Source organism: Bacillus sp. CH30_1T, assembly GCF_008364765.1.
Classification (GTDB): domain Bacteria; phylum Bacillota; class Bacilli; order Bacillales; family Bacillaceae_B; genus Rossellomorea.
In genome coordinates, this window is sequence record NZ_VTUY01000002.1 from 348528 (window position 1) to 463870 (window position 115343).

Here is a 115343-nt window from a genome sequence, read left to right on the forward strand (position 1 = left end):
GGAGCTGCACATAGAATACTGCGCTCTACTAAGCTGTCATCCCCTTTAAACAAAGGAATGTGTTCATATCCTTTGTATACCAGGTCTCCATGCATTTCATCTGAAATGATCCAGAGGTCATGTCGTTTAGCGATCGAACCAATTTTCATTAATTCTTCTTGCGTCCATACCCGTCCAACAGGATTATGAGGACTACAGAGAATAAGAAGTTTCGTTCTGGGATGACGTGCCTTTTCTTCTAAGTCGTCAAAATCAATCGAGTATACTCCATCCTCATAAAGCAACGTATTTTTCATAACCGAGCAACCATGGTTCTCGATCGTACTGTAAAAAGGATAATAAACGGGATCTTGAATGATTACACCGTCTCCAGGCTCCGTTAACACGGACAACAATACATTGATACCCGGAATAATTCCAGGGCTAAAGCTGATCCACTCTTTCTCTATTTCCATCTGGAAGCGCCTCTTCCACCATGAGATGACAGACTCGAAGTATCGATCACTAAATGTCGTATAACCGTATATACCATGCTGAGCCTTGCGATTCATGGCATCGACAATGGCAGGAGACACTTGAAAGTCCATGTCTGCTATGCACATAGGAATTACATCCTCGGCAGGAAACGACCATTTCACAGAGTGAGTGTTTGTTCTCTCGATGCAATCATTCCAATTCATATCCTATTACCCCTCTCACATATATCTGTCCTTACTTTATACTAGATTTACTTAATGGTGAATACCTAATTTAAAAATAGGAATCCCCCTTACCTAATTTAGATGAGTGTCATGTCAGATGCTTAATATATTCACTACTTTTCAACGATTTTCCCTTCTTTTTCTTTTCTATGGATATGCTTCATTCCTTCTCGCTTACTTAGCGGCGCGAGCTTTTCTGATTCGATGAATCGCTGTACCGCTTCCGGGTCCGTTTTTGAATACTCCCGGAGTGCCCAGCCTATTGCCTTCTGAATAAAGAATTCCTTTGATTCATTATGCAATAATATGTATCTGAACAGGCGTCCCTGATCTGTTTTTTCTTTATATTTCAATTGATGCAAAATAGAGATCCGATTCAACCACATATAATCTGAATGAATCCATTTCTCTAAGTATGCGTCATCTTCTTCCGTTTGATAGATTTTCCCTACATGCTTGGGAGCAATATGATCAACCGTATCCCACCAGGATTTATCTGTGATTATTTCTTCCAAAAATGGCAGGTGGTCTTTCGTTAAGTGCCTGGATTGTTTGTCCAGAAGGGAAAGAGCGATATACTGACACTCCCTTTGCGGTTCAGACCAAAGGGAACGAACAATGTTGGGCAATTCTTCAACCTGTGGTTTACCGTGTTCCTTCAGAAAGTCCCTTAGTAAAGCAGTACGTTCAGGGGTCCTAATGCCAAAGAATTGAAATTGGTTTCTCATATATGCTTCCATTGCTTCTCGATTTTCACTATTTTGATGCTTTTTTAATAGAGTGACGATTTGACCTGAATACTCATGCCCCATCTTTTTTCTCCCCTTTTTGATTTTGTTCTTCGCATTCAAAACAACTGCTTTTTCCATCCTCTTTTTGCACACCGTTAAAGAACCCCTCTAAACAATAAAGAGGCTTTTGACAGAGATAACAGTAGTCTACCAGCTCTTTCATTCTTTTACTGTATCCTTCTCACGCAAGTAGTATATATAATCCGTGGACATTCCCTTTTCTCCTAATTGCCAAAGCATCGCTGTTATATTTCCACGATGGTACGTTCCGTGATTCACAATATGATAGAGAATCTCTTCCGTAGTATTTTGACATGCATCCCCTATAGAAGTTTTATACGAAATAGTATTATCACGATATTTCCAATTAGCCATTTCCGTGTGTAAGGTTTGAAAATACGTGAGACACTCTGACACTGATGAAAACGTATCGACCTCTACCAATATTTCCTGTTGCTTAAGTCTTGAAAACCATAGAGCATCTACCTCATACAGATGATATAATGTCCTTTCTACGGAAGGAAACACACTTTGAAGTCCCTTATGAAAAATTTCTTCTGGTAACGATCGTAAATAAGACAGTAGCTTGTTCGTTGCCCATATATGATAATCCAGCTTGTTTTCCATTTAATCCTCTCCTGTCAGCACAAACTCTATTCTTACTTCTTTCTTATGTGGAGAAATACCTCTTTTAAACAAAGGCTCTCTTCGCAAAGATTGTTGTTTTTTAACATAAGATCTGCTTCGGCTTTGTCCATTAGTGTTTGCTAGAGGGTGAGGGGAACTGCTCTCTTTACAAGAGGTCAATTACCGTGGCAGCATTGTTTGATTTAACATGAATTTTTTTACTTCTTTGTAGATTAGTTTGTTTTGGGAACAAACTAATCTACAATAGGGCCTTTTTGTTTGTCTATCTATACTTTGAGGTACTTAGAATGTAGTAGCACAGAGTGGATTGCAGCGGAAGGCACTTGACTCCTGCGGGAGATAGAGGAAAGGTCGAGACCCCGCAGGGCAAAGCCCGAGGAGGCTTGACTTCCTCCCCGCGGAAAGAAAGTGCCTGGAGCGGAAAGGAACGGTCCATGTTTTACACTACCTTTACGAATTGAGCCAAACAAAAAAAGAAACAACCCTTAGCTCGCCAAAGGATTGTCTCTTTTTGTCACTTGTCTCATAAGGAAAAAGTGAAGAAGCTTTTTGCTTTGAGGTAATGAAAATCCGACGATGGAACCGAGTCCCAGTGCGATAATGACCGTACCGATCCCGACAGGACCTCCGAGTAACCAACCAAAGAAGAACACGATAATCTCCATCCCATTCCGTACCCACTGAACTTTCCAGCCCGTTTTTTCAACTACGAGCAGCATCAGGCTGTCACGGGGTCCTGCCCCCAGGTCAGCAGACACATATAGTCCGATACCGTACCCGATTACCACAATCCCAATAGCAAATACAATCGACTGTGCCAATAGCGATTGAGGATCAGGAAGTACGTAATTAAATAAATCTATGAAAATACCAATTAACAACATATTTATAAAAGCGCCGACTTTAGGAAATGACTTCGTTCCAATCCCCGTCACGAACAAGATGACAAAGCCCGCAATAATGGACCATGTACCAATCGTCAGTCCGAGCTGCTTGAAGAGCCCATAATGAAACACATCCCAAGGTCCGATTCCCAGGTCCTTCCCTTTGATCGTCAAGCTTATGCCAAACGCAAGTACAAGGAGGCCTGTAAAGAAGAATGACCAACGTAAAACTAATTCTCTATTCATGAAAATCCCTTCCTACACCATAGTCATTTCATTTATTACCCGGATAACTGTATCACAGAATAATAAACAAAAAAATTTCACAAAGCCTATGGGGTTGGTGGGGTTTAATGAAAAAATAGACGGTCTACTCTTCAACCAACTCAATGATTTCCCCGTCAGGTCCAAAGAAAAAGACCGCTTTCCAGCCTTTTTCAAGAATAATGGGGCCCTCAACAGGTACTAACCCTTTCTCCATTAATAGACCAATCTCCGTTTCCAGATCGATGACTGCCAAGGCTAAATGAAGAAATGTCCGCTTCGGGCCGTTATCCTCCCCAGGCTCTTCGATGAGCTCCAATCGACAATCGTTCTTTTTCATAAACAGGATTTTCTCACTACCCCATTCGAAATACGTTTCCTCTTCAAACCCAAAATAAAATTGATAGAATTCCTTCGATAACACTAAACTCTTTACATTCATCCCAATATGATGAAGTCTCATATCCATTCCCCTTACAAAATTACATTCATGTCGCCAAATTCATGCCATTTATAGTTTTTTAATAGAGCCGTTTGATAGGCGTTCAATAACTTTTTTTCCGAGATAAAAGCCTTTAAGAGATCCAGATGGCTCGCTTCCGGTTCATGCAGCCCCGTAATGAGACCATCTACGAGTTGAAGAGGGGTATCCCCTGATATATATAAGTTTGTTACGCCTTCAGAAGGCTTTAGCTGTCCATTTTGTGTCATGATGGTTTCAAGGGCACGAACGACAGTAGTGCCCACTGCAATGACCCGTTTCCCACTATTCTTTGCCTTGAGGATTTTGTCCACTGTCCCTGAACCTACATGGTATTCTTCAGGATGATTTTTTGGTGTCGGCCAGCGGTCATCCCCGTAATAGCTCAAGCCTGCGTGAAGCTGTATGAACACGATTTCAATTCCTTTCTGCTTCAAGGACTGTATCAACTTCCAAGAAAAGGCCCTTCCGGCAGAAGTCATTTCCACAGACCCGGGGACTGATCCATATACAGTCTGGTAACAATCAAGTGGCCAGGGAGAATCAATATATTCATAACGGATAGGCTCTCCGTTTCTGTAAATAAAATCAAAAAGCTCAACACCACTCTTGTTAAATTTCAATTGCACCAGTGGTTTTTCACTTCCTTCACCCACCATGTTGGCCCGGACTTCCTCTGAAAAACAAATAGGTTCTCCCGCTTGATAGAAGTCTCCTATGATAAGCGCATCCCAGCAGTTATCATCTATTTTTCTGGATAAACGAACTTCGAGATGCCTGTTTCCTTGCTTCCCTTTAAGTGATGCAGGAATGGTCCTGCTATTGTTTAAAACAAGTACGTCCCCTTTATATAAAAACTCGGGTAACTGTTTGAATTGGGTATGATCACATTTTCCGGTCTCCCGGTTCAACATCATTAACTTTACTTCGTCTCTCTCAAATCCTTGTAACTCAATGGGTGTTGATGCGTTTAAATGGGACGGGATATCAAAGGTCTTAGCCAGTTCATTCATTCTCCCCGCCTCGATTCCACTTAAATTCTTGAGCTTCAAATCGATTCCCATTCTCGTTTTCTGAAGCGTCGGAAGCCAGATATAAAAAGACGTCAAGGTGATTACAAGGGTCGGCAAGCGGATAATCACATTCCGGGACTGCCTTTTCGTGCATTTCCGTATCCATTTCCCCTGGATCGACCATATTCACCCGTATCCCTGTATCACTTAGCTCGTCGGCCCACGTTTGAGTTAATCCTTCGACGGCAAATTTTGAAATTCCGTATGCTCCCCACTCAGCAAATCCTGTTTTACCCGCTTCTGACGTTAAGTTAATGATTGAACCCTTTCCCCGGCTGATCATTCCAGGAAGGACTCTTTTCGTTACTAAAAATGGGTTTAACGTATTGATTCTTAGCACATCAAGGAATTCTTCTTCAGGATAATCAGCCAGAAGGCGAGGACCCGGACCAAAAACGGATGCATTGTTAAAAAGAACATCTACTCCACCTAACACTTCCTCCGTTACAGAAACAAAACGGTCTACATCCCGGGAATGAGAAACATCGGCTTTCAAAGCTACCACTTCTCCCCCTAACTTCTTCAATTCTTTCTCAACCTCCAGAAGGGGTCCACCCGATCGTGCACAAATCGCAAGCTTCGCCCCTTCCTTGGCACATTGTACGGCAAGTGCCCTTCCCAACCCTTTTGAGGCACCTGTGATCATGACTACTTTATTTTTCAACATCTTTATTTCCCCTTTCCTAACTCTTGTTACTCACAGTTTATGAAAAATCCCCCTTCGACAAATCATCTAAATGGGGTTGGGAGATATAGAAAATTAGAAGTAGCATCTTATCAGTCTTTTGATGTAGTTTTACAAAAACACGAACATTAACACTAGAATTTTTCTTTATATTCGTGTTATAATTAAATTGAAAATAAATATAGCAGTGACTGGCGAAAATGTGGAATCAACCACAAGGGAGCTGCAAATCTTACAAAACATGAGCCATTAGCCGTTCGCCTGGGCAGAAGGCAAGGGGATACCCTTGTCTTCTTTTACTATAATCAGGAGGGATTGCAGTGGAACCACTAGTATTAGACGGGAAACTTGTTGCATCTGAGGTAAAGGAAAGCCTAAAGTCGAGAGTTGCTGTATTAAAGGAGAATGGTATTACCCCATGTCTTGCTACGGTACTTGTTGGAGATGACCCATCTTCTGCTACGTATGTGAAAATGAAGGGCAATGCTTGCGCGAAGATCGGGATGGAATCAAGAAGGATTCATCTTCCAAAGGAAACGACAACGAATGAACTGTTGGATGTGATCCAGGAGCTTAATCAAGATTCTTCCGTTCATGGAATTCTCTTGCAGCATCCTGTTCCTCATCATATTGATGAACGTGCTGCCTTTGAAGCAATCTCCATTGAAAAAGACGTTGATGGAGTCACAAGCCTTGGATTCGGTCAAAATTCATTAGGGTTTGGTGAATATCCATCCTGCACACCTGCTGCAATCATGAGCATCATCGATTACTACGGTGTGTCTCTTGAAGGAAAACATGCTGTCGTTGTAGGAAGAAGCCCGATTCTAGGAAAGCCTGTGTCCATGATGCTGTTGAATCGAAACGCAACGGTGACGACATGTCATTCGTATACAGAGAACCTGCCTGACATTCTCTCTACTGCAGATATCGTGGTGGCAGCAGTCGGTAAAGCTAACTTCATTCAAGGAGACTGGGTAAAAGAAGGTGCTGTTGTTCTTGATGCCGGATATAACAAAGGGAACGTTGGAGATATAGACTATGAAGCATGCTATGAAAAAGCGAGCGCGATTACTCCAGTTCCTGGCGGAGTTGGCCCCGTCACCATTTCCATGCTGTTAAAACAGACCGTTGATTCTGCTGAGAAATATGGTTCTGTTCTTGAACATTCATAATAAATATCCTTTAAGAGACTGACCCATTATGGGAGCCAGTCTCTTTTTTTCCTATTTCGGACTTATTATTTCTTCATTTCAGGAAAGAATGGTAAGGAATAGAAAGATAAAGGAGCGTACATATGGACACACAACACCAAAATGCTTTTTCCAAAACACCGGAACCCTATTGGAGGGAAACGACTAAACTCCCCCTATTTAAAAAGCTTGATAAAAACATCAAGGTGGACGTAACCGTTGTTGGCGGCGGGATAGCAGGCATCACCACTGCCTATCTGTTAGCTAAAGGCGGGAAGAAAGTAGCTCTCATTGAGGCTAATCACTTATTGAACGGAACAACGGGGCATACAACGGCTAAGATTTCTGCTCAACATGGATTGATTTATGATGAGCTCATCCAGCATTTTGGAGAAGAGTTTGCAAAGAAATATTATCTGTCTCAGACGAAAGCTCTTCAGTTTATAAAAGACACGATTTCCAGTGAAAATATAGATTGTCATTTTTCAGAAGAGGACTCGTATGTTTACGCGACTACTGATCAATACGCTACAAAAATCGAGAAGGAGAACGAGGCGTATCAGAAGTTAGAAATCAAAGGAGAACTTGTCAAAAAGCTTCCCATTGATTTATCCATTAAAAACGCAGTCGTGATGAAAGATCAAGCACAGTTTCACCCTTTAAAATACCTTAAAGCCTTGATTGATTCTTATACGGGACTTGGCGGTCAAATATTTGAAGGAACTGCGGCTAAAACCATTAACGAAGGGGACTCCACTCAAGTTGTGACGGCAGACGGATATCATCTGGATAGTGAGCATGTTGTCATCTGCTCACACTTCCCATTTTATGATGGTATGGGTCTTTATTTCACAAAAATGCATGCCGAACGCTCGTACATCCTTGGAGTAAAAGCGAAAAAGGATTATCCTGGCGGCATGTACTTGAGTGCAGAAGATCCTACCCGTTCCCTCCGTTCTCAAGAGGATGAAACTGGAGAGAATCTCGTCCTAATCGGAGGGGATAATCATAAAACAGGACAAGGAAAGGATACGATGGATCATTATAAAGCACTCAAAGTTTTTGGTGAAGAAGTGCTTGGAATTGAAGAAATTCGTTATAGATGGTCAGCACAAGATCTTATCACGTTAGACAAAATTCCTTATATCGGTAAATTAACGGAAAAGCATCCTTCCATTTTCGTAGGCACAGGCTTTAAAAAATGGGGAATGACGTCAGGTACTCTGGCAGGGCAAATTCTATCTGAACAAATTTTAGGAAATCACCATATTTATGCTGACGTATATACTCCTTCCCGTTTTGTCGCAGATCCAAGCATCAAACATTTCTTCAAAGAGAACCTAAATGTAGCAGGGCAACTCATTAAAGGAAAACTGCAAATACCAACTAAAAAACCGCAGGAACTCCAAAAAGGGGAAGCCGATGTCGTGAACCTGAATGGACGACGCTGTGGAGGGTACCGGGATGATTCAGGAAAGCTGCACGTCGTAGACACCACCTGTACCCATCTCGGCTGTGAAACCGAATGGAACCACGGAGATCACACATGGGACTGCCCTTGTCACGGATCCCGCTTCTCCATTGAAGGAGAAGTGATTGAAGGTCCTGCAAAGAAACCTCTTACAAGGTTTGAAGTGACCGATTGAGGGACGGGCCTTACGATTATTGTCGAATATAGCCCGGGAAATAAAACGAATCCTAAAAGTATTTTGACATATTTTGTCGCAATACACCGAAGAATATTTCCTCGATTATGTCTCAAACTATAAATGCTTGAGTTACTATTTTGGGAGGGATTTTGAATGGGACGCACTAAAAAAGGTAACCGTAATGCTCAAAGTAATAATAATGCTAAACAAAATCGAACAAGTTCTGAATTAGTGGAGTTTACAACCGGGCAAGCGAATACAAAGAAAAACCGACCACAAGACTAGTAACGACTAGCTGCTTGAATGAAGAATAACCGGCAGTAACGCTGCGTCAGGTTATTCTTTTCTTATTTCTCCTGATCCGTTCATCTTTCCGTAGAGGAATCTCACTACCAACCTCGAATACGTTATAGAGAAATTGATTAGGAGGAAAATATGATGCAAGAACAAATGCTATTTCAACAAATGGAATTCATCCGACTTCGCACACTGGCTGCTCTCGATGCGACAACGGAACAACAGGCGGATGAAGTGCCTCCTGGATTCAGAAATTCAATCCGATGGAATTTAGGACATATTCTACAGTCTCAGGAAAACCTGTTATTCTCCTTTGTAGGGGAAAACAACCGTAAAACACTTCCGCCTGAATACGGGAAGCTATTTGGCTTCAATACGAGCCCTGACACCTGGAATACGCTCACACCTCCTACACTGAATGAACTTCGTGAGAAATTGGAGGCACAACCACAAAGGATGAAAGAAGCATTTTCCGGTCGTTTGGACGAAACAGGAGAGAAGCCGTTTGTTCTTGGTGAACATACTACGTTTACCACTTTAGGTGAAGTTCTTTCCTTCGCTAACTGGCATGAGGGCTTGCACCAGGGAACCATTACATCCATTAAGCGAGTGCAGGGAATCGAGAATTTTGGGAAAAGGTTGAAGGTAAGATAGTAAGATAAAAAAGACATGGTGGCTCTTGTGCTACCATGTCTTTTAACTGCCTTTAAACAAAATTAAAAAATCACCATACCCTTCTTCTTCTAATTTCCCTTTAGGAATAAATCGTAAAGAAGCAGAATTGATACAATAACGGAGTCCTTTTGGACCAGGTCCATCAGTGAATACATGCCCGAGATGGGAGTCGGCTTCCCTGCTTCTTATTTCTACCCGGGTCGAACGATGCGATAAGTCATATTGTTCTTTGACGCTTGCATCCATGACGGGCTTTGTAAAGCTGGGCCAGCCGCACCCACTATCATACTGATCTTTAGAAGTGAATAAAGGTTCACCCGAAACGATATCAACGTATAAACCTTCTTCAGTGTTATCCCAATACTCATTTTCGTAAGGTGGCTCTGTTCCATTTTCCTGGGTAACGAAGTATTGCATTTCTGTGAGCTGTTCCTTTAAATGGGATCGATCTTTTGCCCAATACTTTTTCAAAAAATCTTCTCGCCCGGATCCACGCTTATATAAAGCATATCGGAAGGCATGTTCCTTATAGAAATCCTGATGATAATCTTCAGCAGGATAAAACTCGCTTGCAGGGAGAATCTTCGTCACCACAGGTTTTGTGAAAATACCACTCTGCTGCAATTTTCGTTTTGAATCTTCAGCAAGCTTTTTTTGATTATCGTTATGATAAAAAATAGCTGTACGATAGGAGTCACCCCGGTCTTTAAACTGTCCCCCTGAATCAGTCGGATCAATTTGCTTCCAGTATAAATCCAGCAGTTTCTCATAAGGGTACTGAATAGGATCAAACGTGATCTGTACCGCTTCAAAGTGTCCTGTTTCCCCAGAGGTCACTTCTTTATATGTTGGATTTGCGGATGTACCTCCTGTATAGCCGGATACAATTCGTTTAATTCCTTCCTGTTCATCAAAGGGCTCGACCATACACCAAAAACAGCCACCAGCAAACGTTGCTAGTTCCATTTCTTCACCTCTTTCGTTTCACGTGAAACACGCTTCGTTTATAGATCTTTCTCCAAAATTCATCCTTCAAAATATAGATGATAGTGATTCTGACACCCGGGGTTAAAGGAGGCTCGACAATGAGGACATACCGATTGACAATTCATATATTGTAAAATGGTTAACTCGTTTTTACATTCTCCACAAAGAACCGCTTTCGTATTCCACTCGTTCTTTGACCAAATAATAGGGTCATGATCTGCGAGATCGTCATGACATTTATAACAAGGATAATAGGTGTTACAACACTTAAATTTAATTGCTATGATATCTTTTTGGGTTCGGTAATGTTTGCATTTCGTTTTAGAGTCTACTTCTACGCCATATACCTCAATCAACTTTTCAGTCATGTTCATCCCCCTTCATGCAGTAAAATTCGATAAATATAGTCGATTTCCCTACATAAATCTTAAACTAGTTATCTATTACCTATATATTCTAGTCTATTGACCTATCTGTACTATACAATGAATAGTAAGAGAAAGGGAGGGGAAGATTCTTGAAATTGATCGTGTTTGGAGCTGCAAACCGAACAAGAAAAGAAGTAGTGAAGCATATTCTAATGGAGGATCATGAAGTCATTGCATTTGGACTGATACAGCCAAATATAAAGGGACTGATTTCTCCTACGATACGCTATTCGTAAGAAAAACAGTCCCTTTTCATTAATTCATATGCTCTAGAATCCCATTTAAATCCTTATATTCAAAATGAGGTCTTACCCCTAATTCATCCATCACTTTATCCTGACGATTGATCCAAGCCGTATAGAATCCAAAGTTCGTCGCCCCTGCAATGTCCCATGGGTTAGAAGACATAAACAGTACTTCTTCTCTTCTGACCCCAAGCTTTTCAAGAACAAGCTGGTAAGACATCGGGGTCGGTTTAAACTGCTTCACTTCATCAACTGTCAAAACCTCATCCAGTAAATGCCCAAAGGAAGATTGCTCAACGAGAGGAGAAAGCATATCCAGTGAACCATTGGAAAAGATGGCTTTTTGATAAGGTTTCAGTTCTTTCAATACACTCCCTACTTCTTCGTAGTGGTCTAATTCCAAGTAAGCCTCCAGCAATTCCTTCTCTTTTCCTTCGGTAAGATCAACTCCTGCTTGCTTAGCCGCATAATGGAGAGCATCCTTCGTTATTGTAAAAAAAGTCGTATACGTCCCCATTAATTGACGTAAAAAACTATACTCCAACTGCTTCTGACGCCAAACCTGGCTGATTTCCTCCCCTTTATCTGGAAAGAGTTCATTACACTTTTCAATGACGGAATGAACATCAAAAAGTGTTCCATACGCATCGAACACAAAAGCCTTTATATTAAGATTTGACATACGTATCCTCCTCTTTCATTCTTCTTATATAATAGACCATTTTAGATTAATTAAACTTTTTCACACCAAAGCGAATTCATTTCACATTCACGCTTTTTATGATATATTACTTCGAGTATCTAAATATCTAATGGAGGTGGTCACAATGAATGCAGAACCACATGCACAGGCATCTCCTTCCTATACAAAGACGATTCTGTTCTTGAGCTTAACCGTCTGGCTCGTAGTCATGAATACCACCATGTTTAATGTAGCACTCCCCAATGTCTTAAAGGATTTCTCTTTAGCCCCTTCTGAAGGAGCCTGGATCGTATCGGGATATTCCATCGTACTCGCCATTTGTACCATCACGTATACACGCCTCGCAGACTATATACCGATCAGGAGGCTGCTTACCTTAGGCATCTCCATTTTCGGGCTGGCATCGTTCATAGGCTTCTTTGCCCATACCTTTACCTGGCTATTGCTCTCCCGTATATTCCAAGCGGCAGGTGCTGCAGCCATCCCCGGTCTATCCATGGTGTTCGCCGGACGTTTTGTCCCGATGGCAAGACGTGGTCGGGCATTAGCTATGATTGCCTCAGCTTCTTCACTGGGCTTTGGATTAGGGCCCGTCGTAGGTGGTGTGATTACCGATTATTTAAGTTGGAACTATTTATTTCTAATCACGTTATGTGTCCTTGGAATGATACCTGTACTATACCGCTTCCTGCCGGATGAGACGACCAGGAAAGGGTACTTTGATGTATGGGGTGGCCTTTTAACCGGAATCGGAATTACGTTCTTTCTGCTGTTTATTTCAACTTTCCACTGGTATTATTTCGCAGGTGCCGTTGTATTCTTTGGAGGATTGTGGATTCGGATCCATAAGATCGAACTACCTTTTATTCAACCCAGTTTGATACGGGACAAAGGATACCGTCAGATTTTATATATGAGTTTCCTGGGTTTCGCCACTCACTTTGCGATTCTAATCGTCATGCCTTTGATGCTTCAGCATGTATTTGGTAAAAACCCGACAGCAGTCGGATTCATTATCTTTCCGGGTGCGATGCTGTCGGCAGTGGCGGCTATTTATGTCGGAAGATTGATTGATCGTTATGGAAATATGAAAGTGATGTTCCTTGCACATATTCTCCTGATCATTTCAACCGGCATCTTTTATATCTTATCACCCCAAAGTGAATACATGATAATGCTGGCTTATATGTTTACAAGCTTTGGCTTCTCAAGCCTTTCGTCAAGCTCGACCAACGAAGTATCCCGTGTCATGAGTAAGGAGCTTATTGCTTCAGGAATCGGCATGAAACAGCTTACCCACTTCGTAGGCAGTGCGTCTGGTTCTGTTCTGGGAGGAATCATTGTCGAGATGGGAGGAGTAGATTTCCCGGTCCGTTCCTTTCAGAATACATTCCTTGTTCTGATCGGATTAATGACTCTATCACTTATTCTATTATTCTTGTACCGCAAGAGAATCAACCATCAATAAGATCTGGTCCAGGCATTATTTCTGCCTGGATCTTATTTTTTGTAAAAGGCTCTTTTCGTAAAAATTGTTGCTTATTGTAGAGGGAGAAAGTAATAGTTGATTTCCGCTACAGGATGCTCGCTTTCCGCGGGGCTGGCGGTGAGCCTCCTCGGCTGCGCCTCCGGGGTCTCACCTGTCCAGCTATTCCCGCAGGAGTCGAGCATCCTGCAGCGAGAATCAACTTTCTGAGCATGAATCCTTAATGGAAAACAATTAAAACAAGAATTTTAGCAAACAATCTATTTAAGGTAAGTAAAGATTGATTTACCTTTTAAGAAAGAAGAATTTTTTTCTTGCACACCTTGAAGCTCTGTCAAGAAAGTTCTGTTAAAGATGGTGAGGGGAACTGCGACTCCGGCGGATTTTGGGCGTGCCGAGACCCCGTTCGGCTAAGCTGAGGAGGCTCGGCCGAACGCTGCTGCAAGCGGAGCAGTTCCCCTCACCATTCAGCATAAACTGGTTGACAGGGCCCTCGCAGATTCTATATTAGAAAACAACAATCTTTGCGAAAAGAGCCTTGTAAAAAAATAGTGCTCATCTTAGCCATCATGGATTCCTCCGCTACCATTAAGGGTATAGTAAGAAAAAACAGCAGAACAGGGGAATTCAATTGAAAGCAAAGAAAAAGTGGTATAAGAAGAAAAGCTGGTGGATCGGGGGTGTCATCATATTGATCCTTTCAGTCGTCATGATTTACCACCGGGTAAAGCCGTTACCTCCGGGGATATCCTACGTTGGCAACACCTATACCATACCGGAGAAGGATGTTGAGTTCATATACGACCTTACATACCAGAAAGACGGGAAAGAGCACTATGACCATTCGATCTTTAATGAAGTCTATCAAACGATAGAAGAAGCAGAAGATTTTCTTATTCTGGACTTATTTTTAGTGAATGGTTACACAAAAGGGGATCGTGCTTACCCTAAAATCAGTGAAAAATTAACGAAAACGATTCAACAACAGATGAAAAAGAAGCCTGATCTGAAGGTGGTCTTCATCAGTGACGTGGTCAACACCACCTATGGATCACACACCGCTAATCAATTGGAGCCTTTAGAAGACCTTGGGGCTGAAGTCGTTTATACCGATTTAAACCGCCTCAGGGATCCTAACATCTTATACTCAGGGGTGTGGAGGACCGCTCTAGGCTGGTTCGGTCAGGATGGCTATGGTTGGCTACCTAACCCTATGGCTTCATCTGCACCCAAGGTAACCATGAGATCGTATTTGAAACTATTAAATGTAAAGGCAAATCACAGAAAAGTCGTCATTACAGAGAAAGAGGGACTAATTCTTTCCGCCAACCCCCATGACGCCAGCGGTTTCCACTCTAATATAGGATTCAAAGTCAAAGGGGACATTCTTAAGGACATGGTGAAAGCCGAAAAGGCAGTGGCTGCATTTTCAGGAGGGAACATCGAAGCATTTCCTACCAAGGAAGACTTAGATCAGTCTATTAAAAAGCTTTCTTCTACAGAAACTTCCGTCAAAGCACAAATCCTTACAGAAAAGAAGGTTCAAACAAGTGTCGTAAATGCTATGAATAAAGTAAAAAAAGGGGATGAAGTATGGATCGGGATGTTCTATCTTGCAGATCGGGACATTATCGATGCCATAGGGGATGCTGCTGATCGGGAAGTAGAAGTACGATTAGTACTTGACCCTAATCAGAATGCCTTCGGTCAAGAAAAGATAGGGTTACCCAACCTGCCAATCGCATCAGAGCTGCACAACTTAGACAATGACCATATTACGATTCGCTGGTACAACACCAATAAGGAACAATACCATACTAAGTTCATTTATATAAAAGGGGCAAAAGAGAGTACGGTCATCGGAGGATCCAGTAATTACACATCGAGAAATTTAGATGATTATAACTTAGAAGAAAACATAAAGATTGTAGCACCAACTGATAGCAAAACCATGTCAAATATTGATCAGTATTTTAACCGTATATGGAACAACGAAGATGGCACCTACACCGTTAATTATGAGAAATATCAGGATAAACTACCTGCCTTTAAATATGTCATGTATATCTTGCAAAAAATTTTCCAAGTGACGACCTATTAGGTTTAAATTTCACAATAAAAGGGAATTAAATCAGTAACAACACATCACAAAAAACATTACATGGAGGTTAGAAAAATGGGTATTATTTTGTACTTAATCGTAGGTGGAATAATCGGTTGGTTAGCTGGTCTTATATTAGGCAAAAACGTTCCTGGTGGAATCATCGGAAACATCATCGCAGGTATTATCGGTGCATGGATCGGCGGCGAACTCTTAGGAAGCTTCGGACCATCACTTGCAGGAATCGCTATCATTCCAGCCTTACTCGGAGCTATCATCTTTGTATTCCTGTTAAGCTTACTGCTAAGAGGAATGAGAAAGACTACTCATTAAAAACAATAAAGAGGCTGGGACAAAAATTTTTTATCCTAAGTCAAACCCGAACAAACCTGCTTCTTAGTGTGCAGATTTGTTTGGGTTTATTATTTATTTTCGAATCATTTGATTTTAGCTGTTTCCAGCGGTTGATTGGAGTGCAAGACGAAGACTCCTGCGGGAAGAGTAGCTTATGTGAGACCCCGCAGGCTTGCCGAGGAGGCTCACGGGCTACCCGCGGAAAGCGTAGTCTTGCACGGAAATCATTAGCGGTATGAAGAACCTACACTTCTATTGTTCGTCTTTTTATCGTGGTTTTTTAGTTTTGTCCCAGCCTCTTTTCATTTGCCCTTAAAGATATAAAAAAACAGCCAATATTGGCTGCCCTCTTAATACGTCATAGATTTCTTATGTCTTCTTTTATTCCGATACTTCTTATAGAACGGGTAAATAATAGGTCCCCATTTGATCAGTCTTCCAATTAAACGTTTCATGCAGGTAACCTCCTTTGTATAGTAATCTATACCCGATTATGTAGAAAGAAAACATATGCTAGAATAAAGCCAAGACGAATGACGAGGTGTTTCACATGCATATAACAGAAGAATTAGCTTATCCAATCATCTCAAAATTAAAAACCATCGTTAGTACTAATATTAATATCATGAACGAGTCCGGCGTCATTGTTGCCAGCACTGATTCTTCACGTATGAATCAGGTACATGAAGGAGCTCTGTATGTCCTCAAACAAAAAAGACCATTAATCATTTCTGAGCACGATTTAGGTAAGTATCATGGTTCCAAGGAAGGCATCAATCTCCCTATTGAGTTCCTGGGAGAAATGATCGGCGTCGTTGGGGTTACAGGTTCTCCACAAGAATTAGATCAGTTTGTGAAAATCGTGAAAATCACCGTTGAAGTTATGCTTCAACAGGTTCATTTCCACAATCAATTGCAGCATCAAAAAACATTAATGGATAATTGGTTATTAGATTTGGTGCATCCTCATTATTTTGATGAAAGAAAAAATGAAGCATTTGCTCATCACTACTTACATCTTGAAACCAGCCAAAACGTCCAAATTTTGTTGGTTCAGTTTGACGACTTATTGGCTCACTCTACAACCAACCTTCCTTTACCAATGGTCAAAGAAGAGCTATTAAGGAGAATGAAGCTTCAATTACCAAAGGTGCACTTTCAATCCTTCATTACCGACTCCCACTGCGTCATAGGAATCCCTTCAAGTATTTGCCCCACTGAGGATGAGGCGATAATTCTGGCAAAGCGTTTGCAACACCATTTACAGGAAAAGCATGTCAAGGTGAAAACGGCTGTAGGCAATGTATATTCAGGAGTTAGCGGGTACAGAAAATCTTATTTGGAAGCACACAACTCCCTAGAATTACAGGAACGCTTTCCGCAGTTCACCGACTATATTCATATCCAGGAATGGGGGATCATGGATTTCATCAAGCAAATCCCCATTGATGTACGTAAGGAATTTATGAACCGTTATTATGAACGAATCCTTCAATTGAGTACTACCTTGCGACATACACTACAACGATTGTTCGATTGCCAATTAAACATGAAAGAAACGGCGAACTCATTACATATTCACCGAAACACCCTCCTGTACAGGCTTGAAAGTGTCGAGGAACTGACAGGTTTAAACCCACGGCAATTTGATGACGCCATATTACTTCGGTTTATCCTAATTATCCAGGAGATGAATAAAGAGTTGTAAAATATGATTGTGCACATGCACAATCTTTTTTCATTTTTTGGAGAATTGTTTAGATGAATCCACATTGTAACCGCTTACTTAAATTGGTTAAATGAAAGAATAGATTATATTTTCTGAAAAAAGGTGCCGCTATGAATATTCTTATTGCCCCCGATTCATTTAAAGGAAGTTTAAGCTCACTCGAGGTTGGAACTATTATGGAAAAAGCCTTTCTTGATGAATCTTCGAGCTTTAAAACGAACGTCATCCCCATGGCCGATGGTGGCGAAGGAACGCTTGAGACCTTAATTTACGCAACGGGAGGAAAAAAAGTAAAAACGATTGCAACCGGTCCCTTAGGAGAAAAAGTTCCCACAGAGTACGGTGTGTTAGGGGATCAAAAAACAGCCGTTATTGAAATAGCTTCCATTGCAGGGTTACCAATGGTGCCGATTAAAAAACGCAATCCCTACCACACAACGTCGTATGGCATTGGGGAAGTCATTGCATCAGCCATAGAGAAAGGCCATCGAAGCTTCATTATTGCTCTTGGCGGGAGCTCAACGAATGATGGAGGATTCGGTATGCTTCAATCTCTCGGGGTTACCTTCTATGACGAAGAAGGTAATTCAGTCGGGTCCTTCGGAAAGGATCTGGAGATTATTTCTAAAGTGGATTGGAGTACCCTTCATCCCCTTGTAAAAGACTGTACCTTTCACATTGCTTCAGATGTTGAGAACCCTTTATGCGGAGAAACAGGAGCCTCTTCTGTATTTGGTCCCCAAAAAGGAGCCACTAAGAAACAGGTGAAGGCGCTTGATCACCAGCTATTTCACTTCAGTCAATTACTTCAAGATGAAAAAGGAATCAATTTCCGGGACGCAAAGGGTGCCGGAGCAGCAGGAGGACTTGGCTTTGCCTTTCTACATTTAAATGGAAAAATCGAATCCGGAGCAAAGCTTGTTGCTGAAGCGTCCAATCTTTCAACTGCCATTCGGGAGGCTGATTGGATTCTCACCGGTGAAGGACAAAGTGATCATCAAACATTGTTTGGTAAACTCCCCTCCTATATTGCAACCATTGCAAAACAGCACCATACTCCAGTATCACTAATCGCAGGGAGCTTAGGAGAAGGGTATCAAAATCTATATGGAGTGTTTTCCAGCTGTCATTCCATTTCCATTGGCCCAATGGCTCTACAAGAGAGCATCAATCGGGCTGAAGAACTGCTTTACCATGAAACAAGGAACATCGCACGAATTTTACACGTAACAAAGGGAGAAAGATAAAGGGGGAAATCTTATGTCAGGAATCTGGTTATTTACGGTCATTGTATTAGGGGTAGGATTTATCATTTTCACAACGGCAAAATTGAAGCTTCAGCCTTTTCTATCGTTATTGTTTGCCGCGTTCTTGGTTGGTATATTTGCAGGCTTACCACTGAATACCGTCGTAGAAGCAGTCAATGGTGGGTTTGGAGGGTTAATGGGGTATATTGGTATCGTCATCGTTGCCGGTACCATTATCGGGACGATTCTAGAGAAATCAGGTGCCGCTCTCAGAATGGCAGAAGTGGTTCTGCGTTTAGTGGGAGAAAAGAGACCTCAACTGGCCATGTCCCTAATCGGTGCCATTGTGAGTATCCCTGTCTTCTGCGACTCCGGATACGTCATTCTCTCAAGCTTAAAAAAAGCCTTGGCAAAGCGTGCAAAAGTAGCCTTAGCTTCCATGTCTGTTGCACTGGCAACAGGGTTATATGCCACCCATACTCTGGTACCGCCCACTCCAGGTCCTATTGCCGCAGCTGGAAACATCGGTGCCAGCGACTACTTAGGAACCATTATTTTAATCGGGTTGATTGTAGCCATTCCTACGATTCTAGCAGGTTATCTTTGGGCCATTAAGGTCGCAAGTAAAATTGAAATCGAAGGTGAAGAAGAACTGGATCTGGATTATGATGAGATTGTCAAATCCTTTGGGGAACTTCCTTCAACGTTCAAATCCTTTGCTCCGATTGTACTTCCCATCCTATTGATTGGTGCAGGATCAGTCGTCAGCTTCTTTCAATGGAAAGGCGGAGCAGCGGATGTTCTCTTATTCATCGGTTCCCCTGTTGTTGCTTTGCTTATAGGTGTCCTGTCTGCGTTTGCCCTCATGCCGAAATGGAATGAAGAAACCCTGAATGGCTGGGTAACTCAAGGTATGAAAGACGCAACCAATATTCTATTAATCACAGGCGCAGGAGGAGCATTCGGTTCCGTTATCAAGGCGACTCCCGTTGCTGAATTGATTCAAGGAATCGCCGACGGGGGATTACTTTCCGGTGCACTGGTCTTGCTCATTCCATTTATTGTTGCAGCTCTATTAAAATCGGCTCAGGGATCTTCTACCGCTGCACTTGTCATTACTTCATCCCTGATAGCTCCATTACTTCCACAAATGGGGATTGATGGAGCCGTGCCTCTTGCTTTAGTCGTTATGGCCATTGGTGCAGGGGCTATGACAGTCAGTCATGTCAATGACAGTTATTTCTGGGTTGTAACCCAATTCAGCGGAATGAAAGTCACAGATGCTTATAAGGCGCAAACTGCAGCTACGCTGGTTCAGGGTTTAACGGCTCTTGTATTCACTTTATTGCTATGGGTCATCCTTGTGTAACTAGGTCAATCACATCTACTCCATTCCAATTTATTGGAATGGAGATTTTTGTCGAAAAAAGTCAGTTCCTCCCCGGGAAATAATTATTTCTATCATTACAAATCGAAAAAAGCAACTGAACTAGAGCTCAGTTGCTTTTTAGACTTATATTATTTACTACTCTTCGATTCTGCAATCTTCCCCAAGAAAAAACCGTCAACCTCGCTTATTTTCCCACGCCACATGATTTTCCCTTTGGAAGGGGTTGGCTTACTGTCGCCACAGTACACCTTGGTGTTCTTCAAATGAATGAAATGGGATTCAGCGCTCTGGTTTTCATCTACTGACTCGCCGGCCTTGGCCAGCTCCTCACTCAGCTTTTGGGCCACTTCACTGCCATCCTCAAAGGTTTCACTTAATGAGTGGAAGTATTCCTTTGCAGAAACGAGAGTACCTGTTATGACGGCTCCTTTGACGTTTAACGTGATGTCTAATGAAAAGTCATGCTTGTTTGATGCTTGTACAAAAAATTCTAAGATGCTATCCTTCCCTGTACCTGATTCTAAACTCATTTTCACATCTCCTTTTTACGTTAAGCTACTGTATCATCTTCGGTAGAGAGTGTTGTATCTTCTTCTTGATCTTCGTCTTTATCATCATCTTTTTTAGCAGATTTTTTACTTTTAGCGCTTGTCTTGCGGGTAGAACGCTTCTTACCCTTTGAACCTGACTTACCGTTTGATTTCTTCTTGCTTGAAACTTCTTCCTCATCGTCGCTATCATCGTCTTCTTCGTTTTCATCTTCATTAGTGTCTTCGTCTTCTTCATCGTCATCTTCTTCATCTGTCGCTTCTTCTTTAGACTTTTTAGAAGCTTTCTTTCTAGAAGTGGTTTCTTCTTCATCCTCGTCTTCCTCGTCATCACTTCCATCTTCACGAGTCGCGGCAATTTGATTCATTTTCTCTTCTAATTGCTGCAAGCGGTTCTGAAGTTCCTCATTTTCTTGTTTAAGGGCGTCATAGTCCTGGTTCGACTCTTCTTCAGAACTGTTCGTTTCAGCTGAATTTACGGCCGTCTCCGTGTCTTCAGATACTTCCTCATCTTTATCACGCTTAAACAGGTTGGTTGTTGATGATTTTAATGACACAGCAGCTTTTCTGGATCTTTCTTTTGCTGCTTTCCCGAAGTCCAGGCTTTTGCTTTTAATTTTCTCTTGATCGATTCGATCTAAAAGTTTTTTTCCATTTTCAGGTGTTGCCAGATATCCTACAGTTGCTCCCAACAGACTTCCAGCTACGGTTCTCTTAATAGGGCCGCTTCTTCTTGTTTTGTACTCGTTTGTTGAATTCTTTTCTTGTCCTTGATTCTCAACTGTCGTGTTTTGCGTATTTTTTTCTGCCATCGGTAAAACCTCCAATTAGTTTGTTTCCGCCTGGTTCAGACGGTTCGTATCCAGTTTCTTCTCAAGTGATTCCAATCGTTCCTGTAATTTCTTATTTTCCTCTTCAAGTACTTTCGTGTTGTTATCTGCGGCTTTGGAACTTAAATAGGGGTCATTTTCCCACCAGTCCATGCCTATTTCTTTTGCTTTATCTACGGAAGCAACGATTAAGCGGATTTTAATCGTAAGCAGCTCGACATCGGCAATTCCCACCGTAATATCTCCTGCTACGACCACACCTTTATCTAATATCTTTTCTAATACATCCACTATTGTGTTGGATTGTACCGGATGCTCCATTCCCATCATGTAACCTCCTTAATCGGCCTTACATTAAGCTCCCTAAAGGACCAAGGTCTATATTCAAGTCTTCTGCATCAAGACCAAATACCTCTTTTAACTCTTCCATTTTTTCTTCGAGATTCATAAGGGCAATGCCCAGATTCTCCACTTGTTCATCCGTTAAAGTACCGCCTTCAACACGCCGCATTGCATGTCTTTCGACAATTTGCCTTAATAGTTCTACAACGGTCAATACAAGTTGCGCTAAGCCTTGTTCTGCTTTTTCCGGGTCGAAATTAATTCGCCCATTTGTCCCGCTGGCCTGTGGCATGAATCAATCCCTCCCTTTCTTTATCGAATTGATCGGACGTTACCGTTTTACGCGTTCCTTGCTTGTGTTGAACCAATGTCTCAACTGAGGAAATCAGCACTCTCAAATCCAGATACACGAGATCGACACCTGCAATGGATATAATCAAATCTCCCTTTATCGCCACACCTTTATCGAGAATGACATCTAATATATCTATAAGTGCAATATCTTTGTTCTCTATCGATTCTCTTACTGTCATATTTCTCATTCCTTATTTTGTAATTAAGAAAAACTAGAAAAATGATAAGGTGGCCAAGGTCCGGATGCTTCAATTTTCCAACCTGCGTGTCCCAGTTCTTCTTCGTATTGCTTAATTTCCTCTACAAATTCATCAACATTGGATACTGGAAGGAGAAACACACTATTCCAAGCCATATGTTCTTGTCTGCCTGTTACATCCTTACTCCAATTTTTTTTGATATTTCCATGGAGGGAATGTTCCTTCAGTTTTTCATGAACCTCTTCACAGCGTCGATTCTTTTCGTTTTCAAGTTCCCGATCAATCAGCTGATCGATTTTTTTCTTTTCAAAGAACTGCCTGCCCTTTGGTAATTCACTGATTTCTTTTCTTTTGGCTTCGATAGACGGGTTACTCTCGCTTACCTGCTTCTTCAGCAGCTTATCGTCACAGTAGATTTTGACGTTCCACTCTTCATTGCCATCCAGCTGTGTAAAGGTCGTTTCCAGCTTGTTTCGACTGCCTTCAATCGTGGACTTAAGGCTATCCTCGTTCTTGTACAATGTACAGAACTTCAGGGGAATGATGGTATACATCTTTGAAACCATCAGTACGGTTTCGTGATGATGAAACGCCTTTTCCTGAAGCCAGTCCATGTCGTTATCAACTTTGTCCTTAATGGTTTCTTCTGAGTATTCATTCGGTGGCAGATCACAGACAATTGCTGTCACTTCGCCGATTTCAATCGTATATAGTTCACCTTCTCCATCGAATCCTTTCATGGAGGGTAGTGCTTTTTCATTTGCTTCTTTTGTTGGGATTAAGCCGTATAAATAAAGTAAATCGCTCATCTGATCACCCTTATTTCTTTTTCGTTAGTTCTTCCCATTGCTCCATTTCCATCTGTTTCGCAATTTCATATCGTGCTAGTAACTCATCTTCTTTTTCCTGGAATGCTTCCTCAGGAATTTCACCTAATTCATACATCATTTGAAGCTGAATCAACTTTTGTTGAATGGTAGGAAGGTCGTATAATTCTTTGTCTGCTTCTTCTTTAATCTTTTCGCCGACTTTAATGACTAAATTAATTGGTGCACTCACCAATTTATGAATCATTAGCCTTCCTCAACCTTCAAGCGTATATTGACAAAATTGTAAGCCGGCCATGGGCCAGTGTAGTTAAATTCGACCTTATCCTTCCACTTTTCATGGGCTTCGTTCACCTTTTGATCGAAGACTTCTTCCTGGTCCCGATCAATTAAGAATGAAGCGTTGAGAAGCATTTTCTCACTTGAAGGGTCATTTGCCTTTGCTGATACGGCTGTTTCCTCAAGGGGGACATAGACTTCCTGCTTCACCTCATTTTGAAGGGAAGTAAATAGCTTCTGAGCCATTCCTCCAAGCTGAATGCGGTCATAATACGCGGCAGATTCAGATTTCCCTTTAACGGCTGATGCCATTTTTTCTACTTGCGGGTTTTCTTTAACCATCGCTTCCAGCCATTCCTTTTTACCGATAACCTTTAAGCCCAGCTCGATTTTCCCTTTAATTGCCGGGAAAAGGGTTTCGAACTGAGGATAAAGGTTTTCTAGAAGAGCATGCACATCGGCTCTTGATATAAAGACATTCCCGAAGCTGATTGGGATGACCGTATCTTTTTGATCCATCACCCGTGATACGGCACCTTGGTGCATGAGTAAATTCTGCTTCTTAGGATGATAGATTTTCATCGGTACTTCTGCTGCTACCATAGCGGCGTCCTTATATCTGATCGTGAACGTCTCGCGTTCCTCGCCTTCAACCTCAATGGAACCAAATTGATCTTCTTCATCTGTTTGAATGGCACAAAATATATAAATTCCCATTTCTTCCTGGCTCATCATGAAACTCTCCTTTATTCCTCAGATATCTTCATACGTTTGCATGCATCTATAATCAATTGTTCTGCTATTTCTTGTGGGTTTTCTCCGTCGATACATCGACTTACACTGTGTGCTACTATATCAATACATAGACGTTGAAAGTCTGAATCCTTACCGTCTATGGGGATGTCTGATTCAATAGCGAGCCTCGCGATCATTAAGGAAGCACGCAAGCTCGGTCCGTTCATTTGGTTGGTACATTGATCACGTAATGTAGAGAGAAGTGTTGTAATCGCTCTTGCTTCACTCATAACCAAGTTTGCTTTTTCCGATACAATCATTGCCTCTTGTTCTGCTCCCTTGTAATCTACGCTAATGGTAATTAACCGATCCAGGAGAGCATCCTGTGTTTGATAAACCCCTGCATATTCTGCAGGATTACTAGTAAATATGATTGCAAATTCAGGGTGTACACGAATAAAAGGTTCCGTTAGCTTTGATCCATATAAAGGAATGATTCCTTCTTCTAAAATGGATAGAAAAATATTATTCGTTGTCGGCTGTGATCTTGTAAATTCATCGTATACAAGGGTATAGCCATTCTTTACTGCTTCCAGTAAACGTCCATCTCTCCATGTCTCGGTGACACTTTCATCCTTTTTGTAAACAGATCGAACATATTGATCGACCACTTTTTTACTCGTATAACCTGTGAAATCACCGATTAAGTCTTTATTATTCAGTTCATGATTTCCGTTCATGAGCATCACCGGTCTTTTTCTCTTCTTTGCTAGTGCGAGTGCAAGAGACGTTTTTCCGGCTCCGGAAGGACCTGTAAAATGTACAGGATATCCAGCTTTAAGGTATTGCAATGAGCGCGAAAGCAATTCTTTCGTTTCATCGTCTTGTATTAATGCCCTGCTATCCTTTTTGATCCGTTTTGTTAAGACCGTCACTTACAATTCCCTCCTACTCGCTCATCCACTACATTTCCTGTCCGATGGCACTTCTGTAACGGATATCCCGTCGTTTAAATGATGTGACTTCCTTTTCTTTATTAAGAAGAACATCATATGTTCCCAGCATTTCGTCTTTAGCATATTTCTTCATATATTCTTTTTCTTCAATTACCTCAACTTGAAGCTTCCATCCTTCGTCTTCTGTCAATTCCACGGACGTAATCTTATGGACTGGAGCTACATGTTCATTGAAGAAATCCGTCACATTATTCATGATTTCTTTGATTACCATAGTTGCCTCCTACTGTAGATGAAGGGGGAGGGTGCCAATAATGGCCCCCTTCAAACACATATTCTTTTGCTGTCACTCCATTTAAATGCTGAACTGGGAGCTTCTTTCATTCTGCTGTGTAGCAAGACCGTTTTCTTCGACATCATCTCGTAGTAGGCCCACTGCTTCTGCATAACGCAACCATGTATCTACGCTGGCAATGACGACCCTTGCTTCCACCGTTAAAATTTCAATTCCAACGACAGATACTCTTGCAAATGCATCTATGACAATACCTTTGTCAAGAATTCGGTCAATTACTTCTGCTAAACTTGAACTATTATTACTTTTTTGAATAGCCAATTGTTATTCTCCTTCCGGTGCTTATGAACAGATAGTCTTAATGTCTTTTGATGATTTAATATTTTCTGAACTTTTTATTTCAGTAGAACTTTTTATGTTAAAGGAGCTCTTGATGTCACTTGCTCCTTTAATATTTCCTGCGCCACTAATTTTTGTTTGTTTACCATTTGATGAAGAGATTTTCTTTTGAAATTCTTCTCCTGCTTCTTTGGCATTTCCTAACTTTTCTCGAACGGAAAGCAGGACATCCTGTACTTTTTCCTTTGCTTCTTCAGCTTTGGTATGAACATTATCCGCATTTTTCTCTTTTGCCTTCTCTAACTTCTCTGATGCTTCGCCTGCTTTTGATTGAATACCGCCTTCAACACTGTTCACAAATGTTTCTTTCGCTTTCTCTTTTATCGTATCTTTCACTTTCTCTTTTACGGGCTCTGGAGCGTGATCGTATGCTTTTTTAGCCATCTTGCCAACTGCTTTTTTCATCAGCTTACTCATGTAATGCCCCCTTTAGGGATTTGAGAGGCTGAATCATTATTTCTTGGATTCCACCAAGCTGTTAAGCATCTCTTCGATTCGTTCTAGACGTTCATTCAAATTCTTGTTTTCCTCTTTGATTTCTTCTAATTCCTCTGATTGATTGGAAGAATTCTCGCTGCTATCTGCCTTTGCATCAGTGTTTTCCGATGCCTCTTCTTTTTTCTTCTTTGGTGCAAGCAAGCCGCCTTCCAGCTTGCTCATATAACCGGTAGCCGATTGTCTCAAGGTAATAATGGCTTGCTCTGTCAGGAATTCCTGTGCTGATCTTCGCAGCTCTTTACTTGCAACTTTCATCACTTCTGATTTCCCTAAACTGTCCACTACTTTCTTACCTGTACCTGGATTTGAAAGTAATCCGATACCAGCTCCGACTACTCCACCGATAATCGCATAATTCATGGATTGCCTGTTTTCAGCATTTTGCTCTTCGGTTTCTTCAGTGCTTTTCGCTTCATCTACTTGTTGACTGCTTTTTGTTTCTGCCATATTCATCCTCTTTTCTACCAAAATAGTAAAACTATATTTAAATTACTTGTTTAAATACTAAACGCTGTTCCTCTTTCATTTTCCTGTTTCGCTAAACCTTCTTCTTGAACTTCGTCTCTTAAGAGCCCAACTGCCTCTGCATATCGTAACCATGTATCTACACTTGCAATGACGACCCGCGCTTCAATTGTAAGAATTTCTATTCCCACTAAGGAAACTCTGGCAAAAGCATCAATGACTATTCCTTTATCCAGGATTCTATCAATTACTTCTGCGAGACTTGAGCTATCGTTACTTTTTTGAATACTCATCGAATCTCTCCTCTTAATTGGTGTAGCCAATGACTAGGTGCAAGTTTTATTCGGTTTAATCGGTGTTTACCTCGATTTCCACCTAGGCTAAACCAGGAGGTGGAAATTATTTGAAGTGAACTGCCATTTTTTATACATGTTTCAGTGCGTTTTTTTCACCTTGTAACATTTCTCTCCTATAGTTATCTGGCTTGTAAGGTTTTCTGAAGAAAAAATAATTCAAATAAGACAAATTGATTACAGTTTCAAAAGCTGAAATCGGGTTGAATTTAAGGGAAGAGTGTGATTTTTATCGAGGGAAGGGAGTAAATAATTCTCATGAAAGACCTTTTTTTAAAAAAAAGAACCAGAAGCATCACGCTTTTCAGCTTTGCTTCTGGTTCTTTTCCTATTTATTCATTTGAGAAAGAAAATCGCCTAAGAGATCTTCCATCGTTTCTTCTTTTGGTTCTTCTTCAATGGTTTCCTGGGGCTTCATGGCACTGTCCCAGTCAAAGTTGTCCAATTCTTCGTCAGTAGAGTAAGAACGCTCATCCATTACATCTTCTTCCGGTGTATCATCCATCACTTGATCAAGAGACCACTCTCCTGATGAATCGTGACTTGCTGCAGATTCTTCCTGAAGATAGAGCGCTTCATCGATATCCAACGAATTGCTGCTTAAGGAAGCTAGAAGAGAGGCTGTACGAACCGGGTTTGAAAGCAGTTGGTACACGATACTCCCCAACAGCGCTTCTGAGTGTTCATGCTTCAACCAGTCACGCTGGGATTTATCCAATCCCTTCGGAAGGGGAATCGTAATGGCTTCTCTCTGCTTGGAAATCGTATCATTTACTCCACTTAATACTAGCTCTGCAATTTTGCTGGAGAAATTTCGTTTTTCCGTTTCCTTTAGCTTTTGTAAATGCTTTAATACATGATCAGGTGTATCAGAAGGAATTCGAAACGTAATCGGTTGTCCCCTCGACATCCCTTTTCCATTCATACCATCACCCTATTTGGTTTTCGCTAATTTTTGTTCTTCTTTCTGGGTTTGTTGTTTTTGGGTCTTTCTTGAAAAGTCAGCAATCAGCTTGTAATAAGCATTGGCCATCATCCAAATGCTTTCCTTCTCATCTTCAAAGAAGTCGATATTATACCCATCAAGATTGTTATTTAGCGTCTTGATATACTCTTTCAGGACGCTTGATCCCCCACCAATGAAATAGCAGATTTCCGTTTGAGAATTCTTTTGCCACATATTGCGCAGGTGACGGTATTGCTTTTTAGCAAGTTCAAGCATAATACGGTCAACGATGTCGTGTACGCTTGTACGACTTCCTTTGACCATAATATGATTGCGATCATTTTTCTTCGTGATGATTTCGACCACATCACGGCGGCTGTCGAGCTCAATACCATGTCTTGAGCGGATTTCCTCACGGATCCATTCAAGAGATTCAGAAACTCCAAGGTTAAATCCTTGGGCTTTATCATCGTCTACTTTTCGATCCTTAATGACCGCGATATCCGTCGATAACCCACCGATATCTTGAATTAAGATACGCTTATCAATAAGGTCTTTATTAATGATGTTCAGATTGTTATCCATTACAAGGTTGATGAATGCTGCGAAGCCTTCAGGGTATACCTTTACTTCATCAAATTTAATATTCACTTTGATCCCTTGGTAGCGGGGGGTTACCAGGAACTCAACTTGGTGTACGGAACCTAATAATCTTGAACGGTACCCGACATCTTTCCCTTCCTTTACTTCGCGAAGGGGAAGACCCGTACCCAATGTATAGTTTGCTTCTATTACCTTATTATTCTTTTTGAAATCAGAGTCGTTGCGTGCTGCATCAAGAGCAATCGAAGCAAACAGCATGATCAGTGTTTGATCTTCTTCCGATTTGCTGCTTCCCGGATCCAGTTCAGTAGAGTTATTGCTCTTCGTCGCCAGATTCCCGACACGATAAATCGCATTGTTATCTTTCAGAGTAGGGGAGTGGACACGGATATGTATGCCGTCTAGTGGGTCTTGTGTATCCAGTTCCTCGATGCCGATAATTGGACGATCTTCAATATCCCTCGCGATGACGTTCGGAATATTCACCTCACCGTCCATCTTTCCAAATATACCTTTAAGAGAATCATTACCAACGTCAATGGCTGCAATTCGTGAATTCGTCATTAAAATCATCCTTTCATTCATGAGTAATTATTTGTCAAAAAATTTCAACTCTTACTCTCAGAGTATACAATTTCTCTTCTCCGGTCAATCCTACTTTTCTATCGAATGTTGATGTCAAGAAAGAGGGGAGTTGTATACATTTTTGTATCGTTGTGTACGCTTTTTGTACACATCCTTATAAACCAGCATGTGTACTTGTTTGTGTACATGTATACATTTTTGTACACATTTGTATACGTTTTTGTTTACAAGTATACATTATTGTAAACTTCAGTATTTTTACATATTTTTACTTGAAATCGCGCTCATTCTACTACTTATGAAACTAGGAATCTATCTTTTTTCGTTGAAAATGGTGATAAATGTATGTAGTTAAAAAGAAATATCTAATTGTAAATATGAAAATAACAATGATCAGTACGAAAGAGGATAAAGATTGTCGAATGAATTGAACAACTAATTTGTGTAAAAAAGGAATACACGCCTAACCACTCGTTAAAAGGAAAAGATAACAAGAATCGAAAAAAACCTCGACATTCAACATGCCGAAGTCTCTCATAGGTCTCATTTCGTTAGATTGCGATATTTTGGCTTCTTCACTCGTATGACTACCTTACCCTTAGCTCTGCCCGTTTCGACGTACTGAACGGCTTCCTGAGCCTCTTCAATGGAGTACACCCTGTCTATCACTGGGCGAATACTCCCTTTTTCGACAAGATGTTTGATTTTCGTCAGCTGTTCCCCGCTGGGCTTCATGAATAAGAAGTGATAGTCTACGTTAAACTTCTTTTCGAGAGCACTTATATTTCTGCTAACTACAGAAAATAAGAGCCGTTTTATGAACCCAAGATTGTTTTCTACGGCAAATCTGCGGTTTGGCACTGCAGAAACAGACACGATTTTCCCATGAGGCTTGAGTATACGGAACGAACGATTGAGGGAATCACCGCCTAACGTATCAAACACAGCATCATATTCGTTTAGAATTTCCTCAAATTGCTCTTCCTTATAGTTTATCACTCTATCTGCTCCGAGAGAGGAAACTAAATCAAACCCCTTTTCACTTGCGGTGGTGGCCACAAATGCACCCATTTCCTTTGCAAGCTGAATGGCAAAAGTCCCGACTCCACCCGCTCCGGCGTGGATAAGGATTTTCTGGTCCGGTTTCAGCTCAAGTATTTCATGGAATGCCTGCCATGTGGTTAAACCCACCAGAGGAAGGGACGCAGCTTCCTCAAACGAAAGATTTTCCGGTTTCAATGCAACATCTTCTTCATGGACAGAAAGGTACTCAGCGAACGTACCGATCCGATTCTTGCGTGGCCTGCCGTACACTTCATCCCCGATATGAAACTTACTCACCTTAGAACCTGTTTGAATCACCTTACCGGAAAAGTCATTCCCCAACACCAATGGCATCTTGTAGTTCAACAGCATTTTCACCTTGCCGTCCCTTATCTTGAAATCAATCGGGTTGATGCTCGCTGCGTGAATTTCCACTAAAACATCCTGTTCTCCCATGTCCGGAATCGGGAGTTCAGTAAGCTCTAAAGGAATAGTTTTCCCATATTGTTTTATGGTCATTGCTTTCATATAGATCATCCTTGTCATTAAAGTTTAAATGTTTAATCATATAAACATATTATCTATAAATGTTTCTCTTCCGTCAATGAACTTGCATAGAAAGCAGATTCCATTATTTAATAGTCAATACAATCGATTTGGAGAAAATGTACGAAACAAACCCACTTTTTTTAACTATATCCTACAGGCTAAGAATAACCAATTCCTTTGGGACAGGGAAGGACCGCTCTCCATTAAGATCTTCACAAATGGAAAAGCATTTCACAAGACAAATAGAGGCTACTTCAGCGTTGAAGAAGGACGCTATCTCCTTGTCAATGATGGTCCCCATTCCATTAGATCGATGAGCCTCAATAAAGGGTCTGGAGATAGATTTTGTGGATAGACCTCATATTGTGACTAAGATGGATGATATGGAAACATGGATGGTGTTTTTTCAGGATTCAGAGGGGTAGAACCATGCGTTGGTGAGTAAGGTGAGAAGGGAAAAGAGGAAGAGGAACCCGCACTAGAACGGGTTCCTCTTTATTATTTTTTCAACCTTTGCTTCCTTGAGCCGATCGACTCCAAATGACAATAACAGTGATGAGAAGTAACACACAAATCCCTACTAACACAGCAATCAATATAGGAAGGGAAGAACCATTCTGACTTCTTTCCTCAATACTCCCTAATCTTGCCGATTCGGATTGACTAAACAGTTTCAGGTTTTCTGCTTTTGCTTTTATAGTATTTGTATCTTTTTCTTCACTTTTAAATAACTTATCAGTGAGCTCATTCAATTTGTTACTGGAAATCCCTTCAAATGTTAAGCTTTTTTGTTCTTCCGGGATTTTTATCTTTTCATTTGTGAGCGTCTGGTCATGGATGAGGTCAGGATTCTTTTTGAAATCATTGTTTTGATAGTCATTAGGGATTAAATCATTAATGTTTGTATTGGCCGAAATAGGGGGAACAAACATGCTGACTATGCCCCCTATTAGTATCAATTGAATCAGTATTTTACCCCTCATACGCTTCCGTACCCTCATCAGATGTTCTATTAGAGCGTTTGTCTAAGAACACCTGCACGATGGTTAACCCGATAACGATCAAACCCAGTACAATGACAGCTTGATTAAATAAAGAGTCTGATCCATATTGTATCGACAAGTAAACGTTCGACATCGGGTCTTTAAATGTAAAATTAGGTGTTGTTAATGCCAATAATGGGGTCACGAACAGTGCTACCAATCCTACAGAGACAAACCAGCCCAATAACCGGTGCGTGACAAAAGCAACACGGATTAATCCTGATCCTACTAATAGAAGGAGGATGGTAAAGATCGTCCATTCAACTGAACGGGATTCAACTAACGGATAAATGTCCAATCCATAAAGGCTAATAACAAATCCTACAATGAGATTTAATAGTAGGAATATCACCCCTTGTATCCAAAGGGGAGCATTTTGGAAGTAATAGCTTGTGTATCCGATAAGTAAACTGGACAACAAGATAATAAACAAAATCACAACAGGTGGCAGGGCACTTGCTTTCTTTTCTTCCGGGACATCTCCATTTACATTAAGAGGATTCGTCAAGAAATCATACACATACCCATTGGATTGTCCGTCAACGAACGCGTTCCCTAAAACACTAAATACATCATCGCGAATTAATTGAGTGGAGGCTACATTTGTCGCCCACTTATTATTCAGTGTATCCGCATCGCTTTGAACATTGGAAACATTCGATTGAAGCTCATTTGTATAGGACACAATTGTATTTTGGCTTTCACTCACTGTATCCAGGAAGGAATGGATAGACTTAATTTCACTTCCAATTTGCTTCTGGTTCCCTACTAAATCTGGACCTGTTGCCCCTGATACGGGAGTTGGAGCAGCTTGATCCGGCTTTTGTATACGATTTAATACGTTAGTAGCTTCTTGATTGATCGCATTCAGGCTCTCTGTAAGCTGAGATTGCTGGTCATCAAGAGTTTGGTTGTATTCTGCTGCAAACACGGTAAATGAGTCTTGAAGCGTGTTAAGAGCATCCTCTGTATTCGGCAGGTCTGTATTTAACTGCTCCCACTCCGCTTGTTCAGACTGACTTACTTTCAGAATCTCATTAATCTCATTTTTCAGTTCTTCATCCTGAAGAACGGTCGCTTTTACTCCATTTTCCGTTAACATACCGTTAAGAGTCGCTTCATAACGATCCAGGTAAGAGTAATATTGTATAAGATCCATAAGCTTATAGTTATTAATCCCGCGAGAAAAATAACCATAAAGAGTGTTTCTTCTATTTTCAGATAAAGCTGCTGAGTTCAGGATGGAGGTTTCTTTATCCTCGATTTCGGCAACGATATTCGAAATATTGTCAGAGAACATCTCCAATTGGTTATTCAGAGCTTCATTCGTTTCAGTCAATGTCGTAACCTGATCTTTAAGTTCTTGATTTTCAGTTGTAAGAGTTTCAACTTGCTTCGTCAGTTCATCGATTTTATCGATTAATGTCTGATTATCTTCAAGAAGTCTTGAAACTTCTCCCAACAGTCTATCCACTTCTGCCTGCAGAGGGTTTTCTGAACTATTATTTTTTCCTTGCAACTGCGTTCGAACCTGCAGGATGCGACCATTGATTGTTTGAATATTATTCACTGCATCGGTTATAGCTTCAGGTGTTGGTTCCGTTAAATTGGTCAGTGTATCTTTCAACGCATCGATTTCTGTTGAAATGGCTGTCAGTTCACTTATTTCCGGATCTAAATTCGGTGGTGCAGGAGGAGGATCGCTTGGTTCCCCTGGCCCGGGCTCACCTTCTTGGGAGGAAATGATGACCTGTTGAGGGTCAGGTTCCTCTCCGTCTTTTAGTTGCTCAGGAATTTCAGGAGGAGCGGGTGGATTAAAAATCTCTCCGTCACCTTCAGCCAGCTTATTGTTAAGTTCAAAAATATTTCCTTGCAGGTTATTTAAAGTCGTGGTGTCCTGCAATTGCTGATAGAAGTTCAACACCCGTTCCTGGAATGAGTAAAAATCTTCTACCTGCCTCCCTACTTCTTCAAACCTGCGTTCTTGTAAATCTGTAAACACCGTCTGGTTGGTTTCCATATTACTATTTAATTGGGTCATTCCTGCAGCAAGGGATTCACTTTGTTCAGAGAATAGCGATTTTGCTTTCAAATATCTTGGCTGCTGGTTTTCAGTTGACGCGTTGATCATTTCAACCGATTCGGATTGAATATCCGCGAGTAATTGCTTTTGATTATCCTGATATTCTCTATACTGATTGACATATTCAACAAAGCTGGAAAGGCTTTGTTCAAACGATGACAGCGTGTTTTGCTGCTGTGGTGAACGGCTGTCTGCCTGCTGAATCGAGTTTTGCAGGTTAAACAGCATCGAGGTCTGTTGTTGGATTTGGCCGGCCAAATCTTTCGAGCTTGGTTTATAGAATGACAGCATCGTTTCTTGGAAAGCCCGCTCTTTTTGTAGGATTTCATCGAATTCGGCACGTATATTCTCCATGTCTGCCGATACATAATTCCAATAGAGTGAGGACATCTTGTTATTCACTCTTCTAGTAGCCTTTTCAATCTCTAAAAGGACTTTTTCTTTGTTTACAGCATTCAGTTGCGTTTGAACTTTATAGTTCAGATTTGTTTTTACTGGTCTTTCCTCATCATATGTCATCACTTTGTCAGAGAAGTCGGAAGGTATATACACAACGGCATCATATTTAGAGCTTTGAAGACCGTTTTCTCCTGCACTTCTACCTACAACTGTCCATTCAAAGGATGATTGATCCTCTAGAATGGACGTAACATCCCCTCCAAATGCCAACGTCTCTCCATCCAATTCTGTTCCGGCATCTTCGTTCACAATGGCGATGGACTGAGTAGCGTTTTCTTTCACTTTCAGAGGATTTTCCCCAACTGACCGAAAGAAAAGAAGTGGAGTGGCAAGAATCATCATGACCGCTAATAAGAGTTTAAATAGGCTTACTTTCTCTGTCATGCGTGTACTTTCCTTTCCGTTACCATAAGTGGTATTTGAATTTTAGTTTCTTTACCGTTTTCTACATAATAACCAAATCCTGGTTGGATTTCTGGTTCTCTTCGATCATAGCTGAGCGTGAACAAGGTTTGTTCAGATTTCTTCATCAAGACAAGAGCCTGACGAACCTGCTTCATTTCGACTGTCAAAGTGTCGTAGCCTTTTGTTAATTCACTGTTGTTTCCTGAAACAATCATGCAGAACCCTAAGTGACTATAATTTTTCATACATTTAACAATTCTGTCTTGAAGCAGTGCATCCAGATTTTGCAGAAACCTTGCATATCCATCTACAATGAGGATGACAGATGAGAAGGATGGAAGTGCACTCCCCTTTTGTATAGACAGATTATATTGCTCTTCTCTTAAACTAAATAATTCTTCAACTCTATTAAGCCACATAGTGATATGTTCTTTGTTCTCCATATAGACTACTTTTTCTTCTTTCATTAAATTTGAAAGTCCCCTATCAATGGAGTCGAATATCGCTATATGCTCACTATCCTGCAATAACGCCGTATTGGCTAAAACCTTCAGGACGTTTGTCTTTCCTTTTTGAGCCTGTCCCAATACGAGACAATGCTTCGTCTTTTTAAAGTTTACGTATACAGGCTTAACTAATTCTTCGTCTAAGCCGACCGGAAGCAGCCCTTCTTTCCTGCCTGAATCTGTATATTGAGTAAAGTTGACCATGGTCAACTCTGTCGGGAGCATAGGCACCGGATCAGGAGACATTAATCCCTTATACTTTTCTTTCAATAACTGAATTTCATCCTTTAGGAGATTCATCTGCTCATAATCGTCCTTCCCTTCTGTTGGAAGGAATACTTGAGAAAAGAAAGCTGTATCTTTCTTAACAATCGCTCTACCTGGAATGGCTTCAGGGGTGAATGGTAATCGCCCAAGCATCGTATAAGCCTCTGAGCTGTCCATCAGATAGTGAACGATTTTTGTCTTTAAATTATTCATTAGCGACTGACGGACTGAATTTACCCGGGTAGCTGTAAAATACATATACACTCCCAGTGACTGACCATCCCTTGCAAATTGATTAATTTGCGTTTCAAGCTCTTGCATCTCTTCTTTAACCAAATCAAAATTGTCAATTGTTACAAATAGAAGAGGCAGTTTTTCTTCACTTATGGTGTTATACATTTTAATCGAGCTTACTTCCTGCTTTTGGAAGAGCTGCTTTCTGCGGGCTAATTCATCATCCAATATGCCGATGAATTTCTCGATTTTTCTTTCTTCATCGATGAGGAAATAGTCTGCAGTGTGCGGCAGCTGCTTTAAAGGCAGTAAGCCACCATTCCCAAAATCAAGAAGATAATAATGAACTTCCTCAGGTGTAAACTGAGTGGCCATCCCCATCAATAAGGTGATTAGCGTTTGAGTCTTTCCATATCCTGAAGAACCAAAGACTCCGACATTCCCATCCTGAATCACTTCATAATGGTACGGGGTCTGACTCTGTTTCTCTGGTTCATCAATCATGGAAAGTAAAATCTTATTCTCTTCTCTCTGTGCAAATGATGTACGGTAGATACGATTTGAAAGAGGAGGAAGCCATGGGCTGGAAAGCTTTTCTAACTTCATTTGTTCCTGTAAAGCTTCAATTCGATCGACGACAGCATCAATTTCACTGACCATTTCCTTTTGATTGCTTGGATTAGTCGATACTTCCGACAAAGGAATCAGTCCCAGGTCCGTGATAATCGCCACTTCATCCTCTGATTCGAAGGATTCCTCCTGATAAGGGGCTCCACTCCATGCGGATTGAAACAGGTCATACACCTCATTATTTCCGACCTGTAAATACCCTCTTCCTGTTACTGTCAGCGAGGCTGCGTCCCCATTTTTTAGGATTTCACGGCTGTCTTCCGTATTCTGCACTTTAAGAGCGACGCGGAAGCGGGCATTACTCCATATCTGGTTATCGATGACTCCTCCGGGCTTCTGAGTAGCAAGGATAAGATGAACCCCCAGGCTACGACCGATACGGGCTGCACTTACAAGTTCTTTAATGAATTCCGGCTCTTCACTCTTAAGTTCAGCAAACTCATCTGATATTAAGAATAAATGAGGAAGGGGTTCTTCCGTTTTGCCTTGCTTGAAAAGGCGTGTATAGTCATTGATATGATTCACTTCGTAACGATCAAATAAGCGCTGCCTGCGTTTCAATTCACTCTTGATCGAAGCGAGTGCCCTCGTACTGAAGTTCTTACTTCCTTCAATATTGGTTATTGTCCCTAATAAATGCGGGATATTCTTGAAGGGCTGGGCCATTCCTCCACCCTTGTAATCGATTAATAGAAATGCTACTTCGTGAGGATGGAAATGAACCGCTAAAGAAAGAATATACGTTTGTAAAAATTCACTCTTTCCTGAACCGGTTGTTCCTGCAAGTAATCCATGGGGTCCATGTGCCTTCTCATGCAAATTCAGCTCGACAATATCTTCTTTTCCTTTCAGACCAACGGGAACAGCTAAGGATTTAGCTGATTCTCTGGATAGCCAGTTCTCTTGAATAGGAAGCTGATCAACATCCCTCACCCTAAGCATGTCCAGAAAAGAAACACTTGAAGGGATGGAGTTTGTCATTCCGATTTGATGATTAAGAGTCCTCAATGTCCTTGCATACTGCTCATTGCCCTCATGCTTGTATTCATCCATTTCGAATGGAATCTTAACTGCTTTTTTATTTTGAATCAGAATGTCCCCTTGCTTGTCATTGATATAACGAACGAGAGTGTGAATATTGTCAGACAAGCTCTCTTTAGCCTCTGCAGCGAAAATGACGGACATTCCTAAATGAGCGTATTCCCCTTCTAAATACTGCAGAATCACGTGGTCTGAAATAAGCTGATGGTTGGTTATGATAAAAACGTAATGTGGTGAAAAACCGACTTTATCTGAGTCTTCCTCGATATCTCTTTCTCGAATGACCTCATAAATGGAAGAAAGAATTTGATCCCTGGTTTTCTCGTTATAAATGAACCCTTTAGCAAAGGACTGTGGTAATTGAAAGTGTGGTAACCACTTCATCCACTCCCAATCCGGATACTCTTCCTCATGAAAAATGTAGACAAACCGGACATCATGGTAACTATGAAAGAACGCCAATTGCCCGATCAGCTGGTGAATCTCATTTTTAAAGACGGATTCTTTACCGATCAAACCCATTGCCCCTTTATGAAGATCCGCTGTTACGGGTAATTGATCAATCTCACGATAAACCATTTCTAACTTCTGGGACTCTTCCAATAACTCATCCATTTCACGGTTTGACATATCGGAAGAATTCACTGAAATACTGTAGCTTGCAGGTACCTTTCCACTTCCTAACCGAAACTGGAGGAAGTCCGAACTTTCAAGGGTCCTTTCCCAAAGGCGATCGGAAAGCTGCTCTGTCAGATACTTCATTCTTTCAAAAGCAGGAAAGTGAAATTGCAGAACATCTGCCTGTTTCTCGGCAAGCTCCTGAAGTTCTTTTCTCTTACTCTCTAAATAATGAGTATAGATCCGTTTCCTTCGTTCCTTCGATTTCTTTCTATTGCTCTTATCTTTAAAAAATTGTACGGTTGACGTTACTAAAGTGGTTGTAAACATCACCATTGAGATAATAATGAAAATTCCACGTGGAATCACGAGCGCTACAATGGCCATGACGATTAACATCATCAATGGGGGAAGAATGATCAACCATAAACTGCGATTTGTATCGCTCGACTCCTGACTCGGAAAGGACAATTGAACCTTTTCATCAGGAAGATCATAAATCATGCGTGGCGTTCGGCGATAATTAGGGTATTTCTTCTGCATTTCTGATGTAGGACGTATAGATGCCATTAATTCAGTTTGATAGTTATCGATACTATGTATCTCGATTAAATCATCTTCTAATAGGGTAATAGTTAAAAAAGGAGAAAATAAAATGTCTCCAACCTTAAGCTTTTGTTTCCCCTTGACCAGATGTCCGTTTAGATAAAGCGAAGACGCCTCATCAGTACCCATTACCCATTCATCATCGCCATTTTTATACCAATGGCAAGTTTGAATGAGATCCTTTTTCTCATAATAAATGGTTGCGTCCGGTTGTTCAGTAGAAATACTGATTTCTTCTTTATGACCGACATAATAGATTTGAGACTTTATTGGTAAACGGGTGACCATTATGTGCAGTTCTTTATCACCTGCAAGAAAAGATTCTTTGCGGCCAGGTTCAAGAATCCTTTCTTCTTTCCCGTCTTGATATAGCTTGAAAGTATCGCCGGAGTGCTCTACTAAAATGGACTCGGCAGACGATGGCAACGATAAAATCGTGATTGAATCTTCCAATCGTGGACCTAATGTAATTTTTTTATTTTCATCCTCAATCATGATTGTCTGATAGTAATGATCGTGAAAAACCCAAAGGGCATACATATGCTCACCTCCCCAGTTAGTTTATTTGTCAGGATTCCTTCTTATCAGGTTGAGTTGGAGGGGTGGAACTCTCTCCATCAGTCTCTGCCGGTTTTTGTTCAGGTGTCTTTTTCTCGTCATTCTCTTGCGGTTCTTCCGTTGTTTGTGCCGGTTGTGATGTCTGTTCGTCTTCCAGCGCTTTCATTTCTTCCTCGTATTCAGCTATTTCACTTTCAACCTCATCTAGTTCCTGCTGTCTTTCCTCGCTATCAAGATCTCCGTCTGCCTTGACTTGCTCTCGGTACTTAAGAAGTCCAAACAGAATTAAATCCCGGTCTTCTAAGAACCTGGCTGCTTCTAATGCTTCCTCAGCCTTTCCTCTTCCGATATTGATCCAATACTCATAATAAAGTGGATCTGATTGAAGGGAGACAGTATTTCGTACATTCTCTTTTTGGTCTTCTGTTAAGGATTCGTTAATAATATAAGAGAGTGCAAGTTGATATTGAGTGACCTTCGGAATTTCTTCAACCTCATAAGACTGTAGTTCAGTTACCACATCGCTATATTTATTCAGGAGAAAACTCTCTTGAGCTGCTACTACCCTCTCCTGCTTGGGGAACAAAAAGAATAAAGAAAATATAGAGTAAATAATTGCCGGTACTAAGAGCAATGATATTCCGATCAGTACATAACGATTGAGTTTCCACTTTTTCTTACTCACAGTCATGAGGAGGGAATCAGACTTTTTTGCCTCTTTTATTAAATGATTTAACACTTCTCCAACACGTTCGATGCTTTCGGCTTCCAAGATATCCTTGGTCATTGACGACAATTTTAGAGTTTCGCTGAACTTAAAGTAATCATCAAATGTATGCTGACGATCTACAATAGCTGCAACAGTAGCTTTTGTCTGCTTTAACAACAAATCTGCGTCTTTTTCGTAAGGGGGAAGACTCTCCTTAACGCCGTAATGGATAAAGTGGGGAGTCAGGCCTTGATCAAATACAATATTTTCCGGACAAATAATGAGATGGAGACGTGATAAGGTATGGTTTCGTACGTTCTGTACCAGTTGATAGGCAGACATCAACCTTTCTTTCTCATTCGCTTTTAATTGGGGATAAAAAGAGAAGGAGTCAGGTATGGTATTCACGATGCATAATTCATCATTTTCAATCGTGATTTCTCTTTGTATGGATGGGTTAATGTTCTTCAGGTAGTGAATTTCCTCAATTTGATCCAACTTTATCTTTTCTTTTTGAAAGATAATTGTCATTTTGTTTTCTTTTTTATGTACAATGGCTTCGAGCTTTTCTTCTAAGTACGATCCACTTTTTTGTGACATTCTATTGGTCTCCTTTATAATATTTCAATTCGATCTCCAGAATGAATTCCAGCATCGATCAACCTTGCATGACCGGGAACCACTTTTTGTTTATTTACAACACGAATCCAACAACCCTCTCTGGGATCGGTTGTAAGTTTCTGAGACTGCCACACAAGATCGATCAGTTTTTTAACAGTATGGTAGTTTGATAATCTAAGATCGAAGCTCTTCTCCTCATAATGTCCTAAATCGATGGTAATTTCTATATACATGTCGGGTTTCACCTCATAAGGAAGGAGCGCCACATAATGATAAGCGCTCCTTCATGTTTAAAATGGTTGGGGATAAACTTATCCGCGAATTTGATTGGCAATTTGAGCATCTGCATCTTCAAGAGACTTAGCAGTGCTAGTCAATTGCATTGAGATGTCTTCAAGCAGTTGCTGCATTTGCAGGAATGAAGGGCGCAAAGTTTGATATTGCTCTCCAAACGCGCGGCTTGATTCACCTTCCCACATGCCTTCAAGCTCAGAAATCATATTATCCAGGCGTGAAATCTGCTCTCCTACTTGGCTGCTTTCACTTGTGTATCGGTTCGACATACTAATCAATTCTGCTGGGGTAACACGAATAATTCCTGACATGTAATTCCTCTCCCTTAATTGAAATTGTTGTGGTAATCATCTATATCAAATCAGAATACCCAAATATGAAACATGAACCTTGTAAACTATGTAACCCGTTTTATTTCATTAAAATCCTTTTTATTACAATTGTTTCCACACTTCCAATATCATACTATTATAAACATACATATAAACACAATTTTTACAGGAAAAAGGAAACTTTATAACTACAAGAATAAATACTTTCAGGTCATTTGGTATAAGAACCGCTTGATTAAATTAGGAAAATAGCGCTAAAACAAAGACTTAAGACTCTCTATTAATAGCATTGATAGGTGGTTATACATTGAAGGATTAGACGCATTAGTTACAAGTACTTACTATATATCCTTATTTTTACTTTTATAAACTGTTTTTTTTAAAAAATTGCATGTGATTTTTTATTTGGCGAATTAATTAAAAAAATTACTCCCTCTTCTTTTATATCTGTCAAAATTCATTCCACACGATAAATACCCATTTTTTTCTAAAATTATCTATATATTTCTATATTGAAAATTCCTTTTATTCGCGATATGGCAAATACCTTCGATTTCCTATACAATTTATGTAAATAGCAACGTCGCGGGGTGACTTATTTGTTCACATTATTACTAATCGAAGATGACACTTCCCTATTTAACGAAATCAAGGATCGGCTTTCCCAGTGGTCCTATGATGTATACGGAATCGCTGATTTCAATCGCGTGATGCAGGAATTCACAGAGGTGAAACCCGATCTCGTGATCATTGATATTCAATTACCTAAATTTGACGGTTTTCACTGGTGCCGGATGATCCGCACTCATTCAAATGTACCTATCCTGTTCCTTTCCTCCCGTGATCATCCCACTGATATGGTCATGTCTATGCAGCTTGGGGCAGATGACTTCATCCAAAAGCCCTTTCATTTTGATGTCCTGATCGCAAAGGTACAGGCTACGCTCCGGAGAGTGTATAACTATAACACCGAACAGGTGAGCATCAAGACCTGGTGCGGGGCAACGGTTGATTATGAGCGTAACACCGTAACCAATGAACGGGGAGCCATCGAATTGACGAAGAATGAAATGTACATCTTAAAGCTCCTAATTGAGCAGAAAAATAAGATTGTCAGCAGGGATGCGTTGATTAATAGCCTCTGGGATGATAAACGATTCATCAGCGATAACACGTTGACCGTCAATGTGAACCGCCTTCGGAAACGGCTTGAAGAGATTGAATTGGGCCGCTTCATTGAAACCAAAGTGGGGCAAGGGTATCTGGCCATTGAAGAGGATTCACCATGATCCGTACATACTTATGGGAACGAAAAAGCTGGATATTGTTCTTTATCGCTCTTCACCTGTTATGGATCTTTGTTGCCTATATCGATATGGTCATACCCCTACAACCGATTCTTTATATGGTGTTCATATCACTGCTCTTTTTCATCGTCTTCGTTTTCATTCGATATCAGAAGGAAACCCGTTTCTTTAAACGACTGAAAGAATGGGATCATAATCTCAATATTACAGGAGTGGATGCCCCCGATACTCCATTTGAAGAAATCGTTTCGGATAGTTTATCGGAGCAGGCGAACCTTCTGAGGAAGGCAGCATCTGAAAATCGGATGCTGCTCGAACAGGAAAAGGATGACCTCCTGTCCTGGATCCATGAAGTGAAAACCCCACTGACTGCCATGCATTTGATGATTGAGCGTTTAGAGAACCAATCTTTAAAGGCACCATTAAAATACGAATGGCTGCGGATCCACCTTCTTCTGGATCAACAGCTCCATCAGAAACGGATGTCGTTTATGGAGAATGATTTATATATCGAAAAAACCGATCTTGAGACCGTTATATTTCAGGAAATAAAAACGCTGCAAACCTGGTGTATTCAAAAGGGAATTGGATTTGACATTCAACTAGATATCACGGAAGTGCTGAGCGATGCGAAGTGGCTTGCTTTTATGATCAGGCAGTTATTAACCAATGCCGTTAAATACAGCACAACATCGGATATTATCATTAAAAGTGATCATCAAGATGATAAGGTGACCCTCACTATTCAAGATTTTGGCAGGGGAATAGACCCCAAGGACCTCCCGAGGGTCTTTGACAAAGGTTTCACCTCAACCATCGACCACAATGATCACGCTTCTACCGGAATGGGATTATATTTAACCAAAAGAGTTTCAGAACCTTTACTGATTTCTATAGATGTTACGTCTAAACGAGGCGAAGGGACCCTGGTCACCCTCACCTTTCCCCAGAAGAATGATTTCGTCCAACTTACAGGCGTGTGACAAAAATGTCACATGCTTTTCTGTTTTGTTCGAACAATAAAAGGAAAAGAAACTTCCTGCTTTTTATAATAAGGGTATCAAATCAAAGGAGTTTTTCACGATGACGATATTAGAAGCAACAAAACTTCATAAAAGCTACGGCAATAAATTCAATAAGCAGGAAGTCTTGAAGGGAATCGACCTGTCGATCCAAAAAGGAGAATTCGTGAGTATCATGGGGGCATCGGGTTCTGGAAAAACCACTCTCTTAAATGTTCTTTCCTCCATCGACAAAGTGAGTGAAGGTTCGATAAAGATCGAGAACAATGAAATGACGATGATGAAAGAAAAGCAGCTCGCTGAGTTCCGGAAGAATCACCTGGGCTTTATCTTTCAGGATTACAATCTGCTCGACACATTGACGGTGAAAGAGAACATTCTTCTGCCTTTATCCATTACCAAGACACCCAAAAAGGAAGCCGATCAGAAATTCAACGACCTTGCTTCAGAGCTTGGGATTCTTGAACTGAAAGATAAGTATCCGAACGAAATCTCAGGCGGCCAGAAACAGCGGACATCAGCAGGCCGGGCATTCATCCATGAACCAAGCATCATTTTCGCCGACGAGCCAACAGGTGCTCTCGACTCAAAGTCGGCATCTGATCTCTTAAATAAGCTTAGTGAGTTAAATCAAAAGCTGAAAGCGACGATCGTAATGGTGACTCATGATCCCGTGGCAGCAAGCTACTGTAGTCGGGTGATTTTCATCAAGGATGGGCAAATTTATACTCAATTAAATAAAGGCGAACAGGAAAGACAGCACTTCTTCAAGGACATCATGAAAACTCAAGGGGTGCTCGGCGGGGTGCAGAATGAACATTAATACCCTTATTTTCAGAAATCTCAAGAAAAACCTCAAGAATTATTACCTTTATGTATTTGCTCTGGTCTTTAGTGTCGCGCTTTATTTCGCCTTTGTGACCCTGCAATATGATCCATCCATGGATGCAACAAAGGGATCCATCAAAGGCGGCGCAGCGGTTCGTGCGGCTTCCGTTTTACTTGTCGCAATCGTCTCTATTTTTCTTTTATATGCGAATACTCTCTTTATTAAAAGAAGAAGTAAAGAAATCGGGTTATTTCAGTTAATCGGCATGACAAAAAATAAAATCTTTCGTATTTTGACCGTGGAGAACTTCATCCTTTATTTCGGGTCATTGATACTCGGCATCTTGATCGGATTCTCTTTCTCAAAATTGATCATCATGATCTTATTCAAAATAACCGGAGTCGAGGCAATCGCCACACTCCACTTCTCAACCCATGCACTTATCCAGACCATCATTGTTTTCTGCGCGATCTACCTGCTGATCATGCTGATGAACTTTGTATTTATTAAAAGGCAAAGTATATTATCACTGTTCAGGGTACGTTCATCGACGGAAACCAAAGTAAAAAAAATGTCCAAGTTTGAGATCATCATCGGAATTTTTGGGATGATCCTGGTTGCCTCGGGGTACTACGTATCTTCCAAATTGTTTGGCGGGGACTTCACAACCATGCCTCAGCTGTTTGGAGCCATGCTAGTTATACTCGGCTCAGTCATTCTCGGAACTTATCTTTTTTATAAAGGGTCCGTCAGCTTTATTTTCAACGTCATCCGAAAAAAGAAAGATGGATACTTGAACATCAACGAGGTGCTATCCCTTTCATCCATCATGTTCAGAATGAAATCCAATGCCTTACTATTGACAATCATCACGACCGTGTCGGCTCTTGCTATCGCTTTATTGTCCTTAAGCTATATCGGCTATTACTCGGCTGAAAAAACAGCTCAAAATAATGTTCCGACCGATTTTTCATTTACAAATACACAAGACTTCCAACACTTTAAAGATGCCCTACTGGACAATGGCATCGAATTCAAGAAGGAAGAAATCGAAGTCATTGAAGTATTGGTCAACCTGAAAGACATTACAGACTCTGAATTTGGGGAACTGAACGGTTCAATGGATGCCATGCCGAACTCGGTCATCAGCGAGAAAGACGTTGTAGGCGTCGATGTAAAAGAAGACGAAACGGTCTTTACAGGATATAGCGACTTACTTCAAAAGGTCATTCCGTTACATGATTCAGGGGTGACGGAACTGAAAGGAAAGACGGAGGTCACCAAGCTTAAGTACTTGGGAATGAGGGATGAATACCCGATTTCATGGTATTTTACAGCAGGGGGATCACCTGTTGTGATCGTTGATGACAATGTATTCAAACGCCTGAAGAATGATTTAGATCCTGCTATACAGAAGGAATCTTCTCTCTACATCGGGGTGACGATTGAACAAGAAAAAGATATCTTGAAAGCAAACGACCTCTTTCATGAGTTAAGCCTCGACGAAGGATGGGCAAACGATTCCCAGTATGATATGAAAGCAGAACAGAAACAAAATATCGGACTCATTATGTTCATCGTTGGGTTCCTTGGTCTCACCTTCCTGATCACATCCGGATGCATCCTGTACTTTAAGCAAATGGACGAAAGTGAAGATGAGAAACCGAACTATACGATTTTAAGAAAACTGGGCTTCACTCAAGGTGACTTGTTGAGAGGCATTCAAGCCAAGCAGCTTTTCAGCTTCGGAATCCCTCTCCTCATCGGTCTGCTGCACAGTTACTTCGCGGTTCAATCCGGATGGTTCCTGTTCGGTGCCGAGGTTTGGACGCCGATGATTATTGTAATGGGGTTATATACAATTCTGTATTCAATCTTTGGTGTATTATCGGTTCTGTATTATAAAAAAGTGATCAAAGCATCGCTCTAATAGAAAGAGCCATCCCGTTAAAAGCCGGGATGGCTCTTTTATGTAGTCCGAGGTTACTTCCTTTTTTGGCTTTTCATCTTGTTCATTTCAAGCTCGGCAGCGTATTCTTCCTGAGTCTTCCCTTGTTTGAAGCTCTCAGATTGGATTTTTTTGAATTTGTTATCATTTTGATTTGGCATGTCCACACCTCCCTGATATTTGATTATTATGGACATGACTTTGTTATTTATTCTTTTTGAAAGAATTTTAGAGGGGTCTCTATGCACTTTCACTATTACTAAAAGCAGAATTTATTCTTAAACCCTGGGACGTAAACAGGCAATGAATGATAGGATCATCAGAAGTGCTTCCCCCTGGATACCAAATATCCAAACATAACTATCCCCATCCGGAGCCCAACTGTTTTTATTCAATAAGAAAAAAGAAAAGAGAAGGAAAACATTACTCTTCCAGTAAAAAATGAAGCCACGTTTAAATGAGAAGAATTTCTCATCCTTCTTTTCGACTTTTTTATCCACTTTTAATGTCAGATAGTCCACAACACTTAGTTGAACCACTTCAAAGAACTTTTTGAAAGAACTGCTGGTGGCAATGATTTGAGTATTATTTACATTTCTATAATTAATCGACCATATATATTCTTCTGCAGGAATGAATAGGAATGCATCCTCCATTTTGTCAGTCTTCCCATTCACATAAGTGATCTGATCGATTTTTTGATCGTTAGCTTTGAAAGCTTTTAAGAATAAGCTTATTTGAAAGGGCTCATTATCAATCATTCAATCGAGTTCGTTTTCATCAATAGCATGGATCATATCATATGTTTCCCGGCTCATGCCCAGATTGATCTTAGCGGGATCTTCATCAACTTGCATATCCAAACCATAAAATTCACCCAATGTATTGGAAAAATCCACATGTAATGTTTGATAATAAAAAGTGTGTTCAGATTGATGTATTCTTTCAATAAGAGCTGTCTGGCTATCTATAGAATGAATCCTCATCTCTTTTTCACTGCACTCAAAGCGGACATAGTGACCTAACTTTCCAATATCATCTGTGATCCTGTTAAGACCTTTAGAATTAGGTATGCTTTTCATATTTTCGGATTTCTTCCTCTTGTCATTGGAACTTTTTTCAAATAACCTCGCCTTTTTGCTATATCCCCCTAACCCTCATTCCATATACGTTAATCAAAGATTCCAGCAATCCCAAAACCGATCCACATAAGTGATAGGAAAAAAATAAGGCTAGAAGCCTATTTACGAGAAAGGGAAGGTGGTTCAATACGTTCTGTATATAGTAGTTATACCCGATGTAAAGATAGCCGTATACTTATTGAAATAGCCAATTAAGCTATCTATTTCTTCAAAGACATTCACTTCATATAATACGATAATCAACCGTTGAGCAAAAATTGAAATGAAAGCAAATACGCAATTTGCCGCAATCATTAAAGGAAGATATGAGCTTGGTAAAGGTATATTAATTCCATATAAAGAACAAGCAATCAGGGTGAACACCACTATCATTAGTATGAATCCCGTTATTTTCTTATTAGACATGTGCAGTCCCCCGAAGTATACGTTTTATTAAAACAATTTTCCCCCTCCATTTCCCCTCACACCTTTAGGTAAACCAAATTGAGGATATATCTTTCGAACTGTCTCTTCATTTTGCAGGATAGAACAGTATCGGTGGAGGGACGTTGAAAAAAATGCGCTGAGAATGGATAGGATGGACACTCCCGTAATGATGATGATATTAAATAGAGATTCCGTCATAAACGCAGAAATAAGAATATAAACGATGACATATCCAATACTTGAAGCGGTCAAAATCGGTGGCAACTTACCTTATGATCATTCTTTTGCGGCCTTGCATACGCCCCTGAATGCAGTATTTTGTGATTGAAAAGCTGGAAGAACACTAATAACCCTAGTAGTAAAATCAATCCTATCAAAAAAGGAACCTTACTAATCACCCCAACATGTACATTCAGTAATTTTTGTATCACCAAAAAATACAAATATGTATTCACGATGCCGTATATGCCGAAAATCAAATAGGACGATTTTTCAAATGTATACGTGGCTGCCAAATAAAGGATTTCCCATATATGTAATAATTCCACCGGTACAACAGCTGGCTAGAAATAAGCATAGGAGAAAGGCTCTCCTAAAATGGGAAGGAGGCCAATGATGTCTAAAAAAATAATAAAAAACGTAATGATATTCTTTCTATTCTCTTCCGGTGTGTGCAAATTTTAAATAAGATATTGTGATTGGATCTATATCCCGATACAGTTTCATACCATCCCCCTTATCTCTATTGCCTCAATCAGGTCCTTAATTTCTTCGGTAACCCAAATTGAGGATATACCTGCTTCACCTTTTCGATGTTTCTTCTAATATAAAAATATTTATGGATGCTTGTAGAAAAGTGGGCAGTCGCCACAGAGAGTATAGAGAACACCCCGATGATCATAAGGTTTTTAACTGATTCCACGAAGAAGGACGATAGGATTAACTGTGCCAGTACGTAGCCAAGGCCTGAGGCCGAAGCAATGAGAGAAAGGTTTACAGCCTTTTCTCCTTTCTGAAGACGTGAGTACGTTCCGGAATACAATAAGCGGATGTTCATCAAATTCATGATGAGAAGGAGGGAGGCAAATAGAATTGATCCCAAAACCAAAGGGACTACTCCGATTATTTGAAAATGAGAATATATCAATTTTTGTATCACTAAAAAGTACACGAAGGTATTAATAACCCCTTACACTCCGAAAAACAGATAATATGATTTTTCAAACTTATAGGGGGCAATCACATACTGAATCGCCCATAGGTGAATAAACACCAGAGGAATGATACCAGACCAATAAAACAAAGGGACCATTGGCTCTCCTAAAAGAAAAAGAACACCAATGGTATCCAGAAAAATCAAAAAGAACACGAGTATATTTCCCCTGTTCTCCCGGGGGGATTGAAACCTTAAATAAGACAGAGTAATGTCATCTAACCTTTCTTTCTTCAACTAATCATCCCCCTTTGGCAATGCCATTCAACTATTTTTTTTTTGATTTTCCAGAAAAGTAACTACTTCCTGAGCGTCCTGAGTATAAAAAAGAGCATATTGAAAATCAAACATGGTTTTAGTTTCAACAATAAGATATTCATCATGAGGGATTGAATTAAAAATTTTTTTCCACTTATATTTTTGCTCCATTTTCTTTGTCTCTTCTTTTATCCGATCCATATCCAACTTAAGCACTGCAAATCCTGGAGAAGAAATGTCCGTTTCAGGAAATCTTTTTGATAGAATGTCTATATTTTCTTCTGATAGATTCACCTCAGAAACCACCTCAATGTTCCCCGCCTCTTCAAACCTGTCACTATACTCGTCTAGCTCATCAAACGTTAACTCTTTTTCTGGGAAAACAGCTATACAAAAGATATCCTCTATATCCTTCTTTTTAAAAAACATGGTGATCCACCCTTCTAATTCACTCCTAGTTTCTTTTTAACTCTTTCAAAAACTCTTGCTATTTCTTGCACTAATGATTCTCCTGTTGCCTGACGGGCAATCAACCATTCAATACCATCTTCACTGACCATTCTTAAAGTCCAATTATACGATGGTGATGAAAGGACATGTATACCTTCAATATTCCAATCATGTTCACCTTTGTAAAACAACATTAATCGTGTGTTATGAATTTTCCTTTGTATTGATCTATTAAACTGTTTAATTATTAAACTATCTTGGTCTACTCCGTTATTTAAAGATAATTCATCAAGATTCGATATGGCTTGTTTTTTACAGTAGAGAAGATAGTCACTTGGGAGTATGTATAAGGGATCATTTAAACGTTTAGATCGATTTTCAACACCAATAAGCATTCTAGGAAAAATGACTTCGTTCAAGGTCCATTCGGGAGCAGGGTGTGTATAGACTTTATAACTTGTTTCAGTCTCCTTCATGCACTCGACGACCTGATCGTCACTGAAATAGAAAATACTTTGTTCCAACTGATCTGTTACAATTTCTGCAACCAAATTGCTTTTTGAAATAACCCACATGGCTCCAATGAATCGATCCTCGAATTTAAGTTCACCCTCAATATAATCCACCAGTTCAAACTTATGCAGTTTTTTAAACATCATCTCCCATTCTTTTTCTAATTCATCATCCCCGTAATCTTGAAAAGGGTTAGATATACCTATCAGAACTTTTCCACCTAACATTTTTACAAGTAAATATAAATCTTTGTTAGTCAATGTCCAGTTAGCCATCATAATCCCCCTTAACCAAATTTTCTCATTGACTTTGGTTTCCCAAAATCAGGATACATTTTTAACACCTTTTCATCATTTTTTTGTATGTATATATATCTATGAATAAAAGTTGCTAAATAAGCAGTTACTATAGATACAATCGAATATGCGATAATTAATGCAATCATAAAAGCTGAGTCCGTTACCAGATAGGACATAAGAAATTGTGCAACCACGTACCCAAAGCTTGAAGATGCGACTATAGGAGTAATATTAAACTTAGAGTTTCCATTTAGAAGCTTGGCATAGGTCCCCGAATACAGCATTTTCACATTGAAAACCTGGAAGAAAACCAATAATAATAACATTAGAAGTAACCCTATATAGAAGGAGCTGCTGCCTTCTACTCCAATATGTTTATACAAAAACTTCTGAATGACAAGGAAATAAACATACGTATTCACTACCCCAAAAACGCCAATGTATAAATAGTAAGACCTTTCAAATTTATAGGGTGCAAATATATATAGAATAGCCCATAGATGGACTCCAATGATGGGAATCAGAGCGGCCCAGAAAAAGGGAGCAAAAAATGGGATGCTCAGTAACGGCAGGAGCCCAATAAAGTCCAAGAGTATTAATAAAAACCCTATTACATTTCTTCTGTTTTCTTTAGGGAATTGCATATTATTTAGATAAGATAATGTAATATCGTCAATATCTCTGTGTCTTTTCAAATTCTTTCACCTCAGTAATTGGAATCTGTGAGATTAACTAAACCAAGATCCAACCTTATTAATAATTCCAGTAGTACCTTTTTTTATTGAGTCCCCGATAGAGTCTCCTTTACCATCACTATCAACATCCATGAATTTTAGATCACTTAGTAATGATGTTGTAATCATACCAACAGCTGCGCCTGCAACAGCCCCGACAGCTAACCCTATTGGACCACCGATAGCACCACCTGCAAGTGCACCGACATATGCTGATGATGCGATAGATGCACCAGCCACGGCAACATCTCCTGTAACATTCCCCGCAATCTCACTTGCTGATTGATCATGTTGAACGCCGTGTACAATATCACCGACCACAGTAGTTCCAATTCCAATATATCCAATTTTATTTCCAGCCCATTTAAAGGACTCTTTTACCCCTGTCATGGGGTCAACTAATTTATAAAGCTTAGGGTAATTAGTAGCGTTGGTCCCGCTATATCTATTTTTCTTGAAGTCCATCAGTTCAGGTTTAGTTAATGAGACTCGCACACGTCTCTTGCCTTGAGCAGTTGTATAAATACTTTTAGTAGCACCAAATCCTTTTCGAGCTTTATTCACGTTTTTCGCAGCCCCATAACCTGTGGCAGCCGTAATCCCCAAATTCGTCGCAGCATTAATCGGCTGCTCTCGCCACTGATCAAAATTGATCCCTAGTGTCGGCGTAGGATCCCATTCCGGTTGCAATCCATTCACCGTATCAGCCGCTTCAACCCCATTCTCGACAAATCGGGGATTGTTGGTCAGCTCGAAATAAGGGTTTGTCGACCCGCTCTCGGACTCATATTGAGGGTTGTAACAGCTGTTGGGCTGATACGTATCGATTGAGATTTTCCCGTTGGAGAAGAGACCTTGAATTTGGTGAATGTATTGGTTCATCGTGTGGACATCCTGTTGGATTGGCTCCAGGTTGGCGGATTGACTTTGATCAAACTGGTGAAGTTTTTCAACGGTTTGATCTTTTTGCTGCCTCGCAACGTGAACCTGCTGAAGGAAAGAATCATCCTGTAATCTTGGTAATGAGACGATATCTTGAACACTTTGAATCGTTTCATTGGACTCACTTGTTAAGTCCATGACCACATCTCTTCCCCGATTTAATCCGTTTTCCATATCATTCTGTAAAAAGCTTTCCTGTATATATCCATTTTGGGCTGGCTCCAACCCTTGTAATTCATTTTTAATGGCTTTCAGGGTAGATTGATATGTTGTCACCATTTGCTGATAGAACTCCAGAAAGGATTGATGGGAATCCTGATAAAAAGACCGTATCGATTGACCTCCTTTTCCTTTAAAAGAGGCATCTTGAGAAATAAAGTCATTTATGGCAGATTCGATTTCGATCATCTGTTCTTTTTGCTGGTTTAACTTTCGAAGTACTTGTTCTAATCCTGACTCCAGAGACATGACATCCAGTGTTTTCATCCCAATTTCTCTCCTTACCTGGCTTTGATATGTGAAGACAGTTCCTGATCGGCATCCGCCATATCCTGGACAGCCTGTCGTGTCAATTCTTCATTTAGCATAAGTAATTCTTTATAACTCTGTACCAACTGTTCCATGCTTTGGTTCAACTCGTTCAATTTTGTTACCACTTCCAGGCGATTTTCATGTCCAATGTTATTAGGTACATCCGGTTGAAGAGATTCTGCAGTGGATTTAATTTTTGAAAGGTGGTGGTCTATCTCACCTTGCACTACTCTGATTTCATTACCCATACAAGCTACCTCCCGCTATATTAAATACATTTCTTTCTATTCAGCTGTTGCTTCAGCTTCAGATTCCAACCTATGAATGGTCTGTTCAATCGCCTGGATTTCACTTCTTATGGTGTGCATCTTACTGCTCAACATAGAGAACACTTCACTAAACTGGTTATTTTCAATCTCTGTAAAGTAATGAAGCATTCCTTCAAGCCTTATTTCATCAAATTTACTTGCAAGCGTCCCTTGCCAGGTGAATGCAGATAATTCAGGTTTTGTAATAGATTCCCGATAACTTGAAAATTCCTGTTTGTTGCCTTGAAGTTTGCTCTGACATTCCTGAAGCCTTTGAAGTTGCTCACGTTTTTCCCATAACAACCCGTAGTAAAAATATAAAGACAAGAACCTTCACCTCAATTGATTACTCTAATTCATAAAATTTTCCAATCTTTTTAACTATAACATGGATGAAATTTTGTCAGAATGATAGAATCTGTTTATTTTTAGTATATGCAAGTAATCCTTTTTACCTATTCGATATATTATTTATCAATGAATAATACGAACTATTAATTAAGTATCACATTTTTTGTAAAATGAAACCTATTTCACAACTATTATTTTCCAGGTTCTGAAACTTTTCTTATATTAAACACGTATTTTAAGTCAGAGGTGAAAAAATGTACATAAACATACCTGAACCAACACAAACCATATCAAAAAAAGCCACCAAAGTTTGGCGGATATCCAACACGATAGGACATACAACAGCACTGCTCATCATAGGAGCCCTAATGATATGCAGTGACCGATTCGATTGGTACGACTGGATCGGGATCGTTCTTTACATTCTTGGAGGGCTGTTCATTGTCTCTTCCATTTTCTCCATCTTCATTGAACCCATTTACCTGCAAAGAACCTGGCGCTATCAGGTCGATCAGGAATTCGTTCAGTTGAAATTCGGGAAATTTCAACAACAGCACATCTTAATACCCATGGAGAAAGTGGAATACGTCCGCACAGAGCAGGGGCCCATCATGCGTCGCTATGACCTTTATGACCTTGAAATCGGGACTACGACCTCCAGTCACAAAATACCTGCCATACCGGCAAATGTAGCGAAGACATTAAAAGCGGAAATTGCCACCTTCGCAAAGATTCGGGATAAAGTTTCGAAGAAAGGAGAAATAAGAGCATGACCCATTTTGCCAAAAGATATCACCCAGCCTATATCATCGTCGAATTAGTATCAACCGCGAAGGGCCTATTCGGGTTCTATATCCTCCTGTTCCTACTTAAGGCGAATTCAACTGCCGGATGGGTAATATGGGGCCGCTACGCTCTGTTGGCTGCAACAGCGGTGTCTGTCCTGTCGATCTTTGCCAAGTGGCTTTTCAACCGCTATGAATTAAGTAATAAAACGATCCTTTTCAGAGAAGGGATGTTCGTTAAAAAACAAAAAACGGTCTCCTGGGATCGGATCCACAGCCATCGATCCAATACGACCTTCATTCATCGCTGGTTTGGATTAACTTCTTTAACCATGGAGACAGGGACGAGTGGAGAAAATGCCCAATTTGAATTCCCCGTCATCACACAACGAGAGAAAGTTCGCATTTTATCTTATCTCGAACAGAAGCAAAACAGAGATGAATCAAAAGATGGTATAAAGCCGGAACGCATGGTACACTTTCAAGCAACCAGGAAAGACCTGATTAAAGCATCCTTCACGTCACTAAGTTTCCTGGCGATCTTCCCATTAATAAGTGCCATCTATTTCAATCTGGCCGATTTCTTTGCCCTCGAAGAATCAGCAGAAAGTGCCTGGCACTACTTGCTCGATCACGTGTGGATCCTGATCGTCCTTTTTCTCGCTGCCATGATCCTGTCCATCTTCATCGGCTTTGTAAAAACGTATATGAAGTATGGAAATTATGTCATTAGTGATGACCAGAAACGGATTTATATTAAAAAAGGGATTGGGAATGAGGTCAGCTACTCGATTCCAAAGAATAAAGTACAAGCTGTCAGAGTGGAACAATCCATTGTGAAAAGGATACTCGGGCTTGTTTCGATCAAGTTGATCAGTGCCGGCTCCTTTGAAGGTGAAAAAGAGGAAATAAGTTCTTTATATCCCTTTATGCCCAAACGTGAAGCTTATGATATGCTGCAGACCATCCTTCCCCACTATCCGATCAAAGAGGAGATGGAACGCTTCCCACTAAAGGTCCTTTGGCTGAAGCTTTTCCAACCTTATTATTTGACGATTGCTGCTGTAGTGGGCCTATGGATCTTTAAGATGGAATGGATTTGGATCGCAGGCATTGTCTTTGGAGTATCCATCCTCCTCAGAATCCTTGATTACTTGTTTACAAGCTACACCCGCCACGATCAAACCGTCCAAATTCGAAAGGGAGGCTGGTTGAACGAAACCTTCGTCACCCATCGGGACCGAATCCAGCAGGTGACCGTGAAGCACTCATGGGTCGAGCGAAAATTTGGAGTGGCCACCATCATGTTCTCCAATCGGGCAAATCCGAGTCATGAGAGTTTGATGATTGGGGTGTCAAAAGAGGAAGCGGGTACGTTTTATGAGTGGTTTCATAAGAAATCCGTCTCTGGGTGAGACGGATTTCATTTTTACAGACCTGGATAACACCGGTTTAAATCTTCCGTTACTTTTACTTCCTTGACCTTACACTGCCCCTCCAAATTAACTATTCCAACTATTGATTCATCCATCCCATGATTTTTGAAGACTTCAAATGCTTTAATTATCTCCCCTTCGCTTGACTGAGGACGGATATGCAATGTTAAAGTTTGATGCTTATATAGCCGTGTGTAAAAATAATCATTGTCAACTTCCAGTTCTAAAATTGAACCAACAAACATATTTAGCGGCTCCAGTTCTTGATCCAATTCTTCTGTGTCTACAATATCATTATGGTGGAACAGCATAAATTGTTGCTCTAACACTTGTACAAAATCATTCGATTCATTTTTTCCGTAGTAATCTGTAATTAAATTATCATATCCCATTTTTAGATCAAGTGATATTTCAATAGGTATGTTTACAAGGTTTGAGCCTATTTTTTCAAGTGTATTGACTAGCTTTTCTGGGTTGGAGTCCCCACCATTGTAAATACCGTATACCTTAATATAGGTCTTCCCCTTATGTATCTTACTTTTCATATGTACATCTTCTATTCCATTTTCGAGGAAGACCTTATTATATTTTTTATACTCCTTATCGGTTTCAAGAAAATACTCATGTTTGCTTTGAATAAAATTTTCATCGAAGTTTTCGAGATTTCCAGAAATGTCACCACTAAATGTAAAATTTGGATGATCCTCCGATTCAAATTCTACATCATATCCATCTCCGAAAAGCTTTACGAGTACCACAATGATCGTTGATCCAACTGGGGTAGATTCCTTTATTGAAGTCATTTTCACTTTTTCGCCATAAGCCTCTTCAATTTGCTTTTCAGTATATACCGAAACTTTTTCCTCCAACGAATCACATCCTGCCAACAGTAAGATTATCATTAGGAGAATGAACTTCTTCACTATTTTTCTACCTTCTCTCTATTCAAAGTTTATTTTTTGAAATCTTAGATTTATAAATGTAATGTTCAACTTTCATTAACAATAGAAATACATATGATAGCTTACATGTAATATACTATTTTTGGAAGAGATAACACCTCAAAAAGACTTTTTAGTGAATATCCAAATTCATCAATGTAGATTTCTAAGTCTTCGGAAAGTTCTTCTATACTCTTATCAATAAGGTTGATTACAAGGAACAATTCATGTGTCAGATAAAATTTTTCACTATTTGGGATAATCCTCATTCTGGAAAACTATATTGTGTTGAGGGTTCTGTTTGATCCATCAGCTTAGTCAATTTGCCGTTAATACTAATCGATTCTTATATGTAATGGAGGATATGCCAGGGTAAGGTTTAATTCTTTTCAAGGTACCATCACCATGATCAGTGATTTTATAACAGGACAAAATGGAGAAGGGGAAGGCTGTAATAAATTAATATCTGTAGAAGATAGATCAAGAGGCACAGTGAATTTCGTCGTGTCACCAACCATATATTTTGTGAACCATGTAATGGTGGCTGTAGGGATAGAATAACCGGATATTATGATGGAAACGCACCTGTTCCTCTTATCTATCCACCACAATATCCTGCACTTGTCATGGTAAAAGAAAGTTCAACTCAAAATGTAAAAGTAGATTATTTCAACTCACAGTTGGAGAGCAGCGATGGCATGCTAAGATTAAATCTATCCCCCTATACTCAAATGGTATTAACCAACGGACAATCCTTTTCAAAGTACCCTGGCAACCGGAATCTGATCGTGATCTATGGGCCCGCCACGATGAGTATACCTGCTCAAACCACTCCTTATAGAATCATTATCTGGTGTTAGACATTTCGTGTTTTGTTCATTTACAGGCTTTTCTATGTACATATGTACAGATGGAATTCTGATAGATTACACGAAACAAACCCAAGCCATGAGCTTGGGTTTGTTTCGAATATATTTAGGTTTGCATATTAACTGTAAGCTAACTCTTTCCCATGTAGACCAAGCGTCTCTGCTGTTGAAGTATGAATTTCATTAAACAGCCATGGGTTTTCCACTAGTGACATCCCATATGAAGGAATCATTTCTTTTAGTTTCGGCTCCCACTCACTCATATGCTGTGGGAAGCATTTTTCAAATAACTCAAGCATAACGTGAACGGCAGTAGAAGCCCCAGGGGAAGCACCAAGTAATGCGGCTACAGAGCCATCAGCGGCACTGACTACTTCCGTACCGAATTGAAGTGTTCCTTTCCCGCCTGCCTCAGTATCTTTGATCACCTGCACACGTTGGCCAGCCACTACGATATCCCAATCTTCGAGTTTAGCATTAGGGATAAACTCCCGCAGTTCTTCCATTCGCTTTTCATTCGACAACAATACTTGCTGGATCAGGTATTTAGTCAATGACATCTCTTTGGCACCTGCCGCGAGCATCGTGAGAACGTTATTCGGTTTGACAGAACCAATCAAATCTAAATTTGAACCCGTTTTTAAGAACTTGGGTGAAAAACCGGCAAACGGTCCAAACAGTAACGATTTTTTATTATCGATATATCGTGTATCAAGATGCGGAACAGACATTGGGGGAGCCCCCACCTTGGCTTTACCATATACTTTGGCATGATGCTTCGCTACTACTTCCGGATTGTTACACACCATAAACAGTCCGCTTACCGGGAATCCTCCAATATGTTTCGATTCAGGAATACCAGTTTTTTGAAGTAAAGGAAGACTTCCGCCTCCACCGCCGATAAAGACAAATTTTGCCGTGTGATTTTCGATTTTACCACTGTCGATATTATGCACCTTGACTTCCCAAGATCCGTCACTGGTACGTTTAATATCCTTCACACTATGCTTGTAGTTTATCTCGACATTTTGCCTCGTTAAATGGTCAAACATCATTCGTGTTAAAGCCCCGAAGTTGACGTCCGTCCCGGAGTCGATTTTGGTTGCCGCTATCGGTTCATTCGATGTACGGCCTTCCATGATGAGCGGTATCCACTCCTTTAGTTTTTCAGGGTCATCGGAAAATTCCATTCCTTGAAACAAGGGATTACTTGACAGCGCTTCCAATCGTTTTTTCAAAAACGCTACATTTTTTTCCCCTTGCACCATACTCATATGAGGTATAGGCATGATAAAGCCATCAGGATTACCTATCAAATCACGGTTTACAAGATACGACCAAAACTGTCTTGAAAGCTGGAATTGTTCATTGATTTTAATTGCTTTACTAATATCTACCGATCCGTCAGATTTCTCGGACGTATAGTTAAGCTCGCACAATGCAGCATGCCCCGTACCCGCATTATTCCATTCGTTCGAGCTTTCTTCACCTGCACTTGAGAGCTTCTCAAACACTTTGATTTCCCATTCAGGTGCTAACTCTTTCAGCAAAGATCCCAAAGTCGCGCTCATGACTCCGGCACCAATTAAAATAACGTCTGTTTTTTTCTGTATGCTGCTCATGATAACCTTCCTTACTCTTTATATTTTCAGAAAAGAGTAACCGCTCCTGCTCGGGTCTCACTTAAAGCAAGGCGCCACCCTGGAACTCACCTGTTCTGTTATAACCATACCACAATCTATTATAATAATTTAGGGGTTAAAATATCTACCATTATCTGATAATTATATACTATTTTGAGCTTTTAAAAAAGTGCAAAGTCCGTTTTCAAAGACTTGGTAACCTAGTAAACAAAAATATATACATAGGAATCTATTCCCACGCCCATCCTCTAAAGCCCCTGGGAAAACCTGCACATTTTTGTTCACTCGGTTTTTGGGGATAGCGCAGCATTTCAATGAGGATTGAAAACTTGAGTTAACTTGTCGTTAAAAAAGGATCAAAGAACGTTGGGTTGTTCTTTGATCCTTCTTTTTTGCTAACTTATCCAGAACAACAAAGGGCAGTATTGCAAGCAGTACCGCCCCCCATTATTAATTTCTTTCTCTAGCCAGCTGCGTATCCCGGATATTTTTCTGAATGGTAATAGCCGCAAATAGACTAAGAACAAATGACATACCATAAAATCCTTTTTCACTTAAGATAATACTACCGGCATTATAAAGTCCGATCGCCATCAAGGAAATGGCTACAATCACTGCAAACCAACTGAGTCCGTAATAGATGCCCGAAACAGGGATATCCTCTTCCTTGTCCCTTACTGCTTTTTGCAGGGATACGGCTGCATACAATCCGAATATCAATACAGCAAAGTAATACCCCTTCTCATTCAGTTCCATTCCTGCATTGAACAGGCCAATCAGATAAGCGGAGACACCTACCACCAAAGCTGCCCAACTTGCCCCTTTAAACGCGGCAGTCGGTTCCCCTTCTTTTCTTTCCACCTTGATCTTTGGTTTCTTTTCATCATTTTTCATTAACGGGTTTTCATTCAACTCAGACATTTACCGCACCCCTTTACTGTCATTCAATATGCAGGATTTACCCTGCTACCTAAGAATCATTATAGCAATTTTTTACAGATTTTGTTTACTATTATGAGTGAAATTTTCACTTATATGGTATGAATTTTTTTAGTAAAAATGGCCAGTCCCCAGTATGCGTAGCGATAGCTTACTGGCGGACTGACCCTTTTTTTGCTATCTTTTATTTTTTTTCTTTTAGTCATGAAGAAACACGACTAATCATCCCCTTGCACTTTTCGCTTTTTACTATTAAAGTATATACTGGTTGAAATCCAGCCCAACTGGGAATGGATAAAACTGAAGTACTTTACTTTTTAATTATGGGAACATGTTTTCCTTAAGGAAAGGGTTTAAATATATTATGAAAGATAATTTTTGGCATGAGTTGCCTCGGCCGTTTTTTGTTCTCGCACCGATGGAAGCCGTGACCGATGTCGTTTTCCGTCATGTCGTGAGTGAAGCGGCGAGACCTGACGTGTTTTTTACAGAGTTTACGAATACGGAAAGCTACTGCCATCCGAAAGGAAAAGACAGCGTACGCGGGCGTCTGACGTTCACTGCAGATGAACAGCCGATCGTCGCCCACATTTGGGGGGATAAGCCCGAATACTTCCGTGAAACGAGTATCGGTGTGGCTAAAATGGGCTTTCGCGGAATTGATATCAATATGGGCTGCCCTGTGCACAATGTCGCAGCAAACGGGAAAGGCTCCGGCCTGATCCGCCGCCCGGATGTCGCAGCGGAAATCATCCAGGCAGCCAAAGCGGGAGGACTCCCAGTCAGTGTGAAAACCCGTCTCGGCTATACCAAAGTGGAGGAATGGCGCGACTGGCTGAAGCACCTATTGGAACAGGATATTGTCAATCTTTCCATCCATCTACGTACGAAAAAGGAAATGAGTGATGTCGATGCTCACTGGGAGCTGATTCCTGAGATCAAAAAACTCCGTGACGAAATCGCTCCTAATACACTTTTGACCATCAATGGCGACATTCCTGACCGCCAGAAGGGACTTGAACTTGCGGAGAAATACGGCGTTGATGGCATTATGATCGGACGGGGGATCTTCCATAACCCGTTTGCTTTCGAAAAAGAGAAGAAAGAGCACACCAGTCAAGAACTGCTCGATCTCCTGAGACTGCAGCTCGACCTTCATGATAAATACTCCGAAGAACTCGAGCCAAGGCTATTCAAACCACTCCGCCGCTTCTTTAAGATTTACGTCCGCGGTTTCCGGGGAGCGAGTGAGCTGAGAAATCGTCTAATGGAATCAGAATCCACCGATGAAGTTCGGGCTCTGCTTGATGAGTATGCTGATGCAGTGAAAGATGAGGAAGGCTTTTCTGTGTCTAAGTAAAGCCCATTTCTTTTGAGAAAAGGGGTCAGACCTCCAGTGAGCATTAACTTACTGGCGGTCTGACCCCTTTTTCCCTTATTTAAACTTTTATTGCCTTTTTACAATTTAACTGATTCCTAAACCACTCTATGTTCCTTTTTGCTATCAGAACTTTTGGATGACCATATTACTATTGCGATACCTAGCATTAAGAGGAAAATTCCTAACCAAGAAGTTAAGCTTAAGTATTCGCCTAATATGAAAACTCCTAATAATGCTGCCGTTAATGGTTCTAAAAAAAGTTGTAATAAAGAATTGGAAAAATAGGGGGCGAGGATTGATTTATATCTTGTTTAGCATTTCTTTTTGATAACAACTTCAACCCTCTGTTTTACCACTATTTGTGGTACGGTTCACCCCGATTAATCCGAAACGCCCGATAAATCTGCTCCACCAGAATCAACCGCATCAATTGATGGGGAAAGGTCATCTTTGAAAAAGAAAGGGTCTCATTGGATCTCTTGATCACATCATCACTCAATCCAAGTGATCCACCGATAACAAACGCCACTTTGCTTTTCCCGTACGTAGCTAGCTTGTCCAGATTATCGGCAAGATCTTCCGATGAGCGCATCTTGCCTTGGATTGCAAGGGCAATGACATGGTGATCAGGGGAGATCTTAGCCAGGATCCGTTCGCCTTCTCTATTCTTCACTTGCTCCATTTCAGATTCACTCAACACTTCCGGAGCTTTTTCGTCGGCAAGCTCGACGATTTCTATCTTTGCATAAGCTCCTAATCGCTTTACATATTCACCTATTCCTTGCCTTAAATATTTCTCTTTTAATTTACCAACCGTTACAATGGTGATATTCACTATCCACACTCACTTTACAAACAATTTACAAACACGTTATCCACAGACTTTATCCACATATCCACAAAACCAATCCACATATCGTATGAGAATATTAGTTCGCCACTATATATATTGCGTTATTCCCACAATATTCACAAGTTGTGGATAACTTCTTTTCTTCAGAAAGCTCAGTCAGTTGAGGCGCTACCTCATGCTCATCGACGACAATATCCATGGCTAATTCTACATGCTCTAAGCAGCAGTAAATCATGGCGTTTCCTCCTAATCTTCGGTTAAATTTTAGAGTATATACTTATCCACAGTTATCATATCATGTAAAGAAAAAGCAGGAAAGGGCACCTGGCCTTCCTGCTTTTCGCTTATCCACATTCTATAATCGGGATTCGTCAGTCAGTTTCATGGATACTTCTTTCTTTTCCCCGTTTCGATAGAGCGTGACTTTCATTTGATCGTTTACGTTTTTTTTGTTATATAGATGCTTTCTTAATTCAATGACATTTTCAATTTTCTCTCCGTCAAGCTCAGTAATCACATCCAGCTCTTGTAAGCCGGCCTGGGCAGCTGGAGAATTGGGAACGGTTTGTCTGATCATGACACCATAATTGATTTCTTTCGGAAGCTTCAACGTTTCCTGCTGATGATAGGCAGAAATTTTATTCACATCCTCCAGAGTCACACCCATTGCAGGACGCTTGACCTCACCGTACTGCTCAAGGTCTTCAATAATCGGCTGAGCATAGTTGATCGGGATGGCAAGTCCGATCCCTTCAACTGCACTCTGTGCGATTTTCATGGAGTTGATTCCAATTAACTGACCGGAAATATTAATGAGGGCTCCACCACTGTTCCCTGGGTTGATGGCTGCATCGGTTTGGAGAACTTCTGCATTCCAATCTTCCATTCCATCCTGATTTATATCGACCGGAATCGTTCTCTCTACACCTGAAACAACCCCCTGTGTGACGGAACCGGAAAATTGCAGTCCAAGCGGGTTACCAATCGCAATAACAGGTTCACCCGCTTTAAGCTTATCAGAATTTCCAAACTCGGCAATGTCATCTTTCTTGATTTTGCTTCCATCGATTTCGATTACAGCGAGGTCTGTCCAAATATCCGCACCACGCATTTCAGCAGGTACCTTGGTCCCATCCGCAAGCGTCACTTCCAGCTGATCTGCTCCTTCTACCACGTGATTATTGGTCACAATATAGACTTTATTGCCTTCTTTCTTATACATTACCCCGGATCCTGTACCCGCCTGTTGATCCTGTGTTTGTCCTTCACCCTGTCCCCAGAAGCTTTGAGATTGAATGTTCGTGATTCCTACAACAGAATCTCCGGATTTCTCAACGGCTTTCGTCACATCCGTTGTCACATCGACAGAAACACTTTGAGTAGCACCATTATGATACGCATCATCCGTTTCTTTCAGGTCCTCGTCGGGTTGAATTGAATATGGTAAGATGTCTAAGTTGGTTAACTGAGGAATCGCCACAATGACCAATATGGCTCCCAGTACCACTCCCATTAGCCCTGCAAGGAACATTCCTCCCCGATTGCCCTTTTGCCTGCTTCTGCTTCCAGAATTATGATCTGAATCATAGTATCCCATCTAACTTCATCCTTTCTGCCAACTATTCCTTTTGTTATTTTATCTTTACAAGCATGATTATAGTCAGATTAAATTAAAAAATGATGAAAAAAGTGTAAGAATTTCATATACTTACTGGATATGTAAATACAAAAAGAAGACAAAAAAAGGTGAAGACATCAGCCCTCACCTTCTTCATACCTTCAAAAGAAAAATCGCAAACATTTGAATCGGTTTAAATCGCAACTAAAGGTGTTGGTACTTTAGGGTCCGTATCAAATAAATCAATTTGTTCTCCTACTACTATTCCTTGTGACTCGAGTGTTTGCGTCACACTCATTCTGGCTAGATCTTTCATATTGTTATCCAGGCTCAAATGGGCCAGGTAAATCCCTTTAGTATTATCACCCATCACTTCACTCATGGCAATGGCAGCATCCTCATTAGAAACATGTCCATAATCACCAAGAATTCGACGCTTTATATTCCACGGATACCGGCACATTCGGAGCATGCCCACATCATGATTACTTTCAAATACATACGCATCGGCATTGGAAATGATCCCTTTCATCCGATCACTTACATATCCCGTGTCCGTTACCAGAACAAGCTTTTTCTCTCCCTGGTGGAAAATATAGAACATTGGCTCTGCCGCATCATGTGAAACCCCGAAGGACTCAATGCTCAATCCTCCAAAGTGCTTGGCTGTTTCCATATCAAACGAAAACTTCTGTTCCGTATCTATTTTCCCTACTAACCCGTCCATGGCATTCCATGTCTTATCGTTGGCATAGATAGGAAGCTTGTACTTTCTCGCAAGCACACCGATTCCCTTAATATGATCACTATGCTCGTGGGTAACAAGAATACCCGATAAATCTTCTATCTTTCGATCAATCTGACTGAACAGTCCTTCCATCTGCTTCCCGCTCAATCCTGCATCGACAAGAAAGGAATGCTCTTCCGTCTCCACAAATATCGCATTTCCTGTACTGCCACTGGCAAGCACACTAAAATGCATGGTCATATCTCTCACTCCATTGTTTCTTTTTCTGGTTTGGTCACTTCGAAAATCTGTCCTTCAACTGCATTAATAAATAGGTCTTCCTTATTATCACCTGATTCAACAACAAAGTGCCAAGTTGGTGCCAAGACTTGGGATTCTTCACGCGATAAAAAAGTATAGTATCCCAGTTCAGGTGTTTTGATCGTACTGCCCGTGCTTATCTTATGATTGGTCCACAAAACCTGAAGAGCTTGAAGAGGAGTAAGCAGGCTTTTCTTTTCCCCGCTTAATTCTTCTAAATCCTCAAGCAGTGTTTGTTTGTAAGAGACGATATCACTTTCTTTATTTAGAATAAGGATCACTTTACCATTTGAATTGTTAAAAATCTGTCTGTCCTTATACGTCTGATAGTAAATAATCGTTTGTTCATCTTCATTATAATTCCAGAAGCTGTACTTTTCACCGCCTACGACCTGATTTTTCATAAAATCGTTTAATTCATCAGGTGAAAACTTTTCACTTATGGGATATGGCTCTTCTAACGTTGAATGAATTGTATTATCCGTGACGACACTGACATCTTGATTTTTCAACTTTTCAATTTCCTTCTCCGTGAACATTTTCGTTTTTGCACTTATATAGGCTTCTTTCATTGATTCCTTTGAAAGATTTTTTGGATAATCAATTTTATCAGTCTTTAATTGCTCTTCAAAGGTAACTTGACTTAACGTTTCTGGATTACTTTCAGAAACTTTGTTAACGAACAACGACATTAAAAAGATATCTAAAATAAGAAAGACAATAATAAAAATGCTCTTCGTTTTACTCCAGTCCAATTCCAAGCCCCTCCTGTTCTTCCAAAGGTAGGCGTAACCAATTACCATCGTATTTATAATACCAGGAAGGTTCAAATACAAGGAATTTTCTATTCGATTCATTAGTATCTCTAGTCATCTTATATCCGACAATGACATCTTCTACATACTCCAGGTTGATCGTATCATCCTTTGCCAAAAGATATAAAACGGTAGATCCGGATGGCAATCTCACCTCATTTACACTATCAAACCGCAGATCATAATCTAATTTAAAGTACGGACGATTGTACTCGTTAATCGACTCCTGACCCATGATTTGAGAAATTTCAGCCATCCCATTTTCATTAAAAACAGGATAATTTTGCACAAATAGCCGATAGACAATTTTATTCTCAAGAGGGCTGATCGAGAAGAATTGATATTGATCGGTCCAGCCACCATGATCATTCACAAACTCCATGCTTTTTTGAAGCAGCTCTGTCGCAGATGATCCTCCATTTTTTTCTTCTGATGGATTCACATAAGACAACGTGTTATGTTCTTTATTCGTTTTTAATAAACTATATACATTTGTAAATTTTTCGCCCTGCTCTGTAAATCCCTTATCTACACTATTGGGGTCACTAAACAGTGCTTGAACATATTCTTCGGGGGAATCAAGGTCCGAATAATATCTATAGCTGATATAATCCTCAGCATCTTTGGGCAGAAATATCGTTTTTTTATTATTTAATGGCTGCTCTATATATTCATCAAAATTATAAACGGCTTTTTGAACAAAGCTCTTTTCGAAAGCTTCTAAACTAGCACGGTCTACCCGGCTTTCATAAAATTTCTTTTCTCCTTCTTCATATAAAACAAAATATACGGAACCTGTATCTGAACCGTTATTATTCAGGTCGATAATGATTCGGTTAAATGATCCGTTCAGGGTGTTTTTCTCCTCTAATTTTAACACTTGACTATAAATAGAGAGTGGAACATTGTCTGGGAAAACAATTTCTACCTTTTTCTCACCGTGTATAACAGATTTGATTTCTGACATATTATACTCTCTTGAAAGATCTTTCATATCAAACAATGTCCAGGTTCTTAATTGTTCAATAACCTTATTGATTTCGAATTCATCCGAAGTCCCGACTGTCTTACTTCCTGAATGATAGAAAAGTTTAAACGGTTTGATTAGAACGCTGTTCAGTTCATTCTCAGGTATCTTGTCTCCCACGGCAACTTCGTAAGCTTCATCTTTATTAATCGTATCGTACCCTGGTTGATACGTCCAAAGATTGAAGGTAAGAAATATACTTATGAATACGAGCAGCGTTAGAATTATCGATTTAATTTTTTCGTAATTCATGACCAATCATCCTCTTGAGTGGAATCATATGGGAGAGTGAATGTGATGGTGGTTCCTTTTCCTTCAGTACTTGTCGCCCATACGTCACCACCATGTGCTGAAATCATCTCTTTTGCTATGGCAAGACCAAGTCCTGTGCCACCCATTTGTCTTGTTCTGGCTTTATCGACACGATAGAAACGCTCAAATATTTTCTCCAGATTTTCTTTCGGGATCCCTAATCCTTGATCTGATACACTGATTTCAATATATCCGTTCTTTTCTATGGTTTTAAATGTAATGGTTCCGCCCTCTGGTGAATATTTCAAAGCGTTCGAAATGATGTTATCCAAAACCTGTGTGATTTTATCCTGATCCACTTCCACAAACATTGCTTTGTCTGGTAAGAAACGGTTAAAGGTCACATTGACATTCTTAGTCATTTCAAATCGATCAATGATTTTATTGAAAAAGAGAATGAAATCAACCCAATCTTTATTAAAACGATAGTCTTTACTATCCATTTTCGATAATTGAAGAAGATCATTTACTAACCGAATCATTCTCTCCGTCTCATTTTGAGTAACATCAAGGAATTGAGGTGCGATGTTTTCATCTTGCCATGCCCCTTCTGCTAATGCCTCTAAGTAACTCCTCATCGTTGTAAGCGGAGTACGAAGTTCGTGGGACACATTTGCAACAAATTCCCGTCTCTCTAAATCAATTTTCTCCTGCTCCGTAATATCATGTAACACCGTTATCAGACCGTTCACAAACCCGGTCTCTTTTTGAATAATGGAGAAATTCGCCCGTAAGATATAAGGTTTTTCTTTAGTACTGTAATCTAAAATGATCGAATCCTGTTCATTGGACAGATCATCAAACGTGTATTCCTCATCCAATCCCAGTAAGGATACAATGGGTTGAGAAACGACTGTTTCACGTGAAACATTCAGCATATCCGCTGCAGGATCATTAATCAGAATGACCCGTCCTTTTCGATCTGTTGCAATGACACCATCGGTCATATAGGAAAGCACGGAAGAAAGCTTTCTTCTCTCGCCCTCCGTCGTAGCTTGGGCTTCTTGAAGACGTTTGGTCAAATTATTGAATGTAATCGCAAGCTGACCTATTTCATCGTACCCGTAGACCTTTACTTTTCTGGAAAAGTTCCCTTTTGCCATAGCGAGTGCTTGTTTTCTCATATCAGATATCGGCCTTGTCACGGTTTGAGCCAATAACACACCCAAAATCGCTGTTATGACCAGGGCAATTAAGGTGCCATTCGTAAAAATCTTGTTGATTTCATTCATTTGGTCATAAACCGATTCAATTTCACCGACAAGATAAATAGCACCAATGACTTCTTCATTTGAAGTTATTGGTGCTGTATACACCCAGATTCGATCTCTCGTTTTATCATCAAGATAGATATCCTCATGACCTAAACCTACAGCGAGGGCTCTTTTAACCTCTTTCTCCCCACTAACCTGACCAACTAGACTCTGATTATTTGGGTCTGAGGTGCCAATAATTTTGCTTCTATCATTAATCACTCGAATTTCGGATATATCAGATGTTTGACTATCATCTAATACTCTCCCGATATCCTCTTCGAGTGTGGGATCATCTTCACTCCGTTTCTTTACTATTTCTTCACGAATTGTATACTCTAATAATTCCACTCTATTTTTAATAGAAGTTTGGAAATTATCGACGAGCTTCTCTTCTAAGGCCCTTACAAAATATACACCGATAATCTGCATGGCGAGAAGAATGAGCAGAACATAAATCAAAACGAATTTCAGATGTATGGAACGGGTTAAACCAACTTTCTTCATTACAAATTACTCCTGTTCAGGATTTCGTAAGTAATAACCGACTCCTCTACGTGTTACGATCCAGGTAGGGTGACTTGGGTTGTCTTCAATTTTCTCACGAAGACGTCTGACGGTAACATCGACCGTACGTACATCTCCGTAGTAATCATAACCCCAAACAGTCTGAAGCAAATGTTCACGGGTCATCACTTGTCCAATATGCTTCGCTAAGTAATGAAGAAGCTCAAACTCACGATGTGTCAGCTCAATCGTTTCTCCTCTTTTAGAAACAACATACGCATCCGGATGGATGGTTAAAGAACCTACCGTAATTTCATTGTTCTCATCTTCAGCATTTTGCTGTGCCCCTTGCTGATGGCGTCGCAGATTAGCTTTCACACGGGCAATCAATTCACGTGTACTAAAAGGTTTCGTTACATAATCATCAGCACCCAGTTCTAATCCCAGTACCTTATCAATTTCAGAGTCTTTCGCTGTCAGCATAATGATAGGCATTTCATACTTCTTCCTGATTTCACGGCAAACTTCCATTCCATCACGATTCGGAAGCATAATATCAAGAAGAACAAGATCAGGCTTGATTTCTTCAGCCATCTTGACGGCTTCGTCTCCATCATACGCACAATGTACTTCATAACCTTCTTTTTTCAAATTAAACTGTAGTATATCTGCAATTGGTTTCTCATCGTCAACGACTAATATTTTCTTCTCCATGTCAATTGATCTCCTTTAGAAAAAAGTAATGTATCATATAAAGTTGTGATTAGTATAGGATTCTTCCTTTAAATTTATCACTATCTCCATATTAATTCATCTTTAACTCTATCATAACCTTTATTTCATTTCTTTTTGACTACAATCTAAATATAACAAAGGGGACTGACAAATAAAATGATTGTGTCAGTCCCATGATTGATTACCTATATACAATTACAATACATCTAATGGATTGATAAGTGATCCATTTTTGTAAACTTCGATATGCAGGTGAACACCGGTAGATTCACCAGTTGAGCCCATGATACCGATTTTTTGACCTCTTTCCACCGTTTGACCGGCAGAAACAGAAATGGAATCTAAATGAGCATAAATCGTTTTATATCCATTTCCATGATCGATCACAACTTTATTTCCATAACCGCCATCGTCCCAACCGGCAGAAACGACTCTTCCGTTATCAACGGATTTAATTGTAGGATTATCTGGTCGCGCAATGTCGATCCCTTTATGAACTTTACCCCATCTTGGTCCTTGTTTAGAGGAAATATAACCGCCATTTGTCGGCCATGCAAAGTTTCCTGATCCCCTTGATGGAGTTGCTTTTGTTCCTTTAATGACAATATATTTCACTGGATCTTTTAATTTCTTCTCTTCTTTTACATTTTTCTCGATTTGAGAACCGTTCACTTCTGTTGTTTCAAACGTAACGGATTTCTCACCTTCTTGACCTTCCTGCTTCACTTTTGTATCGCCTTTATTCATAGAAGAGTCTTCTATTACTTCTTTCTCATAGGCAATCTTTTTAATCTTGTTAGCTTCTTTCTTAACAAGTACATGGACAAGAGGTTCATAGACGGTCACATTTAACTCCGAACCGACTTTAAGGGCATCGTCTTTTTTCAGCTCTGAGTTTAATTCCAGCAACTTCCCTGTGGTTAGCTGATGCTCTTCTGCAATCGTACCAAGAGCATCACCTTCTTGAACCTTATATTTTTTTTCTTCTAAGGTACCCTTCTTAAGAAGATCTGCAGCTTCCTTAGAAGACATCATTTCTTCCGGCTCCACTTGCGTCTTCTTCATCTCTACCTCTTCTTTAAAAGAAACTTCTAATAAACGTGTTTCATTTTCCTTTAAAGCGGGTAGAGAAGAGGATGAAGAGTCACTTTTTCGCGCTTCCAATTCGCTTAACTCATCTTCAGAAACATAGTTGAGCTTAAAAGTCTTTAAAGCATCATCAGCAGCCTGTTCGTCTTTAACATAAGCAACGGGTTTATTGTTCACAACTAAAGCAAAAGCATTTGCTTCAACCGATACTGATTTATTTAGGTTCTCAATAACCTTTTGATTGTTTGTTTTCGTAGCAGAAAACACATTCTCAGGTATGTACGTTACATCATGAGTAAAATCAACCTGGAAATCCGTGTATTCCTTCTTAGCCTCATACAGTTTCTCATCCAAAATAGCTTCTACTTCTTCCTGATTCGTAACAGCACCTACATACTCACTACCCATATATACATGATAGATGGTTTGCAGATCTTCATCCGTTCCTGTACTTGCTGCCGCAGATGAAAAAGTTAGAGTCGTAAGAGCGAGAGTTGTAATCCCTACTCTTTTTACAAATTGATTGGATCTATGTCGAATATTAAGTTTTTTATATTTTTCTAAAATGGGTGTTAATTTCTCTCCAAAACTCATTGAGTTGCCTCCTATAAACTAAAGCAAAAATCCCAGTTACGGTAGTTCATTAAGCCTAATTTAGTAAAATTATATAAAATTCGTACTTTACTAATTTACCATAATTCGACGAAATCCGGGACACAGAATTAAGATTGTAATAAAACTGTATAATTGATTAGAATTCAAAGAAAGCGCTTCAATGGTGTTTTTAGCGTCACAGTGGGAACCAGGTGGGTCTAAAGGTGGATGAGCCGTTGAAACAATCATGGTAGAAATTAGAGGAATTTTATAATGTTTTGTTACAATAGTGTTACAAAGGCAAATAAAAAAGTACTACGAGAGTCAAGTCGTCGCAGTACTTTTTGTAAGATGGCTCAGGACGGAATCGAACCGCCGACACATGGATTTTCAGTCCATTGCTCTACCAACTGAGCTACTGAGCCATATCGTTTTAAAAGAATCAAATATGTAAATGGCGGTCCGGACGGGACTCGAACCCGCGACCTCCTGCGTGACAGGCAGGCATTCTAACCAACTGAACTACCGGACCAAAAATTTTTGCGATAGCAAAATATTTTTCCTTGAATTGCTTTAGCAAAATAACTTTCATTACCTTGCGATAGCAAAATATTTTTCATTGAATTGCTTTAGCAAAATATTTAATGAAGCTACATCAACTAACCTATCAATCTCACTTCAAAAAATAAAAATGACCCATACGGGATTCGAACCCGTGTTACCGCCGTGAAAGGGCGGTGTCTTAACCGCTTGACCAATGGGCCATGTAGAGAGAAAAAAATGGTGAGCCATGAAGGATTCGAACCTTCGACCCTCTGATTAAAAGTCAGATGCTCTACCAACTGAGCTAATGGCTCTAAGTATATATAAACACTAATAGCAAGCTTGATCAGAGCCGCTTTCGTGACAACGAAATTAATATTATCACAGTATGAATGTCGAGGGCAATAGTTTTTTTGGATTTATTGTCGAAAATTATTTCTTGGGGAATAATTTAGAGGGATTTCCGATATAAAGTATTTCTTAAAGCTATTTGTGCTTAGAAGGCAAAGTGTGGACTCGCCCTTTTCCTTTCCCACGATAACCTACACATACGGAGTTTAATATTCTTGTTGCAAGGGCAGGTGAAGAAATCTTTAAAAAGTCTTTCAGTTGTTGTCCGGTAATTTCTTCTCCAAAAAGCAGATTGTAATGCTCGAGTGCCTTAAGATGAGCTACTTTCGACTTTGTTTTACAATTAGGACAGGACCAGTATCCATGCACTCTATCTAAGGGAAGATAACTACAAATCTCACAAAATACTCCATTTATTATTTCTTGTCTGGATATATTATATTGATTTAGTACTGAGGGGTTCAGTGGGGTATCAAATTTTTTTATTAGCTTAATCATCCTTCTAATATCTCTATCCAGTAAAATATTTTTATGAGATTCATTATTCATTTGAGAAATTTTTTTGGGGAGCAAAGCAGCGTGGATGACCTTTTGACTTACATTCTTATCATTTGAACGAATAATTGTCTGGGGGTTACTGATAACGATGAGTGTGTGGATTGGGATTGGAGGGAAATGATGCTCATGTAACCATGATTTAAATTGAGATTCTTACCTGCCAATTTGAATAATAGGGTCAGGCAGTGCAATTTCAACACCGTTCTTCTTCTGTATCATTTGATGAAATGTTGAATCAAATTCTATCGACCCGGCTATATTTTTCACTTCTAAAATGAGTGCAAAGCTTTTTGTTAATAGTAAAGTATCAATCTGGAAATATCGACCGTTTATAAAGAGGCGTAAGTCATGAAGAATATAAAAGGATTTGTCGGGGAGAAGGCTTAAAAAATAGTCGATTGATTTCTCTCCATTATAACCGGCTAAACTTTTTGAGAGGTTTTCTTTAATAAAGTTTGTTTTAGAATGGGTCTCAAGGATACGTAAGAGTAGGACCTGCAGTTTTTGAATTTTAATCGGAAAAGGACGTTCTTTAATGATCATTTCATCACTCCAATACTAATTTTTTATTTATATTCTACTTTTATTAAAGAAACCCTGCTTTTTTCTGATGATATCTTAACAATAAATTGATGCGAGAGAGGTTTATTTTCAAAACTTGACCTTTTATTTTCAAAAATAGTATTTTATTTTCAAAAACCTCACTTTTATTTTCAAAACTGGAAATTTATTTTCAAAAATGCATTAAATCCGATAATACTAGAACTCACCAGCATAAAAAGACCCACCACCAGAGCACCAACACAACGCTCCAGCAGCAGATCTCCATCATAACCAATATTAATAAGTCAAACTAGCAGCCACAACCAATCCCACTACAATTGCAGCAGAGAATAGGCTGAATCCAATGGCGATATTTCCTTCTTCCACTTTCTTCGCTAAATTCGTCTTAGGTGTTAGTACGTACTCAATGATCCAGTAGGCGATGACTTGAGTGGCGATACCGATGAGTCCCCAGATAAAGGCGTCGAGCAGATTCAAGCTGTTAGCCCAAACGGTGTAGATGACGATGGCGAGTCCGATGGCTTTTCCCCATAGTTTGAGGGCAACGGCAATGTTTCCCTCCCTGATTAAGGTAGCTTCAGAGAATTTGGTGGTAAATGCGAAAACGGTGATACCGAGGATCATCAGTCCAAGGCCCGTTCCGACGTGAGCTAGAAAGCTGAGTAAGGCTTCACTTGTTATGATTTGCATGAGTTTCTCTCCTTTTTAGTTCTCCTGTAATCCTACAGGCAGAAAGTATGATTCGTTATCGGTGATGGCGTTTCCGGCTCGTATTCCGATCGCACCGGCCGTGCCATTAATAATGAAACTGCCTACCATCAAACTTGCATCCTTTATTCCCTCATCCGTCTTAATCGCAGCAACAGGCAGAGGGATAAATTGTTGGAATACTGGCAGGGTCTGCTTATAGGTTTCTTTTTTATCCTGCAAAAGAATCTTTCCTGTCGCTTCCATGATCTTAACCGTATCTCCTTCACGGCCGAATGCCGGCTTTTGAACGTAGGTGATCCCATTCTCTTCGAAGTGTTCGGGATCTAAGTAAGTTGGCAGGAAATAGCGTTCGATCCATTGATGCTCTTCATCTGTATAGAAAGAACTATTTGCTTCATGAAGCCCCCATATGAGTGCTTGAACTCCTTTGGATTGCAGTAAAAAAGATGAGGGAGGGTTTAGGATTGCTATCTTTTTTTCAAATACCATTTGCATCAGGTCCAAGCCTACATAATCTTCTGTCAGTGGATCCTTATCTTCAATGAGATGTTCGACAGGATACGTCGGCCGGTATAATACATCAATCCGCTCCCCTTGAGGAGTATAAAGACCATCTTCTCGAATCTGCAGCTGATCCAGGCTCACATATTCAGACGGCACACCTGAAAGCTTTTGTAGATATTTTGTTGTCAAGTGATCCTCTTCGTGATCCTGGTGAGAGGTGAAGACGATCTTAGGTTCGCCTTCCCGTTGCAAAGACTTCCAAGAAGATAAGAGTGCCCGCTTTAGCTCTTTCGCTAACGCTACCTCGAATCCCTCATTAGGATTTGAACACCCGAAATACTGACAAACCTTTTCATTCACATGATAAAGCTCTTTGATGAAGGTGGGGGTATCGCTATTGAACTCTAATAGCTTGATTTCCCTACCACTTACAACGAAATCAAAGCGACCAACAATGCACTCTTGAGGAATGGACTTAAACCTTATATAGGAAAGAGATTCCTTTGGAAAACCTAGCTCCAGAAGGGTATTATCCTCCAGCTCACGAAGTAGATCCGCACTTTTTTGATAAATAGTGTACACTCTTCGGGATGCTTCATGAATCGCTGAAATCGTGTCACGTGATTCCATCTTAATATCCAATAACGAGTACTCCAAGTCATATAAATCATGCCAAAACTCCGGGATGCGCTGATAGAAAGCGTTTCTTTTATCGCGGTGAGAGGCTATCATATTATCCTCCGAACCCGCCTTTGGAGCCGCTTCCGATACCTGATTTGTAGCTCTTAGAGTACGATTTATAGCTTGAATAATTTTTTAGACTGGATTTATTTTTGAACATTCTACCAGCAAACCAAAAGTAGCCAAAGTGAGGGGAACGGTCGTCATCACAATAATACGTGCCGCTTTCGTCATCCCAATCCCAGTCATCACAGTCAACATCTGTCGGTTCAGGTGGAAGCTCCTGATTTCCACAGCCGGTTACCGATATCGCCATCACGGATGCGACTACCCCAGCCATCATTTTCTTCGTTTTGTTCATTATCTTTCCTCCTCCAGCTTATAGCCCGTTGTTTTTACATATAATATATACACATAGCGATCCTCATCGATTTCAGCAGAATCACGTTCCCATTCCACCCCATCAATATAATAATAAACAGAACCGATGACGCTTAGAATATCGAGATGATATTCATGGTGTTCTATTTTTAAAATAGGGTGGTTGTTTCGTGGATTCAGTTCGCGAATTTCCAGTACCAATCCTTCAGGTGGAAACAAGGGATCCGTAACAGGTTCTTCTTCATATATTTCTACATATAGTATAAATCGATCCCCTTCAATCGCTGAAGAAAGCTGACGATACGTCGCACCTTCTTTAACAAAAAATTCGCATTCCCTTCTAGCCAGGATTTGTTCTAATTCGATATCAGGGTAATGATAGATTGCTTCATACGTATCGTTGCCTTTTCGTAAACGGTATTCAAGTATTGGTCGTTTCATTTTTGACTCCAGCCTCCTGATTGGAAGGATATGATTTCATTAAATATACGAACCAGTGAGGAAAAGGTTTCATTCCTCAGGGATTCATTGGTATTATTGAACTATGATTTTTCCGTAAGGAGGATATGTATGATTATATTCCAAAGGCTTTGGAAACAGATTACGAAGATGGACTTCGGTTTCATTCTTCTATTATCCCTGATTATTATCCTGTTTGGAACCTTTGGCAGCCATTTTTTGGAACCTGATACATTTCAAACGCTTTTTGATGGGTTTTGGTGGACGATGACGACCTTGACCACTGTGGGATACGGAGATTATTTTCCCGTTTCGGTGGGAGGAAGGTTATTGGGAATCTTCCTGTTTATCTTTGGAATCGGTATTATCGGGGTGTTGATCAGTAAAACCGTTGATTCCATTACCACATTCCAGAAATTCAAAAGGGAGGGAAAGTTAGTGTATACATATGAAAATCATTATATCTACATCAATTGGTCGAAGAAAACGGAGAGAGCCATTGAAGAAATTCTTGCTCATGTGCCAGACGCTGAAATTGTGCTCATTGACATGCTTCCTATCACCCCCATTGAGCATGAACAGATTCATTTCATCCAAGGGGATCCTTCCGATGAAAATGTATTACTGAAGGCCAATATCTTTGAGGCCAAACGAGTGGCGATTTTCTCCGATTCAAAGATTGAAGATCCGTCCCTTGTTGATGGGAAAACTTTATTAATTGCGTCTGCCGTTGAGGGATTATCGAAAACGCATGGGAAACCAGTCCATACAATCGTAGAAGTGTCTGAAGATCGTCACATTCCAAAGTTCCAGCATATTGCTGTTGAGGATTTTATTTTATCGAATGATTCTGTTTCCCTACTGATGGCAAAAGCGACCCTTCATCCTGGAACGACTAATTTATTCAGACAGTTACTTAGTAAACGATACGGCAATAATATTCACGAATTCAAAGTAAAGGAGCATTGGAAGACCATTAAGCAGGCTTCTGAGGAGTTGCTGGAGAAGGGAGCTATTCTGCTCGCTGTGAATGATAATATGGATTTCACCGATGCCATGAACCGGGAGCTGCATGCTGATGACATTCTTTATGTCGTATGTCATGACAGAGTGTACGAACAATTAAATCAATAAAAACTCTCAGCCGCTTAAATGGCTGAGAGTTTTTTATGAATTAATTCGGGCTCCACACGCTTCGAACTACATTTGTTTGAGAGCGGTCGGGACCAACTGAGAAGATGGAAAGAGGAATACCAGTTAATTGAGATACGCGCTCTAAGTAGTGACGAGCGTTTTCTGGCAGATCCGTTAACGTTTTACATCCTGTAATATCTTCTGTCCAGCCTGGAAGCTCTTCATATACTGGCTCACATTCAGCAAGAATGTTCAGGTTAGCAGGGAATTCTTCCATGACTTCACCTTTATATTTGTATGCTACACAGATTTTTAAGTTTTCGATTCCAGTTAATACATCGATCGAATTCAATGAAAGATCTGTTAAACCACTAACACGACGGGCATGACGTACAACCACGCTGTCGAACCAGCCTACACGACGAGGGCGGCCGGTCGTTGTTCCGTACTCACGTCCTACTTCTCGGATTCTGTCTCCGATTTCGTTCGTCAGTTCAGTCGGGAAAGGTCCGTCCCCAACACGGGTTGTGTATGCTTTTGATACTCCAACGACGTGGTTGATTTTTGTCGGGCCAACTCCAGAACCGATTGTTACCCCGCCAGCTACCGGGTTAGAAGAAGTAACAAATGGATATGTACCTTGATCGATATCAAGCATTACCCCTTGAGCTCCTTCAAATAAAACGCGGCGGCCGTTATCAATCGCATCGTTCAATACAACGGATGTGTCTACAACGTAGTGCTTAATTTGTTGACCATACTCATAGTACTCATCCAGGATATCTTCAATATTGAAGCCTTCTGTTTCATAGAATTTTTCAAAAAGGCGGTTTTTCTCTTCCAGATTACGAGCAAGCTTTTCTTCAAAAGATTGACGATCCAGAAGATCTGCGATACGGATTCCGACACGTGCTGCTTTATCCATATAAGCAGGACCGATTCCTTTTTTCGTTGTACCGATTTTATTGGCACCTTTGCGTTCTTCATCAATTTCATCAAGCTTTAAGTGATATGGAAGAATCACATGTGCACGGTTGCTGATTCGCAGGTTGTCTGTTTTCACATCGCGATCGTGAAGATACTTCAACTCTTTCACTAGAGCTTTAGGATCGACAACCATCCCATTTCCGATAACGGATGTTTTTTCGTTATAGAAAATACCTGATGGAATTAAGTGTAATTTATATGTTTCTCCGTCAAACTTAATTGTATGACCCGCGTTGTTCCCACCTTGGTAACGCGCGATAACTTCTGCATGTTCAGAAAGGAAGTCAGTGATCTTTCCTTTTCCTTCGTCTCCCCATTGCGTACCTACTACTACTACTGAAGACATATTAAGCACCTCCGACGGGAATTAGTATTCCCTCTTTTATCAAACAAACTCATTTTATCAACACTAAAAAGGAAAGTCAATGAAAACACGAACGTTTATATAGGTAATTATATTTATGTTCGTATAAATGCATACTTTACGCTTCGATAATCCACTACTTTAAGAATCTTAAGATAAATAAAAAATTGAGGGGGTAGCATCAGGTTATGATAGCGCAATTTAGAAACTTTTGCTAATCTAAAATAAGCATTTTGAATTTTACACACAATTGAATACAGAGGTGACGATGAGATGATTAAACGTTTTTTCAGCTATTACCGGCCTCACCGGCGGCTTTTTTACATTGATTTTGCCTGTGCCGTGTTGGTTGGACTTTTAGAATTAGGATTTCCCATGGCGGTATCATGGTTTATCGATTCCCTTTTGCCTGAGGGAAACTGGAGTACCATATTGGCGGTTTCTGCCGGCCTGCTTGTTCTTTACCTACTTAGTTCGAGTATGCAATTCGTCGTGAACTATTGGGGGCATAAGCTCGGGATCAATATCGAAACGGATATGAGACGGGAATTGTTTCACCATGTTCAAAGACAATCCTTCCGCTTCTTTGATAATACGAAAACGGGTCATATTATGAGCCGAGTGACAAACGATCTGATGGACATAGGAGAGCTCGCCCATCACGGACCTGAAGATCTGTTCATCGCAGTCATGACCTTCATTGGTGCGTTTTGGATCATGCTCACAATAAATATGGAGCTTGCTCTGGTCGCTATTATTATTGTTCCATTTCTTGTTTGGCTTATTTCGTATTCGAATATTAAAATGAACGTAGCCTGGACAAAAATGTACGGAAATATCGCCGATGTAAACAGTCGCGTCGAGGACAGTGTTTCAGGGGCGCGGGTGGTTCAATCATTCACAAACGAGTCCTATGAAATGGAACGATTCAATGAAAATAACCAATTCTTCCGCAAATCCAAACTGAAAGCCTATAACGTGATGAGCGTGAATTTATCCGGAATCTACATTACGACTCGATTGATGACCTTGATCATTCTAGTATACGGAGCCTGGTTAAGCTTTTCCGGAGTGCTCTCTTATGGAGAACTCGTTGCCTTTATTCTTTATATCAATGTCCTGTTTAAACCGATCGACAAGATATCAGCCCTCCTTGAGTTATATCCGAAGGGAATGGCCGGTTTTAAACGGTTCACCGAGCTTATGGATATGGAACCTGATATTGAAAACCGTCCACATGCCATAGAAGTTCCCACTCTACGTGGAGATATTGCATTTGACGACGTTACGTTTGGTTATGAGTCAAACCGTCCTATTCTAAGAGATTTATCCTTTTCCATTCAATCAGGACAGACCGTGGCGTTTGTCGGACCTTCAGGTGCAGGGAAAACAACGATCTGTTCATTGATTCCACGCTTCTATGATATAGAAGATGGAGCCATCACCATTGATGGCATCGATATCAGGGAGATGACAAAGGAATCCTTGCGTGCTCAAATTGGCATCGTTCAGCAGGATGTATTCTTATTCACCGGGACTCTTCGGGAGAATATCGCCTATGGAAAACTTGATGCTACGCAGGAAGAAATTGAAGAAGCAACGAGACGTGCTCATCTGACCGATCTCATTGCATCCCTACCAGACGGATATGATACCCAAATCGGGGAAAGAGGGCTGAAGCTGTCAGGCGGTCAAAAGCAGCGCTTATCCATCGCCCGCATGTTCCTGAAGAATCCACGAATCTTGATTCTGGATGAAGCTACTTCCGCCCTTGATACCGAAACGGAAGCGATCATCCAAGAGGCATTAAATGAACTGGCAAAAGACCGGACCACCCTGGTCATCGCCCATCGATTGGCGACGATTCGTAAGGCTGACCGCATTCTGGTCGTCACCGAAAATGGGATTGCTGAAGATGGTACTCATGAAGAACTGCTCTCAAAAGAGGACGGCATCTTCACAAGACTTCATGCCCATCAACATGCAACCATTCTATAAAGAAAAAAATCCAAGCACCTGTACCAGACAGGGCTTGGATTTTTTCTTCTAAGCCGGAGCGTCGTCAAATCGCCGCTCGAGATTTACGAATTTATTGTATTCCTTCACAAACGCAAGCGATACATTTCCAACAGGGCCGTTACGTTGCTTGGCAATGATGATTTCGATTATGTTTTTGTTTTCCGCTTCTTTGTCATAGTAATCTTCACGGTATAAGAAAGCTACGATATCCGCATCCTGCTCGATACTTCCTGATTCACGAATATCAGACATCATTGGGCGCTTATCTTGACGCTGCTCCACACCACGGGAGAGCTGGGATAAGGCAATGACCGGTACTTCAAGCTCACGGGCCAGCCCTTTAAGGGAACGGGAAATTTCAGAAACCTCCTGCTGTCGGTTTTCTCCTGAACGCCCGCTCCCCTGAATGAGCTGCAAGTAGTCAATGAGGATCATTCCAAGTCCGTGCTCCTGAGCGAGACGTCGGCATTTCGAACGAATTTCCCCCACTTTAATACCAGGCGTATCATCGATATAAATGCCGGCATTCGAGAGACTTCCCATTGCCATCGTGAGCTTTCTCCAGTCTTCATCGGTTAAATCACCAGTTCGAAGGTTTTGGGCATTAATATTGCCTTCTGCACATAGCATACGCATAACAAGCTGCTCAGCTCCCATCTCCAGGGAGAAGATCGCGACGTTTTCTTTCGCTTTTACAGCGACGTTTTGGGCGATATTCAGGGCGAAGGCTGTTTTACCCATGGAAGGACGGGCTCCCACAATGATCAAGTCATTTCGCTGGAAACCGGCCGTCATATGGTCAAGGTCTGCAAACCCCGTTGAAATCCCCGTTACGTCACCCTTACGATTGGTTAAAGTTTCGATGTTGTCATAGGTTCTGACAAGGACATCTTTAATATTATGGAACGCACCGGCATTTTTTCGCTGTGCTACTTCCATGATGTTTTTTTCCGCTTCACTCAGGAGGCTATCGACTTCATCCTCCCGTGCATAGCCGTCAGAAGCAATATCTGTCGCTGTACGGATCAATCGTCTCAGTAAAGATTTTTCTTCAACGATCTTTGCGTAATACTCAATATTCGCAGCCGTCGGAACTGAGGCTGCAAGCTCACTTAAATAAGCGACCCCGCCAACATCTTCAAGCTCTTTCGCTGCTGCAAGCTCCTCTGTCACCGTAATTAAGTCGACGGCTTTTCCCCCGTCTCCCAAATTCAGCATGACATTGTATATTTTTTGATGAGAATGACGATAAAAATCCTCTGGAATCAAAATTTCTGATGTGGTCGTTAATGCGCTGGGCTCTAGGAAAATAGCACCTAATACCGCTTGTTCCGCCTCAATATTCTGTGGTGGAATCCGTTCCTGGAACACTTCATTCATCTATGCATAACCTCCAATTCAAACTGCGAAGGGGCAACAGACGTCTATAGGCATCTGCTGCCTGCGTCAAAGTTAACACCTTAATCTATATGAAAATAAGAATTTAGTCCTACCGAAAAAATGTGATCAGGATAGTATCCAGATCACATTTTTTATCAAACTATATTCATTTTAACATGTTTTTCTCAAAATGAAGTTACCAAATTTCGTATATTTTCTCTGAAAAAATCTTATTCCTCTGTTACATGTACCTTTAAGGTTGCTGAAACGTCCGTATGAAGCTTCACAGGGACATTCGTATAGCCAAGGGCACGAATGGCATCGTTCATTTCAATTTTACGTTTATCGATTTTGATGTCATGTGCTTTTTTCAACGCATCCGCAATTTGCTTGCTCGTGATGGAACCGAATAAACGACCACCTTCACCAGATTTTGCTTTCATTTCAACCGTGATTTCTTCTAAAGTTGCTTTTAATCTTTTTGCTTCTTCCAATTCTTCCTGAGCCAGTTGCTCTTCTTTCTTCTTTTGACCCTCAAGCTGACCCATGTTTGCATTTGTTGCTTCAACGGCCAAGCCTTTTTTTAATAAAAAGTTATGTGCATAGCCATCTGCTACGTTTTTTACTTCTCCTTTTTTCCCTTTACCTTTAACGTCTTTTAAGAAAATTACTTTCATATCTCTTTTCTCCCTTCAAAATAATCATTTAATGCTTCCTTCAGCTGTTCTTCAGCTTCTGATACAGATGCTTGTTTTATTTGAGTAGCGGCGTTGGTTAAATGACCTCCACCGTTTAAGTTTTCCATAATGATTTGTACGTTCACGTCACCTAAAGAACGGGCACTGATCCCGATCGTTTCAGGATCCCGCTTAGAGATGACGAAGGAAGCAATTACTTCATCCATGGTCAATAGCGTATCCGCTGCCTGTGCAATCAGGACGGGATCATAAATGACGTCATCCTCTGCTTTCGCAATCGCAACGCCTTCACGGAAAAATTTAACCGATTCGATTAACCTTGACCGTTTTATATAAGTATCGACATCCTCTTTCAGGAACTTTTGGACTAATACGGTATCTGCCCCTTGTGCCCTTAAATAGGAAGCGGCATCAAAGGTCCTTGATCCCGTTCGAAGCGTAAAGCTCTTCGTATCCACAATGATTCCCGCCAGCAGAGAAGTGGCTTCCAGCATAGTGATTTTTTCATGTTTAGGCTGATATTCCAATAGCTCCGTCACAAGTTCTGCTGTTGAAGAGGCATATGGCTCCATATAAACAAGTAATGGGTTTTTAATAAAGTCTTCTCCGCGACGATGGTGATCGATCACCACGACTTTATCCATTTTATTTAAAAGCCTTTCTTCAATGACCAGGGAAGGCTTGTGGGTATCGACGACCACGAGCAGCGTATCTTCTGTCGCCATTTCGAGTGCTTCCTCGGGGGTGATGAATCGGGAATGAAGATCAGAATTGACTTTAATCTCCTTCATCAACCGTTTCACGCCATTATCTATTTCATTAAAGTTTAAGACAACGTACCCTTCCCGCTGATTCATTTGAGCCACTTTTCGAATGCCGATGGCGGCTCCGATGGCATCCATATCGGGATGTTTATGTCCCATGATGATGACCTTATCACTTTCGATCATGATTTCCTTTAGAGCATGGGAAATGACTCTGGCACGTACCCGGGTACGTTTCTCCATTGGATTGGTTTTTCCACCGTAGAATTTAACTTTTCCATTCGTTTGCTTAATGGCCACCTGATCCCCTCCACGACCTAACGCGAGATCCAGGCTTGATTGAGCCAGGGTACCCAGTTCAGGCAGAGAAGAAACCCCGGTCCCTACACCAATACTTAGAGTCAAGGGTACATTTTGCTTGGCTGTGGTATCCCGGACATCATCCAATATACCGAACTTTTCCTTTTCTAATACTTGAAGGATCTTCTCATTAATGACGGCGATGAACCTCTCGGAAGAAACCCGCTTCAAGAATACGCCATATTCTTTTGCCCACTTATTCAGAATGGACGTCACGAGGCTATTCAAGCTGCTTCTTGTTTGGTCGTCCATCCCTTGCGTTAATTCATCATAGTTATCTAGAAAGATGATTCCAATATTCGTGCGTTCATCATGATATTGCTTTTCTATTTCTTTTTGTTCGGTGACATCAAAGAAATAGAGAAGTTTTTCTTTGAGCTTCAATACGACTTGATACTTTCTCTCATTAATCGTCACAATTTCTGAATCTACTTCCTGCTTGATTAATGGAACAAGAGATTCTGCCACATCGTATAAGGATCTTCCAACGACTGTATCTTCATTAAAACAAGAGGCAAGAAAAGGATTCGTCCATTCTATGTAATATTCATCATTGATCAGCATGATCCCAATGGGCATCTCCATTAACGCCTCTTCCCCTACACGCTTTACACGATAGGATAAAGTGGAGATATACTCCTCTGTTTCTTCGTGCGATCTTCTCTCAAAATAGAAAGCGAGAAAATACACGATTCCAAAGACAATCAACCCTATTAACGAAATGATCCATTGGTAAAAGGAAACCGATACTAACAATAGAGCTGTTAATATAGCAAGACCGTACAATGGGTAGCGGATCATTCGCTTATTAAAATAAGATGGCATGATTTCAGCTCCTGGACCTTAAATTTCTATGACTTGCGTTGTAGGCGTTGTCTTAGATCAAATCCTAAGTCAATTATACCTAAAATTCGCACGAGATAAAGAAGAGGAATCGAAATGATTGTAATTAATACCAAAATTCCTTTTGACCATCCTTTTATATGAGCGAAAAAATAGAGGAAAGACAAGCCCTGGACCGCCATCAATGTTTGCAATACATACAGAACATTTAGAAGGGCCGTATAGGCATACGTTCCTTTCTCCGGCTGCAGAATCATAGATAGAACTAAGGTAAGTAAATAATACCAAAGGATACTCTTAGGAAGCTTCCATTCTCTAAATGGTTTAAATACGGGTACATCTCTCCCTAAACGCTTCATGATGGGAAAGTTGATCAGCATAAACAACAGAGCCAATACGACAGCAATTCCAAGAAACAAGGTAGGCATCAAGGTCTGAATTAGATCAATGGAGCTCTCCAGACTTTCCACCAGTCTCTTATCTGGTTCCTGACCAAGCTTCTCAAATAAAGAATAATAAGCTGCCTTCGATTCAGCTAAGCTATCTTCTATAATATTAACATCGAAGAGTAGGATAGAAAAAACAAAACCAATCACAATATTGATGACAAGTGTGAGACTTGACGCCATAAACAGCCTCATTTTATCTACTTTCGCTTTCACACACCAGCCAATCACTACCCCGGTCGTCGCAACCATGAAGGCAACAGGCAGCGCAATGAGCCCTCCAAACAAGAAAGATAACCCTAACGATCCGATCAATACGTAAAAAGAATTCAGTAACGAATACTTAGAACTAAACAGAATAAGAGGGAGGGGCAATACGAAAAATGCAAGGGTCCCAATAAGCGGAACATATAAAGCCAACAACAGTAAAACAGTAAAGATGGCGAGCATAAGCGCACCTTCCGTTAACACACGGGGATTTTTCAATTGAAACGCTCCTTACGATATATTCAAAAACATGCAATAGCACTATCATATCAATTTTAAAGATAGATTTCATCTAGTGGGTACTTACCCGAAGGTGAGAAGCATACTTTAATGTCCACCATTTAACTTTGTTGTGCCAATTTCTGCGTTTGTTGTGCCACTTTCCACTAAACTTGTGCCAAATTGTGAATATCAATAACTATTATTGTTAAAATCACTTCATTTTCATAAAAAAGAAGGTACCCCTTCAACATGCTTCTTTTCTTCATCTACTCTAGTATGCACTCATTTTAAAAAGGAGTATACGCAGTAGAAAAAGAATAGCAATGTATCAGGACCACCCTCTAATGAATATTATGAAATTTTAAAACGTTCGATTGAAGACTGAAGCTCTTGACTTAAGTCTGTTAAGCGTTCAGCTGCTTCTGTAACCGATTGGACGGCCCTTACTTGTTCTTCCGTAGAGGCACTCATTTCCTCACAGGAAGCAGCTGTTTGTTCCGCTGTAGCGGCCATCATCTGAATCACGTTGACCACTTCATCTTTTTCAAGATTGATTTGACCCACTTCCTCATACATTCTTTCTATTTCATCCTGCATGGATTTCATTAACTGTGAGGTTTGGTCAAATACGTGATTGGTTTTTTGGATCACTTCATTTTGGACCTCAAAGGTTTCTTTCGTTTTCACCATTTCATCAACTGCTTGATGAGAGCCTTGTTGAATTTCTATAATGGTGCGTTTTACTTCTTCGGTTGCCTTCACTGACTGATCGGCAAGCTTTCGTACTTCTTCCGCCACGACAGCAAATCCCTTGCCGTGTTCACCTGCTCTGGCAGCCTCAATGCTCGCATTTAAAGCAAGGAGGTTGGTTTGAGAAGAAATATCCGTTATTGTACCCATGACCGATTCAATCGTCTTCACCTTTGCTTCCAAACTAAAGATGACTTTCTCCATGGAGGAGATGTATTCACTGGAAGAATGGTAGGCATTTTCTAATTCTTTTACCTGGTTTAACCCGGACTGATTCATGACATCTGCTTGTCCTGCCATCTCAGACATAGCTTTCGACTTTTCATAGACTCCATTAATTCTTGTTCCTAATTGCTCTGTTTGATGATGAGCCCGATCAGAGTCGGACGCTGATTGAGAAGCCCCTGTCGCAATTTCGGAAACAGCCTTTGCCATCTCTTCACTTGAGGCATTTGTCTCCTCAGAAACAGCACTTAATCCTTCAGCCGATTCCCGGACATTATAGATCGATTCTTGGACGACTTGTATCGTATCTCTCATATTCACGATCATTTTGTTTAAATCGGACGCTAGTAATCCTGTCTCATCTTTGGAATCAATTTCAGACTGAATGGATAAATCTCCAGTAGAGACATCGGTTACCGTTTTTTGAAGCTGCTTGATTGGTTTAGTGATTTTATTAGAAATGAAGACAACTAACACCAACATGACAGCCAGGGTAATAAGGGCTGTCACGATCAGTAACCGTTCGATTTCTTTGGATGACTGAATGAGATCCTTCATACTATAGGCAGAGCCCACTTTCCAGTTCGTCTTTGGTACTGTACTATATACCAATACCTTTTCGTCACCTTCCAGTTCGTAACGGATTGTATCGGATTCCTTCTCAGAAGTCAGCATTTTACTGATGAAAGGTAGCGATGAAAGATTTCCCCCCCGCTTAGTAGGGTGGACGATGGCTGTACCATCTAGTCCGAACAGGAATGGATAGCCATTAAACCCAATGTCCATTTCTGAGACTCGGTCAGTAAGTTTTGTCAAATTAATATCGACACCGAGAACGCCTACTACTTTATTATCTGAAACTATCGCTCTGGAAGCTGTAATGATATATTCTTCCGTTGCAGTATCTACGTACGGCTCGCTCCAAACCACGCCAGCCCTTACTTCCTCAGCATTTTTATACCAATCCCTGCTTGTCGGATCAAAGTCACTAGGCAGAGAAACGGATGGAACAATTTTTAATTTCTTATTTGGTGATGCGAAGTAAATAGAAGTAGCTTCCTGATAAAGGCTTAAGTAATTATCAAAATCCGATTGAATATTGGCAAACAGCTCTGTATTTTTGCCGCCAGATTCTGTTTGCAACTGTGCTTTTGCATAATCTTTTAACGAGTTGGAGATTGAATATTGATCAATACTTTTTTCGTATTGTCCAAGAAAGAGTTGCACTGAATTATTTAGTTCTCCTACGATCCCTTGAGTTTGATCAATAACCTCTTTTTCTGTTTTCATTCTCGTTTGTAAGCTTGTAATCGCAATGATAACGGCTAACGATACCATAAATAAAATGGATATGATTACAATAAGCTTCATTCTAATAGATGATAGAAGAAAACCCTTCTTTCGTTCCACCTGTTTCCTTGTGTTTTTCTTTTTCACATAAATTCCCCCTCTTACTACCAAAAAGCTATCTATATATACACTTATTCATCGACATTTTTCGGCATTTCTTTATAGGTACACGGGAATTTACAAGAACAAAGTGATGGCAGATAGGATAATCGAAGGGATGCTTTGCAGAGGAGGAATAGATCTTATACACACCGTTTAAAAAACGGCAAAAAAAAAGCAGAAGAGACAAGTCTCTGCTGCTTTTTTAGTCGATGATATTATTCACCAGTAACGTATGGAAGTAATGCCATTGTACGAGCGCGTTTGATCGCACGAGTCAACTTACGTTGGTACTTAGCGTTAGTTCCAGTTACACGACGTGGAAGAATTTTTCCACGTTCAGATACGAATTTCTTAAGAAGATCTACATCTTTGAAATCGATATGTGTAATTCCGTTTGCTGTGAAGTAGCACACCTTACGACGTCTACGTCCACCTCTACGTCCTCCTGCCATTTGTTTCGCCTCCTATCTTGTTTAGATTCATTATCGTTCGTTTAGAATGGCAGATCATCATCGGAAATGTCGATCGGCTGACCGTCATTTGCAAATGGATCCTCATCTACACGTGTATAGTTGTTGTTATTATTGTTGTTGCGTTGTTGATTCTGATTCTGACTATACGGATTTCCTTGGTCACGTTGACCTCCACCCGAATAGCCCGGACTTCCTCCACGATCGCCTTGATTCGCACTACGCGGCTCTAAGAACTGAACGCTTTCTGCTACAACTTCCGTCATAAACACCCGGCGTCCATCTTGTCCTTCGAAATTACGTGTTTGAATACGACCGTCAACGCCAGCTAAGCTGCCTTTTTTAAGAAAGTTTGCTACATTCTCTGCAGGGCGACGCCATACAACGCAGTTAATAAAATCTGCTTCCCGTTCTCCTGATTGATTCGTAAAACTACGATTGACAGCCAGTGTAAACGAAGCAACAGCTACTCCACTTGGAGTATATTTTAATTCAGGGTCTTTGGTTAAACGCCCTACTAATACAACTCGGTTCATCATCAGAATCAACCCCTTCCTTCTAATTTACTGTTTCACGTGAAACAGATGATAGAAGTGTATATCTTAAAAAACGTACGGATTATTCTTCTTCTTTAACAACGATATGACGGATAATATCATCGCTGATTTTAGCTAAACGATCGAATTCGTTAACTGCATCAGAAGTAGCGCTCATCTTAACTAGTTGATAGAAACCATCACGAAAATCGTTGATTTCATACGCTAAACGACGTTTACCCCAATCTTTTGACTCGATGATTTCCGCGCCGTTAGTTGTTAAAACGTTATCGAAACGCTCAACTACTGCTTTCTTTGACTCGTCGTCAATGTTTGGGCGGACAATGTACATAACTTCGTACTTTCTCATCTGAATGTCACCTCCTCGTGGTCTATGCGGTCCTTTCTTTGTGAAAGAACAAGGAGCAATGCGTTCATTACTCACGAAATAAAATTATAGCATAGGTTATCTATTATTGCAATATGACGTAAAAAAAAGACTAGAATCGGGACTCTAGTCTTTCAATTATGCTTTTTTCGTAAACTTTGTTGCTTTTTAAGAAGCGAGTGCTGGTTGATTTCCACTCCAGGTGCTCGCTTTCCGCGGGGCGTGAGTTGAGCCTCCTCGGGCTTCGCCCTGTGGGGTCTCAACTTTCCCGCTATTCCCGCAGGAGTCGAGCACCTTCCGTTCCAATCAACTGTTAAGCTTGAGTTATAGACTTGGATAAAATTAATACACGTTTAGCAGATAGCTTTTTTCAAGTGTGCAGAGTTTGATTTTAACCTGCACATGAGAAATAAAACTTCTTTGGAGTGTTTTTGTCACTATCATCTCTGTTGGTGAGAAGGCTAACCATCAGCCCAAACCTATTTATACATTAAAACGGAAGTGAATGATGTCTCCGTCTTTTACGAGGTATTCTTTGCCTTCTAAACGGACTTTTCCTGCTTCACGGGCTGCACCCATTGTTCCTGCTTCCACCAGGTCTTCATAGGAAACCGTTTCGGCACGGATGAAGCCTCTTTCGAAGTCAGTATGGATGACTCCGGCACATTGTGGAGCTTTCATCCCTTCACGGAATGTCCAGGCGCGGACCTCTTGAACGCCGGCTGTGAAGTACGTAGCCAGTCCCAATAAAGAGTAGGTAGCGCGGATCAGCTGATCTAAACCGGACTCTTCAATCCCTAGCTCTTCCAGGAACATCGCTTTTTCTTCATCATCAAGCTCAGCAATTTCAGATTCGATTTTCGCACAGACAACAATCACTTCTGCATTGTCTTCTTTAGCAAATTCACGTACTTTCTGAACATATTCGTTGTCAGAAGGGTCGGAAATTTCATCTTCACTTACGTTTGCTACATATAATACAGGCTTTGAAGTCAGAAGATGAAGCTGTTTCACAAGCTTCATTTGTTCATCGGAGAACTCAACCGTACGAGCCGGCTGCTCTGCTTCAAGGGCTTCTTTGATTTTCACGAGGATATCATGCTCAAATACCGCTTCTTTATCTTTTTGCTTGGCCATTTTCTGAACTCTGGCGAGACGCTTATCCACTGTCTCAAGGTCAGCTAAGATCAATTCCAGGTTGATGACTTCAATATCCGCAATCGGATCTACTTTACCTGAAACGTGTGTGATATTATCATCCGCGAAACAACGGACAACCTGACAGATTGCATCCACTTGGCGAATATGAGATAAGAATTTATTCCCTAATCCTTCTCCTTTACTCGCTCCTTTTACAATACCGGCGATATCCGTGAATTCAAAGGCAGTGGGAACCGTCTTCTTCGGTTCTACAAGCTCTGTTAATTTATCTAAACGGTGATCGGGAACTTCAACAATTCCTACGTTCGGATCAATTGTACAGAAAGGATAGTTGGCAGATTCTGCACCTGCTTTTGTAATTGCATTAAATAAAGTGGACTTCCCTACGTTAGGTAATCCAACGATACCAGCTGTTAAAGCCATTATGGTCACTCCTCATCTAAATTCTTATCTATTAAAAATCATGTAAGATCGAAAATAAGTAAACGGTCGAACCTTTCACAATTATAGAGATAATAGAAGGAAAAGACAAGTGAAGCTTCAGGCATCGTTTAGGGAAGTGAGAATATTTTTTTCTTTCAGCATGGCTTAACAAAAAGAGCATCCAATCGACTGAAACCGACTGAATGCTCCTAAACCTGGCAAATTAAACATAGGATGGATTAGGCCAAAAGAAATATGGGTAAAAAAAGAATACTTATTCTTCTTCGCCGCTACTGATGACTTTTTTCATTTTTTTCGCAAAGTCTTTTCTGGGAATCATGACACTGTGGCCGCAGCCTACACATTTGATGCGAATATCCATTCCCATACGGATCACTTTCCAGCGGTTCGTACCACATGGATGCGGCTTTTTCATTTCTACAATATCATTTAAAGTGAATGTCTTGGGCTCCACTGGATTTCTCCTCCTTATTCGCTTTCAAGTTTTCTTTGCTTTTCTTCACGTGGCTGGATATCTTCCTGATCCTGACGTGAATACATCACCATACGAGGGAATGGAATTTCAATACCATGCTCATCCAGACATAGTTTAACCTCTTTACGTATCATTCTTGCCATATACCAATGTCTCATCGGAACCGTTTCAGCCACGATTCGAATGACCACATCTGATGCTCCCAGGGTTTGAACACCCAAAAGTTCAGGTGGATTCACGAGATCTTCATATTTTTGCGGTAAAGCAAGGAGAAGCTCCTGCATCACTTTCTCTGCTTCTTCTATATTTTCTTCATAGGCAATACTGACATCTACAACCGCAATGCTGTTGTGAATGGAGAAGTTCGTTACTTCCGTAATATTACCATTGGGGAAAATATGTAATTCCCCGGTCCAGCTTTTGATCTTTGTCGTACGAAGGCCGATTTCTTCAACAGTACCTTCAGCAGAACCAATTCGAACATAGTCACCTACTGAAAACTGGTCCTCGAATATAATAAAGAAACCGGTGATGATATCACGAACCAGATTTTGCGCTCCAAAACCAACGGCAAGACCGACGATTCCGGCACCAGCAATGAGTCCTTTCACGTCAATTTCAAGAGTCGACAAGATAGTCATCAAACTGATGAAATAAATCACATAGGTCAATACATTCTCCAGTAGCTTCAAAAGAGTGGCTTCACGACGTTCGGTGAACTTAAGGGGTGAACGTGACCGAACCTTAAACACGTTTCGAATCGCTGACCTTCCCAACCTTAATGCAATATAGGTAATGACCATAATTGCGACAATTTTCAAGGCACCCGAACCCAGGGCTATCCATAAATCATTATCTATAATTTTCTCTGCGACTTTTTTAGCTTCTTCCTTTGGATCTGTCATATACCGAACCTCCACTTATCGTTCAATAAGAAGTATTCCTTATTTTATCAACTTTCCCTCTCCTTGTGTAGATATAACCTCAGATTACTATAGTTTCTAGAAAATTTTTATTTTATGAAAAATCCAACCATATTATGTATGAAAAAAAGAAATCGTCCGTATACTGATAATACTTAGAAAATATGCCTATGGTAGTCACGTCCGACAAAGTATGTTCACTATAAAATTCCCCTTAAACATATCCAAAGGAGTGGAAGCGATGAATCTAAAAAAAGGACTATTTGAACGAAGACCTGAACCCTTCAGAGTCCTTCATCAGGAAGAGCGTGCGGCACAGGATCTTTCCGTTCAATTGTCGTCGATGCTTCCCACTTACTATCGTACAAGACCCATTGTCTTCGTATGTATTGGCACAGACCGTTCAACAGGGGATTCATTAGGCCCATTAGTTGGAACCTTAATAGAGGAACAAGATATCAAACCATTTCATGTATATGGAACGTTGGATGATCCGATCCATGCAGTAAACCTCGAAGAGAAGCTCAGTCAAATTACCGCTAAACATATCAATCCTTTTATTATCGGTGTAGATGCCTGTCTCGGTCGATTAAAAAGTGTCGGCGCCATTCAATTAAGTGAGGGGCCATTAAAACCTGGTGCAGGCGTAAATAAAGAGTTACCAGAGGTTGGGGAGATTCACCTGACCGGAATCGTGAATGTAAGTGGATTTATGGAATTCTTTGTGTTACAAAATACACGTTTGAATCTTGTGATGAAAATGGCAAAGACGATTGCTCAAGCCATTGTGCTGGCAGGCGATTCAGTGGAACGCCGCAACGCCGTCAGTATTGAAAAATGGCGGGAAGAACTACAGCAATAAAAGGGAGATGATCCAGATACGTTCTGGGTTATCTCCCTTTTCACTTATTACATATACAGGTGGTATGCGTGTATGATTCCTACGACCAATCCCACTACGATGATCCCGGGAAGTAAATTGGCGACCCTGATCTTGGTTACACCGAGGAGATTGAGGCCAATCGCAAAAATCATGATTCCTCCCGTTGCGGTCATCTCTACAATATAGGCATCCATGAGCTCTTCTGGAACCCACTGATGAATTTGAGTCGCAAATAAAGCGATAAATCCTTGATAAAGGACGACAGGAATCGCCGAAAACATTACACCGATTCCTAAAGTCGTCGTTAGGATCAGCGATGTAAAGCCATCAATGATTGACTTCGTCAACAGAACATCATGATCGCCCCTGATACCGCTATCCAACGCACCTATTACTGCCATTGCTCCAATAACAAAAATAAGGGTAGCTGTGACAAACCCTTGAGAGATGGATGTTTCTTTATTACTGCCCAGCTTCTTTTCCAACCAGTTACCCAATGAGTTAAGCTTGTCCTCCAGATTCATCCACTCTCCCCATGCAGCACCCAGAGCCAGGCTGATGATGACAATGAGAAAGTTTTCACTTTTCAATCCCATCTGTAGCCCAAGGACTATGACAGCTAAACCAATCGCTTTCATGACAGTTCCCTTCATATCTTCCGGGATACGATGAAGGACCTTACCCAGGAGAGTTCCGATGATAATACATACTCCATTTACCAGCGTTCCTAATAGTACCATGACGTTCTCCTTATCTGTCTGAAAAATTCTTTTCCTGTTCTTTGATAATTATTTCCCAAAGAATAGTGTACCTTCTATGTACCATATAGAAGAGGACTGGCTTAATTGGTATAAGTATACCTTTTAAGCCAGTCCTTTTCCTAAATGGTTACTGCAATAATTCCAAAATGCGATCGAGATCTTCTTTCGAAAAAAATTCGAGCTCGATTTTTCCTTTTTTCTTTGATTGTTTAATCGTGACCGTTGTCCCGAAGCGCTCGCGTAGAAGGGATTCCTGTTCCTGAATGAAAACATCTTTTCTCTCTGTATTTTTTGTTTCACGTGGAACATTCTCATTCAGTTCTTGAATGATTTTTTCTAATTGGCGAACGTTTAATGATTCTTTAAGGATACGATTTACAACGGTTGATAGATTTTTCTTATTTTTCAACCCAAGAAGTGCACGTCCGTGTCCCATCGTTAACTTACCTTCTGAAATAAGCTCCTGAATAGGGGCAGGGAGGGATAGTAAGCGAATATGATTGGCAATATGAGGTCTGCTCTTTCCTAACCTCTTCGCTAATTCCTCCTGAGTGAGCTTTAGCTTGTCCATCAGCATTTGATAAGCAGCGCCTTCTTCGATCGGTGTCAGATCTTCACGTTGAAGGTTTTCTAATACGGCAAGCTCCATCATTTGTTGCTCATTCAATTCCCGGACTACGACAGGAGCCGATTCTAATTTAGCCGCTTTAGCTGCACGATAACGGCGTTCCCCAACGACAATTTCATACCCTTTGATCGTTTTACGCACAATGATCGGTTGCAGGATACCGTGTTCTAAGATTGAATCTTTTAATTCTTCAATTGCTTGCGGCTCAAAGATCTTTCTTGGTTGATATGGATTCGGCCGTATTTCTTTCAGGCTCACTTCTTGCACAGACTCTTCATTTTGTGTTGTTTGGATATTGGTGAAGAGAGCATTGATGCCCTTTCCTAAACCTTTAGCCATTCGCCGCCACTTCCTTTGCTAGTTCTAAATAAACTTCTGCTCCCCTTGACTTCGCATCATAGATGATAATTGGTTCACCATGACTGGGCGCTTCACTTAAACGAACGTTACGTGGAATAATTGTGCGATACACTTTATCTTGAAAATATTTTTTAACCTCTTCAATGACCTGGATTCCCAGATTGGTTCTCGCATCAAGCATCGTAAGCAGTACACCATCGATCATAAGGTCATGATTCAGATGCTTCTGAACTAAACGAACGGTACTCAAAAGCTGACTCAATCCTTCCAGAGCATAATATTCGCATTGAACCGGTATGACGACAGCATCTGAGGCTGTTAAGGCATTGATTGTCAATAATCCTAATGATGGTGGGCAATCAATGATAATATAATCAAATTCGTCTTTTACTTTCTCTAACGCTTTCTTTAAACGTACTTCACGGGAGATGGTTGGAACAAGTTCAATTTCTGCTCCCGCCAATGAAATCGTTGCAGGTACAATGGATAAATTCTCGACTTTTGATTGTTTAATGGTTTCTCTGACATCGACATCATCTACCAGCACATCATAGATGCACTGCTGGACATCCCCTTTTTCCACACCTACACCACTAGTGGCGTTTCCTTGAGGATCAATGTCTACCAGTAAAACCTTTTTCCCTATATAAGCTAAGCAAGCCCCCAAATTGACGGATGTTGTGGTCTTTCCCACTCCACCTTTTTGATTTGTAACGGCTACTATTCTGCCCAAGGTTGTCACCTACCTTTTGACTTCCTAAGATTCACTAAATTTTTTACAGTATTCTTCTATTCTATCAAAATTCTTCGCTAATTGTCTGTCAATTTTTCAAAAAGTGCAGTGTTTCTAAAAATAGGAAATTACGAACTGTTCATTCGTCATTAATCGATCGAAAACCCTCTGATTCGACAACAAAAAAAGTGAGAAACCAATCCGATATGTTTCTCACTTTTAGACTACGAATCTATTTTTTTTTAGGAATACGGATGGTAAATTGATAGAATTCCTCATGCTCTTCTTCTTCAGAGTCCAGATTGATTCCGCTGTCCGATACCATGGAGAGCGATTGACGAATCGTATTCACAGCTATTCTCATATCCTTACTGAATGCTTTCCGTTTCGGTTTAGGCTTTTGAGTCGTTCCTTCTTGCATTTTCACAACCCGGTCTTCGGTTTGTTTGACATTCAAGCTTTTTTCAATGATTTCTTGAAGGAGCTGAATTTGTTTTTCAGCATTCTTCAGAGGAATCAATGCCCTGGCATGACGTTCTGTGATCAGTTTATCTAATAAGGCTGATTGAATTTCTTCTGGAAGCTTAAGGAGACGAAGCTTGTTCGCCACAGTCGATTGTCCTTTTCCTAAGCGTTGAGCAAGGGCTTCTTGAGTTAAATCATGTAACTCCAACAGTTTTCCATACGCAATGGCTTCTTCTATAGGAGAGAGCTCTTCTCTTTGTAAGTTTTCAATTAATGCAACAGATGCTGTTTCTGTATCATTAAGATTCTTTACAATGGCCGGTACAGTGTCCCAGCCAAGCTTCTGAACGGCTCTGTATCGACGTTCACCTGCAATGATTTCAAACTGCTCATCATCGTATTGTCTAACCACAATCGGTTGGATAATACCATGAGTATGAATCGTTCTGGATAACTCTTCTATCTTTTCATCATTGAACACTGTTCTTGGTTGAAAGCGATTAGGGATGATTTGTGAGACGGGTATCTTTTTCACTTCATCTCGATCTTCTTCCACTACATTTGATTCTTCAGATTCAACATCTTGCTCCTTTTCACCTAGGCCAAAAAAACGAGAGAAAGGATGCTTCATCTTCCTACACCACCTTTAAGAAACTCCCTTTATTAATATTCTCTAAAATATGGCAAGTTCCTGCCTGTGCTGAGATTTTCAAAGCAATGTTACTGTCACGGCAGGAGTGCTTTTCATATTATTCTAACGGTAATTTATTGGGTGTCCCAGGTTTTCTGGGATATTTATTAGGCGTTTCTTTCACTTTGTCGATCTTCACGATATTTCGTTCACTTTCCTCTTCCGGTAATACGAAGGAATACATTTTATCTGTTTGTCCACCCAGCATGCCAATTGCTTTCTTCGCATTGGATAGTTCCTCTTTCACATTTGAAGCCTTCATCGCTACAAATAAGCCGCCCGTTTTAACAAGTGGTAAACATAGTTCACTTAATACAGACATTCTGGCTACTGCTCTTGCTGTAACCATATCATACTTTTCACGATGAGCTTTGTTTTTACCAAAAGTCTCTGCACGATCATGATAAAAATTCGTGTTTTCAAGTCCTAACTCATCTGATAAATGGTTTAAGAACGTAATCCGCTTGTTCAAGGAGTCAACAATCGAGATATGTAAGTGCGGGTAGCATATTTTAAGAGGGATACTCGGAAAACCGGCTCCTGCTCCAACATCACAAAGAGTTGTCACCTGCGTGAAATCAACATAAAAAGCTGCACTGATTGAATCGTAAAAATGCTTTAAATAAACATCTTCCTTTTCTGTGATGGCCGTCAGGTTCATTTTTTCATTCCATTCAACCAACAATTCATAATAGCGCTCAAACTGATTTAATTGCTGAGGAGAAAGGGAGATACCCTTCTCCTCAAGCATTGATTGAAATTCATTTACATTCATGAAATTATCCTTCCTTTGCCTCTATTGATCACCTGATACTTTTGCAATTTTCCCTTGCTCGATATAGACGAGTAAAATAGAGATGTCTGCAGGATTCACTCCGGAAATCCGGGAAGCTTGTGCAAGAGAAAGAGGCTGAACCTCGATTAATTTCTGTCTCGCTTCAGACGCTAAACCGCTAATCGCACTGTAATCAATGTTTTCAGGAATTCTTTTGTTTTCCATCTTCTTCATTTTATCGACCTGTTGAAGAGATTTTTCAATATAGCCTTCATATTTCACTTGGATTTCAACCTGTTCCTCTACATCGGAATCCAACTCGATTTCGCTTGGAACGAGTGATTTAATATGACTATAGTTCATTTCAGGGCGTTTCAGAAGATCCGCTGCTAATATGCCGTCTTTCAGCTCGCTTCCGCCTGCTTCACGGATAACGGCTTGTGTTTCGTCAGTCGGCTTGATACGGATTCCTTCCAGGCGCTTTTTTTCTTCAGAAATTGCTTCTTTTTTCGCTGTAAAACGTTCGTATCGATCATCGGAGATTAATCCTATTTTATGACCGATATCAGTCAGGCGGAGATCGGCATTGTCATGACGAAGCAACAGGCGATATTCAGCACGGGAAGTCAATAGGCGATACGGTTCGTTCGTTCCTTTTGTTACAAGGTCATCGATTAAAACTCCGATATATGCATCAGAACGGCTTAAGATAACCTCTTCTTTATCCAGGGCACGGCAGGCAGCATTTATACCCGCCATCAGACCTTGTCCAGCTGCTTCTTCATAACCGGACGTTCCATTGATTTGTCCCGCTGTATAGAGGTTTTTTATTTTTTTCGTTTCAAGGGTAGGCCACAATTGAGTCGGTACGATGGAATCATACTCAATGGCATACCCGGCACGCATCATCTGTACTTTCTCAAGGCCCGGGATGGTTTGAAGAATCTTTTGTTGTACGTCTTCAGGTAAACTCGTTGATAATCCCTGCACATAGACTTCTTGTGTATTTCGTCCTTCCGGCTCCAAGAAAATCTGATGACGCGGCTTATCATGAAAACGTACGACTTTATCCTCAATGGAAGGACAGTAACGCGGTCCGGTTCCTTTAATCATTCCAGAATACATTGGTGAACGATGCAAGTTGTCATCAATCAATTGATGAGTGTGTTCGTTCGTATACGTTAACCAACATGGAAGTTGATCGGTGATATATTTCGTCGTTTCATAGCTGAATGCACGGGGAACATCATCACCTGGTTGAATTTCTGTTTTCGAATAATCGATTGTAGAACTATTCACACGTGGTGGCGTCCCTGTTTTAAAACGAACAGTATCAAAGCCTAATTCATGTAAATGATCAGAAAGTCTGATGGAAGGTTGTTGATTATTAGGACCGCTTGAATATTTCAGATCTCCTAATATGATTTCACCACGCAGGAATGTACCGGTTGTAATGACGACTGTTTTCGCGCGGTAGGCAGCACCCGTCATCGTTACGACACCTTTACATTCATCATCTTCCACAATTAATTCTTCAACCATTCCTTGAAGTAAGGTCATGTTCGGTTCATTTTCAATCGTGCGTTTCATTTCATGCTGATAAAGGAATTTATCCGCCTGAGCCCGTAATGCCCGGACAGCTGGACCTTTTCCTGTATTCAACATTCTCATTTGGATATGTGTTTTATCTATATTACGCCCCATTTCTCCACCCAGAGCGTCAATCTCTCTTACAACGATCCCTTTTGCCGGTCCACCAACAGATGGATTACATGGCATAAAGGCGACCATATCCAAGTTAATGGTAACCATTAACGTTTTAGCCCCCATACGGGCGGAAGCAAGTCCTGCTTCTACTCCGGCATGGCCAGCACCAATGACAATGACATCATATTGCCCTGCGTCATATTGCATGGTTTGTTTTTTCCTCCTTGTAGGACCTTGAATTTACAGTCCACATTATAATAGTATTTATTTCCCTAAGCAGAATTGAGAAAACAACTGATCAATCAGACTTTCATGAACGCTATCCCCAATGATTTCACCTAAAAGCTCCCACGTTCTGGTTAAGTCAATTTGAGCGATATCGATGGGAGTTCCCATTTCTACGCTATTGATGGCTTCATTAATCGCAAGGGAAGCTTGATTGAGTAGAGCGATATGACGGCTATTGGACACATATGTCATATCCCCCGCTTCAATGGAACCCGCAAAGAATAAAGAAGAAATGGCTTCTTCCAACTCATCGATTCCCTGTTCTTCAAGTAAAGCCGTTGTGACCAGCTGATGATTTTCTGCTAGTTTTCTTACTTTATCTATATCGATCTTCTGAGGCAAATCCGTTTTGTTCACGATGACAATAACGTCCATTCCTCTTACCGCTTCGAATAGCTGTTCATCCTCAGGAGTCAATTCGTCCGCATAGTTGAGCACGAGTAAAATTAAATCTGCTTCTTTTAATACTTGTCGTGAACGTTCCACACCGATGCGTTCGACGATGTCTTCTGTTTCACGAATCCCTGCCGTATCGACCAGACGTAACGGAACACCGCGTACATTCACGTATTCCTCAATCACATCCCGGGTTGTTCCGGGGATATCGGTTACAATCGCCTTGTTTTCATGAACAAGACTGTTTAATAGAGATGACTTCCCTACATTTGGCCGTCCGATAATCACGGTAGAAAGACCTTCTCTTAGAATTTTACCCTGCTCCGATGTTCGCACCAATTTGTCAATTTCATCCCGGACATGTTTCGATTTCTCCAACAGTACGTTATGCGTCATTTCTTCTACATCATCATACTCCGGATAATCGATATTCACTTCTACATGAGCCAGTGTTTCAAGAATTTCCTGACGAAGCTTTCGAATCAAATTGGAAAGTCGGCCTTCCATTTGATTAAGGGCTACATTCATCGCCCGATCGGTTTTTGCACGAATAAGATCCATCACCGCTTCTGCCTGGGAAAGGTCAATTCGTCCGTTCAAGAATGCCCGTTTCGTAAATTCTCCCGGCTCTGCAAGGCGGGCTCCATTTTTCAATACGAGCTGCAATACTTTATTGACCGACACAAGTCCCCCGTGGCAATTAATTTCTATTATATCTTCACGGGTGAATGTTTTTGGCCCCCTCATCACAGAAACCATGACTTCTTCCACCACTTGCTCTGTGTCCGGATCAATAATATGTCCATAATGAATGGTATGAGAAGCAAAGTCTTTCATAGAGTTTCCTTTCATTCCCTTAAAGACTTTATCACCGATATCGAAGGCTTGATCACCGCTTAGACGCACGATTGCAATCGCCCCTTCGCCCATCGGAGTGGAAATAGCAGCAATTGTATCAAACTCCATTGTATTCACCTCTCTTATTTCTTAGTTGATCTATTTATAATTAAATTATAGTAGAGAGCAAAGTTTCCCCAAATTATTAGAATATCACAATCCTATTTAATACTAAAGAAAGGAAACCCTCTATTCGTCACCAAATAATGTTATCCACACAGATAACACTTCATCTCTATTATTTTAACTTATCCACATGTGAATAACAATAAACCGGGAAGAAAATAAGAATCCACAGGGTGAAGGTACAAAAAAAAGACGATCCCCTGAAAGGAATCGCCTCTTATTTATTTTGGAGCAATTACAATGTAACGATTGGGTTCTCTGCCTTCTGAGTGTGTATCAACAATAGTCGAATCGACTAATGCTGTGTGAATCACTTTTCGTTCATAGGAAGGCATTGGTTCTAATGAAACGGAACGATGTGTGCGCAATGCTTTCTCTGCTAAACGTTCAGCCAGGTTTGTTAATGTTTGCTTTCGTCTTTCACGATAGTTCTCTGCATCTAAAAGGATGGTGATGAACTGATCGGAAACCCGATTTGCAATCAGTTGAGTTAAATGTTGAAGGGCATTCAACGTTTGTCCTCTTTTTCCTATTAATAGAGCCATTTTTTCACCGGAAATGTTGAACTCAACATCTCTTCCATCTCTTTTCACTTCAATGGTAGCATTAACTCCCATTTCATGTGCCACTGATAGAAGAAAATCTTTTGCTTCATTTACCGGATCAATCGCTTTTTTGACTTGAACGACAGCAGGTCTTCCACCAAACAATCCAAACAAGCCTTTTTTACCTTGATCAATGACGTCAATCTCTGCTTCTTCTTTGGTGATATTCAGTTGAGACAAGGCTGATTCAATGGCTTCTTCCACCGTTTGACCAGTCGCTTCTACTTCTCTCACTTTTTCTTTCCTCCCGAATTCCCACCAGCTTTAGCGGTTTGCGCTTCTTTGATTTCAGGTCCTTTAATGAAATACGTTTGAACAATCATAAATAGATTTCCGACTACCCAGTAAAGGGATAGGGCTGCAGGGAAGTTAATCGCAAAAATGATGATCATAACCGGCATGATGTAAAGCATCATCGCCATTTGCGGATTTTGATTCGCTGTACCCGCCATCATTAATTTCTGTTGGATAAACGTCGTTATACCTGCTACTAAAGGTAAAATATAGTACGGATCCGGGTTACCAAGATCGAACCACAGGAAATTATGAGCTTTAATTTCTTCTGTTCTCACGATCGCATGGTAGAAACCAATTAAAATCGGCATTTGAACGATCAATGGGAAACAACCCGCCAGCGGATTAACCCCGTGACTTTGGAATAAAGCCATCGTCTCTTGTTGAAGCTTTTGTTGAGTTTGTGCATCTTTAGAGCTATATTTTTCACGCAGCTTTTTCATTTCCGGTTGCAAAGCCTGCATGGCTTTTGAATTTTTCGTTTGTTTAATCATTAATGGCAGAATCGCTAAACGAATAATCAATGTAACAATGACAATGGCCAATCCATAAGAACCATTCATGAACTCAGCTACCATTGTAATTAATTGTGATAAAGGATAGACAATATATTCATTCCATATTCCGCTACTCTCAGGTGTTATAGGCTGATTGTATTCCGTACAACCTGATAGTATAGCCATTAGCCCAATGATTCCCATCAGGGCTATAATTCTCTTTTTCACCCTTAATTTCCTCCCTACTAATATCTTTCAAATTAATGTAAAACAGGTCTTCCGTACTTAAAAAGAACAATCTCTCGTATTGTAACATCTTTTCATAGGCTTGTGATGACGAAACCTGTCAATATCGTAAAATGTTATGACTTCTTTCTAACATGTTTTCCATTAGAGGATCTTTTCAACACTTTTCCTCTTTTCAGAACATGGGTGAGGCTGCCCTTCACCTCATGGAAATTCATTTCGGCCGCCGGTTTTCTGGCGATGATTAAGTAATCGTACTGATTTTTTACTTCTTCTTGTAATTCTAAGAAAGCCTGTCTGACATACCGTTTAATTTGGTTTCGACAAACAGCGTTTCCAATTTTCTTACTTACGGAGATTCCAATTCGAAATGGTTGAGGCTCTTCTTTCTTCAATAGATATAAGACGAATTGCCGATTTGCAAAGGATGTTCCTTTTTTGAATATCTCCTGGAACTCTTTATTCTTCTTCACTCTCTGATCTTTCCGCATTGACCACACCTAATTTTCATTTTTGTCTTGATGTATCCTCGACATTATTGGCTCATTCATTTGAAATTATAAGTAATTTTTCTCTTAAAACAAAATACGAACGAGCCAAATCGTCTTTTAACTTGGGATAAAGGAAAAAAAAGACCACTGAGTCAGTTCAGTGGTCTAGGCAGATAATACTTTTCTTCCTTTGCTACGACGACGAGCTAAAACATTACGTCCGTTTTTAGAGCTCATACGTGCACGGAAACCGTGGTTCTTTTTTCTTTTACGATTATTTGGTTGAAACGTTCTTTTCATCTATGACACCTCCCTGAAGGATATCTTTATAAAAGTTAAAGACATTCCTCACTATTATAAAGACGGTACCCATGAAAAGTCAACACTCATATTATTTTTCTTTTTGATTCTGTTCTTACATTAATAGATTTTCTGAAGTAACTCATTAGTAATCATAGTTGATATTTTCCAACAAGCAAGTACTGGTTGATTTCCGCTCCAATCAACTTACTGAGCAAGCAGTTTTTATTTAAAATAAAACATCGCCTTTTATCAATTAACTAAATTTCTTCTTGATCTTTAACCTTCTACAAATCTTATTTCATTTCCTTATCAAACCCACCTGTGGATAGGATTCGACACCATTTTAAATTATCCACAACACATACTGACAACTTTTTCACAAGTTTATGGCTTGTGGACAAAATGATTCCACAAGGGCCAGGGGTTGTGGATAAAATTTAAAAAGCATTGCACCCCTAAGTATATTTTGATATGATTATTGTGTTTTCACTCTTAATAACTTTGTATACGAAAATGATTTATCCACAAAATGTGGATATCATGTGGGTAACTTATTCAGAGGGTTTGTAAAACGTTGTCCACAAGTGGTGGATATTGTCGAAAAACCATTTTCTTTCCTTATTATATATATTTTCCACATTCATTGTTTTGTATTTTTATAAAAAAGCGAGAGTTAACGGATTTTATAGCATGTAATTGTTGTACAGAAGTTATACAAACTGAGAAAAGGAGGGATCAGGATTGGAGAATATCGGGGATCTTTGGAGCAAAGCCTTAGAAAGCATCGAAAAAAAGATAAGTAAACCGAGCTTTGATACTTGGTTAAAATCGACTAAGGCGCATTCCATTCAAGGTGACACACTTGTCATTACAGCTCCAAATGAATTTGCACGAGATTGGCTGGAAGGACGCTACTCTCAATTAATCTCCGGGGTTTTGTATGATATTACGGGCGAAGAATTGGTCGTGAAATTTATCATTCCACAAAATCAGGAGCCGGAAGAATTTGATATTCAATTACCGCCAAAGAAGTCGATGAAAAACGACGAGCAACAGGATATCAATCAAAATATGCTGAATGCAAAATATACATTCGACACCTTTGTTATCGGTTCGGGCAACCGTTTCGCCCATGCCGCATCTTTAGCTGTGGCTGAAGCACCTGCAAAAGCCTATAATCCCTTGTTTATTTATGGTGGAGTAGGACTTGGAAAAACTCACTTAATGCATGCTATCGGACATTATGTACTGGAGCATAATCCTGCTGCTAAAGTAGTTTATCTATCCTCTGAGAAATTCACGAACGAATTCATTAACTCCATTCGTGACAATAAAGCAGTCGATTTCCGCAATAAGTATCGAAATGTTGATGTTTTATTAATAGATGACATTCAATTTTTAGCAGGAAAAGAACAAACGCAAGAGGAATTTTTCCATACTTTTAATACCTTACATGAAGAAAGTAAGCAGATTGTCATTTCCAGTGATCGGCCTCCGAAAGAAATTCCGACACTCGAAGACAGACTCCGCTCTCGATTTGAATGGGGTCTTATTACAGACATAACACCGCCAGATCTCGAGACGAGAATTGCCATTTTAAGAAAAAAAGCCAAGGCTGAAGGATTGGACATTCCAAATGAAGCCATGCTTTATATAGCTAATCAAATCGATTCAAACATTCGTGAGTTAGAGGGCGCTTTAATCCGTGTTGTTGCGTACTCTTCTCTTATAAATAAAGATATTAATGCTGATCTGGCGGCAGAAGCTTTGAAAGATATCATTCCAAGCTCAAAACCACGGGTTATTACCATCCAGGAAATTCAACGGGTCGTTGGTGAGCACTTCAATGTGAAGCTGGAAGACTTTAAAGCGAAGAAACGAACAAAGTCCATCGCGTTTCCCCGACAGATCGCTATGTATCTATCCAGGGAAATGACGGATTCTTCACTCCCAAAGATCGGGGAAGAGTTCGGCGGCCGCGATCACACCACCGTCATTCATGCTCATGAGAAGATCAGTACATTACTGGGAGCAGATGCTCTTCTTCAGCAGCAATTGAAAGAAATTCGTGAGTCTTTAAAGAGTTAATCTTACACACAAAAAAACTGGATAATGTGAATAACTAAGACAAACTAGCACACAGTCTGTCCACATGTGGATAGGCTGTGTTTACGTTGAATTCACACACTTATCCACATATCAACAGGCCCTACTACTTCTATTACTATTTTTTAAATAAATTATTAGTATATGATTCAGTCCATAAAATTATGTGCAAATTGGAGGAATAAATCATGAAATTTGTTATTCAAAGGGACTATCTTGTCCAAAGTGTCCAGGATGTCATGAAGGCTGTAACGTCAAGAACAACGATTCCCATTCTTACAGGGATAAAGATCATCGCTACGGAAGATGGTGTAACATTAACAGGCAGTGATTCAGACATTTCAATTGAGTCCTTTATTCCAAATGAAGAAGAAGGTTCAGAAATTGTTGACATCATGGAAATTGGAGGGATTGTTCTTCAGGCTAAGTTCTTCAGTGAAATCGTTAAGAAATTACCTAAAGATACGGTGGAAATTGAAGTGCAAAATCATTTTCAAACCGTTATTCGTTCAGGACAGGCAGAATTTAATTTAAACGGATTAGATCCAGAAGAGTACCCACACCTTCCTCAGATTGAAGAAGGGAATGGGATCAAAGTTTCGACGGATCTCCTGAAAACAATGATCAGACAAACCGTATTCGCAGTGTCCACCTCAGAAACACGCCCCATCTTGACAGGTGTAAACTGTCAGATTGAAAATGGGGAGCTGAGCTGTATTGCAACAGATAGTCACCGACTTGCGATGAGAAAGGCACCGATTGAAACCAATCATGATGCTTCATACAATATTGTGATTCCAGGGAAAAGCTTAAACGAGCTGAATAAAATCCTTGATGATACAGAAGAGCCTGTTGAAATCGTGATCACTGAAAATCAAGTACTGTTCAAAGCGAAACACCTATTATTCTTCTCGAGATTATTAGAAGGGAATTATCCTGACACCAGTCGATTGATTCCTTCTGATACAAAGACAGAACTAACGCTGAATACGAAAGAATTTTTACAAGCTATAGACCGTGCGTCACTACTTGCCAGAGAAGGAAGAAACAACGTAGTGAAACTTTCAACTCTGGATGGCGGCATGATTGAAGTTTCGTCTAATACACCGGAGATCGGAAAAGTAATCGAACAGGTGCAAAGTCAATCCATTGAAGGAGAAGAACTGAAGATTTCCTTTAGTGCAAAATATATGATGGACGCATTAAAAGCCATTGAAGGAACAGAAATCTATGTGAACTTCACCGGAGCCATGAGACCGTTCGTATTGAAACCACTTCACGATGATTCAATTCTTCAATTGATTCTTCCAGTAAGAACGTACTAATAAACCAAAAAGCCAACACCTTGGAAATCAGGTGTTGGCTTTTTTAATTGGTTTTTTTCACTTTAGATTTTATTAGAAGGCTATTTCCGCAAAGGTTAATGTTTTTTAACATATGCTCTGCTTAGGCTCTGTCAATAAGTGTGTGCTGGATGGTGAGGCGAACCGCTTCGCTTTCCGCGGAAATCAACTGCTGCTCACTCGTAGAAAATAGCCCCTATAGTGATTTTGGTAATTATAGGGATATCCATTATTGTAACCTGCCTGAAAATTAGGTCACCAAAATAAAAATTTTCGTAATTAATACTTTTGGATGCCCTTGAAGCACTTGTCCATTTTTCATGAGTTGTGACTTATCTCCATTTAGAGTAAAATAAGATATTAGAGACTTTATACGGAAAGTAGTGATTTTAGTGGCGAAAGAGATCACCATTGAAACGGAAATCATCACATTGGGACAATTCCTGAAGCTAGCTGAAGTAATTCAGTCCGGCGGGATGGCGAAGTGGTTCTTAAGTGAATATGAAGTATACATAAACGGCGAACAAGACCAAAGAAGAGGCAGAAAACTCACAATTGGTGACACAATTGAAATTCCCGAAATAGGAGTATTTGTGGTTGCTGGAGAATAATAAAGGGTGTTATTTCCATGTACATTGAACAATTAGAATTAAGAAACTATCGAAATTACGAGTCAATCGACGTGAGTTTCGAAAATAAGGTGAACGTAATTCTTGGAGAGAATGCTCAAGGAAAGACGAATATTATGGAGTCTATCTATGTACTGGCAATGGCTAAATCCCACCGGACCTCAAATGATAAAGATTTAATCCGTTGGGACGAGGAATATGCTAAAATAAAAGGTAGGATTCAGAAATATAACGGTGCGTTACCATTAGAGCTTATCCTCTCGAAAAAGGGAAAAAAAGCGAAAAGTAATCACCTTGAGCAATCTAAATTAAGTCAATATGTCGGCAATATGAATGTTGTCATGTTTGCGCCTGAAGATCTCCATTTAGTAAAAGGGAGCCCTCAAGTAAGGCGTCGTTTTATTGATATGGAAATCGGTCAGGTTTCTCCTGTTTATTTACATGATATCAGCCTTTATCAAAAAATATTACAGCAACGGAACCATTATCTGAAACAATTACAAACGAGAAAACAAAAAGACCAGACCATGCTGGATGTCTTGACGGAACAGTTCATAGAGATGGCTGTGAAAATCACGAAGAAGCGGTTTGAGTTCGTTCAGCTGTTAGAAAGTTGGGCAAAACCAATTCATTCCGGGATTTCAAGGAACTTAGAAACCTTAGAAATCGTATATAAACCGTCTTTGGATGTATCAGATAATCAAGAATGGTCAAAAATGGTAGATATATATGAGCAGAAATTTGATGGTATCCGCGAACGGGAAATTGATCGTGGTGTGACCCTGGTCGGGCCGCATCGGGACGATCTTCAATTTATTGTGAATGGACGAGATGTTCAAACATTCGGATCGCAGGGGCAGCAACGGACAACAGCCCTCTCTGTGAAGCTCGCAGAAATTGAGCTGATTCATTCTGAAATTAAAGAATATCCCATCTTACTTCTTGATGATGTCTTGTCGGAATTAGATGATTATCGACAGTCACATTTATTAAATACCATTCAGGGAAAAGTTCAAACCTTTGTCACGACGACAAACGTGGATGGGATTGATCATCAAACCTTAAACGAAGCGACTACTTTTGAAGTGGAAGCCGGATCAATGAAAAGATTGAAATGAGGTGTTACCTTGTACATACATGTTGGAGAAGATGTCATGGTACGTACAGATGAAATCATCGCTATTATTGATCGAGACACCGTTCAGTTTTCAGAAGAAATTCAACACTTTTTAAAAACGAAAGATAAAAACCTTTGTAATCTTGCAAAGGGTTCATATAAATCTCTTGTAATCACGTCTAATCAGTTGTATCTTTCACCACTTGCATCAAGTACGTTAAAGAAACGATCAAAGAAATACTCAAACTATGAGAATTTATTATAGAAATATAAAGCCCTGAAGGTTAGAAAGTGTAGGTGAATCAGTATGGCTATGGAACAAAAGCAAGGTCAATCCTATGATGAAAATCAGATTCAGGTTTTAGAAGGATTAGAGGCCGTTCGTAAAAGACCTGGTATGTATATTGGATCAACAAGCGGAAGAGGTTTGCATCATTTGGTGTGGGAAATTGTTGATAACAGTATCGATGAAGCGTTAGCCGGTTACTGTAATGAAATCGAAGTCATCATCGAAGAGGATAACAGTATTACTGTTACAGATAATGGACGTGGTATCCCTGTAGGTATTCATGAGAAAATGGGTCGTCCTGCCGTTGAGGTAATCATGACAGTCCTTCACGCCGGAGGTAAGTTCGGCGGCGGTGGATATAAAGTATCCGGAGGTCTCCACGGAGTTGGGGCATCAGTAGTAAATGCTCTTTCCACAGAACTTGAAGTCCATGTTCATCGTGATGGAAACATCTATTATCAAAAATTCGAAAAAGGTGTTCCAAGCTTCGATCTTAAGGTGATCGGAGAAACGGAAAAAACGGGAACGATCATTCACTTCACTCCAGATCCTGAAATCTTTACTGAAACGACAGAATACGAATATGACACACTTGCAAATCGTATTCGCGAACTGGCTTTCTTAAACAGAGGAATCCAAATCAGCATTGAAGATAAGCGTGGAGAAGGGAAACGAAGAGACTACCATTATGAAGGTGGAATTAAGTCCTACGTTGAACATCTTAATCGTTCAAAAGAAGTCATCCATGAAGAACCGATTTACATTGAAGGCGAGAAAGACGAGATTACGATTGAAATCGCCCTACAATATAATGATGGCTTCGCAAGCAATCTTTATTCCTTCGCCAATAACATCCATACTCATGAAGGTGGAACCCATGAGTCCGGATTTAAAACGGCTTTAACGAGGGTCATTAACGACTATGCCCGAAAAAATAATGTGTTTAAAGAGAGCGATGCGAATCTTTCAGGGGAAGATGTTCGTGAAGGCTTAACAGCCATCATCTCGATCAAACATCCTGATCCTCAGTTCGAAGGTCAGACAAAAACAAAACTAGGGAACTCAGAAGCAAGAACCATCACCGATTCTCTTTTCTCAGAGCATCTGGAAACGTTCTTACTTGAAAACCCGGTTGTCGCTCGAAAAGTGGTAGAAAAAGGACTAATGGCTGCACGGGCCCGACTGGCTGCGAAAAAGGCAAGGGAGCTTACCCGTCGTAAGAGTGCCCTGGAAATCTCCAGTTTACCTGGTAAATTAGCAGACTGTTCTTCTAAAGACCCAAGCATCAGTGAGATCTATGTGGTTGAGGGTGACTCAGCCGGCGGATCTGCTAAACAAGGCCGTGATCGTCACTTCCAAGCCATCCTTCCCCTACGTGGTAAAATCATTAACGTAGAGAAGGCACGTCTGGATAAGATCCTTTCAAATAACGAGGTTCGTGCGATTATTACAGCTCTTGGGACAGGGATTGGTGAAGACTTCAACCTGGCTAAAGCGAGATACCATAAAATCGTGATCATGACCGATGCCGACGTCGATGGCGCCCATATTCGTACGCTATTGTTGACGTTCTTCTATCGCTACATGAGAAACATCATTGAAGCAGGCTACATCTACATCGCTCAACCACCTTTGTACAAAATACAACAAGGGAAGAAAATCGAGTATGCCTACAATGATAAAGAACTGGATCGCATACTTGCAGAAATCTCACCGACGCCTAAACCTGGAATCCAGCGTTACAAAGGTCTTGGAGAGATGAACCCTGAACAACTATGGGAAACGACAATGGATCCGGAATCAAGAACCCTGCTGCAAGTAAGTCTCCAAGATGCGATCGAGGCAGACGAAACCTTTGATATCCTGATGGGTGACAAAGTAGAGCCGAGACGTAACTTCATCGAAGAAAATGCAGCTTACGTTAAGAATTTGGATATCTAAAATAAAATAGTACAGGATAGACCATGTGCTATCCTGTCTTTTACATAGCGGACAAGGTAAAGAATGAGAAAGGTATAAATCTTTCTTTAAAAGGAGGTCCCTTTTACTATGGCAGAAACACCAAAATCGAATGTTAAAGAGATTAATATTAGTAGTGAAATGCGCTCGTCTTTCCTGGATTATGCGATGAGTGTTATCGTTTCCCGTGCCCTACCGGATGCCCGTGATGGCCTGAAACCTGTCCATCGCCGTATTTTGTATGCGATGAATGACCTGGGGATGACAGCTGACAAAGCATATAAGAAATCAGCCCGTATCGTCGGTGAAGTAATCGGTAAGTATCATCCCCACGGTGACTCAGCTGTTTATGACACAATGGTACGTATGGCACAGGATTTCAACTATCGTTATATGCTTGTGGACGGCCATGGTAACTTCGGTTCCGTTGATGGAGACGCAGCGGCGGCCATGCGTTACACAGAAGCACGTATGTCCAAAATCTCTATGGAACTTATTCGTGATATTAATAAAGATACAATTGATTATAAAGATAACTATGATGGTACTGAGAGAGAGCCGGAAGTGTTACCTGCCCGTTTCCCTAACCTGTTAGTAAACGGTTCTTCAGGTATCGCTGTAGGGATGGCAACGAACATTCCACCTCATAATCTTGGAGAAGTCATCGATGGAATCCTTGCGTTAAGTAAAGATCCCGACATTACGATTCAAGAGCTGATGGAATTCATCTTTGGACCTGATTTCCCTACCGCCGGGCTAATTGTAGGAAGAAGCGGGATCCGTCGTGCCTATGAAACAGGTAAAGGTTCCATCACAATGCGTGCCCGTGTGGAAATTGAACAAAAAAGCAATGGAAAAGAAACGATTATTGTTCATCAAATTCCTTATCAAGTAAATAAAGCGAGACTGATCGAGAAAATTGCCGATCTTGTTCGTGATAAGAAGATTGATGGCATCACAGATTTACGTGATGAATCGGACCGTAATGGTATGCGAATCGTGATTGAAGTAAGAAAAGATGCGAACGCGAACGTCTTGCTTAATAATCTCTACAAGCAAACGGCCCTTCAAACAAGCTTTGGTATCAACCTTTTGGCGCTTGTTGATGGCCAGCCAAAGGTATTGAATTTAAAAGAGTGCCTATATCATTACTTACAACATCAACGCGTCGTCATTCGTCGTAGAACGGAATTCGAATTACGCAAAGCTGAAGCAAGAGCTCATATTTTAGAAGGACTGCGTATCGCCTTAGATCATATTGATGAAATCATTACCCTTATCCGTGGCTCTCAAACTACGGAACTTGCGAAACAAGGCTTGATGGAGAACTTCTCCCTTTCTGACAAACAAGCCCAAGCGATCCTGGATATGCGTCTTCAACGTTTAACCGGTTTAGAACGAGAGAAAATTGAAGACGAGTATCAAGAACTATTGAAGCAGATTGCAGAATTGAAAGCGATCTTAGCAGATGATGAAAAAGTTCTCGAAATCATTCGTGAAGAGCTTATCGAAATCAAAGAACGCTTCAATGATGAAAGAAGATCAGAAATCGTAGCGGGTGGAATTGAGAATATTGAAGATGAAGACTTAATTCCAAGAGAAAACATTGTTGTATCTCTTACTCATAACGGATACATCAAGCGTCTGCCTGTCTCAACCTACCGCAGTCAAAAGCGTGGAGGAAGAGGAATCCAGGGAATGGGTACCAATGATGAAGACTTTGTTGAACACTTACTGACAACGTCAACTCATGATACGATTCTATTCTTTACAAACAAAGGAAAAGCATACCGCGCGAAAGGATATGAAATTCCTGAATTCAGCCGGACTGCTAAAGGACTTCCAATCATCAACCTGCTTGGGGTAGAAAAAGATGAGTGGATCAACGCCATGATTCGAGTGGAAGAATTCGTGGACGACTGGTACTTATTCTTTACTACAAAGCAAGGAATCTCAAAACGTACGCCAGTATCAGATTTCGCCAACATCCGTACGAACGGTCTGATCGCCATTAACCTTCGAGAAAACGATGAGCTCATTTCCGTCAAACTGACCGATGGAGAGAAAGATATGATCATCGGAACGAAAAAAGGTATGCTCATTCGTTTCCCTGAAACAGATGTTCGTTCAATGGGAAGAACAGCTACCGGGGTAAAAGGAATTAACCTGAGCGATGATGACATTGTTGTAGGAATGGAAATTCTGGAAGAGAAGAGCGATGTCTTAGTTGTAACGGTAAATGGTTACGGTAAACGTACTCCTGCCAGTGAATATAGAGTTCAAACACGTGGCGGTAAAGGCTTAAAAACATGTAATGTAACAGAACGTAACGGAGAGCTGGTCTCTGTTAAAGCCGTTACAGGTGAGGAAGACTTAATGATCATCACGGCACATGGTGTCCTAATCCGTATGGATGTGAATGATATTTCCACTACAGGCCGTAACACTCAAGGAGTTAAACTGATCCGTCTTCAAGAAAGCGAATTTGTTTCAACCGTTGCCAAGGTTGAAAAAGAAGATGAAGAAGAAACGGAAGCACCAGTTGAAACTTCTGAAGGAATGGAACAACCAGATAGCGAAGATCAAACTTCTTCTGAAGATGTAGAAGATGTAAGTGAAGATACAGAAGAATAAATGAACGGCTAAGCTGTTTTCAGTAATGAAACTCTCATACTGGAAACAGCTTATTTTTTTGTGAAAAAATAACTATAACCTGTTAAATTTGGTAAAATAAACTAGAAGAAAAGGTGATAAGTGAGGTGTTCATAGTTGAAGGTACATCGTGGAGAGATACAATTGGGATGCATCGTAGCAGAAGATATAATGGGAATGGCAGCTAACCCCATTATTCCAAAGAATACAATAATAGAAGAAGAACATTTAACTATACTTCAAGCATTCCATATAACAGAGCTCATAATAGAGAAAACAAAAGCGGATGGACGTCCCTTTAGATCTCCCGTCTCTATTGATAAGGAAATGGTAGAGGAAGAAATAATCAATGAGCCAGTGGGATTCATCGATCTCTATTTAATGACGATCAAGGAATTTAAGAAAGAATTCATGAACTGGCAATCAGGAACGTCTGTAAATGTGGCAAGGGTGAGGGAGTTAATGCTACCGGTGATCCAAACGGTTCAAGAGAACTATACATATGTGTATTCCCTTCATCAATATTGCACGAAAAAAGATTATCTTTTTCACCATGCGATTTCAGTGGGGATCATAAGTGCCATGTTAGGAAAGAAGTTAGGCTTGAACCCTGGTCAGGTGAACCAGCTGGCTTTAGCGGGTGTCCTGGCAGACTGTGGAATGGCCAAGGTTAGTCCACACATATTAACTAAAGAACAGCCTTTAACAGAGAGTGAATTTAAAGAAGTAAAGCTCCATACAGCCAACGGATATAAAATGGTTAAAGACACTCCATTGTTAAAAACGGAAACAAAACTGGCAATCTTTCAACATCATGAACGATTTGATGGTACCGGCTACCCGTCATCCGAGAAAAATAATCGTATTCATCTTTACTCTCAGATAGTTGGAATCGCCGATGTCTTTCATGCCATGACATCAGAAAGAATATATAGAAGCAAGCAACCTTTTTTTAAGGTACTGGATATGATCAGTGAAGATTTATTTGGTAAATTCGATATTAAAGTCGTTAATGGTCTTCTTCAATTATTGGGAGATCTAAGGACAGGAACTTCAGTAAGGCTATCAACCGGCCAGTACGGAGAAGTCATGTATACCAAGCCAAACGCATATACAAAGCCCATCGTAAAAATAAACAAAACGGAAGAACTCGTAGACCTGTCTCAGCAAAAAGAGATTTATATATCAGAAGTTTTTGCTTAGAAATCAAGTATGTTTATTATGAATGAAACTTCTTAAGATCAGTTATAGCAGCGTATTAAGTAAACCTCAGGTTAGGTAACTAATCTTTGGTTTATTTATTTAGATTTACCTCTTGCCAACCTGTCTAATAGTATGTATAATATTATTTGTTGTCCGAAAGGCATTACATAACTGTTTAAGAAAAAACTTTTCTAAAATAATGAAAATACCTTGACGGTAACGACAGCAAATGATATATTATAAAGGTCGCTTCAAACGAAGCACTTACACATTGAACCTTGAAAACTGAACAAAACAAGACAATACGTCAACGTTAATTCTAGATTTATTTTTAAAGAGCTATTCAAACTTTTATCGGAGAGTTTGATCCTGGCTCAGGACGAACGCTGGCGGCGTGCCTAATACATGCAAGTCGAGCGGACTGATGGGAGCTTGCTCCCATCAGTCAGCGGCGGACGGGTGAGTAACACGTGGGTAACCTGCCTGTAAGACTGGG

At 40.4% G+C, this 115343-nt stretch carries 115 protein-coding genes, 4 tRNA genes, 1 rRNA gene, 3 pseudogenes and 1 riboswitch (2 of these 124 cut by a window edge); of the genes and pseudogenes, 32 read left to right on the plus strand and 91 right to left on the minus strand.

Annotated elements, in window-relative coordinates; genetic code table 11:
- From F0342_RS04795 to F0342_RS04825, 7 genes are all read right to left on the minus strand, one after another.
- On the minus strand, positions 1–680 hold the 5' portion of the coding sequence (locus F0342_RS04795; RefSeq protein WP_149154871.1) for a MalY/PatB family protein. Its footprint begins 499 nt before the window's first position; the window shows 680 of its 1179 coding nt (coding positions 1–680); its start codon is at positions 678–680; its stop codon lies beyond the left edge, outside the window.
- 134 nt (positions 681–814) lie between these two features.
- Positions 815–1585, minus strand: a complete 771-nt coding sequence (locus F0342_RS04800) for a DNA alkylation repair protein (protein ID WP_316252583.1) — start codon at positions 1583–1585, stop codon at positions 815–817.
- A 66-nt stretch (positions 1586–1651) separates the two neighbouring features.
- A complete protein-coding gene (locus F0342_RS04805) occupies positions 1652–2119 on the minus strand; it encodes a DinB family protein (protein ID WP_149154873.1) in 468 nt (155 codons plus the stop codon).
- 506 nt (positions 2120–2625) lie between these two features.
- Complete coding sequence (locus F0342_RS04810; protein WP_149154874.1) at positions 2626–3270, minus strand: YczE/YyaS/YitT family protein; 645 nt, start codon at positions 3268–3270, stop codon at positions 2626–2628.
- A 124-nt stretch (positions 3271–3394) separates the two neighbouring features.
- Complete coding sequence (locus tag F0342_RS04815) at positions 3395–3751, minus strand: VOC family protein (protein WP_188048405.1); 357 nt, start codon at positions 3749–3751, stop codon at positions 3395–3397.
- Between the two features lie 11 nt (positions 3752–3762).
- The gene (locus tag F0342_RS04820) at positions 3763–4821 is read right to left on the minus strand and encodes an S-adenosylmethionine:tRNA ribosyltransferase-isomerase (protein WP_262481646.1); all 1059 of its coding nucleotides are present in this window, start codon (positions 4819–4821) and stop codon (positions 3763–3765) included.
- Positions 4775–5509 (minus strand): SDR family NAD(P)-dependent oxidoreductase, encoded by a 735-nt coding sequence (locus F0342_RS04825; RefSeq protein WP_149154876.1) that lies wholly within the window; start codon positions 5507–5509, stop codon positions 4775–4777. The genes F0342_RS04820 and F0342_RS04825 overlap by 47 nt, the downstream gene beginning before the upstream one ends.
- A gap of 195 nt (positions 5510–5704) precedes the next feature.
- Positions 5705–5801, plus strand: a riboswitch (ZMP/ZTP riboswitch).
- Between the two features lie 46 nt (positions 5802–5847).
- On the opposite strand from F0342_RS04825, the gene F0342_RS04830 reads away from it, so the two are divergent.
- The 4 genes from F0342_RS04830 (at position 5848) to F0342_RS04840 (ending at position 9320) form a co-directional block, all read left to right on the plus strand.
- Positions 5848–6702 (plus strand): bifunctional 5,10-methylenetetrahydrofolate dehydrogenase/5,10-methenyltetrahydrofolate cyclohydrolase, encoded by an 855-nt coding sequence (locus F0342_RS04830; protein ID WP_395940660.1) that lies wholly within the window; start codon positions 5848–5850, stop codon positions 6700–6702.
- 122 nt (positions 6703–6824) lie between these two features.
- Positions 6825–8366, plus strand: a complete 1542-nt coding sequence (locus F0342_RS04835; RefSeq protein ID WP_149154878.1) for an FAD-dependent oxidoreductase — start codon at positions 6825–6827, stop codon at positions 8364–8366.
- Positions 8367–8522: 156 nt separating this feature from the next.
- Positions 8523–8654 carry a hypothetical protein gene (locus F0342_RS25295; protein WP_262481647.1) on the plus strand — a complete coding sequence of 44 codons (132 nt, stop codon included), beginning with the start codon at positions 8523–8525 and terminating at the stop codon, positions 8652–8654.
- A gap of 153 nt (positions 8655–8807) precedes the next feature.
- A complete protein-coding gene (locus F0342_RS04840; RefSeq protein WP_188048406.1) occupies positions 8808–9320 on the plus strand; it encodes a DinB family protein in 513 nt (170 codons plus the stop codon).
- Positions 9321–9362: 42 nt separating this feature from the next.
- Here the strand turns inward: F0342_RS04840 and msrB are convergent, their stop codons facing one another.
- On the minus strand, positions 9363–10307 hold the full coding sequence (gene msrB / locus F0342_RS04845) for a peptide-methionine (R)-S-oxide reductase MsrB (protein ID WP_149154880.1): 945 nt from the start codon (positions 10305–10307) through the stop codon (positions 9363–9365).
- 59 nt (positions 10308–10366) lie between these two features.
- Positions 10367–10696, minus strand: a complete 330-nt coding sequence (locus tag F0342_RS04850) for a CHY zinc finger protein (protein ID WP_395940661.1) — start codon at positions 10694–10696, stop codon at positions 10367–10369.
- 149 nt (positions 10697–10845) lie between these two features.
- Here F0342_RS04850 and F0342_RS24700 point away from each other — a divergent pair, with 149 nt between their 5' ends.
- On the plus strand, positions 10846–10992 hold the full coding sequence (locus F0342_RS24700; RefSeq protein ID WP_188048407.1) for a hypothetical protein: 147 nt from the start codon (positions 10846–10848) through the stop codon (positions 10990–10992).
- 19 nt (positions 10993–11011) lie between these two features.
- Here the strand turns inward: F0342_RS24700 and F0342_RS04855 are convergent, their stop codons facing one another.
- Positions 11012–11683, minus strand: coding sequence for a haloacid dehalogenase type II (locus tag F0342_RS04855; protein ID WP_149154882.1), 672 nt, complete (start codon positions 11681–11683; stop codon positions 11012–11014).
- 145 nt (positions 11684–11828) lie between these two features.
- On the opposite strand from F0342_RS04855, the gene F0342_RS04860 reads away from it, so the two are divergent.
- The 6 genes from F0342_RS04860 to F0342_RS04885 all read left to right on the plus strand — a co-directional run bounded on the left by F0342_RS04860 (position 11829) and on the right by F0342_RS04885 (position 19990).
- Positions 11829–13172: an MFS transporter gene (locus tag F0342_RS04860; RefSeq protein ID WP_149154883.1), complete on the plus strand. Its 1344-nt coding sequence runs from the start codon at positions 11829–11831 to the stop codon at positions 13170–13172.
- A gap of 649 nt (positions 13173–13821) precedes the next feature.
- A complete protein-coding gene (locus F0342_RS04865) occupies positions 13822–15291 on the plus strand; it encodes a phospholipase D family protein (RefSeq protein WP_262481648.1) in 1470 nt (489 codons plus the stop codon).
- A gap of 75 nt (positions 15292–15366) precedes the next feature.
- Positions 15367–15624 carry a GlsB/YeaQ/YmgE family stress response membrane protein gene (locus F0342_RS04870; protein ID WP_113969324.1) on the plus strand — a complete coding sequence of 86 codons (258 nt, stop codon included), beginning with the start codon at positions 15367–15369 and terminating at the stop codon, positions 15622–15624.
- Positions 15625–16195: 571 nt separating this feature from the next.
- Positions 16196–17353 carry a CdaR family transcriptional regulator gene (locus F0342_RS04875; protein ID WP_149154884.1) on the plus strand — a complete coding sequence of 386 codons (1158 nt, stop codon included), beginning with the start codon at positions 16196–16198 and terminating at the stop codon, positions 17351–17353.
- A 131-nt stretch (positions 17354–17484) separates the two neighbouring features.
- Complete coding sequence (locus tag F0342_RS04880) at positions 17485–18621, plus strand: glycerate kinase (protein WP_149154885.1); 1137 nt, start codon at positions 17485–17487, stop codon at positions 18619–18621.
- Between the two features lie 13 nt (positions 18622–18634).
- A complete protein-coding gene (locus tag F0342_RS04885; protein WP_149154886.1) occupies positions 18635–19990 on the plus strand; it encodes a GntP family permease in 1356 nt (451 codons plus the stop codon).
- Between the two features lie 149 nt (positions 19991–20139).
- Here F0342_RS04885 and gvpU read toward each other — a convergent pair whose 3' ends face one another.
- The 23 genes from gvpU to F0342_RS05005 form a co-directional block, all read right to left on the minus strand.
- On the minus strand, positions 20140–20541 hold the full coding sequence (gene gvpU / locus F0342_RS04890; protein ID WP_149154887.1) for a gas vesicle accessory protein GvpU: 402 nt from the start codon (positions 20539–20541) through the stop codon (positions 20140–20142).
- A gap of 20 nt (positions 20542–20561) precedes the next feature.
- On the minus strand, positions 20562–21371 hold the full coding sequence (gvpT, locus tag F0342_RS24705) for a YtxH domain-containing protein (protein ID WP_188048408.1): 810 nt from the start codon (positions 21369–21371) through the stop codon (positions 20562–20564).
- A gap of 15 nt (positions 21372–21386) precedes the next feature.
- Positions 21387–21716: a gas vesicle protein gene (locus F0342_RS04900; protein WP_149154888.1), complete on the minus strand. Its 330-nt coding sequence runs from the start codon at positions 21714–21716 to the stop codon at positions 21387–21389.
- A gap of 22 nt (positions 21717–21738) precedes the next feature.
- Positions 21739–22023 (minus strand): gas vesicle protein K, encoded by a 285-nt coding sequence (locus F0342_RS04905; protein WP_148970611.1) that lies wholly within the window; start codon positions 22021–22023, stop codon positions 21739–21741.
- Positions 21989–22264 (minus strand): gas vesicle protein, encoded by a 276-nt coding sequence (locus F0342_RS04910; protein WP_044340208.1) that lies wholly within the window; start codon positions 22262–22264, stop codon positions 21989–21991. The genes F0342_RS04905 and F0342_RS04910 overlap by 35 nt, the downstream gene beginning before the upstream one ends.
- A 23-nt stretch (positions 22265–22287) precedes the next feature.
- The gene (locus tag F0342_RS04915; protein ID WP_149154889.1) at positions 22288–23094 is read right to left on the minus strand and encodes a GvpL/GvpF family gas vesicle protein; all 807 of its coding nucleotides are present in this window, start codon (positions 23092–23094) and stop codon (positions 22288–22290) included.
- A 10-nt stretch (positions 23095–23104) separates the two neighbouring features.
- The gene (locus F0342_RS04920; RefSeq protein ID WP_148970609.1) at positions 23105–23359 is read right to left on the minus strand and encodes a gas vesicle protein GvpG; all 255 of its coding nucleotides are present in this window, start codon (positions 23357–23359) and stop codon (positions 23105–23107) included.
- Entirely contained in the window at positions 23359–24123 is a 765-nt protein-coding gene (locus F0342_RS04925; RefSeq protein ID WP_149154890.1) for a GvpL/GvpF family gas vesicle protein, read from the minus strand. Before F0342_RS04925 ends, F0342_RS04920 begins: the two co-directional genes overlap by 1 nt.
- A gap of 14 nt (positions 24124–24137) precedes the next feature.
- Positions 24138–25061, minus strand: coding sequence for a gas vesicle protein GvpN (gvpN, locus tag F0342_RS04930; protein ID WP_149154891.1), 924 nt, complete (start codon positions 25059–25061; stop codon positions 24138–24140).
- Positions 25062–25089: 28 nt separating this feature from the next.
- Positions 25090–25356 carry a gas vesicle protein GvpO gene (gene gvpO / locus F0342_RS04935; protein ID WP_149154892.1) on the minus strand — a complete coding sequence of 89 codons (267 nt, stop codon included), beginning with the start codon at positions 25354–25356 and terminating at the stop codon, positions 25090–25092.
- Between the two features lie 81 nt (positions 25357–25437).
- The gene (gene gvpJ, locus F0342_RS04940; RefSeq protein WP_034764908.1) at positions 25438–25698 is read right to left on the minus strand and encodes a gas vesicle protein GvpJ; all 261 of its coding nucleotides are present in this window, start codon (positions 25696–25698) and stop codon (positions 25438–25440) included.
- Between the two features lie 21 nt (positions 25699–25719).
- Entirely contained in the window at positions 25720–26193 is a 474-nt protein-coding gene (gene gvpQ / locus F0342_RS04945) for a gas vesicle protein GvpQ (RefSeq protein WP_149154893.1), read from the minus strand.
- Between the two features lie 36 nt (positions 26194–26229).
- On the minus strand, positions 26230–26721 hold the full coding sequence (gene gvpT / locus F0342_RS04950) for a GvpT/GvpP family gas vesicle accessory protein (protein ID WP_149154894.1): 492 nt from the start codon (positions 26719–26721) through the stop codon (positions 26230–26232).
- Positions 26722–26771: 50 nt separating this feature from the next.
- Positions 26772–27032, minus strand: a complete 261-nt coding sequence (gene gvpA / locus F0342_RS04955; protein ID WP_060674023.1) for a gas vesicle structural protein GvpA — start codon at positions 27030–27032, stop codon at positions 26772–26774.
- A 388-nt stretch (positions 27033–27420) separates the two neighbouring features.
- Positions 27421–28017, minus strand: a complete 597-nt coding sequence (locus tag F0342_RS04960; protein ID WP_149154895.1) for an uL1 family ribosomal protein — start codon at positions 28015–28017, stop codon at positions 27421–27423.
- Between the two features lie 9 nt (positions 28018–28026).
- Entirely contained in the window at positions 28027–29205 is a 1179-nt protein-coding gene (locus F0342_RS04965) for a ParM/StbA family protein (protein WP_149154896.1), read from the minus strand.
- A 564-nt stretch (positions 29206–29769) separates the two neighbouring features.
- Complete coding sequence (locus tag F0342_RS04970; protein ID WP_149154897.1) at positions 29770–30798, minus strand: NADP-dependent oxidoreductase; 1029 nt, start codon at positions 30796–30798, stop codon at positions 29770–29772.
- A gap of 527 nt (positions 30799–31325) precedes the next feature.
- Complete coding sequence (gene essA / locus F0342_RS04980; RefSeq protein ID WP_188048409.1) at positions 31326–31751, minus strand: type VII secretion protein EssA; 426 nt, start codon at positions 31749–31751, stop codon at positions 31326–31328.
- 40 nt (positions 31752–31791) lie between these two features.
- A complete protein-coding gene (gene esaA / locus F0342_RS04985; protein ID WP_149154900.1) occupies positions 31792–34788 on the minus strand; it encodes a type VII secretion protein EsaA in 2997 nt (998 codons plus the stop codon).
- Entirely contained in the window at positions 34785–39251 is a 4467-nt protein-coding gene (gene essC, locus F0342_RS04990; protein ID WP_149154901.1) for a type VII secretion protein EssC, read from the minus strand. The genes esaA and essC overlap by 4 nt, the downstream gene beginning before the upstream one ends.
- Before the next feature lie 28 nt (positions 39252–39279).
- Positions 39280–40578, minus strand: a complete 1299-nt coding sequence (gene essB / locus F0342_RS04995; RefSeq protein WP_149154902.1) for a type VII secretion protein EssB — start codon at positions 40576–40578, stop codon at positions 39280–39282.
- Positions 40579–40592: 14 nt separating this feature from the next.
- Positions 40593–40832, minus strand: a complete 240-nt coding sequence (gene yukD / locus F0342_RS05000) for an ESX secretion system protein YukD (protein WP_148970598.1) — start codon at positions 40830–40832, stop codon at positions 40593–40595.
- 78 nt (positions 40833–40910) lie between these two features.
- Complete coding sequence (locus F0342_RS05005) at positions 40911–41204, minus strand: WXG100 family type VII secretion target (protein ID WP_034764875.1); 294 nt, start codon at positions 41202–41204, stop codon at positions 40911–40913.
- Between the two features lie 620 nt (positions 41205–41824).
- Between F0342_RS05005 and F0342_RS05010 the strand changes: the two genes are divergently transcribed.
- The 4 genes from F0342_RS05010 (at position 41825) to F0342_RS05025 (ending at position 46313) form a co-directional block, all read left to right on the plus strand.
- On the plus strand, positions 41825–42514 hold the full coding sequence (locus F0342_RS05010; protein WP_149154903.1) for a response regulator transcription factor: 690 nt from the start codon (positions 41825–41827) through the stop codon (positions 42512–42514).
- Positions 42511–43515, plus strand: coding sequence for a sensor histidine kinase (locus F0342_RS05015; protein ID WP_149154904.1), 1005 nt, complete (start codon positions 42511–42513; stop codon positions 43513–43515). The genes F0342_RS05010 and F0342_RS05015 overlap by 4 nt, the downstream gene beginning before the upstream one ends.
- 100 nt (positions 43516–43615) lie before the next feature.
- Positions 43616–44377: an ABC transporter ATP-binding protein gene (locus F0342_RS05020; protein ID WP_149154905.1), complete on the plus strand. Its 762-nt coding sequence runs from the start codon at positions 43616–43618 to the stop codon at positions 44375–44377.
- The gene (locus F0342_RS05025; protein ID WP_149154906.1) at positions 44367–46313 is read left to right on the plus strand and encodes an FtsX-like permease family protein; all 1947 of its coding nucleotides are present in this window, start codon (positions 44367–44369) and stop codon (positions 46311–46313) included. The genes F0342_RS05020 and F0342_RS05025 overlap by 11 nt, the downstream gene beginning before the upstream one ends.
- Before the next feature lie 53 nt (positions 46314–46366).
- Here F0342_RS05025 and F0342_RS25300 read toward each other — a convergent pair whose 3' ends face one another.
- The 3 genes from F0342_RS25300 to F0342_RS05035 form a co-directional block, all read right to left on the minus strand.
- Positions 46367–46492, minus strand: coding sequence for a hypothetical protein (locus tag F0342_RS25300; RefSeq protein ID WP_262481649.1), 126 nt, complete (start codon positions 46490–46492; stop codon positions 46367–46369).
- A 117-nt stretch (positions 46493–46609) separates the two neighbouring features.
- Entirely contained in the window at positions 46610–47092 is a 483-nt protein-coding gene (locus F0342_RS05030) for a hypothetical protein (RefSeq protein WP_149154907.1), read from the minus strand.
- Positions 47093–47413 carry a hypothetical protein gene (locus F0342_RS05035; protein WP_149154908.1) on the minus strand — a complete coding sequence of 107 codons (321 nt, stop codon included), beginning with the start codon at positions 47411–47413 and terminating at the stop codon, positions 47093–47095.
- A 322-nt stretch (positions 47414–47735) separates the two neighbouring features.
- Here F0342_RS05035 and F0342_RS24710 point away from each other — a divergent pair, with 322 nt between their 5' ends.
- Positions 47736–47909 carry a hypothetical protein gene (locus F0342_RS24710; protein ID WP_188048410.1) on the plus strand — a complete coding sequence of 58 codons (174 nt, stop codon included), beginning with the start codon at positions 47736–47738 and terminating at the stop codon, positions 47907–47909.
- 744 nt (positions 47910–48653) lie between these two features.
- Here the strand turns inward: F0342_RS24710 and F0342_RS05040 are convergent.
- The 8 genes from F0342_RS05040 to F0342_RS05075 form a co-directional block, all read right to left on the minus strand.
- The gene (locus F0342_RS05040; RefSeq protein WP_188048411.1) at positions 48654–49007 is read right to left on the minus strand and encodes a hypothetical protein; all 354 of its coding nucleotides are present in this window, start codon (positions 49005–49007) and stop codon (positions 48654–48656) included.
- Positions 49008–49088: 81 nt separating this feature from the next.
- A complete protein-coding gene (locus F0342_RS05045; RefSeq protein WP_149154910.1) occupies positions 49089–49349 on the minus strand; it encodes a hypothetical protein in 261 nt (86 codons plus the stop codon).
- Between the two features lie 27 nt (positions 49350–49376).
- Complete coding sequence (locus tag F0342_RS05050; protein ID WP_149154911.1) at positions 49377–49799, minus strand: hypothetical protein; 423 nt, start codon at positions 49797–49799, stop codon at positions 49377–49379.
- Positions 49800–49813: 14 nt separating this feature from the next.
- Positions 49814–50608, minus strand: a complete 795-nt coding sequence (locus F0342_RS05055; RefSeq protein ID WP_149154912.1) for a hypothetical protein — start codon at positions 50606–50608, stop codon at positions 49814–49816.
- Positions 50609–50619: 11 nt separating this feature from the next.
- Positions 50620–51327, minus strand: a complete 708-nt coding sequence (locus F0342_RS05060; protein ID WP_149154913.1) for a hypothetical protein — start codon at positions 51325–51327, stop codon at positions 50620–50622.
- 33 nt (positions 51328–51360) lie between these two features.
- Positions 51361–52794: a ribonuclease YeeF family protein gene (locus tag F0342_RS05065; protein ID WP_149154914.1), complete on the minus strand. Its 1434-nt coding sequence runs from the start codon at positions 52792–52794 to the stop codon at positions 51361–51363.
- 14 nt (positions 52795–52808) lie between these two features.
- On the minus strand, positions 52809–53087 hold the full coding sequence (locus tag F0342_RS05070) for a YwqI/YxiC family protein (RefSeq protein WP_149154915.1): 279 nt from the start codon (positions 53085–53087) through the stop codon (positions 52809–52811).
- A gap of 36 nt (positions 53088–53123) precedes the next feature.
- A complete protein-coding gene (locus F0342_RS05075) occupies positions 53124–53474 on the minus strand; it encodes a YwqH-like family protein (protein ID WP_149154916.1) in 351 nt (116 codons plus the stop codon).
- A gap of 278 nt (positions 53475–53752) precedes the next feature.
- On the opposite strand from F0342_RS05075, the gene F0342_RS05080 reads away from it, so the two are divergent.
- Together F0342_RS05080 and F0342_RS05085 are read left to right on the plus strand one after the other, a co-directional pair.
- Positions 53753–54271, plus strand: coding sequence for a PH domain-containing protein (locus F0342_RS05080; RefSeq protein WP_149154917.1), 519 nt, complete (start codon positions 53753–53755; stop codon positions 54269–54271).
- On the plus strand, positions 54268–55698 hold the full coding sequence (locus tag F0342_RS05085) for a PH domain-containing protein (RefSeq protein WP_149154918.1): 1431 nt from the start codon (positions 54268–54270) through the stop codon (positions 55696–55698). The genes F0342_RS05080 and F0342_RS05085 overlap by 4 nt, the downstream gene beginning before the upstream one ends.
- 14 nt (positions 55699–55712) lie before the next feature.
- Here the strand turns inward: F0342_RS05085 and F0342_RS05090 are convergent, their stop codons facing one another.
- Positions 55713–56642: a hypothetical protein gene (locus F0342_RS05090; protein WP_149154919.1), complete on the minus strand. Its 930-nt coding sequence runs from the start codon at positions 56640–56642 to the stop codon at positions 55713–55715.
- Between the two features lie 423 nt (positions 56643–57065).
- Here F0342_RS05090 and F0342_RS25305 point away from each other — a divergent pair.
- Positions 57066–57520: pseudogene (locus F0342_RS25305) on the plus strand (hypothetical protein).
- A gap of 128 nt (positions 57521–57648) precedes the next feature.
- Here F0342_RS25305 and F0342_RS05100 read toward each other — a convergent pair.
- Positions 57649–59151 carry a malate:quinone oxidoreductase gene (locus F0342_RS05100; protein ID WP_149154920.1) on the minus strand — a complete coding sequence of 501 codons (1503 nt, stop codon included), beginning with the start codon at positions 59149–59151 and terminating at the stop codon, positions 57649–57651.
- Between the two features lie 471 nt (positions 59152–59622).
- Entirely contained in the window at positions 59623–60093 is a 471-nt protein-coding gene (yiaA, locus tag F0342_RS05105; protein ID WP_149154921.1) for an inner membrane protein YiaA, read from the minus strand.
- 382 nt (positions 60094–60475) lie between these two features.
- On the opposite strand from yiaA, the gene F0342_RS05110 reads away from it, so the two are divergent.
- The gene (locus F0342_RS05110; RefSeq protein ID WP_149154922.1) at positions 60476–61471 is read left to right on the plus strand and encodes a tRNA dihydrouridine synthase; all 996 of its coding nucleotides are present in this window, start codon (positions 60476–60478) and stop codon (positions 61469–61471) included.
- 116 nt (positions 61472–61587) lie between these two features.
- On the opposite strand, the pseudogene F0342_RS05115 reads toward F0342_RS05110, so the two are convergent.
- The 20 genes and pseudogenes from F0342_RS05115 to F0342_RS05210 form a co-directional block, all read right to left on the minus strand.
- A pseudogene (locus F0342_RS05115) lies at positions 61588–61743 on the minus strand (EamA family transporter); the annotation flags it as partial.
- A gap of 104 nt (positions 61744–61847) precedes the next feature.
- On the minus strand, positions 61848–62327 hold the full coding sequence (gene rlmH / locus F0342_RS05120) for a 23S rRNA (pseudouridine(1915)-N(3))-methyltransferase RlmH (RefSeq protein ID WP_149154923.1): 480 nt from the start codon (positions 62325–62327) through the stop codon (positions 61848–61850).
- Between the two features lie 94 nt (positions 62328–62421).
- Positions 62422–62580: a CxxH/CxxC protein gene (locus F0342_RS05125; protein WP_113969385.1), complete on the minus strand. Its 159-nt coding sequence runs from the start codon at positions 62578–62580 to the stop codon at positions 62422–62424.
- Positions 62581–62700: 120 nt separating this feature from the next.
- On the minus strand, positions 62701–63942 hold the full coding sequence (locus F0342_RS05130) for a S1C family serine protease (RefSeq protein ID WP_149154924.1): 1242 nt from the start codon (positions 63940–63942) through the stop codon (positions 62701–62703).
- Positions 63943–64156: 214 nt separating this feature from the next.
- Positions 64157–64951, minus strand: coding sequence for an MBL fold metallo-hydrolase (locus tag F0342_RS05135; protein ID WP_149154925.1), 795 nt, complete (start codon positions 64949–64951; stop codon positions 64157–64159).
- A gap of 5 nt (positions 64952–64956) precedes the next feature.
- Entirely contained in the window at positions 64957–65766 is an 810-nt protein-coding gene (locus F0342_RS05140) for a two-component system regulatory protein YycI (RefSeq protein WP_188048412.1), read from the minus strand.
- A complete protein-coding gene (locus tag F0342_RS05145; RefSeq protein ID WP_149154927.1) occupies positions 65753–67105 on the minus strand; it encodes a YycH family regulatory protein in 1353 nt (450 codons plus the stop codon). The genes F0342_RS05140 and F0342_RS05145 overlap by 14 nt, the downstream gene beginning before the upstream one ends.
- The gene (walK, locus tag F0342_RS05150; RefSeq protein WP_149154928.1) at positions 67102–68925 is read right to left on the minus strand and encodes a cell wall metabolism sensor histidine kinase WalK; all 1824 of its coding nucleotides are present in this window, start codon (positions 68923–68925) and stop codon (positions 67102–67104) included. The genes F0342_RS05145 and walK overlap by 4 nt, the downstream gene beginning before the upstream one ends.
- 6 nt (positions 68926–68931) lie before the next feature.
- Positions 68932–69639 carry a response regulator YycF gene (yycF, locus tag F0342_RS05155; RefSeq protein ID WP_113969391.1) on the minus strand — a complete coding sequence of 236 codons (708 nt, stop codon included), beginning with the start codon at positions 69637–69639 and terminating at the stop codon, positions 68932–68934.
- 216 nt (positions 69640–69855) lie between these two features.
- Positions 69856–71343, minus strand: a complete 1488-nt coding sequence (locus tag F0342_RS05160) for a M23 family metallopeptidase (RefSeq protein ID WP_149154929.1) — start codon at positions 71341–71343, stop codon at positions 69856–69858.
- A gap of 352 nt (positions 71344–71695) precedes the next feature.
- Positions 71696–71768: transfer RNA gene (locus tag F0342_RS05165), tRNA-Phe, on the minus strand.
- Positions 71769–71798: 30 nt separating this feature from the next.
- Positions 71799–71875 (minus strand) — tRNA-Asp (locus tag F0342_RS05170).
- A gap of 160 nt (positions 71876–72035) precedes the next feature.
- Positions 72036–72107, minus strand: a tRNA-Glu gene (locus F0342_RS05175).
- A 17-nt stretch (positions 72108–72124) separates the two neighbouring features.
- Positions 72125–72200, minus strand: a tRNA-Lys gene (locus F0342_RS05180).
- A 172-nt stretch (positions 72201–72372) separates the two neighbouring features.
- Positions 72373–72786, minus strand: a complete 414-nt coding sequence (locus F0342_RS05185) for a hypothetical protein (protein WP_149154930.1) — start codon at positions 72784–72786, stop codon at positions 72373–72375.
- 162 nt (positions 72787–72948) lie between these two features.
- On the minus strand, positions 72949–73338 hold the full coding sequence (locus F0342_RS05190) for a nuclease-related domain-containing protein (RefSeq protein WP_149154931.1): 390 nt from the start codon (positions 73336–73338) through the stop codon (positions 72949–72951).
- Between the two features lie 297 nt (positions 73339–73635).
- On the minus strand, positions 73636–74049 hold the full coding sequence (locus F0342_RS05195) for a DUF350 domain-containing protein (RefSeq protein WP_148970568.1): 414 nt from the start codon (positions 74047–74049) through the stop codon (positions 73636–73638).
- Between the two features lie 15 nt (positions 74050–74064).
- The gene (locus tag F0342_RS05200; protein WP_149154932.1) at positions 74065–75306 is read right to left on the minus strand and encodes a glutathionylspermidine synthase family protein; all 1242 of its coding nucleotides are present in this window, start codon (positions 75304–75306) and stop codon (positions 74065–74067) included.
- A gap of 1 nt (position 75307) precedes the next feature.
- The gene (locus tag F0342_RS05205) at positions 75308–75616 is read right to left on the minus strand and encodes a hypothetical protein (protein ID WP_113969395.1); all 309 of its coding nucleotides are present in this window, start codon (positions 75614–75616) and stop codon (positions 75308–75310) included.
- Entirely contained in the window at positions 75616–76077 is a 462-nt protein-coding gene (locus F0342_RS05210) for a hypothetical protein (RefSeq protein ID WP_149154933.1), read from the minus strand. Before F0342_RS05210 ends, F0342_RS05205 begins: the two co-directional genes overlap by 1 nt.
- A gap of 129 nt (positions 76078–76206) precedes the next feature.
- Here F0342_RS05210 and F0342_RS05215 point away from each other — a divergent pair, with 129 nt between their 5' ends.
- Positions 76207–77229 (plus strand): potassium channel family protein, encoded by a 1023-nt coding sequence (locus F0342_RS05215; RefSeq protein WP_149154934.1) that lies wholly within the window; start codon positions 76207–76209, stop codon positions 77227–77229.
- A 40-nt stretch (positions 77230–77269) separates the two neighbouring features.
- Here F0342_RS05215 and F0342_RS05220 read toward each other — a convergent pair whose 3' ends face one another.
- The gene (locus F0342_RS05220) at positions 77270–78562 is read right to left on the minus strand and encodes an adenylosuccinate synthase (protein WP_149154935.1); all 1293 of its coding nucleotides are present in this window, start codon (positions 78560–78562) and stop codon (positions 77270–77272) included.
- Between the two features lie 291 nt (positions 78563–78853).
- Between F0342_RS05220 and F0342_RS05225 the strand changes: the two genes are divergently transcribed.
- Positions 78854–80578, plus strand: a complete 1725-nt coding sequence (locus tag F0342_RS05225; RefSeq protein ID WP_149154936.1) for an ABC transporter ATP-binding protein — start codon at positions 78854–78856, stop codon at positions 80576–80578.
- A 48-nt stretch (positions 80579–80626) separates the two neighbouring features.
- Here the strand turns inward: F0342_RS05225 and dnaB are convergent, their stop codons facing one another.
- The 12 genes and pseudogenes from dnaB to F0342_RS05280 form a co-directional block, all read right to left on the minus strand.
- Complete coding sequence (gene dnaB / locus F0342_RS05230) at positions 80627–81979, minus strand: replicative DNA helicase (RefSeq protein WP_149154937.1); 1353 nt, start codon at positions 81977–81979, stop codon at positions 80627–80629.
- Positions 81980–82209: 230 nt separating this feature from the next.
- The gene (rplI, locus tag F0342_RS05235) at positions 82210–82656 is read right to left on the minus strand and encodes a 50S ribosomal protein L9 (RefSeq protein ID WP_149154938.1); all 447 of its coding nucleotides are present in this window, start codon (positions 82654–82656) and stop codon (positions 82210–82212) included.
- Positions 82653–84626: a DHH family phosphoesterase gene (locus tag F0342_RS05240; RefSeq protein ID WP_149154939.1), complete on the minus strand. Its 1974-nt coding sequence runs from the start codon at positions 84624–84626 to the stop codon at positions 82653–82655. The genes rplI and F0342_RS05240 overlap by 4 nt, the downstream gene beginning before the upstream one ends.
- Before the next feature lie 26 nt (positions 84627–84652).
- On the minus strand, positions 84653–85576 hold the full coding sequence (locus tag F0342_RS05245; RefSeq protein WP_149154940.1) for a YybS family protein: 924 nt from the start codon (positions 85574–85576) through the stop codon (positions 84653–84655).
- Between the two features lie 354 nt (positions 85577–85930).
- Positions 85931–86881: a methyl-accepting chemotaxis protein gene (locus F0342_RS25800; protein ID WP_483861462.1), complete on the minus strand. Its 951-nt coding sequence runs from the start codon at positions 86879–86881 to the stop codon at positions 85931–85933.
- A pseudogene (locus F0342_RS25805) lies at positions 86876–87925 on the minus strand (cache domain-containing protein); the annotation flags it as partial. The gene F0342_RS25800 and the pseudogene F0342_RS25805, both read right to left, overlap by 6 nt.
- A 296-nt stretch (positions 87926–88221) precedes the next feature.
- Positions 88222–88458, minus strand: coding sequence for a 30S ribosomal protein S18 (gene rpsR, locus F0342_RS05255; protein WP_034764780.1), 237 nt, complete (start codon positions 88456–88458; stop codon positions 88222–88224).
- Positions 88459–88499: 41 nt separating this feature from the next.
- Entirely contained in the window at positions 88500–89015 is a 516-nt protein-coding gene (gene ssb / locus F0342_RS05260; protein ID WP_034764778.1) for a single-stranded DNA-binding protein, read from the minus strand.
- Positions 89016–89094: 79 nt separating this feature from the next.
- Positions 89095–89382 carry a 30S ribosomal protein S6 gene (gene rpsF / locus F0342_RS05265; protein ID WP_034764776.1) on the minus strand — a complete coding sequence of 96 codons (288 nt, stop codon included), beginning with the start codon at positions 89380–89382 and terminating at the stop codon, positions 89095–89097.
- 501 nt (positions 89383–89883) lie between these two features.
- Positions 89884–90984 (minus strand): redox-regulated ATPase YchF, encoded by a 1101-nt coding sequence (gene ychF / locus F0342_RS05270; RefSeq protein WP_149154942.1) that lies wholly within the window; start codon positions 90982–90984, stop codon positions 89884–89886.
- 274 nt (positions 90985–91258) lie between these two features.
- The gene (locus tag F0342_RS05275; protein ID WP_034764770.1) at positions 91259–91459 is read right to left on the minus strand and encodes a DUF951 domain-containing protein; all 201 of its coding nucleotides are present in this window, start codon (positions 91457–91459) and stop codon (positions 91259–91261) included.
- Between the two features lie 14 nt (positions 91460–91473).
- The gene (locus F0342_RS05280; protein WP_149154943.1) at positions 91474–92385 is read right to left on the minus strand and encodes a mechanosensitive ion channel family protein; all 912 of its coding nucleotides are present in this window, start codon (positions 92383–92385) and stop codon (positions 91474–91476) included.
- Between the two features lie 259 nt (positions 92386–92644).
- Here F0342_RS05280 and yyaC point away from each other — a divergent pair, with 259 nt between their 5' ends.
- Positions 92645–93265, plus strand: coding sequence for a spore protease YyaC (yyaC, locus tag F0342_RS05285; protein WP_149154944.1), 621 nt, complete (start codon positions 92645–92647; stop codon positions 93263–93265).
- A gap of 47 nt (positions 93266–93312) precedes the next feature.
- On the opposite strand, the gene F0342_RS05290 is transcribed toward yyaC, so the two are convergent.
- From F0342_RS05290 to rpmH, 11 genes are all read right to left on the minus strand, one after another.
- On the minus strand, positions 93313–94026 hold the full coding sequence (locus tag F0342_RS05290) for a DUF554 domain-containing protein (RefSeq protein WP_149154945.1): 714 nt from the start codon (positions 94024–94026) through the stop codon (positions 93313–93315).
- Positions 94027–94174: 148 nt separating this feature from the next.
- Positions 94175–95014 (minus strand): ParB/RepB/Spo0J family partition protein, encoded by an 840-nt coding sequence (locus F0342_RS05295; protein ID WP_149154946.1) that lies wholly within the window; start codon positions 95012–95014, stop codon positions 94175–94177.
- On the minus strand, positions 95007–95768 hold the full coding sequence (locus F0342_RS05300; RefSeq protein ID WP_148970551.1) for a ParA family protein: 762 nt from the start codon (positions 95766–95768) through the stop codon (positions 95007–95009). The genes F0342_RS05295 and F0342_RS05300 overlap by 8 nt, the downstream gene beginning before the upstream one ends.
- Before the next feature lie 232 nt (positions 95769–96000).
- The gene (gene noc / locus F0342_RS05305; protein ID WP_149154947.1) at positions 96001–96864 is read right to left on the minus strand and encodes a nucleoid occlusion protein; all 864 of its coding nucleotides are present in this window, start codon (positions 96862–96864) and stop codon (positions 96001–96003) included.
- 118 nt (positions 96865–96982) lie between these two features.
- Positions 96983–97699 carry a 16S rRNA (guanine(527)-N(7))-methyltransferase RsmG gene (rsmG, locus tag F0342_RS05310; protein WP_149154948.1) on the minus strand — a complete coding sequence of 239 codons (717 nt, stop codon included), beginning with the start codon at positions 97697–97699 and terminating at the stop codon, positions 96983–96985.
- A gap of 21 nt (positions 97700–97720) precedes the next feature.
- Positions 97721–99613, minus strand: coding sequence for a tRNA uridine-5-carboxymethylaminomethyl(34) synthesis enzyme MnmG (mnmG, locus tag F0342_RS05315; RefSeq protein WP_149154949.1), 1893 nt, complete (start codon positions 99611–99613; stop codon positions 97721–97723).
- Between the two features lie 57 nt (positions 99614–99670).
- A complete protein-coding gene (gene mnmE, locus F0342_RS05320) occupies positions 99671–101056 on the minus strand; it encodes a tRNA uridine-5-carboxymethylaminomethyl(34) synthesis GTPase MnmE (protein WP_149154950.1) in 1386 nt (461 codons plus the stop codon).
- 278 nt (positions 101057–101334) lie between these two features.
- Positions 101335–101952: an RNA-binding cell elongation regulator Jag/EloR gene (gene jag, locus F0342_RS05325; protein ID WP_149154951.1), complete on the minus strand. Its 618-nt coding sequence runs from the start codon at positions 101950–101952 to the stop codon at positions 101335–101337.
- Complete coding sequence (gene spoIIIJ, locus F0342_RS05330) at positions 101949–102737, minus strand: YidC family membrane integrase SpoIIIJ (protein WP_149154952.1); 789 nt, start codon at positions 102735–102737, stop codon at positions 101949–101951. The genes jag and spoIIIJ overlap by 4 nt, the downstream gene beginning before the upstream one ends.
- 134 nt (positions 102738–102871) lie before the next feature.
- A complete protein-coding gene (rnpA, locus tag F0342_RS05335) occupies positions 102872–103246 on the minus strand; it encodes a ribonuclease P protein component (RefSeq protein WP_149154953.1) in 375 nt (124 codons plus the stop codon).
- A 165-nt stretch (positions 103247–103411) separates the two neighbouring features.
- A complete protein-coding gene (rpmH, locus tag F0342_RS05340) occupies positions 103412–103546 on the minus strand; it encodes a 50S ribosomal protein L34 (RefSeq protein ID WP_034764748.1) in 135 nt (44 codons plus the stop codon).
- A 744-nt stretch (positions 103547–104290) separates the two neighbouring features.
- Here rpmH and dnaA point away from each other — a divergent pair.
- From dnaA to F0342_RS05385, 9 genes are all read left to right on the plus strand, one after another.
- The gene (gene dnaA / locus F0342_RS05345) at positions 104291–105637 is read left to right on the plus strand and encodes a chromosomal replication initiator protein DnaA (protein ID WP_149154954.1); all 1347 of its coding nucleotides are present in this window, start codon (positions 104291–104293) and stop codon (positions 105635–105637) included.
- A 206-nt stretch (positions 105638–105843) separates the two neighbouring features.
- On the plus strand, positions 105844–106980 hold the full coding sequence (gene dnaN / locus F0342_RS05350; RefSeq protein ID WP_149154955.1) for a DNA polymerase III subunit beta: 1137 nt from the start codon (positions 105844–105846) through the stop codon (positions 106978–106980).
- A gap of 410 nt (positions 106981–107390) precedes the next feature.
- Positions 107391–107609, plus strand: a complete 219-nt coding sequence (gene yaaA / locus F0342_RS05355) for a S4 domain-containing protein YaaA (protein ID WP_149154956.1) — start codon at positions 107391–107393, stop codon at positions 107607–107609.
- 17 nt (positions 107610–107626) lie between these two features.
- Complete coding sequence (gene recF, locus F0342_RS05360) at positions 107627–108745, plus strand: DNA replication/repair protein RecF (protein WP_149154957.1); 1119 nt, start codon at positions 107627–107629, stop codon at positions 108743–108745.
- 9 nt (positions 108746–108754) lie between these two features.
- The gene (remB, locus tag F0342_RS05365; RefSeq protein WP_113969423.1) at positions 108755–109009 is read left to right on the plus strand and encodes an extracellular matrix regulator RemB; all 255 of its coding nucleotides are present in this window, start codon (positions 108755–108757) and stop codon (positions 109007–109009) included.
- Between the two features lie 48 nt (positions 109010–109057).
- Complete coding sequence (gene gyrB, locus F0342_RS05370; RefSeq protein ID WP_149154990.1) at positions 109058–110974, plus strand: DNA topoisomerase (ATP-hydrolyzing) subunit B; 1917 nt, start codon at positions 109058–109060, stop codon at positions 110972–110974.
- Positions 110975–111082: 108 nt separating this feature from the next.
- Positions 111083–113626 (plus strand): DNA gyrase subunit A, encoded by a 2544-nt coding sequence (gene gyrA / locus F0342_RS05375; RefSeq protein WP_149154958.1) that lies wholly within the window; start codon positions 111083–111085, stop codon positions 113624–113626.
- A 135-nt stretch (positions 113627–113761) separates the two neighbouring features.
- Positions 113762–114847: an HD-GYP domain-containing protein gene (locus F0342_RS05380; RefSeq protein ID WP_149154959.1), complete on the plus strand. Its 1086-nt coding sequence runs from the start codon at positions 113762–113764 to the stop codon at positions 114845–114847.
- 351 nt (positions 114848–115198) lie between these two features.
- Positions 115199–115343: ribosomal RNA gene (locus F0342_RS05385) — 16S ribosomal RNA — on the plus strand; its annotated part runs 42 nt beyond the window's last position; the annotation flags it as partial.

Bases quoted from the DNA above. Each gene is read 5' to 3' on its own strand.
- F0342_RS05200 (WP_149154932.1), bottom strand. From the start codon at position 75,306: ATGATAGCCTCTCACCGCGATAAAAGAAACGCTTTCTATCAGCGCATC.
- F0342_RS05185 (WP_149154930.1), bottom strand. From the start codon at position 72,786: ATGAATAATGAATCTCATAAAAATATTTTACTGGATAGAGATATTAGA.
- F0342_RS05050 (WP_149154911.1), bottom strand. From the start codon at position 49,799: ATGTTTTTTAAAAAGAAGGATATAGAGGATATCTTTTGTATAGCTGTT.
- gyrB (WP_149154990.1), top strand. From the start codon at position 109,058: ATGGAACAAAAGCAAGGTCAATCCTATGATGAAAATCAGATTCAGGTT.
- F0342_RS25300 (WP_262481649.1), bottom strand. From the start codon at position 46,492: ATGCCAAATCAAAATGATAACAAATTCAAAAAAATCCAATCTGAGAGC.
- F0342_RS05145 (WP_149154927.1), bottom strand. From the start codon at position 67,105: ATGAATTACGAAAAAATTAAATCGATAATTCTAACGCTGCTCGTATTC.
- F0342_RS05225 (WP_149154936.1), top strand. From the start codon at position 78,854: ATGATTAAACGTTTTTTCAGCTATTACCGGCCTCACCGGCGGCTTTTT.
- F0342_RS05190 (WP_149154931.1), bottom strand. From the start codon at position 73,338: ATGATCATTAAAGAACGTCCTTTTCCGATTAAAATTCAAAAACTGCAG.
- F0342_RS05020 (WP_149154905.1), top strand. From the start codon at position 43,616: ATGACGATATTAGAAGCAACAAAACTTCATAAAAGCTACGGCAATAAA.
- mnmE (WP_149154950.1), bottom strand. From the start codon at position 101,056: ATGGAGTTTGATACAATTGCTGCTATTTCCACTCCGATGGGCGAAGGG.
- essB (WP_149154902.1), bottom strand. From the start codon at position 40,578: ATGTCACAAAAAAGTGGATCGTACTTAGAAGAAAAGCTCGAAGCCATT.
- walK (WP_149154928.1), bottom strand. From the start codon at position 68,925: ATGAAGAAAGTTGGTTTAACCCGTTCCATACATCTGAAATTCGTTTTG.
- gvpQ (WP_149154893.1), bottom strand. From the start codon at position 26,193: ATGAGTAAGCTGATGAAAAAAGCAGTTGGCAAGATGGCTAAAAAAGCA.
- F0342_RS04875 (WP_149154884.1), top strand. From the start codon at position 16,196: ATGCATATAACAGAAGAATTAGCTTATCCAATCATCTCAAAATTAAAA.
- dnaN (WP_149154955.1), top strand. From the start codon at position 105,844: ATGAAATTTGTTATTCAAAGGGACTATCTTGTCCAAAGTGTCCAGGAT.
- rplI (WP_149154938.1), bottom strand. From the start codon at position 82,656: ATGAAAGTAATTTTCTTAAAAGACGTTAAAGGTAAAGGGAAAAAAGGA.
- esaA (WP_149154900.1), bottom strand. From the start codon at position 34,788: ATGACAGAGAAAGTAAGCCTATTTAAACTCTTATTAGCGGTCATGATG.
- F0342_RS05085 (WP_149154918.1), top strand. From the start codon at position 54,268: ATGACCCATTTTGCCAAAAGATATCACCCAGCCTATATCATCGTCGAA.
- rpsR (WP_034764780.1), bottom strand. From the start codon at position 88,458: ATGGCAGGAGGACGTAGAGGTGGACGTAGACGTCGTAAGGTGTGCTAC.
- F0342_RS25800 (WP_483861462.1), bottom strand. From the start codon at position 86,881: ATGATCGTGAATATGAGAGATACGATACAAGTCGTCCAAGAATCGATC.
- rpmH (WP_034764748.1), bottom strand. From the start codon at position 103,546: ATGAAAAGAACGTTTCAACCAAATAATCGTAAAAGAAAAAAGAACCAC.
- F0342_RS05210 (WP_149154933.1), bottom strand. From the start codon at position 76,077: ATGAAACGACCAATACTTGAATACCGTTTACGAAAAGGCAACGATACG.
- F0342_RS05035 (WP_149154908.1), bottom strand. From the start codon at position 47,413: ATGAAAAGCATACCTAATTCTAAAGGTCTTAACAGGATCACAGATGAT.
- gvpT (WP_149154894.1), bottom strand. From the start codon at position 26,721: ATGGCAGAAACAAAAAGCAGTCAACAAGTAGATGAAGCGAAAAGCACT.
- F0342_RS05110 (WP_149154922.1), top strand. From the start codon at position 60,476: ATGAAAGATAATTTTTGGCATGAGTTGCCTCGGCCGTTTTTTGTTCTC.
- F0342_RS04870 (WP_113969324.1), top strand. From the start codon at position 15,367: ATGGGTATTATTTTGTACTTAATCGTAGGTGGAATAATCGGTTGGTTA.
- F0342_RS04840 (WP_188048406.1), top strand. From the start codon at position 8,808: ATGCAAGAACAAATGCTATTTCAACAAATGGAATTCATCCGACTTCGC.
- F0342_RS05160 (WP_149154929.1), bottom strand. From the start codon at position 71,343: ATGAGTTTTGGAGAGAAATTAACACCCATTTTAGAAAAATATAAAAAA.
- gvpA (WP_060674023.1), bottom strand. From the start codon at position 27,032: ATGAGTATTCAAAAAAGTAACGATAGCTCAAGTCTCGCAGAAGTAATT.
- gyrA (WP_149154958.1), top strand. From the start codon at position 111,083: ATGGCAGAAACACCAAAATCGAATGTTAAAGAGATTAATATTAGTAGT.
- F0342_RS05015 (WP_149154904.1), top strand. From the start codon at position 42,511: ATGATCCGTACATACTTATGGGAACGAAAAAGCTGGATATTGTTCTTT.
- F0342_RS05195 (WP_148970568.1), bottom strand. From the start codon at position 74,049: ATGCAAATCATAACAAGTGAAGCCTTACTCAGCTTTCTAGCTCACGTC.
- F0342_RS25295 (WP_262481647.1), top strand. From the start codon at position 8,523: ATGGGACGCACTAAAAAAGGTAACCGTAATGCTCAAAGTAATAATAAT.
- F0342_RS04835 (WP_149154878.1), top strand. From the start codon at position 6,825: ATGGACACACAACACCAAAATGCTTTTTCCAAAACACCGGAACCCTAT.
- mnmG (WP_149154949.1), bottom strand. From the start codon at position 99,613: ATGCAATATGACGCAGGGCAATATGATGTCATTGTCATTGGTGCTGGC.
- essA (WP_188048409.1), bottom strand. From the start codon at position 31,751: ATGTTTGTTCCCCCTATTTCGGCCAATACAAACATTAATGATTTAATC.
- F0342_RS05205 (WP_113969395.1), bottom strand. From the start codon at position 75,616: ATGAACAAAACGAAGAAAATGATGGCTGGGGTAGTCGCATCCGTGATG.
- F0342_RS24710 (WP_188048410.1), top strand. From the start codon at position 47,736: ATGAAAGCAAATACGCAATTTGCCGCAATCATTAAAGGAAGATATGAG.
- F0342_RS04805 (WP_149154873.1), bottom strand. From the start codon at position 2,119: ATGGAAAACAAGCTGGATTATCATATATGGGCAACGAACAAGCTACTG.
- F0342_RS04965 (WP_149154896.1), bottom strand. From the start codon at position 29,205: ATGACGAATTCACGAATTGCAGCCATTGACGTTGGTAATGATTCTCTT.
- yukD (WP_148970598.1), bottom strand. From the start codon at position 40,832: ATGTATATAGAAATTACCATCGATTTAGGACATTATGAGGAGAAGAGC.
- dnaB (WP_149154937.1), bottom strand. From the start codon at position 81,979: ATGAATGAAGTGTTCCAGGAACGGATTCCACCACAGAATATTGAGGCG.
- yycF (WP_113969391.1), bottom strand. From the start codon at position 69,639: ATGGAGAAGAAAATATTAGTCGTTGACGATGAGAAACCAATTGCAGAT.
- recF (WP_149154957.1), top strand. From the start codon at position 107,627: ATGTACATTGAACAATTAGAATTAAGAAACTATCGAAATTACGAGTCA.
- F0342_RS05125 (WP_113969385.1), bottom strand. From the start codon at position 62,580: ATGATTTACTGCTGCTTAGAGCATGTAGAATTAGCCATGGATATTGTC.
- F0342_RS04850 (WP_395940661.1), bottom strand. From the start codon at position 10,696: ATGACTGAAAAGTTGATTGAGGTATATGGCGTAGAAGTAGACTCTAAA.
- F0342_RS05220 (WP_149154935.1), bottom strand. From the start codon at position 78,562: ATGTCTTCAGTAGTAGTAGTAGGTACGCAATGGGGAGACGAAGGAAAA.
- gvpU (WP_149154887.1), bottom strand. From the start codon at position 20,541: ATGAGTTTAGAATCAGGTACAGGGAAGGATAGCATCTTAGAATTTTTT.
- rnpA (WP_149154953.1), bottom strand. From the start codon at position 103,246: ATGCGGAAAGATCAGAGAGTGAAGAAGAATAAAGAGTTCCAGGAGATA.
- gvpT (WP_188048408.1), bottom strand. From the start codon at position 21,371: ATGGCAGAAAAAAATACGCAAAACACGACAGTTGAGAATCAAGGACAA.
- F0342_RS04900 (WP_149154888.1), bottom strand. From the start codon at position 21,716: ATGGGAATGGAGCATCCGGTACAATCCAACACAATAGTGGATGTATTA.
- F0342_RS04880 (WP_149154885.1), top strand. From the start codon at position 17,485: ATGAATATTCTTATTGCCCCCGATTCATTTAAAGGAAGTTTAAGCTCA.
- F0342_RS05215 (WP_149154934.1), top strand. From the start codon at position 76,207: ATGATTATATTCCAAAGGCTTTGGAAACAGATTACGAAGATGGACTTC.
- F0342_RS04860 (WP_149154883.1), top strand. From the start codon at position 11,829: ATGAATGCAGAACCACATGCACAGGCATCTCCTTCCTATACAAAGACG.
- ssb (WP_034764778.1), bottom strand. From the start codon at position 89,015: ATGATGAACCGAGTTGTATTAGTAGGGCGTTTAACCAAAGACCCTGAA.
- rsmG (WP_149154948.1), bottom strand. From the start codon at position 97,699: ATGAATGTAAATGAATTTCAATCAATGCTTGAGGAGAAGGGTATCTCC.
- F0342_RS04825 (WP_149154876.1), bottom strand. From the start codon at position 5,509: ATGTTGAAAAATAAAGTAGTCATGATCACAGGTGCCTCAAAAGGGTTG.
- gvpO (WP_149154892.1), bottom strand. From the start codon at position 25,356: ATGGTAATCAAAGAAATCATGAATAATGTGACGGATTTCTTCAATGAA.
- F0342_RS05280 (WP_149154943.1), bottom strand. From the start codon at position 92,385: ATGACAGATCCAAAGGAAGAAGCTAAAAAAGTCGCAGAGAAAATTATA.
- F0342_RS05025 (WP_149154906.1), top strand. From the start codon at position 44,367: ATGAACATTAATACCCTTATTTTCAGAAATCTCAAGAAAAACCTCAAG.
- F0342_RS04970 (WP_149154897.1), bottom strand. From the start codon at position 30,798: ATGAAAGCAATGACCATAAAACAATATGGGAAAACTATTCCTTTAGAG.
- F0342_RS05240 (WP_149154939.1), bottom strand. From the start codon at position 84,626: ATGCCATCTTATTTTAATAAGCGAATGATCCGCTACCCATTGTACGGT.
- F0342_RS05100 (WP_149154920.1), bottom strand. From the start codon at position 59,151: ATGAGCAGCATACAGAAAAAAACAGACGTTATTTTAATTGGTGCCGGA.
- F0342_RS05290 (WP_149154945.1), bottom strand. From the start codon at position 94,026: ATGGTACTATTAGGAACGCTGGTAAATGGAGTATGTATTATCATCGGA.
- F0342_RS05295 (WP_149154946.1), bottom strand. From the start codon at position 95,014: ATGGCTAAAGGTTTAGGAAAGGGCATCAATGCTCTCTTCACCAATATC.
- F0342_RS04915 (WP_149154889.1), bottom strand. From the start codon at position 23,094: ATGAGCGATTTACTTTATTTATACGGCTTAATCCCAACAAAAGAAGCA.
- yyaC (WP_149154944.1), top strand. From the start codon at position 92,645: ATGAATCTAAAAAAAGGACTATTTGAACGAAGACCTGAACCCTTCAGA.
- essC (WP_149154901.1), bottom strand. From the start codon at position 39,251: ATGTATGCCCTTTGGGTTTTTCACGATCATTACTATCAGACAATCATG.
- F0342_RS05080 (WP_149154917.1), top strand. From the start codon at position 53,753: ATGTACATAAACATACCTGAACCAACACAAACCATATCAAAAAAAGCC.
- F0342_RS04920 (WP_148970609.1), bottom strand. From the start codon at position 23,359: ATGATTCATAAATTGGTGAGTGCACCAATTAATTTAGTCATTAAAGTC.
- F0342_RS04905 (WP_148970611.1), bottom strand. From the start codon at position 22,023: ATGCCACAGGCCAGCGGGACAAATGGGCGAATTAATTTCGACCCGGAA.
- noc (WP_149154947.1), bottom strand. From the start codon at position 96,864: ATGAAGCATCCTTTCTCTCGTTTTTTTGGCCTAGGTGAAAAGGAGCAA.
- F0342_RS05130 (WP_149154924.1), bottom strand. From the start codon at position 63,942: ATGGGATACTATGATTCAGATCATAATTCTGGAAGCAGAAGCAGGCAA.
- F0342_RS04960 (WP_149154895.1), bottom strand. From the start codon at position 28,017: ATGAATGGAAAAGGGATGTCGAGGGGACAACCGATTACGTTTCGAATT.
- F0342_RS05055 (WP_149154912.1), bottom strand. From the start codon at position 50,608: ATGGCTAACTGGACATTGACTAACAAAGATTTATATTTACTTGTAAAA.
- rpsF (WP_034764776.1), bottom strand. From the start codon at position 89,382: ATGAGAAAGTACGAAGTTATGTACATTGTCCGCCCAAACATTGACGAC.
- F0342_RS04855 (WP_149154882.1), bottom strand. From the start codon at position 11,683: ATGTCAAATCTTAATATAAAGGCTTTTGTGTTCGATGCGTATGGAACA.
- F0342_RS05070 (WP_149154915.1), bottom strand. From the start codon at position 53,087: ATGGGTAATGAAATCAGAGTAGTGCAAGGTGAGATAGACCACCACCTT.
- F0342_RS04815 (WP_188048405.1), bottom strand. From the start codon at position 3,751: ATGAGACTTCATCATATTGGGATGAATGTAAAGAGTTTAGTGTTATCG.
- F0342_RS04810 (WP_149154874.1), bottom strand. From the start codon at position 3,270: ATGAATAGAGAATTAGTTTTACGTTGGTCATTCTTCTTTACAGGCCTC.
- F0342_RS04885 (WP_149154886.1), top strand. From the start codon at position 18,635: ATGTCAGGAATCTGGTTATTTACGGTCATTGTATTAGGGGTAGGATTT.
- F0342_RS05065 (WP_149154914.1), bottom strand. From the start codon at position 52,794: ATGAAAACACTGGATGTCATGTCTCTGGAGTCAGGATTAGAACAAGTA.
- F0342_RS04910 (WP_044340208.1), bottom strand. From the start codon at position 22,264: ATGACAGTAAGAGAATCGATAGAGAACAAAGATATTGCACTTATAGAT.
- msrB (WP_149154880.1), bottom strand. From the start codon at position 10,307: ATGGAACTAGCAACGTTTGCTGGTGGCTGTTTTTGGTGTATGGTCGAG.
- F0342_RS04925 (WP_149154890.1), bottom strand. From the start codon at position 24,123: ATGAGCCAGGAAGAAATGGGAATTTATATATTTTGTGCCATTCAAACA.
- yiaA (WP_149154921.1), bottom strand. From the start codon at position 60,093: ATGTCTGAGTTGAATGAAAACCCGTTAATGAAAAATGATGAAAAGAAA.
- F0342_RS05005 (WP_034764875.1), bottom strand. From the start codon at position 41,204: ATGTCAGGAATTATTCGTGTTACCCCAGCAGAATTGATTAGTATGTCG.
- F0342_RS05030 (WP_149154907.1), bottom strand. From the start codon at position 47,092: ATGATTGATAATGAGCCCTTTCAAATAAGCTTATTCTTAAAAGCTTTC.
- ychF (WP_149154942.1), bottom strand. From the start codon at position 90,984: ATGGCTTTAACAGCTGGTATCGTTGGATTACCTAACGTAGGGAAGTCC.
- F0342_RS05135 (WP_149154925.1), bottom strand. From the start codon at position 64,951: ATGACCATGCATTTTAGTGTGCTTGCCAGTGGCAGTACAGGAAATGCG.